Genomic DNA, 110,546 nt, shown 5'->3' with positions numbered 1-110,546 from the left:
CGGCCTGGGAATGGCAGGAGGACGGCCGCGCGCTGCTGCTGACCCTGCGCGAGGGCGTGCGCTTCCATGACGGCGCGGCGCTCGACGCCGAGGCGGCCGTCGCCGGGCTCAACCGCCACATGACCGCCCAGGGCTCGACCCGGCGCGGCGAGCTCGGGCCGGTGACCGCCGTCGAGGCGGCAGGGCCGATGCAGGTCCGCATCCGGCTCTCGGAACCCTTCGCGCCGCTGCTCGCCGCCCTGTCCGACCGCGCGGGCATGCTGGTCTCGCCGCGGCAGGCCCATGTGCTTGGTGCCGACTTCCAGGCCGCGCCCGCCTGCGCGGGGCCATTCCGGCTGACCCGCCGCGTGGCGCTGGACCGCATCGAGCTGGAGCGCTTCGACGGGTACTGGAACCGTTCCGCGATCCATGCCGAGCGGGTGATCTACCGGCCGGTCCCCGACACCACCGTCCGCTCCGCCAATCTGCGCGCCGGCTCGCTGGACGTGATCGAGCGCGTGAACCCCTCGGATGTCGGCACCTTGCGCGGTGATCGCCGCGTGCGGCTGCTGGAAGGGCCTTCGCTCGCCTCGGTCTATATCGCGGTCAACGTGGCGAACGGCCCGAAAGCCGACACGCCCCTCGGCCGCGATCCGCGCGTGCGCGAGGCGCTGGAGGCCTCGATCGACCGCGAGATCCTGAACCGCGTGGCCTTCGAGGGCCTGTTCCGCCCCGGCAACCAGTCCACGCCGCCGGGCCATCCGCAGCACGTCGCCGGCCTGCCCGTCCCGGGGCGGGATGTGGCCCGTGCCCGCGCCCTGCTGCGCGAGGCCGGGCAGGAGCGGGTGCGCGTGAAGCTCTCCGTGCCCAACACCACGGAATACGTGCAGGCCTCCGAGGTGCTGCAATCCATGGCGGCCGAGGCCGGCATCACGCTCGAGCTCCAGGTGACGGAGACGGCGACCTTGCTGCGGCAATGGACGGCCGGCGATTTCGAGGCGCTGATCATCGCCTGGTCCGGCCGCACGGACATCGACGGCAACCTCTGGGGCTTCAACGCCTGCCGGGAATCCCTGAACGGCGGCCGCTATTGCAGCGAGGCGGCGGATGCGGCGATGCGCGAGGGCCGCACCAGCGTGGACCCCGCGGCGCGGCGCGCGGCCTATGGGCGGGCGATGGAGATCCTGCTGCGCGACCGGCCCTACATCTACCTCTGGCACCCGACCTGGTTCTTCGGGACCGGCGCGGCGGTGCAGGGGCTGCGGATGGTGCCGGACGGGCTGATCCGGCTGCAGGGGCTGCGGCTCAGGTAGCGAGGGTCATCCGCACGGAGAGATCCGCCGGCGCCGCCGCATAGGGCGCCGAGGTCACCAGCAGGTCCGCGCCCGCCTCGGCATAGGCGCGCGCGTTGCTCTCGTTCACGCCGCCTGTCGCCGCGATCGCCGGCCGCTTCGCCATGCCCGACATGGCACGGACGGCTTCGGCGATCTGCTCGGGCGAGAGCTTGTCCACCTGCACGCAGTCCACGCCGGCCGAGGCGAACCAGGTCACCTCGTCCACGCTCTCGGCCTCGACCGAAATCTTCCGCTCCGGCTGGGAGGCGCGCAGCTCGGCGACCCAGAGATAGGGCGGCTTGCGGCCGAGGAAGGCGCGATGCTGCGGGAAGACCAGCACGCTGTCCGACAGGCCCAGCCGGTGCGGCGCGCAGCCGCCGGCCATGACCGCCTTCAGCATCACGTCCTTCGTGCCGGGCAGATGCTTGCGGGTGCAGGCGACGGAGACGTTGGGCCTGCCCTCGCGCGCGGCCAGCAGGATGCGGCGCGCCCGGGTGGCCACGCCGGAGGCGATTTCCATCAGCGTCTGCGCGACCTTCATGCCGCGATGCAGGGCGGCGGCGCTGCCCTCGGCGAGCAGCAGCTCCGAACCTGCCTCGACCTGGGCACCGGAGGAGTGGAAGCGCTGCGCGACCCGGCAGCCGGCCAGGAGCATGATCCGCTCGGCCTCCTCGACGCAGCAGGCCACGATCGTGTCCCGGGTCACGAAGACCGCCCGGCCCGGCTGCTCGCCGATGCTGAGGCCCTGGGTGGTCGCGTCGCCATAGGGCACGTCCTCGCGCAGCATGGCGAGCAGGCGTTCGTCGAGCAGGGGGAAGGGCATGCCGTGAATCCTTCATCGGCGCGGCGGCCCGACGGGCCCCACGCTTCAACGGATGCAGATCAGCAGGAACCGCGCCGGACGGCCAGTGCGCCGGCCCGTGGACAGGGCCGCAACCCCGGCATGGCGGGCCGGAGTCCATCTTCCGAGGCCGTGGAAGGCCAGGGCGGGCGCCTATTCCGGCGCGAAGTCCAGCGCGACGCCGTTGATGCAGTAGCGCAGATGGCTCGGCGGCGGCCCGTCCGGGAAGACATGGCCGAGATGGCTGCCGCAATTCGCGCAATGCACCTCGGTGCGGACCATGCCGTAGCTGCGGTCCACCGTGGTCTCGACCGAGCCGGGCAGCGGGTCGTCGAAGCTCGGCCAGCCGGTGCCGCTCTCGAACTTGCGGCCGGACCGGAAGAGCTTCTGGCCGCAGCCCGCGCAGGAGAAGGCGCCGTGCCGCTTCTCGTGGAGCAGGGCGCAGCTGCCCGGCGCCTCGGTGCCGTGGCGGCGCATGACCTGGTACTGCTCGGGGGTGAGCAGGGACCGCCATTCGGCGTCGCTGCGGGTGACGGGATAGGTCTTTTCCATCGGCCTGGATCTCTCGAAGGGCCCGGATTGCCGGGGCGCATCCGCGACATGGGCCCGGGCCCGCCGATCCGGAAGGGGCTTCCCCAGGCGGAATGACCTTTGCGGGGCGGCGTCGCGGAAACGACGTGACTCGCTTCTGAACCTGCCCATCGCGGAAACCCGCGCATGTCCCGGGTGTTCCCTTTACCGAACGCAGGAGGCGCGCATGAACAGCATCATCTACATCGTGGGACTCGTCGTGGTCGTGATCGCCGTGCTGACCTTCTTCGGGCTGCGCTGAGCGAGCCTCAGGCCGGCTTCCGGGCCGCCATCAGGTAGTTCACGGCCATGTCGCCCGAGATGCGGAAGCCGCCGGACACGGCCGGCACCATGCCGGCCGTGTCCGTCACGGCGAGCCCGGCGCCGCGCAGCAGCGCGCCGAGTTCCGACGGCCGCAGGAACAGCTTCCAGTCATGCGTGCCCACGGGCAGCCAGCGCAGCAGCCGCTCGGCACCGAGGATGGCGAAGAGCCAGGAGCGGCGCGTCCGGTTGAGCGTCGAGAGCACCACCAGACCGCCGGGCCGCGCGAGCCGTGCCAGGGCGGCGCAGAAGGCCGGCCGCTCGGCGGCGGGCACGTGTTCGATGACCTCCAGCGCGATCACCGCGTCGAAGCCGCCCTCCTCCAGGCTTTCCGGGGTGCCCGCGCGGTAATCCACCGCCACGCCGGACTCCGCGGCATGGGCCCGCGCCGCCTCCAGCGCCGCGCCGGCCGCATCCAGGCCCGTGACCGCCGCCTGGCGCCGCGCCAGCCACTCCGCGGCCAGCCCCGCGCCGCAGCCCACATCCAGGATCCGGAGGCCCTCAAGCGGCCCCAGCCGGGCGGCGATCCAGGCCATCCGCACCGGATTCATGGCGTGGAGCGGTGCCATCGGCCCGCGCGGGTTCCACCATTCGCCCGCCAGCGCGTCGAATTTCGCGACTTCCGCGGCGTTGGCGGAGCCGCCGCCCGATAGCTCCGCCGAGCCGGCCGTGTTGCCCATCTGCGTCATGCCCGGTATCTGACGCGCCCCCACTCCCACCGCAAGGCCCGCAAACCGGGCCAGGAACCACGATGTCCCGTATCGTCATGAAGTTCGGCGGCACTTCCGTCGCTGATCTGGACCGGATCCGCAATGTCGCGGCCCGCGTGAAACGCGAGGTCGAGGCCGGCCACCAGGTGGCCGTGGTGGTCTCGGCCATGTCGGGGACGACGAACCAGCTGGTGAAATGGTGCCAGGAGCTCTCGCCGCTGCATGATGCGCGGGAATACGACGTCGTGGTCGCGACGGGCGAGCAGGTGACGATTGGCCTCACCGCCATCGCGCTGCAGGCCATCGGCGTGGAGGCGCGCTCCTGGCAGGGGTGGCAGATTCCCATCCTCACCGACAACGCCCATGGCAAGGCCCGGGTGGACAAGATCATCGGCGAGGAGCTCGTCAAGCGGATGGAACAGGGGCAGGTGCCCGTGGTCGCCGGCTTCCAGGGCATCGAGCCCGGCCGCAACCGCGTGACGACCCTCGGCCGCGGCGGCTCGGACCTCTCGGCCGTGGCCCTGGCGGCGGCGCTGGGCGCCGATCGCTGCGACATCTACACCGACGTGGACGGCATCTACACGACCGATCCGCGCATCGTGCCCAAGGCCCGCAAGCTCGAGAAGATCTCCTACGAGGAGATGCTGGAGCTGGCCTCGGTGGGCGCCAAGGTATTGCAGACCCGCTCTGTCGAGCTCGCCATGAAGGCGAATGTGCGCGTGCAGGTGCTATCCAGTTTCGAGGACAAGCCAGGCTCCCTGGTCGTGGATGAGGACGAGATCATGGAGAAGCCGATCGTTTCCGGCATCGCCTATTCGAGGGACGAGGCGAAGGTCACGCTGCGCCGCGTGCCGGACCGCCCGGGCGTGGCCGCCCGCATCTTCGGGCCGCTCTCGGACGCCAATGTGAACGTGGACATGATCGTCCAAAACATCGGCGAGGACGGCAACACGGACATGACCTTCACGGTCGGCCGCACCGACCTGCCGCGCGCCAGGGACATCCTGGAGAAGGCCAAGGCCGAGCTGAACTACGGCGAGCTGATCGCCGATCCGGACGTGACGAAGATCAGCGTGGTCGGCATCGGCATGCGCACCCATGCGGGCGTCGCCTCGACCATGTTCAAGGCGCTGTCCGAGAAGGGCATCAACATCCAGGTGATCTCCACCAGCGAGATCAAGGTGAGCGTGCTGGTCGCGGCCGACTACACCGAGCTCGCGGTGCGCGCGCTGCACACGGCCTACGGGCTGGACGCCGCCTGATGGATCAGGTCGCGCCCGCCGTTCCGCAAGCGGCCTTCGCCGAGATCGATCGGCTGATGGCGCGGGGCGCGGCCTTCTTCGGCACCCGCTACGCGCTGCTGGCCGGCGCCATGTCCTGGGTGAGCGAGCGCCACCTGGTGGCCGCCATCTCCAATGCCGGCGCCTTCGGCGTCATCGCCTGCGGCGCCATGGAGCCGGACCGGCTCGACCAGGAGATCGCGGCGACCAAGGCGCTGACCCAAAAGCCCTTCGGCGTGAACCTGATCACCATGCACCCCCGGCTGGAGCAGCTGGTGGACACCTGCATCGGCCATGGCGTCAGCCACATCGTCTTCGCCGGCGGCATCCCGCCCGGCTCGGCGATCAAGCGGGCCAAGGAGGGCGGGGCGAAGATCGTCTGCTTCGCCCCCGCCCTGGCGCTCGCGAAGAAGCTCATCCGCTCCGGCGCCGACGCCCTGGTCATCGAGGGCAGCGAGGCGGGCGGGCATATCGGGCCCGTCAGCCTCAACGTGCTGGCGCAGGAGATCCTGCCGCATATCACCGATGTGCCGGTTTTCGTGGCCGGCGGCATCGGGCGGGGGGAGGCCATCCTCTCCTACCTGGAGATGGGGGCGGCCGGCGCGCAGCTTGGCACGCGCTTCGTCTGCGCGACGGAATGCATCGCCCATCCGAACTTCAAGAAGGCCTTCATCCGGGGCGCGGCGCGCGATGCGCTGCCAACGGTGCAGATCGACGAGCGCTTCCCGGTCATCCCCGTCCGTGCCCTGCAGAACGAGGGCACCAAGCGGTTCATGGAGCACCAGGCGGCCGTGCTGAAGCGGTTCCAGTCGGGCGAGCTGGCGAAGGACGAGGCGCAGCTGGACATCGAGCACTTCTGGGCCGGGGCGCTGCGGCGGGCGGTGATCGACGGCGACGTGGAGAACGGCTCGCTGATGGCCGGGCAGAGCGTGGGCATGGTCACGCGGGAGCAGCCGGCGGCCGAGATCGTGGCCGAGCTGGTGGGCCAGGCCGCCGCGGCCTGGGCCGCCCGCCGATCTGCGTGCAGATCCGGGCCTGCATGAAGATTCGCACGGACGCGCTTTCGGGCCTTTTGCCCCCGCCCGGGACGGTTTAACCATGGGCCCGTGTTCGACGACATGAAACGCTTCCGCCCCCAGGAGGCTCCCGCGGTGGACGCCGCCCGGCTCGGTGAGGAATTGCGCGACGCGCGCCTCGCCCTCGGTCTCGCGATCGAGGATGTGGCCGCCCAGCTGCGCATCCGCCGGGTCTACCTGATCGCGCTCGAGGAAGGGCGCGTGCGGGACCTGCCCTCCGCGGCCTATGCCGTGGGGTTCGTGCGGAACTATTCCGGCTTCCTGGGCCTCGATCCGGGCGACATGGTGCGCCGCCTGCGCGATGCGGTCTCCGGTGTCGGTGCCCGCAAGGCCGACCTCGTCTTCCCCGAGCCGGTCCCCGAGCGCGGCTTCCCCGCCGGCGTGGTGGTGCTCGTGGGCGCGGTGATCGCCATCGGCGCCTATGTGGCCTGGTACAACTGGACCGGGACCAGCAACCGCAGCGTGGACGCCGTCCCGCCCGTGCCGGCGCGCCTCGAGACCGCCGCCCGCAGCGGCGAGGCCCTGCGGCCCGCGGCGCCGGCGCCCGCCGGCAGCCCCGCGGCCCCTGCGACGACGCCCCCCGGCCCGCCGGCCACGCCCGGACCCGGCCCGCAATCGGGGACGCCGGGCATGCCGCCCCTGCCGGTGCCGACGCCCGTGCCCGTCCAGGTCCCGCCGCCGGTCGTCGCGCCCGTTGCGCCGGCGCCACCGTCGAACCCGGACCAGTCGCGCATCACCATCCGCGCGAAGGCCGATGTCTGGACCCAGGTGCGCGACACGCGGAGCAATCAGCAGCTGCTGAACCGCGTCATGCGCGCGGGAGAGACCTTCGCCGTCCCCAATCGCGAAGGGCTGGTCTTCTCCACGGGCAATGCGCAGGCGACCGAGGTCCTGGTCGAGGGCACGCCGTCGCCGGTCGTCAGCGAACTGCGGGGCGTCCGGCGCGACGTGCCGCTGACCGTGACGCATCTCCGCCCGCCCACGGCGACGCCGGGCGGGCAGCCGCCCGCTCCCGCGCGGTCGGCCCCGGCGGCCCCGCGCCCGGCGCAATAGCGGTCGTCCCCCCACGCCCTTTGGCAACGCGCCGCGGGGGCCTATATTGCGGGCGAAACGGGATTCCGAGGACCGCATGAGCTACCGGCCTTACCAGCACATCCAACGCCGCAAGTCGCGCCAGATCCGGGTGGGCAAGGTGCTGGTCGGCGGCGACGCGCCGATTTCGGTCCAGACCATGACCAACACCTTGACCTCGGATGCCGAGGCCACGATCGCGCAGATCCGCCTCTCCGAGGTGGCCGGCGTCGACATCGTGCGCGTGAGCTGCCCCGACGAGGACAGCACCAAGGCGCTCGCCGAGATCGTGCGCGAGGTGAACGTCCCCATCGTCGCCGACATCCATTTCCACTACCGCCGCGCCATCGAGGCGGCCAAGGCCGGCGCGGCCTGCCTGCGCATCAACCCGGGCAATATCGGCTCGGCCGAGCGCGTGAAGGAGGTCGTGAAGGCGGCCAAGGACTATGGCTGCTCCATCCGCATCGGCGTGAATGCCGGCTCGCTGGAGAAGCACCTGCTGGAGAAGTACGGGGAGCCCAATCCGGAGGCGCTGGTCGAGAGCGCGCTGTGGCACGCCGACCACCTGCTGCAGAACGACTTCCACGAGTTCAAGATCAGCGTGAAGGCGTCCGACGTCTTTCTGGCCGTCGCCGCCTATCAGCAGCTGGCCGATGCCTGCGACCATCCGCTGCATATCGGCATCACCGAGGCGGGCGGCAAGCGCACGGGCACGGTGAAGTCGTCGGTGGGGCTGGGCTCGCTGCTCTGGGCCGGCATCGGCGACACGATGCGCGTCTCGCTCTCGGCCGAGCCGGCGGAGGAGGTCGCGGTCGGCTGGGACATCCTGAAGTCGCTGCATCTGCGCCACCGCGGGGTGAAGATCATCTCCTGCCCCTCCTGCGCGCGGCAGGGCTTCGACGTGATCCGCACTGTGGAGAAGCTGGAGGAGCGGCTGGCCCATGTGGTGCAGCCGATCAGCCTCTCCATCATCGGCTGCGTGGTGAACGGGCCGGGCGAGGCGCTGATGACCGATATCGGCCTGACCGGCGGCGGCGCGGGCCGGCACATGGTCTATTCGGCCGGCCGGCAGGACCACCAGACCGACACCGACGCCATGGTGGACCACCTCGTGGGTCTCGTGGAGACGCGGGCAGCCATCCTGCAGGCCGAGGCGGATGCGCAGAAGGCAGCCGAGGCGGCGGAGAAGCAGGCGGTCCTGGCGGCGGAGTGACGCCGCGGTTGATTTGATGGTCCTTGGTGCATAAGTATTACTTCGATCAGGAGGTAATACCATGGGCATGCCCATTACCGTGAAGGGACAGGTGACCATCCCCAAGCCCATGCGGGATCACCTGGGCCTTGAGCCAGGGAGCCGCGTGGAGTTTGAGGCTCTGCCCGACGGCAGTATTTCCATGCGGAAAGCTCCGGACCAACTGCCGGTTCCGGATCGGTTCGGTGCATTGCGAGGATGCGGCACCGCGCTCCCGGACCTTACTGCTGACGAAGTCATGCAGCTGATGCGTGGCGACGACGATTGACCTTCGTCGATACCAACATCCTGCTCGATATCATTCAGGGCCGATCCGAGTGGACCGAATGGTCTCGCCAGCGACTGAACGAGCGTGTCGCTCTCGGGCCACTCGTCATCAACGATATCGTTTTTTCGGAAGTTTCCGTCAGCTTCCGGCATCTGGACGAACTGGACCAGTTCCTGCAAGCCGCCGGCATTGAGGTCCAGCGGACCCCGCGCGAGGGGCTGGCGCTCGCTGCCCAGGCGCATCTTCAGTACCGCCGCCGTGGCGGCAGCCGGATCGGCGTGCTGCCCGACTTCTTTATCGGTGCCCATGCCGCCATCCGTCGCATGCCGCTCCTGACGCGGGACGCGGCCCGCTATCGCAGCTATTTCCCTGACCTCATGCTCATCGCCCCTGCCTGAACCCTTGCCCCCGTCCCACTCCAAGGCTACCCCCGCACGCCATGTCCAGCCAGAAATTCCAACCCCCGCGCGGCCTGCGTGACCTCATCGGCGACGAGTTCCGCCGGCACCACCGGGTCATCAAGACCGCGCGCCGCATCTCCGCGCTCTACGGCTTCGAGGAATGGGCCCCGCCCATCTTCGAGGACACGCGCGTCTTCGCCCGCGGGCTGGGCGAGACCTCTGACGTGGTCAGCAAGGAGATGTACACCTTCACCGACCGCGGCGGGGAATCCGTCACGCTGCGTCCGGAGGCGACGGCCGGCCTCTGCCGCGCGCTGGTCAGTAACGGCCTCGCCCAGGCGAACCTGCCGCGCAAGATCTTCTGCGCCGGGCCGATGTTCCGCTACGAGCGCCCGCAGGCCGGCCGCTTCCGCCAGTTCCACCAGATCGACATCGAGGTGATGGGCGCGGCCGAGCCGCTCGCCGATGCCGAGGTGATCGCCTGCGGCCACCACGTCCTGCGCGAGCTGGGCGTGGCCGAGGGCGTGGTGCTGGAGGTGAACACGCTGGGCGACGCCGAGAGCCGCGACGCCTATCGCGCGGCGCTGGTCCTGCACTTCTCCGCGAACCGCGACGCGCTCAGCGAGGACAGCCAGCGCCGGCTGGAGAAGAATCCGCTCCGCATCATCGACAGCAAGGACGAGGGCGACCGCAGGCTGGTGGCCGACGCGCCGACGATCGCCGGCTACCTGACGCCGACGGCCCGCGCCCATTGGGATGCGCTGCGCCGCCACCTCGACGGCTTCGGCGTGCCCTGGCGCGAGAACCCGCGGATCGTCCGCGGCCTCGACTACTACAGCCACACCGCCTTCGAATTCGTGACCGACCGGCTCGGCGCGCAGGGCACGGTGATGGGCGGGGGCCGCTATGACGGGCTCGTCGAGGAGATGGGCGGCCCGCCGACCCCCTCCGTCGGCTGGGCCGCGGGCGTGGAGCGGCTCTCCATGCTGCTGGAGGCCGGCAGCCTGACGCCGGTGGCGCCTCGACTGGTCAACGTGGTCCCGGTCTCCGAGGCCGAGGAGGGCGTCGCCATGGCGGTGCTCCAGACGCTGCGCGCCGGCGGGATCGCGGCCGAGATGGGCTATCGCGGCAACCTCAAGCGCCGCATGGAGCGGGCGAACAGGCAGAATGCCCGCGCGGCCCTCATCATCGGCGAGACCGAGGCGGCCAAGGGCATGGTGCAGCTGCGCGATCTCGACGCCGGCACGCAGGAAGAAGTCCCTCTCGTCGCCCTCGTGGAGCGGCTGCGCGGATGAGCCTGCCCGCCTCGCTCGACCGGGTGATGCTGCGCGCGGCCGAACTGCGCGCGCAGCTCGAGACCGCCGATGGCGCCCAGGTCGGCACGCTCTCCAAGGAGCTCTCGACGCTGGAGCCCCTGGTCGAGAAGGTCACGGAATACCGCGCCCTGGAGGCCGCCCAGGCCGAGGCCGAGGCGCTGCTCGCCGATCCCGAGATGCGCGAGCTGGCCGAGGCCGAGCTCCACGAGACCAGGCACAGCCTGCCCCGCATGGAGCGCGAGATCCGCCTCATGCTGCTGCCGCGCGACGCGGCGGACGAGCGCAACGCCATCCTGGAGATCCGCCCCGCCGCGGGCGGCGACGAGGCCGGGCTCTTCGCCGGCGAGCTCTTCGGCGCCTATCAGAAATACGCGGAATCGAGCGGCTGGCGCTTCACCGTGCTCGAATACGACGAGAACGAGCTGGGCGGCGTGAAGGGCGCCTCGGCCGAGATCGAGGGCAAGGACGTCTTCGCCCGCTTCAAGTTCGAGAGCGGCGTGCACCGCGTCCAGCGCGTGCCGGCGACGGAGACGCAGGGGCGCATCCACACCTCGACCGTGACGGTGGCCGTTCTCGCCGAGGCCGAGGAGGTGGATATCAGGATCGAGGACAAGGACCTCCGCATCGACACCTACCGTGCGCAGGGCGCCGGCGGGCAGCACGTCAACAAGACGGACAGCGCGGTCCGGATCACCCATATCCCGACGGGGACCGTGGTGGCGATGCAGGAGGAGAAGAGCCAGCACAAGAACAAGGCCAAGGCCATGAAGATGCTGCGCGCCAAGATCTACGACGCGCAGCGCTCGGCGCTCGATTCCGCCCGCGCGGCCGACCGCCGCGGCCAGGTCGGCTCCGGCGACCGCAGCGAGCGCATCCGCACCTACAACTTCCCCCAGGGCCGCGTGACGGACCACCGCATCGGCCTCACCCTGCACAAGATCGACCGGATCATGATGGGCGAGATGGACGACATCTTCGACGCCCTGGTCAGCGAGGATGAGGCCCGTCGGCTGGCGGAGGAGGGGTGACCACGGTCGGCGCCCTGCTCTGCCAGGGCGGCCGGGCACTGCGCGAGGCTGGAATCGCGGATTCGCGGCGGGAAGCCCGGCTGCTTCTCGCCCATGCCCTGGATTCGAGCACGGAGGCCCTGCTGCGCGACCCGGGCGCGGAGGTCGCGCCGGAGGCGGCTGGTCGCTTCCGATCGCTTCTGACGCGCCGGGCCGGGCGGGAGCCCGTGGCGCAGATCACCGGCCATGCCGGCTTCTGGACCCTCGACCTGGAGGTCGGGCCCCAGACGCTCGTCCCGCGCGCCGATTCGGAGGCGCTGATCGAGGCGCTTCTGGGCACTGGAATCGTCCCCCGTCGCATCCTGGACCTCGGCACCGGCACCGGCTGCCTGCTCCTGGCCGCGCTCGCCGAATTTCCCGGGGCGCATGGGGTCGGGATCGACCTGATTCCGGACGCCGCCGCCCTGGCGTCCCGCAACGCGGCCCGCAACGGCCTGGAAGACCGAGGAAGTTTCCTCGCTGGCCGCTGGGCGGAGGCGATTTCCGGCCGCTTCGATGTAATCCTGTCGAACCCTCCCTATATCGAGTCCGGCGCGATCGCAGGGCTGATGCCCGAAGTCTCGCGGCACGAGCCCGCCTCCGCCCTCGATGGGGGCCCCGACGGGCTCGACGCCTATCGCACCATCCTGAGCCAGCTGCCCCGTCTCCTGACACCGGCCGGAATTGCCGTGCTGGAATTGGGCGAGGGGCAGGGGCCCGCCGTCTCGGCCTTGGCCGAATCGGCGGGACTCCGGGTGCTGGGCGGGCACGAGGACCTTGGCGGGATCACCCGGGCGTTGTTATTGGCGTTGCAACAGAAACCGGTTGGCGGAAGTCCCGATCCCGTCTAGAGTCCCATTGTCAGCAAGGCCTCAGGCCGGCAGACGGGCGCTGCGGCCCCTTTCGGGATCTGACCCGGGGACGGCGGCGCCTCACAACCGACAGCTCGCGCGGAGACGAGACCTGCGCGGCATCAAGACAGCGAAGCACAGCAACGAATGAACATGAAGCGCATGCGCCGTGGCCATCGTCATGGTGGAGGCGGCGGCGGCGGTGGCGGCGGTCAGTACCGGAGCACCGGCGGCGGTGGCGGCGGGAACGGCAACCAGCCCCTGAATCGCAACCACGTTTTCGACTCCAGCGGCCCCGATGTCCGCCTTCGTGGCACGGCCCAGCAGCTGTTCGAGAAGTATCTGCAGCTGGGGCGGGACGCGACGGGCGGCGGCGACCGCGTGGCGGCCGAGGGCTATTTCCAGCATGCCGAGCACTACTTCCGCATCCTGGGCGCCATGAACGCGGCGCAGCAGCAGGTCCAGCCGCAGCAGCAGCAGGACCGCCGCTACCGCGATCAGCACGAAGGCTATCGGGACCAGGGCGAGGGCTACGGCCAGGAGAACGGTCCGGGCCAGGATGCGGCCGAATCCGGTGACGCGAACGGCCATCCCAGCCTTGAGGCCGAGCTGGCCGGCGAGGCGGAGACGCTGCCGATGCCCCAGCTTCGCCGTCCGGTGCCGAACCCGGAAGAGCCGGCTCAGTAAGGCGGACGGTGCCAGGCGCGAAGCGCCGAATCCGGATCGCCGATCCGGGGCTCAGGCCTTTTCCGAGGCCTCCCTGAGCGCGAAGACGCGCAGCCGGCTGGCCAGGGGCTCCTCGGCCCCGGCGCGCGCGGCATCCTGCTCGGCGATGAGCGCGGCGAGGGTGGTGCCCCGCCGTGCCGCCGCCCCCTCCAGCACCGTCCAGAACTCCGGCTCCAGCGCGATCGACGTCGCGTGGCCGGCGAGGCGCAGGCTCCGCTTGGCCAGATGGCGCATCAGCTCCCCGGGAGGCTGATGCCCGGCTTGAGCATCGCTTCCGGCTTCACCCAGCGGTCGAAGTCCTCGGCGGTAACGGCCCCGAGGCGCAGCGCGGCCTGGCGCAGCGTCAGATCCTCGTGCAGGGCCAGCTTGGCGATGGCGACTGCCCGGTCGTAGCCGATATGCGGGTTCAGCGCGGTCGCGAGCATGAGCGACTTGGCCAGGTTGTCCGCGATCCGCCCAAGGTTCGGCTCCAGCTTGTCCACCATGTTGCGGGCGAAGCTCTCCGCCGCGTCGGCGAGCAGCGAGGCCGATTGCAGCACCGCATTGATGATCACCGGCTTGTAGACGTTGAGCTCCAGATGCCCCTGGCTCGCCCCGACGGTGACGGTGACCTGGTTCCCCATCACCTGGGCACAGACCATGGTCAGTGCCTCGCTCTGGGTGGGATTGGTCTTACCCGGCATGATGCTGCTGGACAGCCCATCCTCCGGGATCACCAGCTCGGAGATGCCGGCCCGCGGGCCGCTGCCCATCAGCCGCACGTCGTTGGCGATCTTCGTCAGCGAGGCGGAAATGGTGTTCATCTGCCCGTGCAGTTCCAGCAGCGCGTCATGCGCCGCCATCCCCTCGGACTTGTCGGGATTGGGCGTGAAGGGCAGGCCGATGCGCGTGGCCGCGACCTCGCAGAAGGCCCGGTCGAAATCCGGATGCCGGTTCAGCCCGGTGCCCGCGGCCGTGCCGCCCTGCGGAAGCTGCAGCAGCCGCGGCATGGTCGAATCCAGCCGCGCGATGCCCAGCAGCACCTGCCGGGCATAGGTCGCGAACTCGCCGCCCAGCGTCACGGGCACCGCATCCATCAGGTGCGTGCGGCCGATCTTGATGATCTCGGCCCATTGCGAGGCCCGCGCGCCGAGGCTGTCCGCCAGCACCTTGAGGGCGGGCTTCAGCCGGTGCTCCACCGCCTGGGCGGCGGCCAGATGCATGACGGTGGGGAAGTTGTCGTTGGAGGACTGCCCGCGATTCACATGGTCGTTCGGGTGGACCGGCTGCCGGGCGCCCAGCGGGTGGCCCAGGATCTGGTTCGCCCGATTGGAGATGACCTCGTTGGCGTTCATGTTGGTCTGCGTGCCGGAGCCGGTCTGCCAGATGGGCAGGGGGAACTCCTCGTCGCGCTGGCCGGCGATGATCTCGTTGGCCGCCTGGCGGATCGGGTCGGCGATGTGCATCGGCAGCTCGCCCAGATGGGCATTGGCCTCGGCGGCCGCCCATTTCTGCAGCCCCACGGATTTGATGAGCAGCGGCGAGAAGCGCTCGGTGCCGATGGCGAAGAGGCGGCGGGCCCGCTCCGTCTGCGGGCCCCAGAGGCGCTCCTCGGGAATCTCGATCGTGCCGAGGCTGTCGGTTTCGGTGCGGGTGGTCATGCCGGCTCCTGTGCGTGCGGGAAGAAAGCGCGACTGGCCGCAGGGTTACAACCCAGCGTGCCGCGCGGCCCGCCCTCGGTGCAGAGATCGTGCCGCCGGCGCGGAAATCCAGCTCGGGAGGCGCCGCCGGCGCCTGGGCCGGGCTGATGGACCCGCGGCCGATTGACGCGGTGCCGGGCGGCCCGGCATGAATCCGGAAACGCCAAGGACGCCCATCTATGCTGAGCCTACGCCCGAACTGCGAATGCTGCGGCCGCGACATGCCTCCCGATAGCCGCGACGCGCTCATCTGCTCCTTCGAATGCACTTGGTGCGCCGATTGCACGGCCACGAAGCTGCCCGGCGGGATGTGCCCCAATTGCGGCGGCGAGCTGGTGCGGCGGCCGATCCGGCCGGCGGCGAAGCTGCAGGCGTTCCCGGCCTCGACGGAGCGCAAGCACCGGCCGGAGAGGTGCGGCGGCGCCCTGGTCGCGTGACCGGGGGGCTCAGTCCCCGTAGTTGGCGATCTCGATCAGGTTCCCGTCGGGATCCCGGCAATAGACCGAGGTGATCGGGCCCAGCGCGCCGTCCTTGGGCGTCGGTCCCTGCTCCACGGTCACGCCGCAGCTGTGCAGGTGCTCGATCACCTGGGCGGCGGTGACGGTCACGATGAAGCAGAGATCCTGCCCGCCGGGGGCGGTGGCCGGCCCGCTCCACCACTCGGCCTGACTCGCCTCCACCGGCCGCAGGTTGATCTTCTGGCCGCCGAAGCGGACCGCGGTGCGGTTGTGCGGGCCGAAATCCGCGCGCTCCATGCCCAGCACGCGCTGGTACCAGGCCGCGCTGATCTCCACGTCCTTGACCGTCATCACGAGGTGGTCGAGCCGGTCGACGGCGAAGCGCATGGGCTAGTGCTCTCCCTGGCGGCGGCGCCGCGCGGTGACCTGGATCTCGATGCGCATCGCATCGGTCTGCAGATCGGCATGGATCAGCGTGGAGGCGGGCCTGGCCACGCCGAAATACCTTTTCACGACCGGCCAGCAGGGCTCCCAATCCTCGCGCCTTGGCACGATGAAGAGGGCGCGGACCACGTCGTCCAGCGTCGCATCGGCCTCGGCCAGGGCCGCGGCGATGTTGCGGAAGGTCTGGTCGCACTGGCCGACCACGTCGTCCACGATGGTCATGTTCGCGTAGTCGTAGCCGGTGGTGCCGGAGACGAAGATATCGTCCCCGTCCACCACGGCGCGGGAATATCCGATCTCCTCCTCGAAGCGGGAGCCGGAGGAGATGAGGCGTCGGGTCATCGGTTCACCTGTGCGTGGCGGGGGCGACGATCGCGGCGGTGAGGCGCCGCACGAAGGGCAGCACGACCAGCAGGGTCGGGAAGCCGATGAGCCAGGAGGACGCCCAGGCGACCGGCCAGGCCAGCAGCGCCTCCAGGGAGAGCTTCAGCGCAAGCACCGTGGAAACGCCCGAGATGACGCAGGTCATGAAGATGGAGAGCAGGAAGGGCAGCACGAGCCCGGCATAGCGGGCGGGGATCTTCGGAAATGCCATGAGAGGGCCTCTCGCCGGAGGCCCTTCGCCGCGCCGTCATCCCAGGCCGGGCATGCGGGGCAGGGGCGAGGGGCCGGGTCGAATGCGTCTGAGGTGAGAGGCCGGCGGCCGGCCCGGAATGCGGGTTGGCGCCGGCCGGAAGGCTGCGCGGCTCAGAAGCGTGAAGCGATCCAGGGCGGCGCGGCATCCGTGGCGATCCGGGCCTTACTCCAGCCCTTCGTAGAAGTCGTTGCCCTTGTCGTCCATGACGATGAACGCGGGGAAGTCCTCCACCTCGATGCGCCAGACGGCCTCCATGCCGAGCTCGGGATACTCCAGCACCTCGACCTTGCGGATGCAGTCCTGTGCCAGCCGCGCCGCCGGCCCGCCGACCGAGCCGAGGTAGAAGCCGCCATAGGTCTTGCAGGCGTTCAGCACGGCCTTGCTGCGATTGCCCTTGGCGAGCATCACGAGCGAGCCGCCGGCGCGCTGGAAGGCCTCGACATAGCTGTCCATGCGTCCGGCGGTGGTCGGGCCGAAGCTGCCGGTCGCCATGCCGGTCGGCGTCTTGGCCGGGCCGGCATAGTAGACCGGATGGTTCTTGAGGTAGTCGGGCAGGCCCTGGCCGGCCTCGATCCGCTCCTGCAGCTTGGCATGCGCGATGTCGCGCGCGACCACGATCGTGCCGGTCAGCGAGACGCGGGTCTTCACCGGATGCTTGCTGAGTTCGGCGCGGATGGCGTCCATCGGCTGGTCGAGGTCGATCTTCACCACGTCGCCGCCGAGGATGTCCTCGGTGTGCTCGGGCAGGTAGTGCGCCGGGTCGTGCTCCAGCTCCTCGAGGAAGACGCCCTCGGGCGTGATCTTCGCCTTGATCTGCCGGTCGGCCGAGCAGGAGACGCCGATGCCGATGGGCAGCGAGGCGCCGTGGCGCGCCAGGCGCACCACCCGCACGTCGTGGCAGAAATACTTGCCGCCGAACTGCGCGCCGATGCCGAGATTCTGGGTGAGCTGGTGGATCTCCTGCTCCAGCTCCGGGTCGCGGATCGCGTGGCCCGCCTTGCTGCCCGTGGTGGGGAGCGCGTCGAGATACTTGGTGGAGGCGAGCTTCACGGCCTTCAGCGTCGTCTCGGCGCTGGTGCCGCCGATCACGACCGCGAGATGGTAGGGCGGGCAGGCCGAGGTGCCCAGCGTCTTCACCTTCTCCTCGATGAAGGCGAGCAGCTTGGCCTTGTTCAGCACCGCGCGGGTCTGCTGGTAGAGGAAGGTCTTGTTGGCCGAGCCGCCGCCCTTCAGCACGAACATCAGGTGCAGCTCATCGGCCTTGTAGTCGCCGGGATTGGCCAGGATGGTGAAGTCGACCGGCAGGTTGTTGCCGGTGTTCACCTCGTCATACATCGAGAGCGGCGCCATCTGGCTGTAGCGCAGGTTGGTCTCGGTGTAGGTGCGGGCGACGCCGTAGCTGATCGCCTCCTCCTCGTCGCCCTCGACCCAGACGCGCTGGCCCTTCTTGCCGAAGACGATGGCCGTGCCGGTGTCCTGGCACATGGGCAGGGCGCCGCCAGCGGCGATATTGGCATTCTTCAGCAGGTCGAGCGCCACGAAGCGGTCGTTCGCGCTGGCCTCGGGATCGTCCAGGATCTTGCGGAGCTGCGCGAGATGCGCCGGCCGCAGCAGGTGCGAGACCTCGTGGCAGGCGGTGAAGGCCAGCTCCTCCAGCACCTTGGGCGGCACGCGCAGCACGCGCCTGCCGTCCACCTCGACCGTGCTCACGCCCTCGATGGGGAGCTTGCGATAGGTCGTCGTGTCCGCGCCGAGCGGGAACATCGTGCTGAAGGAATAGCCGGGCGGCCGAGAAGGAGCGTCGAGGGGCATCGGAACCATCCACAAGTCTTCGCAAGAACCCATAGCCCAAGCGCATGGCGCCGTCAGCCCGGCCGGGAAGGATGGAGGGGGGGGGGCAGGCCCCCCCCCGCTCATCCGGCCTGCGCGCCCGAGATCCGCACCATCTCCGCCCAGCGCGGCACCTCGGCGCGCAGCCGCGCCTCCAGCTCCGCCGGCGTCGAGGCGTTGAGCCGCGCCCCCATGCCGATCGCCCGCCGTTGCAGCGCCGGATCGGCCCAGAGGTTGCGGATCTCGGCCGAGAGCCGCTCGGCGATCTCCTGCGGCATGGCGGCGGGCCCGGCCCAGAAGTGCCAGGGGCTCATGCTGAAATTGTCGAATCCTGCCTCGGCCATGGTCGGGACGTCGGGCAGGCTCGGCCAGCGCTGGTCCATGGCCACCGCCAGCGCCCGGATGCTGTTGTCCTGGATGACGCCCGTGTAGCTGCCGAGATTGTCGATCGCCATCTGCACGTCGCCGCCCAGCATGGCCGGGACGACCTGCGCGCCGCTGCGGAAGGGCACATGCGTTCCCTCGATGCCGGCGCGGTTGCAGAAATAGGCGCCGGAGAGGTGCACGGTGGTGCCGGTGCCCGGCGAGCCGAAGCTGACGCCGCCGCGCAGCTGGCGCGCCCAGGTCACGAATTCCGCCACGCTGCGGGCGGGCACGTGCCGCGACGGCACGGCGAAGATATTGGGCAGGTCCCACATCGAGCTGATGAAGCGGAAGTCCTTCCAGGTGTCGAAGGGCACGCTGGGGAAGACCATCGGGTTGATGACGGCCGTGTTCATCGGGAAGGTGCTGATCGTGTAGCCGTCTGGCGTCGCGCGAGCGAGCGCCTCGGCCGCGATATTGCCCGAGGCGCCGCTGCGGGTCTCGACCACGAAGGGTTGGCCCAGGCGCTGGGACAGCACCTCGGCCGCCATCCGCGTCAGCACGTCGATCGACCCGCCGGGCGCGAAACCCACGAGGATGCGGACGGGCTTGCTGGGCCAGGCGGGCTGCGCCACGGCCGGCGCGGCGAGCGGGACGAGCGTGGGGGCGGCCAGCAGGTGACGGCGCTTCAACATGGGATTCCTCCTTGGCGATCCTCGATGGACCGATTGTGGAGGTAGGTATCTCCCGCAGCAGTTTCTGGCCAGCCGGGGCGGCGTGCTAATCCCGCTTGCGGCGGAAGGCGTCGAGGCTGACCACCTGGGGCTGGCTGGGAACCGCCTCGGCTTCGGGCACCGGCTCCGGCAGGTCCACCGGCTCCTCCATGGGGGCGTCGAGCTCCGGCTCGAAGCGCAGGCCGAACTGGGCGTGGGGATCCTGGAAGGCCGTCAGCGCGGCGAAGGGCACCGAGAGCACCGAGGCCACGCCCGAGAAGGACAGCCCCACCGAGAAGCGCTGCGCCGCGCGGTCCACCACGAGATCCCAGAAGCGGTGCTGGAGGACGATGGTCATCTCCAGCGGATAGCGCGCCTTGAGGTGGCCCGGGATGTTCGTGCCGGGGTGGTCGGTGCGGAAGGAGATGTAGAAATGGTGCTCGCCCGGCAGCCCCTCGCGCGCGGCGTGCTCGAGCGCGTCGATGGCGACGGCGCGCAGCGCGCGCGACGCCCAGGCTTCGTAAGGGAGCAGGCTCTGAGGGGTAGCTTCGTTCATCAATCGACCTTCCTGGGGCCCCAACATATGGCGGGACGGGCGGGGAGGGAAGGAACCGCGCGCAGACCAGGAACGCGCCGGAAGGCCGGGCCGTTTCGCCGGGATCGGGCCGGCTGCTAGGCTCCCCTCCAATCAGGAGAGACGACCGACCATGCCCAAGCTGCTCGAGCCCATGACCCTGCGGGGCATCACCCTGCCGAACCGCATCGTGATCTCGCCGATGTGCCAGTATTCCGCCGAGGACGGCTTCGCCGGCGCCTGGCACATGGTGCAGTACGGCCGCTTCGCGGTCGGCGGCGCGGGCTCGGTGATGGTCGAGGCCTGCACGGTCTCGCCGGAGGGGCGGATCACCAACGGCGATCTCGGCATATGGTCGGACGCGCAGGCGGCCAAGCTGGCACCGATCGCCGACTTCCTCCGTGGGCAGGGCTCTGTGCCTGCCATCCAGATCGGCCATGCGGGCCGCAAGGCGGCGATGCAGCGGCCCTGGTTCGGCAATGGCGCGCTGACGCAGGCCGATGTCGAGCGGGGAGACAGGCCCTGGGACATCGTCGCGCCCAGCGCGGTGCCGCTGGGCGAGGGGCATCTGATGCCCAAGGCGCTGGACGAGGCCGGGCTGGCCCGCATCCGCGACGCCTTCGCCGCCGCGGCGCGGCGGGCGGATGCGGCGGGCTTCGACATCGTGGAGCTGCACAACGCTCATGGCTATCTGCTGCACCAGTTTCTCTCGCCGCTCTCCAACCAGCGCAACGACGCCTATGGCGGCGATGCCGAGGGGCGGATGCGCTTCCCGCTGGAGGTGGCGCGGGCGGTGCGCGAGGCCTTTCCGGCGCATAAGCCGGTCTTCCTGCGGCTGTCGGTGGTGGACGGCGCCGAGGGCGGGCGTCCGGAGGAGGAGAGCCTCGCCTTCGCCGCCGCGCTGAAGGCGGTGGGAATCGACGTGGTGGATTGCTCGTCGGGCGGCATCGCCGGCTCGGCCACGGGCGCGCGCGGGCCGCGGCGCGACTATGGCTTCCAGGTGCCCTTCGCCGAGCGCATCCGGCGCGAGACGGGCATCGCGACCATGGCGGTGGGGCTGATCGTCGACCCGCACCAGGCCGAGGCCGTGGTGGCCGAGGGCCGCGCGGACCTCGTGGCGATCGGCCGCGAGGCGCTGGAGAATCCAAACTGGCCGCTGCATGCGCGCCTGGCGCTGACCGGCGAGAACGGCCATGCGGACCATTGGCCGAAGCAGCACGGCTGGTGGCTCAACGTCCGCGACAACGCGCTGGCGCAGCTCGGCCCCTACGCGAAGGCGGCGGAGTAGCGGGGAAATCTCTGGCCGGGGAGAAGCGGCGCGCCAGCCCGGAATCCGCGCCGAATAGGCGCGGCGGATCGCTTCAGCGATCCGAGCCAGCGGCCGAAGGCCGCGCCCGGCGCTTGAGGGCGGTAAAAATCGCACTTTTGCTGCGCAAAAGTGGGGGGCTTCTGTTGCCCGGCGCCCCCCGAACCGCGCTTACCTATTCCTAGGCAGCGAGCGCCATGTCCTCGCGGACATTGTCATTGGCACTTGTGATTTAGCCCGATAACGGCGGTACAATGCCGGGCAAAAGCTACGTCTTTACCACGCACGTCGAGCCTGTTTCGTCCCCAAGACCTGATCCCTGACAAAGGACCGGATGGTGGTGGAGACGCCGGGCACTGCCCCCGGGTCCGTAACGATTATTCCACGCAACGTTTATCGCCATAGCCGCAAGCGGCACCGCTCATATAGCGATCCCCGGTTCCGGATGCGAGGGGGGCACGCGACCGAATCGCACATCCGATTATCGCGCCGGTCCCGCGGCTTAGGCGCCGCTCTGGCTCCAGCCGCCGGTCGGGGATAAAGCGGGGCGGATCAGGAAGGGGGACCCCGTGGCACTCACCGGCGCGCAGCAGAGCGAAATCGCAGAGGCCCAGAACAGCCGGGCCGAGACCCGCCGGGCGACCGTACCGGCGCTGGAGGCGATGCTCTTCCAGGCGCTGCCCGTGCTGGACCACGGCTTCGTCCGCGTGGTGGACTACATGGGCGACGACGGCGCGGTCGTGCAGGCGGCGCGCGTCTCCTACGGGCGGGGCACCAGGGCCGTCAGCGAGGATCGCGGGCTGATCCGCTACCTCATGCGGCACCGGCACAGCACGCCGTTCGAGATGTGCGAGATCAAGTACCACGTGAAGCTGCCCATCTTCGTGGCGCGGCAATGGATCCGCCACCGCACGGCGAATGTGAACGAGTATTCCGCGCGCTATTCGGTCATGGACCGCGAGTTCTACATCCCCGAGCCCGCGCAGCTCGCCGCGCAATCCTGGGTGAACCGCCAGGGCCGCGGCGAGGTGCTGGAGGGCGAGGACGCCGCCCGGGTGCTGGACCTGCTGCGCGAGGACGCGACCCGCAACTACGACCACTACGCCTGGATGCTGAACGAGGACGAGGCCGGCGCCCCCCTCGACCAGGGCCGGAGCGGCCTGGCGCGCGAGCTGGCGCGGATGAACCTCACCCTCAACACCTATACCCAGTGGTACTGGAAGACCGACCTGCACAACCTGCTCGGCTTCCTCTCGCTGCGCGCCGACAGCCACGCGCAATACGAGATCCGCGTCTATGCCGAGGCGATGATGAAGACCGTGGAGGCCTGGGTTCCGCATTGCTGCGAGGCGTTCCGGGACTACCGCATGGGCGCGGCGCTGCTCTCCGCCCAGATGCTCTCCATCGTGAAGCGCATGCTGGCGGGCGAGACGGTGACGCAGGAGGCCAGCGGCCTCTCCAAGCGCGAATGGCGCGAGCTGATGGAGACGCTGGGCCGTGCCGCCTGATGACCGAAGCGCCGAAGGGCGCGTAGGTCTGAATCAGCCGGCCAGCATGACTCCTGAGCGGAGGGACGCGATTCTCGCCTTCCTCGCTCTCGCCGATCGCCTGAAGCACACGCTTCGCGCCGCGCAGACCGGCGGGCGCCGGGAGAACTCGGCCGAGCACGCCTGGCACGTCGCGCTGATCGCGGCCACGCTGGCCGAGGAGGTCGCGCCCCGGCCCGACCTCGCCGAGGTCCTGGCCATGATCGCCATCCATGACGTGGTGGAGATCGAGGCGGGCGACACCTTCGCCTTCGACGATGCCGGCCTGCTCACCCAGATGGGGCGCGAGCGCGCGGCCGCCGACCGCATCTTCGGCCTGCTGCCCGCGGATGTCGGCCGCCGCCTGCGCGAATCCTGGGAGGCCTTCGAGGCGCAGGAGACGCCCGAGGCCCGCTTCGCCATGGGCTGCGACCGGCTCCAGGGCTTTCTCCAGCAGGTCGAATGCGGCGCGCCGGCCTGGAAGGCGATCGGCCTCACCAAGGCCCGCAGTCTCGTCCGCATGCAGCCGGCGATCGACCTCGGCCCGCCATTCGCGCCCATGATCGTGGCGCTCTACGAGCGCGCCATGGCGGAAGGCCTGCTGCGGCCGTGACTCTCATCGTCTTCGGCTCCGCCATCGCCGATCTGGTCTTCCGCGTGCCCCACCTCCCGCGACCCGGCGAGACCGTGCTGGGCGAGGCGGGGGCCGCGCTGCCGGGCGGGAAGGGGCTCAACCAGGCCATCGCCGCCGCGCGCGACGGCGGGGATGCGCGCTTCGTGGGCTGCGTCGGGCGCGACGCCCATGGCGCTCTGCTGCGCGCGGCGGCGCTGGCGGCCGGCGTGGATGTCGTCGGCCTGCGCGAGGTGGAGGAGGGGAGCGGCTTCGCCTGCGTCTGCGTGGATGCCGAGGGACGCAATCAGATCGCCGTCTCTGCCGGCGCCAACCGGCGGGCGAGCGCCGCGCAGGTCGAGCGCATCCCGCCGGAGGCGACGCTGCTGATGCAGATGGAGGTTCCCCCGGCCGCGAATGCCGCGCTGATCGCGCGCGGCCGGGCAGCCGGCGCGCGCATGCTGCTGAACCTCGCCCCCGCCGCCGCCTTGGCGCCCGACGCCCTGCGCGCGCTGGACCTGCTGATCCTCAACGAGAGCGAGGCGGCCTGGATCGGCGGCCGGCTCGGCCAGCCCGGCGATGCGCGCAGCCTGCACGCGGCGCTGGGCATCGGTGTCGCGGTGACCGAGGGCGAGCGCGGCGTCACCGCCGTCACCGGCGAGGGCGTGCTGCGCCTGCCGGCCCATCGCGTGGCGGTGGTCGATACGGTCGGCGCCGGCGATGCCTGGTGCGGCGTGCTCGCCGCGGCGCTGGACCGGGGACTGCCGCTCGAGGCGGCCATGCGCCGGGCCAGCGCCGCGGGATCGCTGGCCTGCACGAAGCCCGGCGCCGCGCCGGCGATGCCGACGGCCGCCGAGATCGACGCGCTGCTCAGCCGGTCATGACCTGCCGCGCCAGGGTCTTGGGCGCGATGAGGGAATAGCTGCGGCGGAGGAAGGCCTCGACCTCCTTCCAGTCGGCCTGGCCGTGCAGCTTCATGCCCACCCAGCCCTTGTGGCCGAGATAGGGCGGCCGGAAGAAGCGCTCGGCATCCGCCTCGATCAGCAGCTCCTGGCTGCCGCGCGGCGCCTTGAACCAGCAGGCTTTCTGGTCGGGGAAGCCCATGCAGAAGATCTTCTCGCGCACGCGGAAGGTCGGGTGCTCCCAGGTCTCGCGCTCCTCCGCCTCGAGCAAAGCGAGGCAGATCTTCCGCAGCCGCGCGATCATTCCATCACGATCCGCGGGCCGGCCTTGGCGGGGGCTTCCACCTTCTCCCAAATCCGCGCCGCGATGCGCCGGTAGGTCTCCGCCTCATGGCTGTCGGGCGCGGCGGTCACGATCGGCGTCCCGGCATCCGCCATCTCGCGGATGGAGAGCTTCAGCGGCAGCTCGCCCAGGAACTCCGTCCCCATCCGCGCCGCCTCGGCCCTCGCGCCGCCATGCCCGAAGATCTCGCTGCGATGGCCGCATGCGGGGCAGCAGAAATACGACATGTTCTCGATCAGCCCGAGCACCGGCACATTTACCTTCCCGAACATCTGCACGCCGCGCCGCGCGTCGATCAGCGCCACATCCTGCGGGGTGGAGACGATGACGGCGCCCGCCAGGGCCACGCGCTGCGAGAGGGTGAGCTGCGCGTCGCCCGTGCCCGGCGGCATGTCGATGACCATGATGTCCAGCGCGCCCCATTCCACCTGGCCCATCATCTGCTCCAGCGCGCCCATCACCATCGGCCCGCGCCAGATCATCGCCGTCTCGGGGTCCACCAGGAAGCCGATGGACATGGCCTTCAGGCCCCATTTCTCGATGGGGATCACCCGCTGGCCCGTGGTCAGCGGCTTCTCGCTCGACCCGAGCATCAGCGGCAGGGAGGGGCCGTAGATGTCGGCGTCCAGCAGCCCCACGCGCAGGCCCTGCTGCGCCAGCGCCACGGCGAGGTTCACCGCCGTGGTGGACTTCCCGACGCCGCCCTTGCCGGAGGCTATGGCCACGATGCGGCGGACCTCCGGCATCAGCACCTGCTGGCCCTGAGCCCCTCCCGGGCCCGGCGGCGGGCGCGTCGCGCGCGCCGGGCCTTGCGGGGCCGCCACCTCGCGATGAGCCGTGAGCACCACCGTGGCCGCGATCACCCCGGGCACCGCCGCCGCCGCCGCCTCGCAGGCCGCCCGCAGCGGCTCCATGGCCCGCGCCTGCTCCCGCGGCACGGCGAGGCCGAACTGCACCAGGCCGTCGCGCGCCGAGATCGCGCCCACCATGCCGGCGGCCACCACGTCGCGGCCCGTCGCGGGATCCTTCACCGCCGAAAGCGCGGCGCGGACGGCTTCCGCGAGCTTCTCTGACATAGCTTCACCTTTCCTTGACCCGGCGGAGCAGACATATGCATCTGTCGAGCCTGCGGTGCACCCCTCCCCAGGGAGCGCCGCGCACCATATGTTGACGGAAGTTCATCTTTGACCGGCGCCACCTGGCCCGGCGGCACGGGAGAGTTCGGTACACATGTCGTGGAACAACGGCGGAAACAGCCCCTGGGGCAATCCGCGACCCCCCGGTGGGGGCGGACCCTGGGGCGGCCCGCCCTCCGGCCCCCCGGGCGGCGGCAACAACCGCGGATCGGGCCCTGGTCCCGACGTCGAGGAGATGATCCGCAACGCCCAGGCCGCGGTGCGGCGCTTCCTGCCGCGCGGCGGCGGGGGCGGGAAGGGGCTGGCGCTGGCAGCCGTGCTGCTGGCCGGCATCTGGGGCGCCTCGGGCTTCTACCGCGTGCAGCCGGACGAGCTCGGCGTGGTCATGCGCTTCGGCGCCTTCGACCGCACCGCGCCCCCGGGCCTGAACTATCGCATCCCCTGGCCGGTCGAGAGCGTCACGACGCCCCGCGTCACGCGCATCAACCGCGTGGATGTCGGCTTCCGCGGCGGCGCCGAGGCCGCGCCCGGCGCGCGCGTGATCGCGAGCCGCGACGTGCTGCCCGAGTCGCTGATGCTGACCGGCGACGAGAACATCATCGACGTGGACTTCGCCATCTTCTGGCGCATCCGCGACGCCAGCGACTTCCTCTTCAACACCCGCAATCCGGAGGACACGGTGAAATCCGCCGCCGAATCCGTGATGCGCGAGGTGATCGGCCGCACGCCCATCCAGCAGGCGCTCACCGAGGCGCGCGCGCAGATCGAGCAGGATGTCCGCCGGGGCCTGCAGGCCATCATGGACCAGTACCGTGCGGGCGTGGAGATCACGCAGGTCCAGATGCAGAAGTCGGACCCGCCGGCGGCCGTGGTGGAGTCCTTCCGCGACGTGCAGCGCGCCAATGCCGACCGCGAGCGCACCCGCAACGAGGCGGAGAGCTTCCGCAACGACATCATCCCCCGTGCGCGCGGTGAAGCCGAGCGCATGGTCCAGGAGGCGCAGGGCTTCCGCGACGCGCAGATCGCCCGCTCGCGTGGTGAGGCCGGCCGCTTCACCGCCGTGCTTTCCGCCTATTCCCAGGCGCAGGACATCACCGTGCGCCGCATCTACCTGGAGACCATGGAAGAGATCCTCAAGCGCAACGGCATGACGCTGATCGACGACCGGCTGCAGGGCATCGTGCCCTTCCTGCCGCTCGGCGAAGGCACCCAGCGGCAGGCGCCCGTTATGGGCGGCCAGCCCAGGACCGCGCCGCCGGCCGCCCCGGTCCCGCCCAGCGTCGTGCCGCAGCGCGGGGGGGGCGCCCGATGAACCGCCTCGCCATCGGCGGCGCGATCCTCGTCGCGCTGCTCTTCACCGCCGCCTCCAGCTTCTTCACTGTGCAGCAGACCCACCAAGTGCTGATCACGCAGTTCGGCCAGCCGATTCGCGTGATCGACACGCCGGGCCTGCACATGAAGGTGCCGTTCATCCAGAACGTCATCACCTTCGACCGCCGCCTGCTCGACTTCGACACGGCCGGCGAAGAGGTGATCCTGGGTGACCAGCGCCGCCTCATCGTGGACAGCTTCACGCGCTACAGCATCACCAACCCGCTGCTCTTCTTCCAGACGGTGGGTGCGGCGGAGCAGGGGATTCGGGGGCGGTTGAACTCGATCGTCACCTCTTCGCTGCGCCGCGTGCTTGCGAGCGAGACGCTGGCCGCCGTGCTCAGCGCCGAGCGCGGCCGGATCATGGGTGAGATCCGCAACCAGGTGAACGAGGAAGGGCAGCGCTTCGGCATCGAGATCGTCGACGTGCGCATCCGCCGCGTCGACCTGCCGGAGGAGAACACCCAGGCGATTCTGAGCCGGATGCAGTCGGAACGTGAGCGTATCGCCCGCGAGGCCCGCGCCGAGGGCTTCGAGGTCGCGGCCCGCATCCGCGCCCAGGCCGAGCGTGACCGCACGGTCCTGCTGGCCGAGGCGGAAGCGAATGCCGCCATCCTGCGCGGCACCGGCGAGCAGGAAGCCATCCGCGTCTTCGCCGAAGCCTTCCAGAGGGATCCGGAGTTCTTCCAGTTCTGGCGGACCATGCAGGCCTACCGGGAGGTTTTCTCGACCGGCGAGTCCCGCATGGTGCTGACCCCGGAGAGCGATTTCTTCCGCTATTTCCGGGACATGCCGGCAAGGGCAGCGGCGCCCAATCCCGCGGCGGCCGTGCAGGCCCCGCCCGCTCGGCCGGCTGCCGACGCGGCCGGTGCGGCTCCGGCCGGCGGGCCTCCCTCGCTTCCTTCTCCAGCGGCTTCCGCGCCGGCGGAGGCCCCGGCGGCGCCGCGCTGACGAAGGGTTAATGGCTGGCGTGCTTGGCAGGCCGGCCCTAGCCTCCACATATCCATGCCGGGCGGTGCCTTGCCGCCCGGCCTATATCCTTCCCCCGGGGTGACCCATGCGCCTTGCCGCCACTGCCTTGCTCCTCGCCTTCTCCCTGCCGGCCCTGGCGCAACAGCCCTCTCCCCCCGCCGCGCCCCCGGCTGCCGCACCCCCGGCCGATGCCCCTCGCGCCCCGGCGCCGCCGGCCGCTGCCGGACAGGTCGCGCCGCTGCCCGTGCCGATGCCGGGAGCGCCGGAGAGCTTCGCGCCCCTGGTTCGCCGCCTGCTGCCGGCGGTGGTGAACATCTCCACCTCGCAGGGCTCCGGCGCGGGGCCGCGCCCCGGACGCCCGGACGCGCCGGAGACGCCGCAGGCGCCCCCCGGATCGCCCTTCGAGGAATTCTTCCGCGACTTCTTTAACCGCAACCGGCCCCCGGGCGGGCCGGGAGCGCCCCCCGGCGCACCGGGCCAGCAGGGCGAGGGGCCGCGCCAGGCGCCGCGCCGGGCCCAGTCGCTCGGCTCGGGCTTCATCGTCGATCCCTCGGGCATCGTGATCACCAACAACCACGTGATCGATGGCGCGGACGAGATCAACGTCATCCTGCAGGACAACACCTCGCTCCGCGCCACGCTGGTCGGCACCGATCCGCGCACCGACATCGCCGTCCTGCGCGTGCAGCACAATGCGCCGCTGCCCGCCCTCGCCTGGGGCGATTCCGACACGGCCCTGGTCGGCGACTGGGTGCTGGCGATCGGCAATCCCTTCGGCCTGGGCGGCACCGTCACCGCCGGCATCGTCTCGGCCCGCGGCCGCGACATCCGCCAGGGCCCCTTCGACGACTTCATCCAGACCGATGCGGCCATCAACCGCGGCAATTCGGGCGGCCCGCTCTTCAACATGCGCGGCGAGATCGTCGGCATCAACACGGCCATCTACTCGCCGACCGGCGGCTCGATCGGCATCGGCTTCTCCATCCCGTCCAACCTGGCGCGCGGGGTAGCCCGCCAGCTGGCCGAAGGGGGCCGCGTCCGCCGCGGCTGGCTCGGCGTGAACATCCAGCAGGTGACGGACGAGATCGCCGAATCCCTGGGCATGCGGGGCGGCGGGCGCGGCGCGCTCATCGCCCGTGCGCAGGAGGGGGCGCCGGCCGCCGCCGCCGGCATCCGCAACGGCGACGTCGTGCTGCGCTTCAACAACCAGGAGGTGCGCGAGATGCGCACCCTGCCGCGCATCGTGGCCGAGACGGCCGTGGGCACGCAGGTGCCCGTCGTCGTCTGGCGCGACGGCCGCGAGGAGACGCTCACCGTCACGCTGGGCGAGCTGCCCAGCGAGGCGACGCCCGCCGCCGGCACGCCCCAGCAGACCCCGCGCGGCGACCGCCCGATCGAGCTTTCGGGGCTGGGCCTGAAGGTCGCCGCGCTCACCGCCGAGACGCGCGAGCGCTTCCGCCTGCGTCCCGAGCAGCGCGGCGTCCTCGTGACCGAGGTGACGCCCAACTCGCCCGGCGCCGAGCGCGAGATCCGCGCGGGCGACCTGATCCTGGAAATCCAGCAGGAGCGCGTCACGACGCCGCAGGAGGTGCAGGAGCGCATCGAGCGCCTGCGCCGCCAGGGACGGGCCACGGCGCTGTTCCTGATCGAGAGCCAGCAGGGCCAGCGCTTCGTGCCGCTGCGGCTATCCCCGCCGCGCGGCGCGCCGGGGTAAGGCGGCCCTTGGCCTGGCCGGGCAAATAGTCCGGCCAGGCATCCCGGCCCGCCCCGGGGCGTTCCTCCATCAACCAAGTTGGAGGCGATCGCCATGGCGACGGATTTGAAGCGGATGATGGACCAGCTGCTGGGCGGCTCGGGCGGCGGGCTGGGCGGTTTGCTCGGCGGCTCCGGCGGCGGGGCAGGTGGCCAGGGCGGCGGTCTTGGCGGCGGCCTTGGCGGGCTGCTCGGTGGGGGCGGCCTCGGCGGATTGCTCGGCGGCGCCGGCCGTGGCCAGGGCGGGAGTGGCCAGGGCGGCAGCGGCCAGGGTGGCGGCGGTTTGGGCGATCTCCTGGGGCAGCTGCGCCCTCCGATGGGCGGCGCGGGCCAGGCGGCCGCGGCGGGCGGGCTGCTCGGCTCCATGCTGGGCGGGCGCGGCGGCGGCGGCCTGTTCCGCGTGGGCGGCATGGCGCTGCTGGGCCTCCTCGCGCATCGCGCCTACAGCCAGTGGAAGGAGCAGCAGGGCAGCCCGGCCGCCGGCGTGCCGGCGCCGGACGAATTCGCCCAGCCCGCGGCGGCCGATGGCGACGGCAATCCCTTCGGCCTCTCGGTCATCCGGGCCATGGTCGCCGCGGCCCGCGCGGACGGCACGCTTGACGCCCAGGAGCATGAGCGCATCTTCGCCGAAGCCGAGCGCCTGGCGCTGTCGGACGAGGAGAAGGGCGAGATCTTCGGCGTGCTGGACACGGCTCCCGACCCCGCCGCCATTGCGCGCCTCGCCGCGACCGACGCGCAGAAGGCGGAACTCTATCTCGCCTCGGCCATGGCGATGGGCGGCGCGGACACCTCCTCGGAGCGTGCCTATCTGAGTGCCCTCTCGGCCGCGCTGCGCCTGCCTGCGGAGCTGCGCGCGCAGCTCGACGGCCAGCTGCGGGAAGCCGAGACGGCGGCGCAGGGCCCCGCCTGACGAGGATTGCGGCGGCTCAGGCCGCCGCGAATTCCGCGGCGCGGTAGCCCTGCGCGTAGAGCAGCGCGGTCAGGTCGGCGTGGCTGATGCGGTGCCGGGCCGCCGCGGCCACGATGGGCTTCGCGTGATAGGCGATGCCGAGCCCCGCGGCCTGGATCATCGCGAGATCGTTCGCGCCGTCGCCCACGGTGGCGGTCTCGGCCAGGCTGAGGCCGAGCTGGGCGGCCAGGCGCTTCAGCGTGGCGAGCTTGGCATCTCGGTCGAGGATGGGCTCGCTGACGGTGCCGAGAAGCTTGCCGTCCTCCAGCAGAAGCGTATTGGCGTGGTGCTCATGAAAGCCGCAGCGCTCCGCGACCTTGCTGGTGAAGAAGGTGAAGCCCCCCGAGACGAGCGCGGTATGGACGCCGTTCGCCCGCATGGTGGCGATGAGCGTGGCGGCGCCCGGCGTCAGCTCGGTCGTCCTCCAGGTCTCGTCCAGGGCAGAGGCATCGAGGCCCTTCAGCATGCCCACCCGCTCGATCAGCGCCTGGCGGAAATCCAGCTCGCCGTTCATGGAGCGCGCGGTGATCTCGGCGATCCTCTCCTTGAGGCCGGCGAAGGCGGCGATCTCGTCCAGGGTCTCGCTGGTGACGATGGTGCTGTCCATGTCGGCCAGCAGCAGCTTCTTGCGCCGGCCCTCGGCCGGCTGGGCGATGAGGTCGATGGGGGCGTCGCCCAGCGCCGATTTCGCGGCGGCGATCGCCTGCTCAGGCGCCAGCGCGGCGAAGGGCAGGTCCACCGCCTCGTTCTCGGCGAGCCAGTCGGGGGCGTCGCAATCGGCGCCGAGCGCGGCGAGCGCGGATTTCGCGGCGAGGAGCTGCGCGGGCGCGAGCGCACCGGGCGCGGCGATGAGGGTCAGGACATGCGGCATGGCGGCCGGACCATGCCGGGGCGTGGGAGATGACACAACCCGTGCGCGCCGGATCGGCCGGGCCTCGGGGCGGGCGCGAATCCGCGCGGCGGACGGCCCTGATCGTCGCCGGACCGACGACCGCGGGGAAGTCCGCACTGGCCCTGGCCATCGCCGAGCGCTTCGGCGGGACCGTCATCAACGCCGATGCGATGCAGTGCTATCGCGAGCTGCGCGTGATCACCGCGCGCCCGAGCCCCGAGGAGGAGGCGCGCGCGCCGCATGCGCTCTATGGGGTGCTGGCGGCAGCGCGGGCAGGGCATGTCGCCTGGTGGCGCGAGGCGGCGTTGGCGGAAATGGCGCGAGCGCGGCTGCCCATCCTCTGCGGCGGGACGGGGATGTATCTGCGCGCGCTGACGCAGGGGATTTCCGCGCTGCCCGAGGTCTCCGCCGCGGCCCGCGAGGAGGCTCGCGCCCTGCTCGGAGAGCTCGGCCCCGGCGGCCTTCACGCGAAGCTGCACCCGGAGGATTCCGCGCTGCGGCCCTCGGACAGCCAGCGCATCGCCCGAGCCTACGAGGTCTGGCGCAGCAGCGGACGCAGCCTCGCCTCCTGGCAGCGCGCGGCGCCCGTCCTGCCGGCCGCGCCCTATCGCTTCCGCGCCATCCTGCTCGATCCGCCGCGCGGCGCGCTGCGCGAGGCGATCGTCGCGCGCTGGGCGGCCATGATGGCGGGCGGCGCCGTCGCCGAGGTGGCCGCGCTGCTGGAGCAGCACCTCGATCCCGCGCTCCCGGCCATGCGCGCGCACGGCGTTCCCGAGGTGGCAGCCATGCTCCGCGGGGAGATCGACGAAGCCGAGGCGAGCCGGCGCGCCATCGCCCACACCGCCGCCTATACCAAGCGCCAGGCCACCTGGTTCCGGCATCAGGCGCTGGCGGAACCGCAAGGGACGCATAGGATCAATGCGCGAATCGCGGGACATGAGCAATTTTCGGAAAGAAATATATCCGATCTCTTCGCGTTTCTTTACGAGGCAGTTGACGCGGCGCAGCACGGCCCGTAAGCGTCCCTCGCCAGCAACACGAAAGACAGCCGCGCCATGTCCGCCGCCATCCTCTCCTCCACCGCAACGACGGATCAGCGCCCGGGCGCTGAGGTCGTCCTCCGCGCGCTGAAGGAACAAGGCGTCGAGGTCATCTTCGGCTATCCCGGCGGCGCCGTCCTGCCGATCTACGACGCGCTGTTCCAGCAGAACGCCATCCGCCACATCCTGGTGCGGCACGAGCAGGCCGCGGTGCATGCGGCCGAAGGCTATGCCCGCTCCACCGGCAAGGTGGGTTGCGTGCTCGTGACCTCGGGCCCCGGCGCCACCAATGCCGTGACCGGCCTGGTGGACGCGCTGATGGACAGCATCCCGCTCGTCTGCCTGACCGGGCAGGTGCCCACGCATCTCATCGGCAACGACGCCTTCCAGGAGGCGGACACCACCGGCATCACGCGCCCCGCCACCAAGCACAACTACCTGGTGAAGCGCAGCGAGGATCTCGCGAAGACGGTGCACGAGGCCTTCTACGTGGCGCGCAGCGGCCGTCCCGGCCCGGTCGTGATCGACCTGCCGAAGGACATCCTGATCAAGCCGGCGCCCTACACCGAGGCGCCGAAGGCGGAGCACCGCAGCTACCGTCCCGTGACGGCGCCGGATCCCGCGCGCATCCAGGAAGCCGTGCGCCTGCTGAAGCGCAGCGAGCGGCCGATCATCTACGCCGGCGGCGGCGTCATCAATTCCGGCCCCGAGGCCTCACGCCTGCTGGCGGAGTTCGTGCGCCTCACCGGCATGCCCTGCACCAACACGCTGATGAGCCTCGGCGCCTTCCCGGCCAGCGACCCGCTCTTCCTGGGCATGCTCGGCATGCACGGGACCTACGAGGCCAACCTCGCGATGCACGGCTGCGACGTGATGCTGAACATCGGCGCGCGCTTCGACGATCGCATCACCGGCCGCCTCGACGCGTTCAGCCCCGGGTCGAAGAAGATCCACGCCGACATCGACCCCTCCTCGATCAACAAGAACGTCGAGGTGCAGGTGCCGATCATCGGCGACGCCGCCCAGGTGCTCGCCGCGCTGATCGAATGCTGGAAGCAGGATCCGACGCCGGTCGCGAAGGCCGGGCAGCTCGAGTGGTGGAAGCGGATTGACGAGTGGCGGGCGAAGAACTGTCTCGCCTATGTCCAGCAGGGCTCCATCATCAAGCCGCAGCACGCGGTGAAGCGCCTCTACGAGATGACGAAGGCCACCGGCCGCGACACCTTCATCTCCACCGAGGTCGGCCAGCACCAGATGTGGGCCGCGCAGTATTTCGGCTTCGAGAAGCCGAACCGCTGGATGACCTCGGGCGGGCTCGGCACCATGGGCTACGGCCTGCCGGCGGCGATGGGCGTGCAGATCGCCCATCCCGACGCGCTGTGCATCGACATCGCCGGCGAGGCCTCGATCCTGATGAACATCCAGGAGATGGGCACGCTCGCGCAGTACCGCCTGCCGGTGAAGGTGTTCATCCTGAACAACGAATACATGGGCATGGTGCGCCAGTGGCAGGAGCTGCTGCATGGCAGCCGCTACTCGGAGAGCTATTCCGAGGCGCTGCCCGACTTCGTGAAGCTGGCCGATGCCTTCCACGCCCGCGGCCTGCGCGCGACGAGCGCCGATCAGCTCGACGACGTGATCCGCGAGATGCTGGCCCATCCCGGCCCGGTCATCGCCGACATCTGCGTCGCCAAGGACGAGAACTGCTTCCCAATGATCCCCTCGGGCGCCGCGCATGACGAGATGATCCTGGGCCCCGACCAGGAGAAGAACGCCAAATCGGTCACCGACGAAGGCAAGGTGCTGGTGTAAGGGCGATGACCGACAATGCGACGCGCACGGCGACCATCGCCGTGCTGGTGGAGAACGAGGCCGGAATCCTGGCCCGCGTGGTGGGGCTCTTCTCGGGCCGCGGCTACAACATCGAGAGCCTGACCGTGGCTGCCGTGGATGAGGAGAAGCGCCTCTCGCGCATCACCGTCGTCACCACGGGCACGGATATGGTGATCGAGCAGATCAAGGCACAGCTGGACCGGCTGGTGCCCGTGCACCGGGTGGCCGACCTCTCGCAGGAGGGGCCGCACCTCGTGCGCGAGCTCGCGCTCATCAAGGTGGTGGGCAGGGGCGAGCACCGCGTCGAGGCGCTGCGGCTGGCCGATGCCTTCCGGGCCCGGGTGGTCGACGCGACGACGGAGAGCTTCGTCTTCGAGATGACCGGCGCGGGCGAGAAGATCGACGCCTTATGCGCGCTCATGCGGCCGCTGGGCCTCGCCGAGATCAGCCGGACGGGCGCCGTCGCCATAGCGCGCGGCACCTCGCACATGGCCGCCTGAACGACTTCAACCCCTTAGACTGACAGCGAAAGAGGAGCGCCACAGACATGCGCGTCTATTACGATCGTGATGCCGATGTGAACCTGATCAAGGCGAAGAAGGTCGCCGTGATCGGCTTCGGCAGCCAGGGGCATGCCCATGCCATGAACATGCGCGACAGCGGCGTGAAGGACGTCGTCATCGGCCTGCGTCCGGGCGGCTCCGCGAAGAAGGCCGAGGCCGCGGGCTTCAAGGTTATGTCGCCGGCCGATGCGGCCAAGTGGGCTGACCTCGTCATGGTGCTGACCCCGGACGAGGGCCAGGGCGACCTGTACCGCGAGTCGCTGGACGCCAACATGAAGCCGGGCGCCGCGCTTGCCTTCGCGCACGGCCTGAACGTCCACTTCAACCTGCTCGACCCGCGCTCAGACATCGACGTGTTCATGATCGCGCCGAAGGGTCCCGGCCACACCGTGCGCGGTGAGTACCAGAAGGGCGGCGGCGTGCCCTGCCTCGTGGCCGTGCAGCAGAACCCCTCGGGCAATGCGCTCGAGATCGCGCTCTCCTACGCCTCGGCCATCGGCGGCGGGCGCTCGGGCGTCATCGAGACGACCTTCAAGGAAGAATGCGAGACCGACCTCTTCGGCGAGCAGGTCGTGCTCTGCGGCGGCCTGGTCGAGCTCATCAAGGCTGGCTTCGAGACGCTGGTCGAGGCCGGCTACGCCCCCGAGATGGCCTATTTCGAGTGCCTGCACGAGGTGAAGCTGATCGTCGACCTCATTTACGAGGGCGGCATCGCCAACATGAACTACTCGATCAGCAACACGGCCGAGTATGGCGAGTACGTCACCGGCCCGCGCATCGTCACCTCCGAGACCAAGGCCGAGATGAAGCGCGTGCTGCACGACATCCAGAGCGGCAAGTTCGCGCGTGACTGGATGCTGGAGAACAAGGTGAACCAGGCCAGCTTCAAGGCCACCCGCCGCCGGCTGGCCGAGCACCCGATCGAGGAGGTCGGCGCCAAGCTCCGCGCCATGATGCCCTGGATCACCAAGGGCGCGCTGGTCGACAAGGCCAAGAACTGAGGCGCCGATCCGCCGCGGGGCGACGAAACCCCGCGGCGGTCTGCCGCATTGTTCCGCCGAGGTCCGGCCGGCGCCGGGCCAGGAATCGACCATGCGGCTCTTCCCCTGTCAGAACTGCAGCCAGGTGCTGCATTTCGAGAACACCTCCTGCGTCAAATGCGGCGCCGTGCTCGGCTATCTGCCGGAGCCCAATGCGCTCTCGGCGCTGGAACCCGCGGGCGATGAGGGCGAGTTCACCGCGCGGGCCGCGCCGGGCGGCGTCTGGCGCTTCTGCGACAATGCGCGCGAGGATGCCTGCAACTGGCTGCTTCCCGGGGACAGCGAGGAGCGCTTCTGCCTCGCCTGCCGGCACAACCGCACCATCCCCGACATCTCGGACCCGCTGAACAAGGCGCGGTGGCAGAAGATCGAGGTCGCGAAGCACCGCGCCTTCTACAGCTTCATCCGCCTCCGCCTGCCGCTGACCGACCGCACCAGGGACCCGGAGGGGGGGCTGGCCTTCGACTTCCTCGCCGATGCGCCCGAGGCGGGGCAGCAGGTCATGACCGGCCATGACAACGGCCTGATCACCCTGGCGCTGGTCGAGGCCGACGATGCGGAACGGGCCGCCCGCCGCGCCGCCATGGGCGAGCCCTACCGCACCCTGCTGGGCCATTTCCGCCACGAGTCCGGCCATTACTTCTGGGACCGGCTGGTGCGCGACGGTGGCCGGCTGGAGGAATGCCGCGCGGTCTTCGGCGACGATGGCCAGGATTACGGGGCGGCGCTGCAGCGCCACTACGACCAGGGGCCGCCCGCCGACTGGCAGGGGAATTTCGTCAGCACCTATGCGACAGCCCACCCCTGGGAGGATTTCGCGGAGACCTGGGCGCATTACCTGCACATCGTCGATACGCTGGAGATGGCGCGCGCCCTGGGTATGGAGGTTTCGCCGCGCGCGGACCGCACCGGCGAGCTCTCGGCCGAAGTCGCCTTCGATCCCTATCGCAGCACGGATATCGCGACGGTGATGGAGGCCTGGGTTCCGTTGACGGTGGCCGTGAACAGCCTCAACCGCAGCATGGGTATCGCCGATCTCTATCCTTTCGTGCTCTCGCCGGCGGTGGTGCGGAAGCTTGGCTTCATCCAGTCACTGACCCATGGCACGGTGCCGGGGGGCTGAACGAAGAACGCCGCCGGACGGAGTCCGGCGGCTTGCGTCCTCACGTCCGGCGGCGCGGTCAGGCGCGCGGGTCGCGCGCCCTGGAAGCCTGGCCCTGGACCTGCACCTGGACCACGTCAGGGTCGGCATTCGGCATCATGCGCGCGTTCAGCACGCGGATGCGGGCGCTCGGAACGCCGCGCTCGCTCAGCGCCATGCGGATGGCCTGCGTGCGCTCGCGCGAGAGCGGCATGGCATCGCGGGCGGAGTAGCTGGTAATCCGCACCGGCGTGCCGGGATTGGCCATCAGCCGGTCGAGCACCGGCCCGAGCTCCGCGCGCGCCTGGGGCGTCAGCACGCTCGACATCGGCTCGAAGTGGATGGCGGCGACGCGACCGTCGCCGGTGGGCGCAGCCGGCTGCGGAACGACCGGGGCGGCCGGCGCCTGGGCCACGGGGCGCGCCGGCGGCGGGCTCGAGCAGGCGCCGAGCAGCGCGACAGCCGCGAGGGCGCCGAGGAAAGGCTTGAGCATCATGGAGGCATCCTTCGGGTGAATGGCAATCGGCCCAACACCCGAAGGCTCGCGAGGTTACGTCGGGGACAAGGATTAACGCTGGCCGCGATCCACCTGGACCTGGACGCGGCGGCTCTCGATTCCCTCCATGCCCGCGACCGGCCCGCGGTAGAGGGTGCGGATGCGGGTGGCCGCGACGCCGTTCGCGGCCAGGAAGTCGGCCACGACGCGCGCGCGCAGGCGGGAGAGGCTGATATTGGCCGCGCGCGAGCCGCGCGGGTCGGCATAGCCCACGACCAGGATGCGCACGCTTGGATTCTCCTGCGCCAGCTTGGCCGCATCGCGCAGCGCGCCCTCGGCGGGCTCGTCCAGCGCGGCCGACCAGGGCTCGAAGAAGATCGGCAGGGCCTGACGGCCGTCGAGCGACGCGGCAGGCGGCGGCGCGGCCGGGGCCGGCGGGGGGGGCGCGGCGACGACCGGCGCGGGAGCGGGCGCCTCCGCGCAGGCGGCCATGGCGAGGAGGGTCGCGCCGAGCGCGAGTCGGGTGAAGGGGGCGATCACGTGCGTCTCCATGGAATCGGTCGTTACGCCCTTGTGCCGCGCGGAGGGGTTCGTGTCACGGCGCTTCCGCGCAGAAAGCCCCTGACGTAGAGGAATTCGATGGTCGCCCGATGGATCCTTGCCCTGTGCGTCCTCCTTGGGCCGCTGCCGGCGCCGGCGCAGGAGGATCCCGGCGCGGCGCTGCTGGCGGCGATCGAGGCGCGCGACCCGGCGGCGGTCGCGGCCGCCTTCGCCGTCGGCGCCCGGCCGGACCGGCCGGCGCGACTGCCTCCCGCCTTCGCGATGACCGACGCGCTGGCCGCCACGCCGGACGAGGCGACCCGCGCGACGCTGCAGGCCTTCGCGGAGGCGGCCCGGGCGGCGGGCTTCGCGCCGGAAGCGCAGATCGCCGGCCCCATGGGCCATGGCGGCGGCTCGCTCTCCACGCGCCTCGCCGCGCTTCCGGGCGAGGAGGCGCTGTTTCTCCGTGTCGCCGGGCTCACCGCGCCCGAGCGCCGCTGCACCCTGCTGGGCCAGCTCGTCTTTGGGCGCGACGGCGCGAATTTCCCCGCCGCCGCGGCGCTGCTGCCGCTGATCCCGCCGGAGCGGGCGGCGGAGCCCGCCTGCTCGCTCCCCTTCACCATGCTGGCCCATCCCTCGCGCCGGCCGCCGCCCGCTTTGGTCGAGGCCATGCTGGCCGCCGGGCTGCGGCCCTATCCCGACGCGCTGGCCGAGCTCGTCCGGCAGCTGCCGCCGGGCGTGGAGGGCGACGGCGCCTTCCGCCGCCTCGCCGCGCTGGATCTCGGTGCCGTGGCCACGGATTCGCGCAACGGCGCGCGGCGGCGCATGCCGGTGCTGGCGCAGCTGGGCGAGGACGTGCTGGCCGAGCGCGCCGCCCGCGTCGAGCCGCTGCTCGGCCGCTGGGCCGAACTGGTCGAAGCCGCGCCGGCCGCCGTGCTCTGCGCCACCCTGCCGCGCCAGGCGGTTCGCGGCTGGCTGTCGATCGAGGGCGAGACCTCCTGGATGGAGGCGCTGCGCGGCACCACGCGCAGCCTCCTGCTCCGCTGCCCGGCCGAGGCTTTCGACGAGGCTCTCGCCGAAGCCGCCGGCGACCGGCTCTGGACACGGCTCGTCGAGCGGCGCGAGCGGCCCACGCTACGGCTGATGCTGGCGGCCGGGCTGCGTCCCGCCGACCTGGCCGGCTTCGCGGGAAGCCTGGCCTGCGCCGCCGAGGCGCGGCTGCTGCAGGCGCTCGTCGAGACCGGCGCGCCCGAGGGCGCCCGGCTGCTCCCGCACTACATGGGCTGCCTCGGCGGGGTCGAGGCCCGGCGGGAGGGCGACCTGGACACGCTGGCCCTCATCCTGGCCCATGAATCCGCCGCCGGGCCCGTCGCGGGCGACTCGCCGGTCGCCGTCGCCGAGGCGATCGACCGGCCCGACATCGTCGAGGCGCTGGCCGACCACGGGGCCGTCCGGTCGAGGCTGATGGCCGAGCGGCAGGCCTTCTGGCGTCACCGTCGCCTGGCCGCCCTGGCCGGGACGCAGGGGCCGACGTTGCCCTGGGAGCCGGAGGCGGAGCGCGTGCCCGCCGCGCCCGAGCTGATGCGGCTCGCGCCGGGCCTCGGCGCCTGGCTGATCCACGGCGAGTGCGGCAATGTGAATTGCGGCTACGCCATCGCCGTGCGCGAGGGGCGCGGCTATCGCCTCGTCCTGGAGGATGCGGGCTATGGCTTCCGGCTGGAGCGCGCCATCGGCGGCCGCGCGCGCGACGTCACGATCCAGGCCCGGACCAATGCCGCCATCCACAACGTCACCACCTGGCGCTACGACGGCCGCGTCTACCGCCGGATCCGCTGCCGCGAGACGGTCACGGAGGAGGAAGAGGGCGGCGCCACGCGCCAGCGTGTCCGCGAGGGCGCCTGCGCGGATTGAGGGACCGGCCCCTATTCCGCGATCCGCTCGATGCGGTTCACCTCGACCACCTCGCGCCAGCGCGCGATCTCGCTGCGGACATGGGCCGCGAAGCGCTCGGGCGGGCCGCCCTCGGGCCGGGCGCCGAGGTCACGCAGGCGGGACTGCACCACCTCGTCGGCCAGCGCCATGTTGAAGAGCGCGTTGAGCCGCGCCACGACATTGGCCGGCGTGCCGCGCGGCGCCATGTAGCCGAACCAGGGCTCGATGACGGCATTGGGCAGGCCGGCCTCGCCCAGGGTCGGCACGTCCGGCAAGGCCGGGTCTCGGGTGGAGCCGCTGACGGCCAGGGCGCGAAGCTGACCGCCGCGGATGGCCCCGATCAGCGTCGGCGTGTTCTCGAACATCATCTGCGTGTTGCCGGCGATCACCGCCTGCATGCCCGGCGCGCCGCCACGGAAGGGCACGTGGACCATCTGGAGGCCGAGCCGGCCGTTGATGAACTCCGGCAGCAGGTGGTTGGAGCTGCCGAAGCCCGAGGAGGAATAGCTCACCTGGCGGCCCGGCTGCTTCGCCCAGGCGACGAAATCCTGGAAGGTCCGCGCCGGGTGGTCCGGCCGCACGACCATCGCGTTCATCACGCTGCCGCTCCAGAAGACGGGAACGAGATCGCGCTCGATGTCGAAGGGCATGCGGGCGTAGATCGCGGCATTGATGGCGCAGTTGCCGATGGTGCAGGCGCCCAGCGTATAGCCATCCGGCGCCGACTGGGCCGCGGCCGCCATGCCGATATTGCCGTTGGCGCCCGAGCGGTTCTCAACCACCCAGCGGTTCGGCAGGTCGCGGCTGGCGCGGTCGGCCAGCACGCGGGCGATGAGGTCCGTGGCGCCGCCGGGCGGGAAGGGGAGGATGATGCGGACGGGCCGTTCCGGCTGCCATTCCTGGGCGGCTGCGGGCAGGGACGGCAGCAGCGCCGCGGCCAGGCAGAGCGCGAGAAGGGGACGGCGCATGGTTTTCCTCCGGGTTTTCCGGGAGCTTGGCGGAAATGCCGGCCATGCGTCCATCTTGCATCGCACTTGATCCGGACCATTCCGGCGGGTAAAGCTTTCGCCATGGCGAAGCACACCGCAATCTCTGCGATGTCTGCCGGGCTCACCAAGGCCCGCGCGCTCTCGCTCGCCCTCCTTTCGCCCACCCTCCTGGCGCTTCGACTTTCCCGCCCCTGGGTGTGACGCAGGCCGTCTGAGGCCAGCACCGCTCAGGGGACCCCGTCCGCGGGGACATGCACCGGGAAACACCGAACCAACGCGAACGCGCCCAAAGGGACCATCATGAGCATCGATCACCCTTCCTTCGGCAAGCTGGACAGCGGCCGCATCATCATCTTCGACACGACCCTGCGCGACGGCGAGCAGTCGCCGGGCTTCTCCATGAATCTGGACGAGAAGCTGCGCATGGCCGAGGCGCTCCACGACCTAGGCGCCGACGTGCTGGAGGCCGGCTTCGCGATCGCGAGCCCCGGCGACTTCGAGAGCGTGCAGTCCATCGCGAAGCGCTTCTCCAAGGACGGGCCGGTCATCGCCAGCCTGTCGCGCGCCAACAAGGCCGACATCCTCGCCTCGGCCGAGGCGACCAAGCCCGCCGCCCGCCCGCGCATCCATATCGTGCTCGCGACGTCCGACCTGCACATGCGGGTGAAGCTGCGCATGACGCGCGAGGAGGTGCTGGAGCGCATCACCGAGAGCGTGAAGCTGGCGCGCGACCATGCGGCCGATGTCGAGTGGTCGGCCGAGGACGGCTCGCGCTCCGATCTCGACTTCCTCTGCCGCTGCGTGGACACGGCCATCAAGGCCGGCGCCACGACGATCAACATCCCCGACACCGTGGGCTACTCGCTGCCCGCGGATATGGGGCTGATCTTCTCGACGCTGGTGAACAAGGTGCCGGGCGCCGACAAGGTCATCTTCTCGGCGCATAACCACAACGACCTGGGCCTCGCCGTGGCGAACACGCTGGCCGCGGTGCAGGCGGGCGTGCGGCAGATCGAATGCACCATCAACGGCATCGGCGAGCGCGCGGGCAATGCCGCGCTCGAGGAGGTCGCGATGGCGCTGCGCACCCGGCAGGATGCGCTGAAGCTGCACACCGGCATCGAGAACAAGCGGATCCTGCGCACCTCGAAGCTGCTGGCCACCATCACCGGCTTCGACGTGCAGCCCAACAAGGCCATCGTCGGCCGCAACGCCTTCGCGCATGAGAGCGGCATCCACCAGGACGGCGTGCTGAAGGACGCCTCCACCTACGAGATCATGACGCCCGAGAGCGTGGGCTGGACCACAAACTCCATCATCCTCGGCAAGCATTCCGGCCGCGCGGCCTTCCGCGACCGGCTGAAGACCCTGGGCTACGAGGTCGGCGACAACCAGCTCAACGACGCCTTCAAGCGGTTCAAGGACCTGGCCGACCGCAAGAAGGTCGTCTACGACGAGGATATCGCCGCCCTGGTGGACGACGAGGTCGGCCGCGCGAACGAGCGAATCCGCCTCACCGGCATGACGGTCGCGACCGGCATGGGCACGCGGCCCATGGCCACGGTGGTGCTGGAGGTCGAGGGCGAGCAGGTCGAGGGCATGTCGGGCGGCGACGGCGCGGTGGACGCGACCTTCAACGCGATCCGGCAGGCCTTTCCGCATGGCGGCAATCTGAAGCTCTACGCCGTGCAGAGCGTGACCGGCGGCACCGACGCCCAGGCCCGCGTGACCGTGCGCATCGAGGAAGAGGGCAAGCTCGTGGACGGGCAGGGGGCGGATACGGACACGATCGTCGCTTCCGCGCGAGCCTATGTCCACGCATTGAACAAGCTGCTGGTGAAGCGCGAGCGGACGGAGCCGCCGGCGGTCAGCGCGGCGGAGTAGGATCGATTTGATTTTCCTGAGGAATAGGGTCCAGGGCCAAAGGCCCTGGCGGGAGAGCGCGAGCGGGCAGGGCCCTCTCGCATCCGCGCAGCTTGCCCCGTTCGGCATCTAAGGCTACGCCACCCCCCTCCCATCCTGCCTCGGAAGGCCCTCCCGCATGTTCTCACGCCTGTTCGGCTTCCTCTCCGCCGACATGGCCATTGACCTCGGCACCGCCAACACGCTGGTTTACGTGAAGGGCCGGGGCATTGTGCTGAACGAGCCTTCCGTCGTCGCCATCTCCGACAATCGCGGCCGCAAGCAGGTCCTCGCCGTGGGCGAGGAGGCCAAGCAGATGCTCGGCCGCACGCCCGGCAACATCGCCGCCATCCGCCCGCTGCGCGACGGCGTGATCGCCGATTTCGAGGTCGCGGAGGAGATGATCAAGCATTTCATCCGCAAGGTGCATAATCGGCGCAGCTTCACCTCGCCGATGATCATCGTCTGCGTGCCGTCGGGCTCCACCGCCGTCGAGCGCCGCGCCATCCAGGAGAGCGCGGAGAGCGCCGGCGCCCGCAAGGTCCTGCTCATCGAGGAGCCGATGGCCGCCGCGATCGGCGCCGGCCTGCCGGTGACCGAGCCCTCGGGCTCCATGGTGGTGGACATCGGCGGCGGCACCACGGAGGTCGCGGTGATCTCCCTCGGCGGCATCGTCTATGCGCGCAGCGTCCGCGTGGGCGGCGACAAGATGGACGAGGCGGTGATCAGCTACATCCGCCGCACCCACAACCTGCTGATCGGCGAGAGCTCGGCCGAGCGCATCAAGATGGGCATCGGCGCCGCGACCGTCCCCTTCGACGGCGAGGACGGGCCGCTTATGGAGGTGAAGGGACGCGACCTGATGAACGGCGTCCCGCGCGAGGTCGTGGTCAGCCAGCGCGAGATCGCGATGTCCCTGCTGGAGCCGGTCACCCAGATCGTCGACGCCGTGAAGGTCGCGCTGGAGAACACGCCGCCGGAGCTGGCCTCCGACATCGTGGACAAGGGGATCGTCCTGACGGGCGGCGGTGCGCTGCTCTATCGCCTGGACGAGGTGCTGCGGGATGCGACAGGCCTGCCCGTTGTGGTGGCAGAGGAGCCGCTGAACTGCGTGGCCCTGGGCACGGGGCGCGCCCTGGAGGAGCTGAAGCGGCTTCGCCAGGTGCTGACTTCGATGTATTGATAGCGGACTGACTGAACCCCTGGGGCTACCCCTTTAGGGCGGAGCGCTGATGATCCGTCTGAGTATCCCTCTGCGTCAGGCCCTTGCCCGGCTCTCCCTGCCGGTGCTGATCGCGGCCGCCTTCGGCGCCATGCTGCTCGGCAAGGCGGACGCCCTGCTGGTCGAGCGCGCCCGGATGGCGCTGGCCGACGCGCTTTCGCCGATCTGGGGCGCGGTGCAGCAACCCTTCTCCGCCCTGCGCGACACGGTCTCGGAGGCGGAGACGCTCTGGAAGCTGCGCGGGGAGAATGCCCGGCTCGTCGAGGAGAACGAGCGCCTGCGCCGCTGGCAGGCGACGGCCCTGGCCCTCGAGGCCGAGAACGCCCTGCTGCGCCGCCAGCTCTCCTGGGTGCCAGAGCCCGCGCCGCAATTCCGCACCGCGCGCGTGGTCGCCGATGCCGGCGGCACTTATGCCCGCGCCGTGCTGCTCGCCGCCGGCCCGCAGCACCATATCCGCAAGGGGCAGGTGGCGCTGGACGAGCGCGGCTTCGCCGGCCGCGTGACCGAGGTGGGCAACCGCTCCGCCCGCGTGCTGCTCGCCACCGACATCAACAGCCGCATCCCCGTGACGCTGGAGGGTAGCCGCGCCCGCGCGATCATGGTCGGCAGCAACATGGCCCGGCCCCGGCTGCAGCACTGGCCGGAGGGCACCACCCCTCGCGAGGGCGATCGGGTCGTGACCAGCGCCCAGGCCGGGGCCTTTCCGGCCGGGCTGCCGGTCGGCGTCGTGCGGTGGAGCGAGAGCGGCGCCGCCGAGGTGGAGCTCTTCGCCCAGCTGGAGCGGCTGGACGTGCTGCGGCTCTTCGACTTCGGCCTTTCCGGTATCCTACCGCCCGAGGCGGTGGCGCGGCCGGAGCCGCGGACCCCCGGCAGGCGCTGACCGGATGGACATCAAGGGCCGGCCCGAGCCGCCCATGGGCCTGCTGCGGCGGCTCGATGCCGGCGCGCGGGCCGGCTTTCCCGCCTGCTTCACCGCCTTCCTCATCATCCTCGCGGCGGTGCCGGTCGGCGCGCCGGGGCTGATCCAGGCGCTGGCGCTACCGGGCATTTTCTTCTGGACGATCTTCCGGCCGGCTGCCATGCCCGCGCCCGTGGTGTTCCTCCTGGGCCTGCTGCAGGATCTCCTGTCCTTTGCCCCGCTCGGCGCGGGGGTGCTGACGCTGCTCGTGGTGCACGGGGTGGCGCTGCGCTGGCGCGAGGTGCTGGTGCGCCAGTCCTTCCTCGCGGCCTGGCTGATCTTCTGTGCCTTCGCAGCCGGCGCGGCCGGGCTGGGCTGGGCGCTGGAGGCGGTGCTGGGCTGGCACCTGCCGCCCACCACGCCCGGCCTCACCCAGTTCGGCGTCTCGGTCGGCCTCTATCCGATGCTGGCCTGGGTGCTGACCCGGCTGCACACGGCCATGCGCCGGGCGGAGCTCGCGCTGTGAAGTTTCCCCGCATCCTGCGCCGCAAGGAGAAGGGCGGCATCGCCAATTTCACGATGCGCGGCGTCAAGCGGGAGGAGGAGCAGCGCCGTTCCGTCTTCACGCGCCGCGCCCTGGTGCTGGCGACCGGGCAGCTCGGGCTCTTCGGCTTCCTCGGCTACCGGCTGCACACGCTGCAGGTGGAGCAGGGCGAGCGCTATGCGACGCTCGCCGAGGAGAACCGCCTCTCGGCCCGGCTGCTCTCGCCGCCGCGCGGCCGCGTGCTGGACCGCAACGGCCAGGTCGTCGCCGGCAATCGGCTGAACTGGCGCGCGCTGCTGGTGGCCGAGCAGACCTCCGACGTCGGCGCCACGCTGGAGACCTTCAGCCGCATCGTCCCCCTGGCCGACCACGAGCGCGCCCGGGTGGAGCGTGAGATGCGCCGGCGCCGGCGCTTCGTGCCCGTCATCGTGCGCGAGTTCCTGGCCTGGGAGGAGATGGCGCGCATCGAGGTGAACGCGCCCGACCTGCCGGGCATCCTCATCGATGTCGGCACCACGCGCATCTACCCTGAGGCGGAGCATCTCGCGCATATCGTGGGCTATGTGGCCCCGCCGGCGGAGCGCGACATGGACGGCGATCCGCTGCTGCAGCTCCCCGGCATCCGGGTGGGGCGTTCGGGGATCGAGCGCCACCACGACCTGGTCATGCGCGGCCGGGCCGGCGCGGTGCAGCTGGAGGTGAACGCCGTCGGGCGCATCATCCGCGAGCTGGACCGGCGCGAGGGCCAGCCGGGCCAGGACATCGAGATCAGCGTCGACACCGAGCTGCAGAAGACCATCCGCGGCAAGATCGAGGAGGGGACCTCGATCGTCGTGATGAACGCCCGCAACGGCGAGGTGCTCGCTATGGCGAGCCAGCCGAGCTTCGACCCGAACGTCTTCAACGCGGGCGTGAGCAACGCCCAGTGGCGGCAGCTGACGGCCAACCGCGCGACGCCCCTCATCAACAAGGCGGCGAACGGGCTCTACGCGCCGGGTTCCACCTTCAAGATGGTGGTGGCGCTGGCCGGGCTGGAGGCGCGGGCAATCGGCCCGGGCGAGCGGATTTCCTGTCCCGGCCATTTCGACCTGGGCGAGAGCCGCTTCCACTGCTGGAACCGCGGCGGCCATGGCGGGATGGACATGCGCAGCGCCATCAAGCTGAGCTGCGACGTGTATTTCTACGAGCTGGCCAAACGCCTGGGCATCAACCGGATCGCCGCCATGGGGCGGCGCTTCGGCATGGGCGTGGACCTTGACATCGAGCTGCCGGGTGCCCGGCGCGGCCTGATGCCCACGCGCGAATGGCGCGAGGCGCAGGGCCGGGGCTGGGCGCTGGGCGATACGGTGGTGCATGGCATCGGCCAGGGCTTCTACCAGCTCACGCCCTTGAGCCTCGCGACCATGACCGCGCGGCTGGCGACGGGACGGGCGGTGCAGCCGCACCTCACCCGCAGCATCGGCGGCCGGCCGGCGCGCGGGGGGCGGCCGGAGGACTGGCCCGCCATGGGCATCGCCGATCGTGATATGCGGCTGGTGCGCGATGCCATGTGGGCCGTCGTGAATGAGGGCGGCGGCACGGCGGGGATCGCCAAGCTGCCGGGGGGGCTCGGCCAGATGGCGGGCAAGACGGGCACGACGCAGGTGCGCCGCGTGAGCCGCGAACAGCGCGAGCGCGGCTTCCGCGTGGAGAGCCTGCCGCGCGAGTATCGGCCGCACGCGCTCTTCGTCGGCTACGCGCCGCATGACAACCCGCTCTATGCGGTGAGCGTGGTGGTGGAGCATGGCACCTCGGGCTCCGGCGCCGCGGCGCCGCTGGCGCGCGACGCGATGGTGGAGACCTTCAACCGCTTCCGCGCGGCGCCGGCCCAGCGGGTGGCCGACGTGGTACGCGGGACGTGACGGGCGAGGCGCGGACCGGGCAGGAAGGCCGCTGCCCCCAGGGCTTCCGGCCGCAAAGCGGCCGGCGCCGCCCCACCGACCTTCCCACTGGCGCAACCGCCGCGCGGCGAAGGCAAGCGCGCGGAGCGCGCGCCCGCCGTCTGAGGGAATAAGAAAATTTCCGGCTCCACGGTCTTCGAGAAGCGCCTGCTCACCCGCGACCGCGGGGCGGGGATTCTCCAGAAGCTCTGGCAGATCCCCTGGATCTTCGTGCTGCTGCTCTGCGCCGTGGGAGCGGTGGGCTATGTCGCGCTCTATTCGGCGGGAAGCGGCAATCCGGACCTCTACGCCACCAAGCATGCGCTGCGCTTCGGCTTCTGCCTGGTGATGATGCTCTGCATCGGCTTCGTCGACATCCGGCTGATCGCCCGCGCCGCGCCGGTCGCCTATGTGGTCGGCATCGGCCTGCTGGTCATGGTCGCGCTGCATGGCGAGGTGGGGAAGGGCGCGCAGCGCTGGGTGGATCTCGGGCCGCTGCAACTCCAACCCTCGGAGCTGATGAAGATCGTCCTGGTGCTGACGCTGGCCGCCTGGTTCCACCGGGCGAGCTGGGAGCGCGTGGGCAACCCCTTCTTCCTGGTGGTCCCGGCGGTGCTGGTGCTGGTCCCGGTGGGGCTGATCTTCAAGCAGCCCAACCTCGGCACCTCGCTCATCACGGCGGTGCTGGGCGGCGCGATGTTCTGGGCGGCGGGCGTGCGCTGGTGGAAGTTCGCGGCGATCATCGGCGCCGCGGCGGCGGCGGCGCCCATCGTCTACGAGAACCTGCGGGAATATCAGCGAGCCCGCATCACGACCTTCCTGGATCCGGAATCCGACCCGCTGGGGGCGGGCTACAACATCATCCAGTCCAAGATCGCGCTGGGCTCGGGCGGGCTCTGGGGCAAGGGCTTCCTCCAGGGGACCCAGGGCCACCTGAACTTCCTGCCGGAGAAGCAGACCGACTTCATCTTCACCATGATCGCCGAGGAATTCGGGCTGGTGGGGGCCATGGGCACCCTGGCGCTGCTGATGCTGGTGGTGGGCTTCTGCTTCCTGGTGGCGATGCGCTGCAAGCACCAGTTCGGCCGGCTGCTCGCGATCGGGCTGGGGACGAACTACTTCCTCTATATCTTCGTGAACGTGGCGATGGTGACGGGCAGCATCCCGGTGGGCGGCGTGCCGCTGCCGCTGATCTCGCATGGCGGCTCGGCGATGCTGACCACCATGATCGGCTTCGGGATGCTGATCAGCGCCTGGGTCCACCGGGACGCCGAGTTCGGGCCGGCGCGGGATTGAGCCGGGGCGCCTAGGCAATCTCCATCCCGTCTGGCCAAATGCTCGGCAGGCCGGGCAAGGGCCACGGGGGAATGCCACAGGTTCGCCTCTTCGAAGCGGGCCGCTCGGCCGGGCGCGATCGGAGACTGGGCAGGATGGACATCGACGAGATCGGCTTTCTGGGCGTGCGCGAGCTTCACGCCCTCTATCGCGCGCGCAAGCTGTCGCCGGTGGAGGTCGCCCAGGCGGTCCTCGCCCGCATCGAGCGGACCGAGCCGCAGGTGAACGCCATGATGCGGCTGACGCCCGAGCACGCGCTGGAGGCGGCGCGGCGGTCCGAGGCGGTGTACCGGCAGAACGACACGCCGCGGCTGCTGGAAGGCATCCCGGTCACCATCAAGGACCTCCAGCACACCCGGGGCGTGCAGACCGATTTCGGCACCGCCATCCTGCAGGGCACCATTCCCGACGTGGATGCGCCCTGCGTCAGCCGGCTGCTCGCGGCGGGCGGGATGATGGTGGGCAAGACGACCTCGGCCGGCGAATGGGGCTGGAAGGGCGTGAGCCAGGCCCTGATCTCGGGCATCACGCACAATCCCTGGGGCAGGGGGCTAAACGCGGGGGCATCCTCCTCGGGCGCCGGCGTGGCGGCGGCCTGCGGCTACGGGCCGTTGCACCAGGGCGGCGACGGGGCCGGCTCGATCCGCATGCCGGCGCACTTCTCCGGGGTCTATGGCCTGAAGCCGACGCATGGTCGCGTGCCGAACTGGCCCATGTCCAACAACGAGCTCGCCACCCATATTGGACCGCTGACCCGCAGGGTGGAGGACGCCGCGCTGATGACCCAGGCGATGGCCGGGCCGCATGTGTGGGACTACACCTCGCTCGAGGCGCCGCCGCAGGATTATGCGTCCCAGCTTCACGCGGGCTCGATGAAGGGGAAGCGCATCGGCTACACGCGCGACCTGGGCCATGCCCGCGTCGACCCCGAAATCGCCGAGGTCGTGGAGCGCGCGGTAAAGGCCTTCGAGGAGATGGGCGCCGAGGTCGAGGAGGTGACCCCGGCCTGGGGCCCGCTCGGCCCGGAGCTGGCGCGCTTCTTCTGGCCGGCGACCTTCAGCGGGCGGATCGAGAGCCTGCCGGAATTCGAGAGCCGGATGGATCCGGGCTTCGTGGCGATGATCCGATACGCCCAGGGCTTCACCGCGCCGCAATACATGCAGATGCGCCTGCGCCGCTTCGCCTATGTCCAGCAAATCCATGAGTTCATGGAGGGCTACGACTTCCTGCTCTCGCCGGCCGTGAGCGTGGCGGCCTTCCCGGCGGACCGGCTGCAGCCCGAGCACTGGCCGCAGCATGAATGGGACTGGCTGATGTGGGCGGAATTCTCCTACCCCTTCAACTGGTCGGGCAGTCCGGCGGCCAGCGTGCCGGCCGGCTTTACGCCGAAGGGGCTGCCGGTCGGCCTCCAGATCGTGGGCCGGCGCTTCGACGATCTGGGGGTTCTGCAGGCCAGCGCCGCCTTCGAGGCGGCGCGGCCCTGGGCGGATAAGAGGCCGCCGCTCGCGCAGTAGGGCGGGGGCCCCCGATCGCCAGGGAGGAGGCGCCCGCCGTCCGGCGCGGCAACAATGCTGGCTGGCCGAAGCGCGGATGGGCTAGTTAGATTCATGCCGCCGCGCAACAACGCCGGCACGGGAACCGCAGATGGCCGAGCCGGACCATTCGAGATCCTGGTGGACGACGGTTCCCGGCATCCTCGCCGGCCTCGCGGCTCTGCTGACGGCGCTGACCGGGCTCATCGTCGCGCTGGCGCCTCTCTTCCGTGGCCCCCACGAGCCGAGGCCGACCGTTGCTTCGCCATCGGTCGCCGCATCGGTTCCGCGGCCTCCCGAGCCGGGCGCTTCCCCGGCCCGAGAGTCAGGAGGCAGCCGTCAGGAGGCGGCGCCACAGCCTGGAGCGAACCTGCCGGGCAGCGTGCCGCCCCTCGTGATGGGGGAACCTCTCGATGTCGCCGGCACGTCCTTCGTCGTCCTGAACGTTGAAAGCATGTCGCCCCGCAGCGGCCTCCGGGAGATCCGCGTGATGTTCCAGGCGACGGCCGGGGCCACCGATATCCAGCTGTCGCGCGGCAATGTCCGGATCCTTGCCCAGGGCCGGACCCACAGGCCGGTGGAGGGCCTGCCGGCCACGTCCCTGCGCGCCGGCACGCAGCGTCAGCTCTGGGTGCGCTTCGAGATCGAGGAGCCGCTTCGCCAACCCGTATTGAGCTTCACGGATGACATGTTCGCGCCCAGGGGCGAGGTGCGCCGCGCCCTGGCCGGGTTCTGACCCACGTGCGCCAGGCCCGGCCCGCTTTCCCTATTCCGGAACGACGGCGCCGACCTGTTCGACGATTCGCCCGTAATACTGCGGCCGGCGGTGCTGGGCGAAGTTGAACATCTTCTCCTTGCCCTGGCGGCAGTCGTCGAGGTCGATCTCGGCGACGATCAGCTCGTCCCCCAGAGTCTTGGCCTGCGCCACGACGATCCCGTTGGGGCTGACGATGCACGAGCCGCCGATGAGGCCCGAGCCGTCCTCGTCGCCCGCCTTTGCCACGCTCACCGCCCAAGTCGCGTTCATATAGGCGTTGGACTGGGCGGCCATGGTGGAATGGAAGGTGCGCAGCTCGGCGCTCTCGCTGTCGCCGCCCAGGGGGTCGTAGGCGGCGGAGTTGTAGCCCATCACCATGAGCTCGACGCCCTGCAGGCCATAGACGCGCCAGCCCTCGGGCCAGCGGCGGTCGTTGCAGATCAGCATGCCCATGACCGGGCGGTGCCATTCCGGCGCGCCGCGGAAGGCCGGGAAGCCGAGGTCGCCATATTCGAAGTAGCGCTTCTCCAGCTGCTGGAAGCGCGCGCCGGGGCGGGGCTCCACCGTGCCGGGGAGGTGAACCTTGCGGTACTTGCCGAGGATCTGCCCGTCGGGGCCCACGGTGATGGAGGTGTTGAAGCGCTGGCCCTCGGGCGTCAGCTCGGCATAGCCGAGATAGAAGCCGACCTTCAGCTCGCGCGCCCGGTCGAAGAGCTTCTGGCAATTCGCATTGGGCATCTCGCGTTCGTACCAGGTGTCGAGCTCCTGGGTGTTCTCGATGAACCAGCGCGGGAAGAAGGTGGTGAGCGGGAGCTCCGGGAAGACGACCAGCTGGGCGCCGGCCTTGGCGGCGCCTTCCAGCAGGGCGATGAGCCGGTCGAGGGTATGCGCGCGGGTATCAGCGCGCTGGATGGGGCCGGTCTGCGCGCCGGCGAGCGTGATCGTGCGAGGCATGGCGGGGAAGCTGCCCCGAGGGGGGCGGCCTGACAAGGCCGCCCCCACCCTTCTCAGCCCAGGAAGGTCTCGCCATGCTGGCGCGGCACGAAGCGGCCGGTGCCGGGCTTCGCCAGCACCTCCGTCCCGTTCCAGATGCAGCCGCCGCGCAGATAGGTCGCGGCCACGCGGCCCTTCATCTTCATGCCGTCATAGGGCGACCAGCGGGCCTCCTCGCGGTCCTGGATATTCGCCGCGTCGAAGGTGAAGTCACCGCGCTCCATCACCAGCAGGTCGGCGTCGCAGCCGGGGCGGATGGCGCCCTTCTTGGGGAAGAGGCCGTGGAATTTCGCCGGCCGCTCGGCGCAGAGCGAGGCCATCAGCGTCACCGGCATGCCGCGCTGCTCCAGCAGGGTCAGCATCAGCGGCGCGAAGCTCTGCAGCCCCGTGAGCCCGGCGCCGCAGGCGAAGATGTCGCCGTTGTATTCCTTCTTCGGGCGCGGCCAGGGCGCGTGGTCGGTCGAGACGTAGGCGATCTTGCCGTCGGCCAGGCTCTGCCACATGCGCTCCACCTCGGCGGCGGTGCGGAAGGGAGGGTTGCACTTGCCGAAGCCCTGGAGCCGGAGAAGGTCCTCCTCGGTCATGCACAGATACTGGATGCAGGCCTCGCCCGAGGTCTTCGCGCCCTGCCTGCGGAACATCTCGGCGAGGTCGAAGCCACGCGCCAGCGAGGAATGCGCGATGTGGACATGCGCGCCCGTCTCCAGCGCCATCTCGAAGATGGCGAGGTCGGCCATGGTCTCGCAGAGCGGCGGGCGCGTGCGCGCATGCATGATCGGGTCGGTGCGCCCCGTCGCCTTGGCGGCCGCGATCGCGCCCTCGACGATCTCCTGGTCCTCGTTGTGGATGCCGACCATGAGCCCGGTCTTCGCGATCTCGCGGAAGGCCGCCTCCATGGTGGTGTGGTCGATGCGCGGGAAGCGCACGGCATCGTATTCATAGGTGGAGAGCTTGAAGGAGCAGACGCCCGCCGCCGCGAGCCCCGCGATCTCCTCCACGCCGCCATCCTTCCGGATGGTGCCGTAGAGCGCCATGTCCACATGGCTGGTCGCGTTCACGACCTTGATCTTCTCGGCGAGGATGCCCGCATCTGTCACCGGGCGCGGGATGTCGTAGGGCATGTCCACGCAGGTGGTGACGCCGCCGGCCGCCGCCGTGCGCGAGGCGCCCTCGATGCCCGGCCAGCCCAGCGCGCTGCTCGTGTGCATGTGACCGTCCACGAGGCCCGGGAAGACCAGCATGCCGCGATGATCCGCGACCTCCGCCGAGGCGGGCGGAACGCCTTGCCCGATCGCCGCGATCACGCCGCCGGAGACGCCGACCCAGCCCCCCTCCAGCACGCGGTCGCCCAGGACCAGATCGCCTCGTACCACCAGATCGAACGCCATCGTTCAGAAATCCCCAGGCCATGTTGCACTGCATGCGCGGGCGCATAGGATGCGACCCACCACACATGGATTCAGGCTAGGCGCGCGCGGATGAGCCGCCAAGCCGGCATGAGCACAGAGGAAAACGCGAATGCAGATGCACCCCGTCAAGGTCCACCCGTCGAAGGCGCTGCTCAAGCGCGAGGACCAGCTGGCCTGGAAGATCGCCGGGGTCGCCACCGACAGGGCCGCCGTCCAGAAGGACGTGGCGGAGATGATCATCAACCGCATCATCGACAACGCCTCGGTGGCCATCGCCGCCATCAACCGCCGCCCCGTCGTTTCCGCGCGCGGCATGGCGCTGGGCCATGCCAAGAAGGGCGGCGCGACCGTCTTCGGCATGCCGGCCGGCGTCACCGTCAGCCCCGAATGGGCGGCCTGGGCGAACGGCACCGCGGTCCGCGAGCTCGACATGCACGACACCTTCCTCGCCGCCGACTACTCGCACCCCGGCGACAACATCCCGCCGATCCTGGCCGTGGCGCAGACCATGGGCCGCTCGGGCCGCGACCTGCTGCGCGGGCTCGCGACGGGCTACGAGATCCATATCGACCTGGTGCGCGCCATCTGCCTGCATGAGCACCGCGTGGACCATATCGCCCATCTCTGCCCGGCCCAGGCCGCGGGCATCGGCACGCTGCTGGGCCTGAAGCAGGAGGTCGTCTTCCAGTCGGTGCAGCAGGCGCTGCACACCTCGGTCACCTTCCGCCAGTCGCGCAAGGGCGAGATCAGCTCCTGGAAGGCCTATGCCCCCGCCCATGCCGGCAAGCTCGCCGTCGAGGCCGTGGACCGCTGCATGCGCGGCGAGGGCGCGCCGAGCCCGATCTATGAGGGCGAGGACAGCGTGATCGCCTGGGTGCTCTCCGGCCGTACGCAGGCCGACAGCAAGGGCCGCCCGACGGTCTACGACCCCACCTATTACCAGGTGCCGCTGCCGGCGGCCGGCGAGCCCAAGCGCGCCATTCTCGACAGCTACACCAAGGAGCACTCGGCCGAGTACCAGAGCCAGGCGCTGATCGACCTCGCCTTCCGCATGCGCGAGAGCATCTCGGACTTCGACAAGATCGAGAAGATCATCATCCACACCAGCCACCACACCCATTACGTGATCGGCACCGGCGCCAACGACCCGCAGAAGATGGACCCGAAGGCGAGCCGCGAGACGCTCGACCACTCGATCATGTACATCTTCGCCGTCGCCCTGCAGGACGGCCGCTGGCACCATGTCGACAGCTACGCGCCCAAGCGCGCCGGCCGCGCCGACACGGTCCGCCTCTGGCACAAGATCGAGACCACCGAGGCGCCGGAATGGACGGAGCGCTACCACTCGCGCGACCCCGAGACCCTGGCCTTCGGCGGCCGCGTCGAGATCCTGTTCAAGGACGGCACGAAGCTGGTGGACGAGCTGGGCGTGGCCAACGCCCATCCGCGCGGGGCGAGCCCCTTCGTGCGGGCGCAGTACATCCAGAAGTTCCGCGAGCTGACGGACGGCATCATCACGGCGCGCGAGGCGAACCGCTTCATCGACGCGGCCGAGAACCTCACCAGCCTCAAGGCGGGCGAGCTGGGTGCCCTGCACGTGGCGCTGCCGAAGGGCACGCTTGCCGAGAGCAAGCCGGGCATCTTCTGAGCCGAACGACCCGGGCGCGGTCCTCCGCGCCCGGAGCCACGAACAACCGAGAGGAACGATCCGATGAGCGAAGCCGCTCCCGACATCCGCAAGGGCCTGGTCGGCGTCTATGCCGATGAGTCCACCATTTCCAAGGTGATGCCCGAGACCAACAGCCTCACTTATCGCGGCTATGCCGTGCAGGACCTCTGCGAGCAGGCGAGCTTCGACGAGGTCGCCTACCTGCTCTGGAACGGCGAGCTGCCGAACGCGGCGCAGCTGAAGGCCTTCCAGGACGAGGAGAAGGCGAACCGCGCCCTCAGCCCGGCGCTGCTCAAGGTCATCCGCGAATTCCCCAAGGACGCGCATCCGATGGACGCGATCCGCACCGCGATCAGCTTCATGGGGATGGAGGATCCCGAATGGGCCGACATCTCCGACGCCGCGCAGCGCCGCAAGGCGATGCGCATCTTCGCCAAGGCGCCCACCGCCGTCGCCGCGGCCTTCCGCCTGTCGAAGTGCATGGAGCCGGTGGCGCCCGACCCGTCGCTCTCCTACTGCGAGAACTTCTTCAAGGTCGTCTTCGGCAAGGTGCCGGCCAAGGAGGTCATCAAGGCCTTCGACGTCTCGATGATCCTCTACGCCGAGCACACCTTCAACGCCTCGACCTTCACCGCGCGCACCGTCTCCTCCACCATGGCCGACATCCACGGCGCGATCACGGCCGGCATCGCGGCGCTGAAGGGCCCGCTGCACGGCGGCGCCAACGAGGCGGTGATGCACATGCTGAAGGAGATCCCCTCGCCGGACGAAGCCGAGGCCTGGCTGCGCGAGCGCTTCGACCACAAGGCGCTGGTGATGGGCTTCGGCCACCGCGTTTACAAGTCGGGCGACAGCCGCGTGCCGACGATGAAGAAGTACGCCGAGATCATGGCGGAGGTCGTGGGCGACAAGCGGTGGATGAACACCTCCGCGGTGCTCGCGAAGGTGATGCTCGAGGAGAAGCGCATCCACCCGAACCTCGATTTCCCTGCAGGCCCCGCCTACTACCTGATGGGTTTCGACATCCCGCTCTTCACGCCGATCTTCGTGTGCAGCCGCATCACCGGCTGGTCGGCGCATGTCTTCGAGCAGCTCGCGGACAACCGCCTCATCCGTCCGCTTTCTCTTTATACGGGGCTGGAGCAGCGGCCCGTGCCGGCGATGAGCGCGCGATAGAGCGCGATCCTCCGAGGAGGTGAGTCGTCCTCTCGGCGAAGATCATCCGAACTCTCTTCGCGCTGAATCGCAGAGGCCGTCCGAGCGATCGGACGGCCTCTTTCGTTTGCGCAAGCGATGCTTCGTTGATTCATCGCGCGCGAAATTGCATGCGCAGATGCAGAATGTGTTTGACACGCAACTCGTGCATTCCGATAGCGTTGCAAACGCGCGCATTGACGCGCGATTCGCTTGCATGATGACGCCGGCGCGAGCTCCGCGAGAGTGGCGATCATCGCAGAGGATCGTGGAGCAGGGCGAGCGTCGAGCAGGAAGGATGATCCAGGATCGGGTCCACGGAAACGGTATCGCGGAGGGAAGGCATAGGCCGTCGCCTGATGCCGGCGGAAGCGCAGATGGCGCGCCGGGCTTTCTTTCGCGGGATGCGTCGCCTGCCGGTTGAGTTGTCTCTGCCATCCGCCGCGGCATGGCGCCGCGACGAAGTCACCATCTCAGTCTGGAGCGCCACGGCGCATAGGAGAACACGAATGACCGATACGATCGATACCACCGAGACGAAGCCGCGCGCCCAGGCGATGGCGATGGCGACGGGCGCCCGCCGCACCGCCAAGAAGCCCGCCACCGCGCGCGGCCGCGTGGCCGCGGCGAAGAAGCCGGCTGCGAAGAAGGCCGCGCCTGCGAAGAAGGCCGCTCCCGCCAAGAAGGCCGCGCCGAAGAAGGCTGCTGCGAAGAAGGCCGCGCCTGCACGGAAGGCCGCCCCGAAGAAGGCCGCTCCCGCGAAGAAGGCCGCCCCGAGGAAGGCCGCCGCTGTGAAGAAGCCGGCTGCGAAGAAGGCCGCTCCGAAGAAGGCGGCTGCCGCGAAGAAGCCGGCTGCGAAGAAGGCCGCGCCCGCGAAGAAGGCCGCTCCGAAGAAGGCCGCTGCCGCCAAGAAGCCTGCTGCAAAGAAGGCCGCGCCCGCGAAGAAGGCCGCTCCGACGAAGAAGCCCGCCGCGAAGGCCGTGAAGGCGAAGGATCCGAAGCGCGCCGAGGCCGCGAGGAAGGCTGCCGCCACGCGCGCCGCGAAGAAGGCTGCTGCCGCGGCGCCGGCTCCGGCGCCGAGCGAGACGCCGACCACCTGATCACGCCGGCCGTCGCGTGACATCGGTGCCGCCCCCTCCGGGGCGGCACCTTTTTTATGGGCGCCGCGTCAGATCGTGATGCGTTCGCGTTCGCTCACTCAGATCTCCGGCGCCTTCGTGCCTTCGCTCATCGCGCTTTAACCGAAGGTGGAGAGCAGGTCGTCCACCTGTGCCGGCGTCAGCAGCCGCGGCGACATTCCGCGCAGCATCAGCGCCAGCTTCGCGGCTTCCTCCAGCTCCTCGGCGGCGTTCACCGCGTCGGTGAGCGTGGCGCCGCAGATCACCGGGCCGTGGTTCGCGAGCAGCACCGCCCTGGCACGCCGCGCTGCCGCATGCACCGCCGGCTCCATCGCCGGATCGCCCGGGCGGTAGTAGGGGATGAGCGGCAGCGTGCGGCCGACCCGCATCACGAAGTAGGGCGTTAGCGGCGGGATCAGCGCCTCCTCGAGGCAGGAGATCGCGGTGGCGCAGGTGCTGTGCAGGTGCACCACCGCGCCCGCCTCCGGGCGCGCGTCCAGGAAGGCGCGGTGCAGGAAGACCTCCTTGGTCGGCCTGTCGCCGGAGACGTGGTTCCACTCGCGGTCGAGCTTGCTGATGCGCTCGGCCTCCAGCCGGCCGAGCGAGGAGTTGGTCGGCGTCATCAGGTAGCCGTCGGCCAGGCGCACGCTGATGTTGCCGGCGCTGCCCACGCTGTAGCCGCGCCGGAAGAGCGAGGCGCCGAGCTCGACGAGCAGGCGGCGCTGCGATTCTTCTTCCCCTTGGTCGCTCACTGGAAGGCCTTCAGGAAGAAGTCGCGCGCGCCGAAATTGCCGCTCTTGAGCGCGAGCCGCATGCCTTCGGGCGCGCTGTCGGGCGTCGCATGCGTCCAGGGCACGCCGGGATCGATCTCCGCGCCGATGCGCAGGGAGCGCACGCCAAGACGCTGCACCACCGAGCCCGAGGTCTCGCCGCCCGCGACGACGAGGCGGCGCACGCCGGCGGCGACCAGCGCCTCCGCGATCTCGGCCATCGCCTCCTCCACCAGCGCGCCGGCGGCGTCGCGGCCGAGCTTCTTCTGCAGCGCCTCCACGCGATCCGGCGGCGCGGAGGCGGCGATCACCACCGGCCGTCCGGCCTCCAGCCTGCCGGCCATCCAGGCCTTCGCCTGTCCCGCGAGCGCGGCGGCATCGGGCGTCGCCAGCGCATCGAGCTCCAGCACCGGCAGATGGTCGCGCGCCGTGCCGATCTGGCCGAGCGTCGCGCGCGAGCAGGAGCCGGCGAGCACGGCGGCGAGCCCGCCCACCTCGGGCAGCGCGCCCGCATCGCCACGCGCCGGCAGCAGCCCGGCGCGGCGGAAGTTCTCCGGCAGGCCCATCGCGATTCCGGACCCGCCCGTGATCAGCGCATGGCTCGCGCAGGCCTCGCCCAGCGCCATGAGATGCGCGTCGGTGACGGCATCCGCGATGGCGAAGCGCCGGCCGGCCTCGCGCAGCTTCGTCACCTCGTGCCGGATGGCGCCGGCGCCCTGCTCGACGAAGGTGAAGGGCAGCAGGCCCACGCCGCCCTCCGTCTGCCGGCTCAGCACGCGCACCAGGTTGGCGTCGCGCATTGGCGTCAGCGGATGGTTCTCCATCCCGCTCTCGTTCAGCAGGGCGCCGCCGACGAAGAGGTGGCCCTGGTAGATGGTGCGGCCATTGGTCGGGAAGGCGGGGCAGGCGATGGCGAAGCCGCCCTCCAGCCGCTTCAGCAGCGCCTCCGCGACGGGGCCGATATTGCCCTCGTCCGTGCTGTCGAAGGTGGAGCAGTATTTGAAGAGCAACTGGCGCGCGCCGGCGGCCAGCAGCGCCTCGCAGGCGGCGAGCGACTGCGCGACGGCCTCCGCGGCGGGAATGGTGCGGGACTTCAGCGCGATGATGACGGCGTCGGCTTCCGGGAGAGGGGAGCCTCCGCTTTGCCGCTCCGCGGCGGGCGGGACGCCGATCACCTGCACGGCGCTCATTCCCTGGCGGACGAGGGTGCTGGCGAGGTCGGTGGCGCCCGTGAAGTCGTCCGCGATGCAGCCCAGTAAAGGCATGGTATTCCCTCCCGTGTCGGCTTCGATTTAAGCCGGGCGCGGAACTTCATCAAACCTGGGGCGAACAGGGCTTGAAGCCCACGGCAAGAGGGGCAACATCCACCGCATGAGCGACCACATGCCTCGCCGTCCCGTCCTGGACATGACGCCCGAGGGCGAGTTCCGGGATCCGCCGCGCCCCAGCGGCCTGAACGCCGTCCTGGCGCGCACCAGCCGCCTTGCGATCCTGGTGGGGCTCGCCGCGGGCGGGCTGCTGATGGTGGCGCTGGCCATCTTCTTCATCGGCCTGCTGCTGCCGGTGGTCATCGGCGCGGCCGCGGTGGCCAGCGTCTCCCTCTGGTGGCGCCGCCGCCGGATGCGGGCCATGGGGATCGAGCCTGGACCCTTCTTCGTGGTGATGCGACGCTAGCCGCCCGGAGTGGCTGCGCGGTGCGGCCCTGACGCGAGGCCGCTTTCGTGCCGCCGGATTCCGACAGGCCCTTCGGCCTCGACCCTGCCAGGACCTATGACATCGGCCGCGACGGCGAAGCGCGGGAGACGCCCGCGCCGCCGCCCGAATGGCTGTCCGCCCGTCACCGGCTGATCCTGGGTCTCTTCGCACTGGGCGCGGTGGTCGTGGGCGGCCTGGCGGGGGTAACCGTGGCGGCCTTCGCCTCCGGCGCTCGTGGCGCCGCGGCGGTCTTCGCGCTGTCGACGCTGGCTGCCTCGCCGCTGCTGCTCGTCGGTCCCCTGCAGGATCGCTGGCGGCACCGGGCGAGGCGGGTCAGGCGTTAGGTCCCCGGCGCCCTCGCGCCGGCGATCGTCACGCCTCAATCCCGCTCGTAGAGCAGTCGCGCCCGGATGGTATGCGGCAGCGCCCGGAGCTCGGCCAGGATGGCCTCGCCGTCGCGCGTCGCGCCGGCATCCACCACCACGTAGCCGATCTCGCCCTCCGTCTGCAGGTACTGGCCGGCGATGTTCACGCCGCGGCTCGCGAAGATCTGGTTGACGTTGCCCAGCACGCCCGGCGCGTTGCGGTGCACATGCATGAAGCGCGTCCCCGTGGGGCGGGCCGGCAGCGCCACCTGGGGGAAGTTGACCGCCCCCTCGGTGCTGCCCGTGTCGGAATAGTCGGCGAGCTTGCGCGCGACCTCCTCGCCGATGCGCGACTGCGCCTCCTCCGTGCTGCCGCCGATATGCGGCGTCAGGATCACGTTGTCGATGCCCTGGAGCGGCGAGAGGAAGGGGTCGCCGTTGCGCTTGGGCTCCTCGGGAAAGACGTCGAGCGCCGCGCCCGCCAGATGGCCCGACCGCAGGGCGGCCGCCAGGGCCGGCACGTCCACGATCGTGCCCCGGGCATTGTTGATGAGGAAGCTGCCCGCCTTCATCTTCCCGATCTGCTCGGCGCCCATGAGGTTCATGGTGGCCGGCGTTTCCGGCAGATGCACCGTCACCACGTCCGACCAGTGCAGCAGCTCGTCCAGCGTGCCGCAGCGGCTGGCATTGCCGTGCGGCAGCTTGGCCGCCGTGTCGAAGTAGATCACCCGCATGCCGAAGGCCTCGGCAAGCACGGAGAGCTGGCTGCCGATATTGCCGTAGCCCACGATGCCGAGCGTCCGCCCGCGCACCTCGCGATAGCCATCGGCCGACTTGTCCCACTGGCCCGCATGCGCCGCCGTGGACTTGGGGAAGATGCCGCGCAGCAGCATGACGATCTCGCCCAGGGTGAGCTCGGCGACCGAGCGCGTGTTGCTGAAGGGCGCGTTGAAGACGGGGATGCCCCGCGCGCGCGCGGCGGCGAGGTCCACCTGGTTGGTGCCGATGCAGAAGCAGCCGATGCTGATCAGCCGGTCGGCATGGCTCAGCACCTCCTCGGTGATGTTGGTGCGGCTGCGAATGCCGAGCATGTGGACGCCGCGCACCGCCTCGTTGAGGGCGGCGCCTTCCAGCGCCTTCTTCTCGCGGCCGATGTTGCTGTAGCCTTCATGGCCCAGCAGCTCGACGGCCGTGTCGGAAATGCCCTCCAGCAGAAGCGCGCGGATGCGGTCCTTCGGGAGGGAAAGCTGGTCGCCCATGGGAAATGCCTTATCGGTTCGCGAGATCCGCCAGCACCTGCGCCAGCACCCTGGCCCCGGCGGCGAGCGCCGGGGGCGCCGCATATTCCGCGGGGTGATGGGAGACGCCGGCGCGGCACGGCACGAAGATCATGCCGGTCGGACAGAGCGGGTGGATGAATTGCGCGTCGTGGAAGGCGCCGGAGGGCAGCCGCAGCGCGCGCAGTCCCTGGGCGCGCGAAGCGGCCTCGACCGCGTCGGGCACCATCGGGGCGAAGGTGGTGGGGATGGCGTGGAAGCGCTCGGTGACCTTGGCGGCGCAGGTCCTGAGCGCCGACTGGATCACGCCCTCGATCGCGTTGCCGCGCGCCTGAAGGACCGCGTTGTCCGGGTGCCGGAGGTCGATGGTGAAGCGCGCCACGGCGGCCACGCTGTTGGAGGTGTTCGGCTCCACCTCGATATGGGCCACGGTGAAGCGCAGCACGTCGGAGGGGTCGTGCATCAGCGCGTTCAGCGCGGCAATGGCGCGCAGCATGTCCTGCACCGCGTCGCGCCGCAGGCCGAGCGGCGTGGTGCCGGCATGGTCCGACTTGCCGTTGACCTCCACCAGGAACCAGCGGCTGCCTTGGATGCCGGTGACCACGCCGATGTCGTAGCCCTCCTGCTCCAGCCGCGGCCCCTGCTCGATATGCGCCTCCACATAGGCGAAGGGCGCCGTGCCCTCGACCACGCCGAGCGGGCGGCGGGCGATGTCGGATTCGAGCGCGAGATGCCCGGACAGCGCGTCGGCGAAGCGGATGCCGTCCTTGTCCGTCACCGCGTCCCAGCTCTGCGGCGGGGCGTAGCCGGCATAGGCCATGCTCCCCATGCAGCCGGGCGCGTAGCGGCCGCCTTCCTCGTTGGTCCAGGCGACGACCTCGATGGGCCGGCGCGTGGCGACGCCCGACTCGCGCAGCGCCTGCACCGCCTCGAAGGCCGCGAGCACGCCCCAGATGCCGTCGAAGCGGCCGCCCTGCGGCTGGCTGTCCATGTGGCTGCCGCTGACGACGGGCGTCAGCGAGGGATCGCTGCCCTCGTGCCGGAGGAAGAGGTTCCCCAGGATATCGGTGCTGGCCGCGAGGCCGATCGCCTCGGCCCAGGCGATCAGCAGGCGCCGCGCCCGGCGGTCGAGATCGGTCAGGCAGGCGCGGTTCACGCCCTCGTTGCCGTCGCCATCGGTGAAGCCGCCGATGGCGCCCATCTCCATCAGGCGCTGCCATTGGCGCGCTTCGCTGACGGCGGCGACGAGATTGGGTGCGACCTGATCGGGCATGCGGGCCTCCTGCCCGCGCATTAGAGCAAGTCCCATACCCTTGCCAGCGAGCCCTTCCGCGCGTCAGCCTTGCAAATCCTCGGAGGCGCGAAGATGGACCGGCTTTCCACGCATGTTCTGGACACCGCGCAGGGCCGCCCCGGCGCCGGCATGGGCTACGTCCTTTACCGGCTGGAGGGCGAGGAACGCATCCTGGTCGCGGAAGGCATCACCACGGCCGACGGACGCGCGCCGGCCGGGCTGCTGCCTGAGGCCGCCTACCGGCCCGGCCGCTACCAGCTCGTCTACCGCGTCGCGGACTACTTCCGGGCCGAGGGCTTCGACCTGCCGGAGCCGCCCTTCCTGGATCTCGTGACGCTGAGCTTCGGCCTGGGGCAGGACGTGCATTACCACGTGCCGCTGCTGGTCTCGCCCTATGGCTACACGAGCTATCGCGGGAGTTAAGCGACCAGACCTGGCAGCGGGTCGGCATCGCGGCTGTTGGGGAAGGCGCGCGCCAGCGCCGCTTCGTTTAGCCCGAGATGGTCCGCCAGCAGGCCCTTCGCCACGCGGCGCAGGTCCAGGGTGGGCGCGAGGTCGCGGTTTTCGAAGAGCCGCCCGGGCCCCACCCCCGGCCAGTCCGCCAGCACGCGCCCGCCGCGCACCGCGCCTCCGAGCAGAAAGGCGACGCCCGCCGTGCCGTGATCCGTGCCCTGCGTGCCGTTGATGCGCGCGGTGCGGCCGAACTCGGTCATCACCAGCACGGCCGTCTGCGCCCAGGCCGCGCCGAGCCCGGCGCGCAGCGCCTCCAGCCCCTCGTCGAGCACGCGCAGCGCGCCGGCCAGCCGCGGCCCCTGGGTCGCGTGGGTGTCCCAGCCGCCGAGCTCCAGCGCCGCGACGCGCGGCCCGCGCGGATCGGCCAGCAGCCGTGCCGCCGATCCGGCGAGGGTCACGAAGCCGCTGGTGCCCGGCGGCGGCGGCTCCAGCCCCGCCAGCACGCCGGACGAGAAGCCGCGCGAGCGCAGGCCCTCGGCGAAGGCCGGGCCGAGCTCTCGGTCGGCCCGATGCAATCGGGCGAGGGCGGCAAGGACCTGCGTGTCCGGCCGCGCGCGCGCCTGCGACGCGAAGCTGCCGACGCGCACGGGACCGCGCAGCAGCAGCGGCACGTCGATCCCGAGCGCGAGGCCGCGCCGCGCGCTGCCGGGCGTCTCGGCCGGCATGGCGGCGAGCGCGCGGTTCAGCCAGCCATCGGGCAGGCGCTGGGTCGCGCCGCATTCCAGGAAATCCTGCGCCTCGAAATGGCTGCGGCTGCGCCAGGGCCCGGCGATGGCATGCAGCACCAGCGCCTGGTCGGCGACGTAGAGGTCGTGCAGCCGGGCCAGGGCGGGATGCAGGCCGAAGAAGCCGCCGAGGTCGCGCGTCCCGCCCTCCTGGCCCGGCTCCGGCGGCGCGTGCGGGCCGCGCAGCGTGGCGAAGCCCGGATCGCCATAAGGCGCCACGGCGGCGAGCCCATCCAGCGCGCCGCGCAGCAGCACGACAACGAGGCGCTTGTCGCCCGCCGGCCCCTGGGCGAGGGCGAGGCGCGTCCCGCCCAGCGCCATCGCCCCGCCGAGGCCGAGCAGGAAGGAGCGGCGCTCCAGGGTTTCGGCCTTCATCGGCGTTGCGCCTCCGGGCTGGCGAGCAGCACGATCATCGCGTCCCGCGCCGAGCCGGTGCGGCGCATCGCGGCCAGGGTCTCGGTGCGCGCGAGAGGGCCGAGCACGGTCTGCGCCAGGGTCTCGGGATCGGTGCCGCCGCCCGCCGCCGCGCGGCCGGCCAGCTCGCTCGCCCAGTCGAGCCGCCGCATCAGCTGCTCGGGCGCGGCCCATTCCGTCGCCGCGTCCGACCAGCCGTCGGGCGCGGGCGCGTTCCAGAGCGACTGGTTCAGCCGGGTCAGCACGGCCAGGAGCGCCGGCGCGCCCTCCGTGCCCAGGCCGAGGGCGCGCAGCATGGCGATGGCGTAGTCCTCCCCGCTGCGGAGCTTGCGCAGCGGCACCCGCGCCTCCGGCTCGGCGAGGATCGCGCGGGCGACGGCGGCGAGGTCGCCGCGGCTGTCGCGGAAGGCGCCCTCGATCCAGCCCAGCGAGGCGCGGGACGGCGCATCGGCGATGAAGTGCCGCGCGAGCTTCGCCGCCAGCGCGCGATAGGTGGCGGGGTGGTTCGCCAGGAAGCGCAGCGCCTCGGCGCCGCCCTCCTCGCCGGGCGGGAACTCGCGGCCCAGCAGGCGCTTCGTCCCGGGCTCATGCGTGTCGGCGCGAAAGAGAAAGCCATCGGCTTCGGAGAACTGCTCGCCCCGGCCAGACGACCAGCCGGTCAGGATGCGTGCGAGCGAGGCCACGTCCTGCTGGCTGTAGCGCGCAGCGGTCGTGACCGTGTGCAGCTCCAGGCATTCGCGCGCGAGGTTCTCGTTCAGCCCGCGGCCGCGCCGGCCGATGGCGCTCGTCGGCCCGGTCGAGTTGTTCTGGTCGAAATAGCCGAGCATCGCGGGGTGACGGTAGGCGGCGAGCAGCAGATCCTCGAAGCGGCCGAAGCATTTCGGCCGGATGGCGGCGCGCTGGTAATGGCCGAGCCAAGCCGTGGTCTGGAAGGCGCGCCGGCTGACGGTCAGATGGTTGGTCCAGAAATTCGCCCAGCGCTCGGCGAAGGGGATCCGCGTGGTGATCATGCGGGCGGCCCAGGCGGCGGCTTCCGCGCGGAAGATGTCGCCGACGCCCGGATGCCGGATGTCGCGCCGCTGCGCGCGAAGCGCCGCCTGGATGTCGCCGAGGCCCGGCCCGGGGAGCTCGGGCAGGGGCGCAACCTGGGAGGCAAGCCAGGCCGAGGGGTCGGCCGGCACGGGTGCTTCGGGGCGGGCTCCGAGGCCGAAGCGGATCGCGGCATGGGCGGCGAGCGGCGTCATGGCGGCCGGACCATGGCACGCCCTCGGGGGATTGTATGCGTCGAAATGGGGCCGGATTTGTCGCGTCGGTCGCGCCCGGCCCCGCCCGCGCCTCGGCCGGGCGCCGGGGCCGGTCGTGCTCTACCCCAGGTACTTCACCAGGAATTCCGCCGTGCGGCCATTGGCGATGGTCGCCGCGCGCCCGTCCCAGGAATGCCCGCCCATGCGCGCGAAGGCATGGTCCACGCCCGGATAGACATGCGCCGCCACCCGGGGATTGCCCTGCACGCCCTCGAGGATCTTCGCCTGAGCCTCCGGCGGGACGAACTTGTCCTTCTCAGCGATGTGGAGGAGCAGCGGGCCCCGGAAGGCCGGCTTCTCGGCCACCAGCGCGTCCAGCATCACGCCGTAGTAGCTGACGTTGCAGTCGGAACCGGTGCCGGTCGCCGCCTTGAAGGCCATGCGGCCGCCCAGGCAGAAGCCCATGGTGCCGGTCTTGCCGTTGGAGCCGGCCATGCTCCGGCCGTGGGCGATGGTCGCCGCGATGTCGGCCAGCCCCTTCTCCTGGTCGAAGCCGTTCATGAAGGCGAAGGCCTGCTCCCACTGCGCCTGGCCCTGGTCGGGCTCCAGTACGACATTGGGCTGCTGCCGCCAGAAGAGGTCGGGCGTGAGGGCGATGAAGCCCATCCCGGCGACCCATTCGGAGAGCGCGTGCATGGCGCTGTTGATCCCGAAGATCTCCTGGATCAGCACGACGGCTCCGGCGGGCTGGGCCTTCGGCATCGCGACGAGGCAGTCGAAGCGGCCGGCGCCATCCGTCGCGGCGATCTGAATCATTCCCATGGTCTTGAACTCCCTTGGCATTGTTCCCGATGACAGCCATGTAACGGAGGATGCTCCGCCGCACCATGCTCGCCGCGTCAGCCTTGGGAGTCGCGGCGCGGGCCCGGGCCTCGGTCGATGCCGGCCTTGCCGCCGAGGGCTGGACCCATGGCGAATACGAGGGCCGGCTGCATCCCGCCACCTTCACGCATCGCCCCGGCGGCCTGGCCATCTCCGGCGAGGCCGTCGGCAGCTTCGTCTGGCGGCGCGTGGAGGGGATCCCTGGCTGCCTCGCCTGGCGCTGGCGGGTGGATGCGGGGCCGCCCGCGACCCAGATCACCCGCCGCGGCGGCGACGACCGGGCCATCGGGATCACCGTGGGATTCCAGGGCTGGCCGCCCGAGGTCACGGCCTGGCAGCGCACCCAGCATTCCGTGGCCCAGCTGCGCGCCGGCGGTCATCGGCTTCCGCGCAGCCTGCTCATCTATGTCTGGGGCGGGACGGGCCGGGAGGCGCCGCTCTTTCCCAGCCCCTGGGTGCCCGGGATCGCCCGGGTGCGCGTCCTGCGCCCCGGCGGGGCGCCGCTGGGGCGGTGGTTCGAGGAGCGCGTGGACCTGGCCGCGGACTGGCGCGCGGGCTTCGGCGGCGACCCGCCCCCGCTGCAGGAAATCGCCATCGGCACCGACACCGAGGATACACAGGCCCGAATCTCGGCCATGGTGGAGCGGATCAGCTTCGGCCCATGCAGTGAGGTACGGTGATGCCCGTCGAGCGCAAGGAATTCCGGGATGCCATGGCGCGGCTCTGCGCGGCCGTGAACATCATCACGACCGACGGTCCCGCGGGGCGCGCCGGCTTCACCGCCAGCGCCATGTGCAGCGTGACCGACAGCCCGCCGACGCTGCTGGTCTGCATGAACAAGGGTGTCTCCTCGGCCGAGACCTTCCGGCAGAACGGCGTCCTCTGCGTGAACACGCTGGCGGCGGAGCAGCAGGAGCTCTCGGGCATCTTCGCGGGCTTCACCGGCGTGGACGGGGCCGCGCGCTTCGAGAGCGGGGGCTGGAGCAGCCTCGCCACCGGCGCGCCCGCGCTGGACGGCGCGATGGTCGCCTTCGACGGACGCATCACCGACATGGTGGAGAAGGGCACGCACCTCGTGGTCTTCGCCGAGATCGAAGCGATCCGGCTCGGCGAGGGGGTGGATGCGGCGCTGCTCTACTTCGCGCGGGACTACCGGCGGGTGGGCGTGGCGGCCTGAGCGGCCGTCACCACTCCCCGTAGAACACGCCCGCCGCCTTGTGGCGGTCGGTGCGGAACTCGGCCTCGGCCCAGGTGAGCGTCGTGCGGGTCTTGAGATTGGTCGCCCAGTCCAGCAGGCGTCCGCGCATGTCGATCCGGACCGGCTCCAGCGCCGGATCCTCGCCGCGATCGAGGAACTCCTCCGGATCGGCGGCGAGGTCGTAGAGCTGCGGCCGGATCCCGCTGGTCCAGTGGATGTACTTCCACCGCTCCGTCCGGACCATGAAGCCGCGATGATTGCCCGTCGGCAGGCCGAGCCGCCGCCGCGCGCCGCGGAAGGTCCAGTCCAGCTCGCTGAACACGGCCTCGCGCCAGTCGGGCGCCTCACGGCGCAGCAGCGGCAGCAGCGAGCGTCCCTCCAGCAGATGCGGCTGCGGCTCCAGTCCCAGCGCATCCAGGATGGTCGGGAGACAGTCGATGGCCTCCACGAAGCGGTCGTCCACCATCCCGCGCGTCGCATCCGCCTCGGGCGAAGGATCATGGAGAAGGAAGGGCACGCGCTGGATGCAATCATGAAACAGCTCCTTCTCGCCGAGCCAGTGGTCGCCGAGATAGTCGCCGTGGTCGGAGGTGAAGATCACCAGCGTGTCCTCCCAGCGGCCCGTTCGCTCCAGCAGGTCCCAGACGCGGCCGAGATGCGCGTCGATCTGCGAGATCAGCCCCTGGTACGTCGGCCGCACGGCGGCGATGCAGTCGTCGCGCTGGAAGCTCTGGGCGACCTCCTCGTTCTGGAATTCCCGCAGCACGGGATGCGCCGCGGCGCCGCGCTCGGCGGGATGGCGGCGGACCGGCGGGCACTGCTCGGGCGTGTACATGGCGTGGTAAGGCGCGGGTGCGATGTAGGGCCAGTGCGGTTTCACATAGGAGAGGTGCAGCACCCAGGGGGTCTCGCCCTGGTCCTCGATGAAGCGCAGCGCCTGGCCGGTGGTATAGGCGGTTTCGCTGTGCTCCTCGCGCACGCGGGCGGGGAGGCCGGCATGGCGCATCTTCCAGCCGTTGAGCACTTCGCCGCGCTCGTTCTCCACGGCGATGACGTGGTCGGTCCAGGGATCGGGGCTGTCATAGCCGTTGGATCGGAGCCAATGGGCATAGGCGCTGTCGGTCTCGGCATGGTGGCCGTCATGCCGGTCGACGAGGGTGAACCAGCCCTCGCGCAGCAGCACGGCGAGCTCGTCCTGCCCGTCGAGCAGGAGGCGCTTCATGCCGCGCGCATCGGGCAGCATATGCGTCTTGCCGGCGAGCGCGAGCGTCCGGCCCGCCTCGCGCAGGTGCCAGCCGAGTGTCACCTCGCCGACCGAAAGCGGCACGCGGTTGTGGGTCGCCCCATGTGAGGCGACGTAGCGCCCCGTATAGAAGCTCATCCGCGAGGGGCCGCAGATGCCCGACTGCACATAGGCCTGGGAGAACCGCACGCCGCGCGCGGCCAGCGCGTCGATGTTCGGCGTCCGCAGGAAAGGGTGGCCCGAGCAGCCGAGATGGTCCCAGCGCAGCTGGTCGCACATGATGAACAGGACGTTGCGCGCGGCCATTGGCGTTTCCCTTGCTGCGCGGCATCGTAGCGGGAAGTCCGGCTGCGGTCGCCTGAGGTGGAAGGCCGAAGGCGTGAACCGCCGCCGCAACACGCTTCAGGAAACGCCATGTCCCGCTTCACCACGCTCACGCCAGAGACCATGACGCCGCGCCAGAAGGAGGTCGCCGGGAATATCGGCGCCGGCGCGCGCTCGGGCATCAAGGGGCCATTCCCGGCCTGGCTGCACAGCCCGGACATGGCCGACGCCATGCAGCGCGCCGGCCGCTTCATGCGCTGGGACAGCAGCTTCCCCGCGCGCCTCTCGGAACTGGCGATCATCATCACGGCCAAGGCCTATGAGGCGCGCTACGAATGGTTCGCGCATCTGCCGCTGGCCCTGCAGGGCGGCCTCAGGGCGGAGATCGGCGAGGCCGTCCGTACCGGCATGCAGCCGCGCGACATGGCGGAGGATGAGTCCGCGGTCTACCACTTCTGCACCGAGCTCCACCGCGACAAGGACGTGAGCGACGCGGCCTTCGAGAAGGCCAAGGCGCTGTTCGGCGAGAAGGGCGTGGCCGAGCTGCTCGGCATCTGCGGCTATTACGCGGCGGTGGGCCTCACGCTGAATGTGGCGCGCGTGCCGCTGCCGGAGGGGACGCCCCACCCCTTCGGCTGAGGCTCAGCGGGGCCGGCGGAAGGCCTCGTTGTTCGCCATCCCCGCCGCGCTGGAGACCTGCCGCAGGAAGGGCAGGTTCCCCAGCCGCCGCAGCACCTCCTCGGGCGGGACGGTGAAGAAGGAGCCGGACAGCGCCGCCAGCGCCCGGGCCTGGCTCCCAGCGCGCAGCGACTGGCTGGCCTGCCGCAGGAGCTGTTCCACGGCGTCGTTCGGCGCCGTGAGGCTGATGCCGAGGGCGCGACGCATCTCCAGCACCGCGGCCTGGAGCTCCTGCGTGGTCGCCGGATTCGCCTGCACGGACCAGATCGGGTCGTCGCGGAAGCTGCGGGCCAGGAATTCCAGCTGGGCCGCGGCCATGGCCGCGCCCGCCGGATCGCCGTCCCAGCGTGAGGTGTCGCCGAGATTCCGGGTGGCGTAGAGCGCGGCGCCGCGGATCGGATCCCCCCAGCCGCCGAGGTAATCGGTGACCGGGTCCTGCGCGCAGCCGGCGGCCAGGAGGGGGAGGGCGAGGAGGGAGCGGCGTTTCATATGTTTATTCTGGCATGGCGCATCTTGCCCGTCAGCACGCACGCTGCCACACACCCGCACGGGATGAATGACGCCGCCAACCCGTTCTCGCCGCCCGGCCTCCTTCCGGCTGGGCTCATGGATCTGCTGCCGCCCGAGGCGGAGCAGGAGGCGTCGCTCGTCGAGGCCCTGATGGAAGGCTTTGGCCGGTACGGCTATGAGCGGGTGAAGCCGCCCTTGCTGGAATTCGAGGAAGGTCTCCTGGCCGGCTCCGGCGCGGCGGTGGCCGAGCAGACCTTCCGCCTCATGGACCCGGTCAGCCAGCGCATGATGGGCCTGCGCGCCGACACCACGCCCCAGGTGGCGCGCATCGCCGCCACCCGGCTCGGCCTCCAGGCCCGGCCGCTGCGGCTCTGCTATTCCGGCCAGGTGCTGCGGGTGCGCGGCTCCGAACTCGCCCCCTCGCGCCAGCTGCCGCAGGCCGGCATCGAGCTGATCGGCGGCGCGGCCCCGGAGGCGGATGCCGAGGTCGCCCTGGTCGCGGCCGAGGCGCTGGCCCGGGTGGGCGTCACGGGCATCACGCTGGACGTCACCCTCCCGCGCATGGCGCATGCCCTGCTGGACGCCGCGGGCGTCTCGCCGGCCCTGGCCGAGCGGCTGGTCCGCGCCCTGGACCGCAAGGACGCCGCCGCCGTCGCCGCCCTGGCTGACGGGGCCGGACCCGTCGCCGCCCTGCTGCCCCGGCTGCTGGGCGCCGCGGGGCCCGCCGCCCCTGCCGTCGAGGTGCTGCGCTCGGCCGATCTGCCCGAGTCCGCGCAAGCCATCGCGGAGAACGCCGCGGCCATCATCGAGGCCATCTCCGCCCGCGCGCCCGGCCTGCGCGTCACGCTGGATCCCGTGGAGTTCCGGGGCTTCCAGTATCATGTGGGCGTGGCCTTCACGATCTTCGGCCCGGGACGGACCGGCGAGCTCGCGCGCGGCGGGCGCTACCTCTCCGTCAATGACGAGCCGGCGACCGGCATGACCCTCTATCCGGACGCCGTGCTCCGCGCGGTTCCGCGGCCCGTCTCGCGCCCGCGCTGCTTCCTACCGCTCGGCACGCCCGCGGCGGCCGGCGCGGCGCTGCGCGACCAGGGCTTCGCCACCGTCGCGGCGCTCTCCGCCGCCGACCAGGCCGGCGCGCTGCGCTGCACGCATCTATGGGACGGCCAGCGTGCCGTCCCGATCGGGAAAGGTACCGGCTGATGGCCAATGTCGCCGTGATCGGCGCTCAATGGGGCGACGAGGGCAAGGGCAAGGTGGTGGACTGGCTCGCGAGCCGGGCCGACATCGTGGTGCGCTTCCAGGGTGGCCACAATGCGGGCCATACGCTCGTCGTGGGCGAGACCACCTACAAGCTGAGCCTGCTCCCCTCGGGCGTGGTGCGCGGCAAGCTGGGCATCATCGGCAACGGCGTCGTGCTCGACCCCGATGCGCTGCTGTCGGAGATCGAGAAGGTGCGCGGGCAGGGGCTCGATGTCGGCCCGCACAACCTGCGGGTGGCGGACAACGTGCCGCTCATCCTGCCGCTGCACCCGGCGCTGGACCGCGCGCGCGAGGCCGCCCGCGGCGAGGACAAGATCGGCACCACGGGCCGCGGCATCGGCCCGGCCTATGAGGACAAGGTGGGCCGCCGCGCCATCCGCCTGTGCGATCTCGCCGAGCCGGAGACGCTCTCCGCCAAGCTCGACGAGCTGCTGCTGCACCACAACTCGCTGCTGCGCGGGCTGGGCTCGCCGGAATTCGAGAAGCAGGCGCTGCTGGACGGGTTGCTGGCCCTGGCGCCGAAGCTGCTCCCCTATGCCGAGCCCGTCTGGGAGCGCCTCGACGCCGCGCGCCGCGAGGGCCGCCGCGTGCTCTTCGAGGGGGCGCAGGCCGTGATGCTCGACGTCGACCACGGCACCTATCCCTATGTGACCAGCAGCAACACCGTCGCAGGCAATGCGGCGGCGGGCGCGGGCGTGGGGCCGGATTCGATCGGCCTCGTGCTCGGCATCGCCAAGGCCTATGCGACGCGCGTGGGCTCCGGCCCCTTCCCGAGCGAGCTCTTCGACGAGACCGGCAGGCTGCTCGGCGAGCGCGGCCGGGAGTTCGGCACGGTGACCGGCCGCCCCCGCCGCTGCGGCTGGTTCGACGCGGCAATGGTGCGCCAGGCGGTGAAGATCGGCGGCGTGAACGGGCTGGTGCTGACCAAGCTCGACGTGCTGGACGGGCTCAGGGAGCTGAAGATCTGCGTGGGCTACCGCGTGGACGGGGCGGTCCTGAGGCATCTCCCCGCCGCGATGAAGGCCCAGGCCAAGGCCGAGCCGGTCTTCGAGTCGATGGAAGGCTGGTCCGGATCGACCCGGGGGGCGCGCAGCTATGCCGAGCTGCCGGCCCAGGCGGTGAAGTATGTCCGCCGCATCGAGGAGCTGGTGGAGGCGCCGGTGATGATGCTCAGCACCTCGCCCGATCGCGACGACACGATCGCGCTGAGGGATCCCTTCGCGGGGTAGGACGGCATAGGGGACGATCAGCCCTCGGCCAGCAGCGCCCCCAGATCCAGCCGGCGGGTGAACATGGTCATCCTGCCCTGGTCGTCCACCGGCCATTCCTCGCGCGGGCGGTCGCGGTAGAGTTCGACGCCGTTGCCGTCCGGATCGCGCAGGTAGAGCGCCTCGCTCACCCCGTGGTCCGACGCGCCTTCCAGCGCGATCCCGGCCTCCCGCAGGCGCTTCAGCACGGCGGCCAGCGCGGCCCGGTCCGGGTAGAGGATCGCCACGTGGTACAGCCCGGTATGCCCCGCCGGCGGCGGCGAGCCGCCCAGGCTTTCCCAGGTGTTGAGCGCGATGTGATGGTGGTAGCCGCCCGCCGAGAGGAAGGCGACGCTTGGCCCCTGGATCATCACCTCCAGCCCGAGCACGCCCTGCCAGAAGTCCAGCGCGCGCGGGATGTCGGCCACCTTGAGATGGACATGGCCGATGCGGGTCTCGGCCGGGGCGCGGTAGGCGGGGAGGTTCGTATCCATGCCGGGATATTGGCACCGCGGCGGGCCCCGGGGCCAATCACGGATGGAAATGACGGCCATCAGCGGCGGTTCGTCACCAGCCAGAGCCCGGCGAAGACCAGCGCCGCGGCCGGCAGGGTGAGGGGGCCCATGCGCTCGCCGAAGATGACGGCCCCCCAGACCACGCCCATGAGGGTGACGACATAGCCCGACTGGCTGGTGATCACGCTGCCAGCCCGCACCAGCAGCCCGAAATAGACGAGATAGGCCACCCCGGTCATTGCGGCCTGCACCGGCAGCAGCGCCTCGCCCAGCGGCTCGGCCTCGCCCGGGACGTGGAACTGCCCCAGCGCCAGGCCCAGCACCGCCATGAAGAGGGCGGCCGCGACGAGCGTACCGGCGGCCGCGGCCAGCGGCTGGGTGCCGCGCGGCGCCCATTGCGCGCCGATCAGGTTGGAGGCGGCGTAGCAGACGGGGCAGAGCGCGGCGAAGAGCGCCCAGCCGATCAGCGAGGGATCCGGCAGCGCCGCCCCCGGCGCCATGGCCAGCGCCACCCCGGCGAAGCCCAGCGCCGTGCCGCCCAGGCTGCGCGCATTCAGCCGCTCCTGTCCCATCAGCGCCGCGCCCAGGACGGTCAGCATGGGGGAAAGCGGCATGAGCAGCGCGAAGAAGCCGGCCGGGATATGCGGCAGCGCCGTGTAGGCGACGAGGTTGGCGAGCGCGAAGCCGGTGAGCCCGGCGGCCGCATAGTAGCGCAGGTGCACGCCTTCGAGCGGGATCGGGATCCGCCTGGCCAGGCAGATCAGTGCCAGCAGCAGCGCCGAGCCCAGCGCCGCCCAGAAGCCGAAGCCCAACCCGGGCACGCCCGCCGCCATGGCCAGCTTCGCGAGGGAAGGGCTGAGACCCCAGATGCTGCCCAGGACCAGGAGACTCGGCAGGGTCCGGGCGATGTTCATTGGAGGCCAGTCGCGCCGGAGCGGCCGATGATGTCAACCGTTGAACCGGCCCTTGCCCATGCCACATCCTGCAGGCCCATGCTGCTCCCCGACTCCGAGACCATCGAGCTCAGGCGCGACCCGCTCCTGCCACCGGAGCCATGCCCGGTGGTCTGGAAGCGCTCGGCCCGGGCGCGGCGCGTCTCCCTGCGCATCGATCCGCTGGAAGGCGCTGTGGTGGTGACCCTGCCCAACCGCGTCGGCCGGCGCCATGGGCTCGCGCTGCTGTCGGAGCATGCCGGCTGGGTCATGCAGCGCCTGGCGGCATTGGCGCCGGAGCGGCCCTTCGAGCCGGGCGCCAGCGTGCCGATCGGCGGGGTGGATCACGTCATCCGCCATGAGCCCGCCCGGCGCGGGGCGGCCTTCCTCGAGGAGGGCGTGCTGGTCGTGACCGGCGATGCCGCCTTCGTCGCCCGCCGCGTGAGGGATTTCCTGCGCGCGGAGGCGCTGCGGCGGATCGGCGCCGCGGCCCGGCCCCATGCCGAGGCGCTGGGCGTCGTGCCGCGCGCCATCCGGCTGAAGGACACGCGCAGCCGCTGGGGCAGCTGCGCCCCCGACCGCACCCTGGCCTTTTCCTGGCGGCTCGTCCTCGCGCCGGACTGGGTGCTGGACTATGTCGTCGCGCACGAGGTCGCGCATCTGCGCGAGATGAACCATTCCGACCGGTTCTGGGCGCATGTGGAGGCGCGCACGCCCCATCGCCAAGCCGCCACCGAGTGGCTGCGACGGCACGGCGCGGCGCTCCAGCGGGTGGGCTGAACGCGCTGGCGGCGGGTTGCCGAGGCGCGGCGCCGGACAAGGACGTTGCGGTGAAAGTCTGATCGAACGGACCGTCTGCTCAGGCGTTTCTTCTTGACACATGCGGGAGCGGGGCATCTCCTCGAGACCCAACTCCTTGGATGGGAGGACGAAATGAACATCGAACTCTCGCGTCGAGGCCTTCTGAAGGTCGCGGGCGCGGGTGTTGCGGCGACATCGGTGACGGCGATGGGCTTCGGCGAGGCGGAGGCGGCCGTCATCGCCCATGTCCGCCCGCTAAAGCTCGTGAACACCACCGAGACGCGCAACACCTGCACCTACTGCTCCGTCGCCTGCGGCGTGATCCTGTATTCGCGCGGCGACGTCCGGAAGGGCGAGCACGCGGAGCTGCTCCATGTCGAAGGCGACGCGGACCATCCCACGAATCTCGGCACGCTCTGCCCCAAGGGCGCGGCGCTGCGGGACTTCGTGAGGTCCGAGACGCGGCTCAGCTTCCCCAAGATCCGCCGCCCCGGTTCCGACCGCTTCGAGCAGGTCAGCTGGGACGTTGCGCTGGACCGCATCGCGCGCCTGATGAAGGACGACCGCGACGCGAACTTCATCGCCCGGAACCAGGCGGGGACGGCGGTGAACCGCTGGACCACCACCGGCATGCTCGCGGCCTCGGCCACCACCAACGAGACGGCCTGGACGACCTTCAAGGTCGCCAAGACGCTCGGCATCGCCGGATTCGACAACCAGGCGCGCGTCTGACACGGCCCCACGGTGTCCAGTTTGGGCCCGACATTTGGCCGTGGAGCGATGACCAACTCCTGGACGGATATCAGGAACACCGACCTCGTCGTCGTCATGGGCGGCAATGCGGCGGAGGCGCATCCCTGCGGCTTCAAATGGGTCACGGAGGCGAAGGCCCATCGCGGCGCGAAGCTCATCGTCGTCGATCCGCGATTCACGCGCACGGCCTCGGTCGCGGATTTCTACGCGCCGATCCGGCAGGGGACGGACATCGCCTTCCTGCTGGGGGTGATCAACCACTGCATCCGGAACGACCGCGTGCAGTGGGAGTACACCAAGGCCTTCACCAATGCCTCCTTTATCGTGAAGGAGGGCTTCGGCTACAGCGACGGCCTCTTCACCGGCTATGACGAGGAGAAGCGCGACTACGACCGGACGAACTGGGACTACGAGATCGGCGAGGACGGCTTCGCCCGGGTGGACCCGACGCTGCAGCACCCGCGCTGCGTCTGGAACCTGCTGAAGCAGCACGTCGCGGTCTACACGCCCGAGATGGTGCAGCGCATCTGCGGCACGCCGCAGGACAAGTTCCTGCGGGTCGCGCAGATGATCTCCGAATGCTCGACGCCGACCAGGACCATGACGTCGATGTACGCGCTGGGCTGGACGCAGCATTCGCACGGCTCGCAGAACATCCGCGCCATGGCGATGCTCCAGCTCATCCTGGGCAATATCGGCGTGCGCGGCGGCGGCATGAACGCGCTGCGCGGGCATTCCAACATCCAGGGCCTGACCGATCTGGGCCTCATGTCGCACCTGCTCACCGGCTACCTGAACATGCCGACCGAGCAGGAGGTGGACTACGCGACCTACATGCAGTCGCGCCAGTTCAGGCCGCTGCGGCCCGGCCAGACCAGCTACTGGCAGAACTACTCGAAGTTCTTCGTGAGCTTGCAGAAGGCCATGTGGGGCGATGCCGCCCGTGCCGAGAACGACTGGTGCTACGACTATATCTCCAAGCTCGACGTGCCGTCCTACGACATCCTGCGCATGTTCGAGCTGATGAACCAGGGGCGGGTGAACGGCTATATCTGCCAGGGCTTCAACCCGCTGATGGCCTTCCCCGACCGCGGCAAGTGCACCGCCGCCCTGTCGAAGCTCAAGTTCCTCGTCACGATGGATCCGCTCGAGACGGAGACGGCGCGCTTCTGGGAGAATCACGGCGAGTTCAACGACGTTAACCCGGCGAGCATCCGCACCGAGGTGATCCAGCTGCCCACCACCTGCTTCGCGGAGGATGAGGGCTCGCTCACCAATTCGGGGCGGTGGCTGCAATGGTTCTGGCCGGCGGCGACCCCGCCCGGTGAGGCCCGCAAGGACATCTGGATCATGTCGCAGATCTTCCTGCGCATGCGGGAGCTGTACCGGAAGGAGGGCGGGGCCTTCCCCGACCCGATCCTCAACCTGTCCTGGAACTACCACGACCCGAACGAGCCCGAGGCCGAGGAACTGGCGAAGGAGATCAACGGGCGCGCGCTCGTCGATCTTACCGACCCGGCCGACCCGTCCAGGGTGCTGGTGCCTGCCGGCAAGCAGGTGGTGAACTTCTCCCAGCTGCGCGACGACGGCTCCACCATGTGCGGCTGCTGGATCTATTCCGGCTGCTTCAACGAGGCGGGCAACAACATGGCCCGTCGCGGGACGGAAGACCCCGACGGGACGGGGGCCTATCTCAACTGGACCTTCGCCTGGCCGCTCAACCGGCGCACGCTCTACAACCGTGCCTCGGCCGATCTGCAGGGCAAGCCTTGGGATCCCAGCCGCAAGCTGCTGGAGTGGAACGGCACGCAATGGACCGGCTACGACGTGCCGGATATCGGGCCGACCTCGAGGCCCGACCAGGTGATGCCCTTCATCATGAACCAGGAGGGATCCGCCCGCCTGTTCAGCCGCGGCATGATGCGCGACGGACCCTTCCCCGCGCATATGGAGCCCTTCGAATCACCGGTGCCCAACGTCCTCAACCCGAGGATGCGCGGCAATCCCGTGGCGCGCATCTTCCAGAGCGATGTGCCGCGCTTCGGCAATTCCGAGGAGTTCCCCTTCGCGGCCACCACCTACCGGCTGACCGAGCACTTCCACTACTGGACCAAGCACAACAAGGTGAATGCCGCCTTGCAGCCGGAGTTCTTCGTGGAGATCTCGCATGAGCTCGCGGCCATGCGCGGCATCACCGGCGGGGGCTGGGTGCGCGTCTGGTCGAAGCGCGGCTCGGTGAAGGCCAAGGCGGTGGTGACGCGGCGCATCCAGCCGCTGAACTGCGACGGCGGGCGCGTGGTCCATGTGGTCGGCATCCCCATCCACTGGGGCTTCACCGGCGCGGCGAAGAAGGGTCACAGCGCGAACACGCTCTCGCCCTTCGTCGGGGACGCCAATATCGAGACGCCGGGCTTCAAGGCCTTCCTCGTCAATATCGAGCCCACCACGCCGCCAGGAGTCGTGTCATGAGCGGGACCATGGCCGAACAGCCCCGCACGGCGGTCAGCAATCCGCCGGTGCGGGCGCTCGCCGCCAATTTCGGCGAGCAGGACCTGGTCCGCCGCTCGGCGACCGGGAGCCTGCCGGCGCCGCAGCGCCAGCTCACCCCGGTCGCCAAGCTGATCGACGTCTCCAAGTGCATCGGCTGCAAGGCCTGCCAGTCCGCCTGCATCGAGTGGAACGACACCGATCCCGCGGTCGGCGTGAATGCGGGTGTCTACGAGAACCCGCACGACCTCACGGACCAGATGTACACCCTCATGCGGTTCACCGAATGGGTGAACCCGGAGACGAGCAATCTCGAATGGCTGATCCGCAAGGACGGCTGCATGCACTGCGCCGATCCGGGCTGCCTCAAGGCCTGCCCGGCGCCGGGCGCGATCGTGCAATACACCAACGGCATCGTGGACTTCATCCAGGCGAACTGCATCGGCTGCGGCTATTGCGTGAAGGGCTGCCCCTTCAACATCCCGCGCATCTCGCAGGCCGACCACCGCGCCTACAAATGCACCCTCTGCTCCGACCGCGTGGCCGTGGGCCAGGGCCCGGCCTGCGCCAAGGCCTGCCCGACCCAGGCCATCGTCTTCGGCACCAAGGAGGACATGAAGAAGCACGCCGATGGGCGCATCGCCGACCTGAAGTCGCGCGGCTTCGCCAATGCCGGGCTCTACGACCCGCCGGGCGTCGGCGGCACGCATGTGATGTACGTGCTCCATCATGCCGACAAGCCGGGCATCTACTCGGACCTGCCGGAAAATCCGCGCATCTCGCCGCTGGTCGAGACCTGGAAGGGCATGACGAAGTATGTCGGCCTGGCCGTGATGGGCTTCGCGGCGGTGGGCAGCATCGTGCACGGCATCTTCGGCCGGGCGAACCGCGTCGCCCGCGAGGACGAGGAGAATGCCGAGAAGCTGGTCGACGGCCGGCCCGTGCCGCCGCCGGCCTCGGAGGAGCGTGCGGGATGAGCGCGGTCGTTCCTCCCATTCCCCAGGGGAATGCTCAGAAGGGCGACGCCGTCCATCCCGGCTCCCCGGTCACGGTGAACCGCTACACGCCGATGAAGCGGCTCAACCATTGGATCACCGCGGCGAGCCTGATCCTGCTGGCGCTTTCCGGCCTCGCGCTCTTCACGCCGTCGCTGTTCTTCCTGACCGGCCTCTTCGGCGGCGGGCAGAACACGCGCGCCTTCCATCCCTGGATCGGGGTGGTGCTGTTCCTCAGCTTCTTCATCTTCTTCTTCCAGCTCTGGAAGGCCAACCTGCCGGAGCGGACGGACTGGATCTGGCTGAGGAAGATCAAGGACGTGGTCGGCAGCCACGAGGAGAACCTGCCGGAGCTCGGCAAGTACAACGCCGGGCAGAAGTTCATCTTCTGGAGCATGACGGCGCTGATCCTGGTGCTGATCGTCAGCGGCGTGATGATCTGGGAACAGTATTTCACCCAGTACACGAGCATCCCGGTGCGGCGCATCGCGGTGCTGGCGCATTCCATCGCGGCCGTGCTGATCATCTGCGTCTTCATCCTGCACGTCTACGCCGCCATCTGGACGCGCGGGACGCTGCGGGCGATGACGCGCGGCACGGTCACCGGCGGCTGGGCCTGGCGGCACCATCGGAAATGGCTGCGCGAGCTCGCGGCGCGGCGTAAGGTCGGTCCCGCCGAGTAGCGGCATTTCCTGCGTGGCCGGTCCGGCCCATAGAGGTTCCATGGCGGGTATTTCCGGAATTCAGCCCGATCCCTCGATGATCGGGCGCATCGTCAAGCCGCCCTTCGCCATCCTGCCCGACCCGGCGGGGATGTTTTCCACCCGCGCGGCCCGCTTCGCGGAGCTGGCGGAAGGCAGCCCGCTGGCGCCCTACCTCCGCTTCCTTGCCGGGCTGGCCGCCGTCCAGGCGGAGCTGGCCGCGACGCTGCCGCCCGCGGCGCCGATCGCGCCGGAGCAGGTGGAGCGCGCGCGCACCGGCCGTATGCCGCCGCTCGACCGGAAGCTGCTGGAGAAGGCGCCCGAACTGCGCGACACCCTCGCCCGCTTCTTCGAGGCGGCGCTGCCGCTGGAGAAGCCGCTCCAGGCCGCGGAGGCGCTGGACATGCTGCGCCGCGCACCGCCCGAAATCCTCGACGCGATGATCGGCCATGTACTGGCCGATGCCATTCCCTTCGACGCGCTGCCGCCGCACCTCTTCCTCGCGGCGGCGATGCAGGTGCATGCGGCGCGGCTCGCCTCCACGCTGGACGCCGGGCGGCTGGTGCCGGTCGAGACCGGCCTCTGCCCCGTCTGCGGCGGTCCGCCGGCCGGCTCGGTCGTGTCTGGGCGAATGGGCACGGAGAACTCGCGCTACGCCTGCTGCGCCTTCTGCGGCACCCAGTGGAACGAGGTGCGCATCAAGTGCCTGGCCTGCGGGTCCACCAAGGGCGTCGGCTACAAATCCGCCGAGGGCGAGGAGGACGCGGTCATCAAGGCCGAGACCTGCGACACCTGCCGGAGCTGGGTGAAGATCCTGTATCAGAACCGCAATCCCTCGCTCGAATGCATCGCGGACGACGTGGGCAGCCTCGGGCTCGACCTGCTGATGCAGGGCACGGAGTACCGGCGCGCGGGCTTCGATCCCTTCCTGATCGGCTACTGACATGGCGGACAGGCCGGACCTGCGCGGGCTGCCTTCGGTGGACCGGGTGCTGGGCGCATCCGAAGCCGCCATCATGCGGCACGGCCGCGCAGAGGTGACGGCGGCGATCCGCGCCGTGCTGGCCGAGGCGCGCGCCGGCGCGGAGCCGTTGCTGCCGACGGCCGAGGCGGTCGCCGCCGGTGTCGTGACACGGCTGGAGGCACGGGACCGCTCCCCGCTGCGGCCGCTCTTCAACCTGACGGGCACGGTGCTGCACACCAATCTCGGCCGTGCCGTCCTGGCCGAGGCGGCGATCGAGGCCGCCACCGCTGCCATGCGCGAGGCGGTCGCGCTGGAATTCGAGCTGGACACGGGGAAGCGCGGCGAGCGCGACGACCATCTGCGCGGCCTGCTCCGCGAGCTGACCGGCGCCGAGGATGCGACGCTGGTCAACAACAACGCCGCCGCCGTGCTGATCGCGCTGAACACCTTGGGCTCGGGGCGCGAGGCGATCGTCTCGCGCGGCGAGCTGATCGAGATCGGCGGCGCCTTCCGCATGCCTGACATCATGGCCCGCGCCAGCGTCGCGCTGGTCGAGGTCGGCACGACCAACCGCACGCATCCCAAGGACTATCGCGGCGCCTTGCGGGCGGAGACGGGGCTGATCCTCAAGGTCCACACCTCCAACTACCGGATCGAGGGCTTCACCGCCGAGGTGGGCGGCGCCGCGCTGTCGGCCATCGCGCGCGAGGCGGGCGTGCCGCTGCTGAACGACCTGGGCTCCGGCACGCTGGTGGACCTCTCGCGCTGGGGATTGGCCCGCGAGCCCACGGTGCGCGAAGCGGTGGCCGAGGGCGCGGACCTCGTCACCTTCTCGGGGGACAAGCTGCTGGGCGGGCCGCAGGCGGGCTTCATCGTCGGCCGCAAGGACCTGATCGCCGCGATCAACCGCAACCCGATGAAGCGCGCGCTGCGCGTGGACAAGCTGCGGCTGGCCGCGCTGGAGGCCACGCTGAAGCTCTATCGCGATCCGGATCGCCTCGCGGAACGTCTGCCCACGCTGCGCATGCTGGCGCGCGAGGCGGCCGAGATCGGTGCCCAGGCGCAGCGCCTTGCGCCGCTCGTGGCCAAGCTTGTGCCGCCCGGCATTGCCGTCGAGACCTGCGCCTGCCGCAGCCAGATCGGCTCCGGCGCGCTGCCGCTGGACACGCTGGCCAGCCACGGGCTGCGCCTCGTCGCGCTGCGCGGCCGCGATCTGGAGGCGCTGGCTGCTTCGCTGCGTGCGCTGCCGCGTCCGGTGATCGGCCGCGTGCAGGACGGCGCGCTGGTCCTGGACCTGCGCTGCCTGTCCGACGAGGCCGGCTTCCTGGAGACGCTTCGTGGCCTGGCTTGATCGCCTTCGTCGCGCGCCCGCGCCGCCGCCCGATCCGATGGAAGAGGCCATGGCCGCCTTCCGCACCGGTGACTACGCGATGGCGCTGGAGCTCTGGGAGCCGCTGGCCCGCAACGGCAATCCACGCGCGCAGTCCAATATCGGCGGCTGCTTCGCCGAAGGACTCGGTGTGCCCGTGAATCCGCGCATAGCGGAAAAGTGGCTGACGCTCTCGGCCGAGGCCGGCTACGCGCCCGGCCAGCGCAACCTCGCGGCCCTCTACCTCCGCGGCGGCGAGGGCGTGGAGGCGGACCCGGCACGCGCCGCGGAACTGTACCGCGCCGCCGCCGAGCAGGGCGACACCCTCGCGCAGGATATGTTCAGCTGGATGCTGCTGGAGGGCGAGGTGATGCCCGCCGACCCCGAGGAAGCGCGCCGCTGGGCGCTGCTCGCGGCCGAGGCCGGCATCGCCTCCTCCATGACGCGCATGGGCATGCTTTATCACCACGCCCTCGGCGTGGAGCGCGACGTGGCCAGGGCCGCCGCCTGGTGGCGCAAGGGCGCGGCGCTGGGCGATGCCGACGGCCAGGCCATGCTGGGCGCCGCCCTGCACATGGGCGCCGGCGTGGAGCGCGATCCCGTCGAGGCGCTGGCCTGGCTCATGCGGGCGCAGGCCGGCGGCAGCAAGCTGGCGCGGCCCTTCCTCGGCCCCGTCCGCGCCTCGCTGGACGATGCCGGCCTGGAGGAGGCCGAGCGCCGCGCCGGGATCCCGCTGCCATGAAGGACGGGCGATGATCGTCGGCACGGCGGGACACATCGACCACGGCAAGACCTCGCTCGTGAAAGCGCTGACCGGCGTCGACACCGACCGGTTGAAGGAGGAGAAGGCGCGCGGCATCACCGTCGATCTCGGCTTTGCCTATCTGCCGCAGGGCAATGATGAGCGGGTGATCGGCTTCGTGGACGTGCCCGGCCATGAGCGCTTCGTGCACACCATGCTGGCCGGCGCCAGCGGGATCGACTTCGCGCTGCTGGTGGTGGCCGCCGATGACGGCGTGATGCCGCAGACGCGCGAGCACCTGGCCATCCTGGATCTGCTCGGCATCCGGCGCGGGCTGGTGGCGCTGAGCAAGGCCGACCTCGCCGATGCCGGGCGCATCGCCGGGCTGACCGCCGAGCTGCACGAGCTGCTGGCCGACACCGCGCTCGAGGCGGCGCCGGTGCTGCCCGTCTCGGCCCAGAGCGGGCAGGGGATGAAGGCGCTGCGGGCCGCGCTCGCCTATGCCGAGGCCGCGACGGCGGAGCCGGGCGAGGGGGGCGCCTTCCGCCTGGCCGTGGACCGCTGCTTCACGCTGGCGGGCGCGGGCACGGTGGTCACCGGCACGGTGCTGTCGGGGGCGGTCGCGGTCGGTGACCAACTGGTGGTCAGCCCCTCGGGCCTGCCGGCGCGGGTGCGCTCCATCCATGCGCAGAACCGGCCGGCGGAGCGCGGGCTGGCGGGGCAGCGCTGCGCGCTCAACATCGCCGGCCGCGACATCGCGAAGGACGCGGTCGCGCGCGGCGACATGATCCTGGCCCCCGCGCTGCACGCGCCGACGGACCGGATCGACGCGGCCTTCCGCGTGCTGCCCGGCGAACCGAAGCCCATCGGCACCTGGTTTCCCGCCCGGTTGCACCACGGCAGCGCCGAGGTGGGCGCGCGCCTCGTGCCGCTCGACGACCCCATCGAGCCGGGCGGCGGCGGGCTGGTGCAGCTCGTGCTCGACCGGCCGGTCGCCGCAGCGGTGGGCGACCGCTTCATCCTGCGCGACGTGTCGGCGCAGCGGACCATCGGCGGCGGGCGCTTCCTCGACCTGCGCGCGCCCGCGCGCAAGCGCCGCACGGCCGAGCGGCTGGCGCAGCTGGACGCCCTGTCCGAGCGCGACCCGCCGCGCGCCTTCGCCCGGTTGCTGGAGACGGCGCCCTTCCAGGTGGAGCTGAACGGCTTCGCCCGGGACCACGCGCTCGGCGCCGCGGAGGCCGATGCGCTCGCCGGGCGCGCCGTGACCATCGTGGCCGAGGGCGCGCGGGTCGCCCTGTCGCAGGAGGGCTGGGCGGGGTTCCGGAACAGCCTGCTGTCGGAGCTGGCGCGCCATCACGAGGAGAATGCGGACCAGCAGGGCATCGGCCGCGAGCGGCTGCGCCTGCTCGTCCAGCCTCGGCTGCCGGCGCCGGCCTTCAAGGTGGCGCTGGAGCGGCTGGCCGGGGCCGGCGAGCTCGTGCTGGAGGGCGCCTTTCTGCGCCTGCCGGGCCACGAGGTCCGCCTCGATCCGGCCGACGAGGTGCTTCAGGCCCGCATCCTGCCGCTGCTCGGCGCCGAGGCCCGCTTCCGCCCGCCCCGGGTGCGCGACATCGCCGGCCTGCTCGGCGTCGCCGAGCCGGAGGTGCGCCGGCTGCTCAAGGCCTGCGCGCGGCTCGGCCGCGTGGACCAGATCGCGCACGACCACTTCTTCCTGCGCGCCACCACGGCCGAGATGGTGCGGATCGCGATCGAGGTCGCCGGCGCGTCCGAAGGCGGGGAATTCGCCGCCGCGGCCTTTCGTGATCGCATGGACAACGGGCGCAAGGTCGCGATCCAGATCCTGGATTTCCTCGACCGCCAGGGGGTAACCTTGCGCCGCGGGGACCTCAGGCGCATCAACCCGCACCGTGCCGATCTGTACGGAGGAGAGGCGTCCCCGGTGGGGCGTCCGGACTTCAAATCCGGGTGGGGCAGCGAGACTGTCCCGGGTGGGTTCGACTCCCATTCTCTTCCGCCGGACGCCGCATGACGCCGCCGTGGGAGACCGATTTCGACGAATGGCTGGCCGCGACCCATCGCGAGGCCGGCGACTTCACCGTGCTCTTCGTGCTCATGGCGATCGACGTGACGAGCGTGACGCCGCTGCGGAGCGCCTGGCTCCATGTGCTGGGCGACAAGACGCGCTGGGCAGAGATGGCGCAGCTCTTCGCCGGCGCCGGGGTGGACTGGTCCGGCGTGGTCTTCTGGCGCGCGGGCCGGGAGGGGCTGGTGCCGGACGCCGAGGCCCGCGCGCGGCTGAACGCGCTGACCCGCAAGCTCCACGAAGACCGCACGCTCATCCGCGACGGTGACTTCTTCAATGCCGAAGGGCTGCGGCTCCAGCTCGAGGAGATGAAGCCGCACTGATCCTCAGCAGGCGGCCTCCGGCCGGGCGGGCGCGGCGATCGGGTCGAGTCCGCGCGCGGTGGGCGCCTGCCAGGTGGGTGAGTCCTGCGTGGCGCCCTGGGTGTTGGTGCCGATATGCGAGCCGCCCATGCCGCCGGTCCAGCCGGTGGAGCCGGCGTTACCGGGCGCGGTGCCGTCGCCGCGGCCCGGCTGGGGCGGCGTGGCGGCCTCGGCGCGGCCCGAAGGATTGCAGCCCTGGGCGCTGCTCTGGCCGAAGGGCGGCTGCTGCTGCGGCTGCTGGGCGAAGGCGGGCGCGGCGAGGGCCAGCGCCCCGATCAGCGGGAGGGAAAAGCGCATCGGACGTCTCCTGTCCTTTCAGAAGGAAGCGCCGTCGCGCCCGATGGGTTGCCTCTACGAGACCACGACGCGCGCCGGCCCCGCCTCGACCGTGCCGATCCGGCGCGTCAGCGGATAGCCGGCGGCGCGAATGCGCTCCGCCAGCCCCTCCGCGGCCTCCGCCGCGCAGGCGATCAGCAGACCGCCGGAGGTCTGCGGGTCGGCCAGGAGCAGGCGCTGCCAGTCCGGGCAATCCGCGGGCAGGTCGATGCTGGCGCCATAGCTGTCCCAGTTACGGTGCGAGGCGCCGGTGATGAAGCCCTGCTGCGCTAGAGCCGCCGCGTGCCGCAGGAAAGGCACGGCCTCCCGCTCGATCCGCAGCGTGAGGCCCGAGCCGCGCGCCATCTCGAGCCCATGGCCGAGGATCCCGAAGCCGGTGACGTCGGTGACGCCATGCACGGCCGGGTCGGCCGGGAGCTCCGCGCCCACGCGGTTCAGCAGGGTGGTGGTGGCGATCATCTCTGCATAGGCGCCCTCGGGCAGGCGGTCCTTCTTGATGGCGGCCGAGTAGATGCCGACGCCGATCCCCTTGGTCAGGATCAGCGCGTCGCCAGCCCGCGCGCCGGTGTTGCGCAGGATGCGGTCGGGCCGGCCCAGGCCGATCACCGCGAGCCCATAGACCGGCTCCGGGCAGTCGATGGAATGCCCGCCGGCCACGGGGATGCCCGCCTCGGCGCAGATGGCCGCGCCGCCGGCCAGGATGCGCCGGACCACGGAGGGGTCCAGCTTGCCGATCGGCATGCCGAGGATCGCCAGTGCCATGATCGGCTTCCCGCCCATGGCGTAGATGTCGGAGATGGCGTTGGCGGCGGCGATTCGGCCGAAATCCCCGGGATCGTCCACCATGGGCATGAAGAAGTCGGTCGTCGCCATGACGGTCAGGTTGTCGTCCACCTTCCAGACGGCCGCGTCGTCCGCAGTCTCGGAGCCGACGAGGAGCTGCGCGAAGGGCCCGGCCATGGGCTGGTCGGCCAGCAGGCTCTGCAGCACCGAGGGCGCCAGCTTGCAGCCGCAGCCGCCGCCATGGGCCAGCTCGGTCAGGCGGATCATCGGGACGTCCATGGCGTGCTCTCCCAGCGTTGGAAGAGGAATCTGGGCGCTTCCCGGGCTTTTGCCAGGATCGGCCTGCCGCCGCGGCCATCGCGATTCCTGACGACCGGACGATCGCCAGGATATATGACTTGCCATCGATCCTCGCGGGGCACGGCCACGTTGCGCGAGGGCGGGGAAGCTCCACGGGGATATCTATGCGCTCGACGATCTGGATCGCCCTCGGCCTCCTGTGCCTCGCGGCCGAGGCGCCCGCCCGCGACGATCCTCCCGTGGGCGCCCGGTCCGCCGCCCCGTCGCGAGGCTCGCGGCTGGGCGCCATGCCGGCCTCCCTGGGCGCCGCGGACCTCCCCGCCGGCGCCATCTTCGCCGAGGCGCGCCGGAGCATCTGGGCGGTGCGCGCGGCCGCATCGAACGGTGTCGTCACCCAGGGCTCGGCCGTGGCGGTGTCCAGCCACCAGCTGCTCACGACCTGCCACCTGCTGCGCGGCGAAGGCGCCATCGAAATCCGACAGGGGGCGGCCCGGCGGCGGGCTTCGCTGATCCTTCGCGACGAGCGCCTGGACCGGTGCGTCCTCGCCGTGGGGGAGCCGGTGCTCGTGCCGGTCCGCGCGGTCCGGCCTTTCCGGCAGGTCGGCGTGGGAGAGCGGGTCTATACGATCAGCGCGCCGGCCGGCGCGGAACTCCGGCTGGGAGAGGGGGTCGTCACCGGGCTGGATCCCGCTGTCCCGATCCTGCAGACCAACGCCCCGATGCTGCCCGGTTCGAGCGGGGGCGCCCTGGTCGATGCGCGCGGAAACCTCGTCGGGATCGTCGCCTTCCGGGCACGCGAGGCGCATTCGCTCGGCTTCGCCCTCGTGGCCGAGAGCTACTGGAGCCTTCCATAGCGTGTGCATCGGTTCCGCGGGACTGCAGTCGTTGTCGCCGCGGCGTGGAGCGTGGCTTCCCATGGGTGGATGGTGCCGTTGGGGCAGCGGCAAGATGACGGCGCCACTTTCATGCGCTTGGCAGGGGCCGACGTTTCATTAACCTGCATGCACCGATTCCAGAATCTTCCTTCCACAGGAGGCCTGACTTGCCCCGGATCCTTGCCGCTCTCGCCCTTGCCTCCACGCTGGGCGCATGCGTTGTCGCTGAACCGCCCCTCCGTCCCGCCGGGGTGGCCTATATCGCCCCCACTTACGCCATTCCTGCGCCGGGTTTCGAGTGGCGCTACCATGCGACCCATGGCTGGGGCTGGTGGCATCCGCATTACGGCTGGCATCGGGGATGGCGCTGAAAGCTAGGTCGGAGCACGCGCGGAGCCCGAACGACTGGGAGGGCTCGGCGCCGCTGGCCCTCGCCCGACCGTTGGCCGCCAGGGCGGCGAGTTCTGCCAGTTCCAAACGATCCTGGACCCTTCACCGCTGATCGCCCCCCTCGGCACGGTCATCGGAACGGCGGGTACGCCTGTGCATGGGGAGCCGCTTTGGGCCTTGGGCCCCCAAGCGTAGAATTAACGGCGGGTTAGGTCTAAGACCCAGCCCAGTGCCTTCCCGCCGCTGGAGATACCAATGGCCATCACAGACATGTTCTCCGCCGCAGACGGAGTCCTGACCTTCGCGCCGTCCAGCAAGAAGGAAATGCTCGAGATGCTGGCGGCGGAGGTCTCCGCCCGGATCGGCCAGCCCAAGGCCAAGGTTCTCGAGGCCATCCTCGCCCGCGAGAAGCTGGGCTCCACCGCCCTCGGCCGCGGCGTGGCGCTGCCGCATGCGCGGGTGGACTGGCTGGAGGCGCCGGTCGCGCTCCTGGCCCGGCTCGCGCGGCCCATCGAGATGGAGGCGCGCGACGGCGAGCCGGTGGACCTCGTCTTCCTGGTCCTCTGGCCCGAATCCGCCTCGGAAGGATTTCTCCCGGCCCTGTCGGACATCTGCCGCGCCCTGCGCGACAACCAGTTGCCCCGGCAGCTCCGCCAGGCGCGTTCCGATGCCGAGGCGCTGCAGGCCCTCCTGGCGGCAGACCGGCCCCAGCTCTGATCCGCCGGCCCCAAGGCCCCCGACGCCTCGCGGCCGCCGGCCGGCGGGACCGCCCCCGAACCTGACGGAGAGCCCGGCGCCCGATGCCAGACACCCTCTACCTCATCGCCGCCGTGCTGCTTCCCTTCCTCGGTGCCCTGGTCGCGGCGGCGCTGCCCCAGAGCGCGCGGCTGGAGGCCTGGCTCGCGGGGGCCGTGGCGCTGCTGACGCTGGTGATGGTGATCCTGGCCTATTCCTCCACCGCGGCAGGGCGGATCCCCCGCGTCGAATTCGCCTGGGTGCCGGAGCTCGGCCTCTCCTTCGTCCTGCGGATGGACGGCCTGGCCGCCGCCTTCGCCATGATGGTCTCGGCCATCGGCTTCCTCATCGTCCTCTACGCCCGCTACTACATGTCGCAGGACGACCCGATCCCGCGCTTCTTCGCCTTCCTGCTGGCCTTCATGGGCTCGATGATGGGGCTGGTGCTGTCCGGCAACCTCATCCAGCTCGTCTTCTTCTGGGAGCTGACCAGCCTCTTCTCCTTCCTGCTGATTGGCTATTGGCAGAACAACGCCGCCGCCCGCGACGGCGCGCGCATGGCGCTCACCGTCACCGCGGGCGGCGGCCTGGCGCTCTTCGCGGGCATGCTGGTGCTGGGCCATGTCGTCGGCAGCTACGACCTGGATGTCGTGCTGAGCTCGGGCGACGCCATTCGCGCGCATCCTCTCTACCTGCCGGCCCTGATCCTGATCCTGCTCGGCGCCATGACGAAGAGCGCGCAGTTCCCCTTCCACTTCTGGCTGCCGCACGCCATGGCGGCGCCGACGCCGGTCTCGGCCTACCTGCACTCCGCAACGCTGGTGAAGGCCGGCATTTTCCTGATGGCGCGGCTCTGGCCGGTCATGGCCGGGACGGATGCGTGGTTCTGGATCCTCTGCCCGGTCGGGCTGATGACGCTGCTGCTCGGCGCCTATGTCGCCATCTTCCAGCACGACATGAAGGCGCTGCTGGCCTATTCGACCATCAGCCATCTCGGCCTGATCACGCTGCTCCTCGGCCTGAACAGCGACCTCGCGATGGTGGCCGCCGTCTTCCACACCATGAACCACGCGACCTTCAAGGCGTCGCTCTTCATGGCCGCCGGGATCATCGACCACGAGACGGGCACGCGCGACATCCGGCGTCTGTCCGGCCTCAACGAATCCATGCCTTTCACGGCGCGGCTCGCGCTGGTGGCGGCCGCGGCCATGGCCGGCGTGCCGCTGCTCAACGGCTTCATCTCGAAGGAGATGTTCTTCGCCGAGGCGCTGACGGCCGCGAACATACCCATCATGATGCGGGTCATCCTCCCGGTTGCGGCAACCATCGCGGGGATATTCGCCGTGACCTATTCCCTGCGCTTCATTCATGGCGCCTTCTTCGGGCCCGAGACGGACGACCTGCCCAAGCGCCCGCACGAGCCGCCGCAATTCATGCGGGTGCCGGTGGAGATCCTGGTCTTCACCTGCATGGTCGTCGGCATCCTGCCATCGGCGACCATCGGCCCGCTGCTCGACATCGCGGTCCGCTCGATCCTGGGCGATGCCACGCCGGAATACAGCTTGGCCGTCTGGCACGGCTTCAACCTGCCGCTCGTGATGAGCCTCGTCGCGCTGGCCGGCGGCGTCGCGCTCTACCGCCTGCTGTACCGGCACCTGAACGCCGGCATCGACGGCACGCCGCTGCTGAGCGGGCTGGACGGCCGCCGCGTCTTCGACCAGGTGATGGTCTTCCTCTCCTGGCGCTTCGCCCGCGCGGCCGAGCGGCTGATGGCCACTGACCGGCTGCAGATGCAGCTGCGCCTCATGGTCTGCATCGCCTTCCTCGCGGCCACCCTCGCGCTGCTGCCGCACGGGCTGACGGCGGGGGAGGTGAAGCTCACCCCGGTCGATCCCGTGGTCGCGCTCATGTGGCTGATGGGCGGCGCCTGCGCCGTCGCCGCGGCCTACCAGGCCAAGTACCACCGCTTCGCCGCGGTGATGCTGCTCGGCGGCGCCGGGCTGGTCACCAGCCTCACCTTCGTCTGGTTCTCGGCGCCGGACCTCGCGGTCACGCAGCTCCTGGTGGAGATCGTGAGCGGGGTGCTGCTCCTGCTCGGCCTGCGCTGGCTGCCTCGGCGGATTGAGATCGCGGGCTCGGGCGAGCTGCTGGCCCGGCTTCGCCGGCTGCGCGACTTCGCCATCGCCGTCGCCGCCGGCGCGGGGCTGACGGCCATCTCCTATGCCACCATGACCCGGGCCTCGCCCGACGGCATCTCCCGGCACTTCCTGGAGCGCGCCTATACCGAGGGCGGGGGGACCAATGTGGTGAACGTGATCCTGGTCGATTTCCGCGGCTTCGACACGATGGGCGAGATTGTCGTGCTCGGCATCGTGGCGCTGACGGTCTTCGCCCTGCTGCGCCGCTTCCGGCCGGCGCCCGAGAGCGTGGGCGTGCCGGACCAGCAGCAGGGCGAGGCGCGCGACTGGCTGGCCATCCCGGCGGTGACCATGCGGCTTCTCTTTCCGGTCATCGTCGCGGTCGCGATCTACCTGCTGCTGCGCGGGCACGACCAGCCGGGCGGCGGCTTCGCGGCCGGGCTGATGCTGGCGATCGGCATCCTGCTGCAATACATGGCCGGCGGGACGCGCTGGGTGGAGGACCATCTGCGCGTGCTGCCGCTGCGCTGGATGGGCGTCGGGCTGCTGCTCGCCGCGGGCACCGGCGCGGCCGCCATCGCCTTCGGCCGGCCCTTCCTGACCTCCTACTTCGCCTATGCGGATCTGGGCGTGCTCGGGAAGCTGCCGCTGGCCACCGCGGTGATTTTCGACCTGGGCGTCTTCGCCCTCGTCTTCGGGGCGACGGTGCTGATCCTGATCGCGCTCGCGCACCAGTCGGTGCGGAGCCAGCGCGCGGCGCCGCCGCCGCCGCCCGAGGCCTATGCCAGGGCAGGGGAAGACTGATGGAGCTGATCCTCGCGCTCGCCATCGGCGTCCTGGGCGGCTCGGGCGTGTGGCTGCTCATGCGGCCGCGCACCTTCCAGCTCATCATCGGGCTCTCGCTGCTCTCCTATGCGGTGAACCTCTTCATCTTCAGCATGGGCCGCTTCCCGATCGGCGCGCCGCCGATCCTGGAGCCGGGCAGCTCGGGCGACCCGGCCACCTTCGCCGACCCGCTGCCGCAGTCGCTGGTGCTGACCGCCATCGTGATCGGCTTCGCCACCACGGCGCTGTTCCTGGTCGTCATGCTGGCGGCGCGCGGCCTGACCGGCGGCGACCATGTGGACGGGAGGCCGCCGCGATGACCGGCTGGCAGCAGCACCTCATGGTCCTGCCGATCGCGCTGCCGCTGATCGTCGGCGCGATGATGATCGCGCTGGACGAGCAGCGGTCGCGGCTGAAGGCGGCGATGGGTATCGCCTCCATCCTCGTGATGCTGGGCGTCGGCATCGCCCTCGCGCTGCAGGCGCATGCCGGCGGCACGGCCATCGGCGTCTATCGGCTGGGCAACTGGCCCACGAGCTTTGGCATCGTCCTGATGCTGGACCGGCTCTCCGCCCTGCTGCTGGTCCTGACCTCGCTGCTCGGCCTGGCCGCGCTGCTCTACGCGCTGCCGCGCTGGCAGCGGATGGGCGCGCATTTCCACGCCCTCCTGCAGTTCCAGCTGATGGGGCTGAACGGCGCCTTCCTGACCGGCGACCTGTTCAACCTCTTCGTCTTCTTCGAGGTGCTGCTGGCCGCCTCCTACGGGCTCGCGCTGCACGGCTCGGGCGTGGCGCGGGTCAAGGCGGGGCTGCACTACATCTCGATCAACCTGGCGGCTTCGCTGCTCTTCCTGATCGGGGTGAGCATGATCTACGGCGTGGCCGGCACGCTGAACATGGCCGACCTCGCGGCCCGCATCCCCTCGATGCCCGCCGCGAACCGGCCGCTGCTGGAAGCGGGGGCGGCCATCCTGGGCATCGCCTTCCTGGCCAAAGCGGCGATGTGGCCGCTGGGCTTCTGGCTGATGCCGACCTATGCGGCCGCCAGCCCGCCCTCGGCCGCGATCTTCTCGATGATGAGCAAGGTCGGCATCTATGCCGTGCTGCGGCTGGTGCTGCTGCTCTTCGGGCCGGAGGCCGGCGCCTCGGCCGGCTTCGGCGGCACCTGGGTGATGGCGGGCGGGATCGCGACCATCGCCTTCGGGGCCGTCAGCGTGCTCGCCACGCAGGACCTGCCGCGGCTGGCGGGGGCCAGCGTGCTCATCTCGTCGGGCACGCTGCTGGCGGCCGTGGGGGCGGGGCAGGCGGCCGTGACGGGCGGCGCGCTCTTCTACCTGGTGAGTTCGGCGCTCGCGATCGGCGCCTTCTTCCTGCTGGTCGAACTGCTGGAGCGGGGCCGCGAGGTGGGCGCCGACGTCCTGGCCGTGACGCTCGAGGCCTTCGGCGACGGCGAGGAGGAGGATGTGGAGGACGACGCGGCCGGTGTCCCGATCCCCGCCACCATGGCCGTGCTGGGCGCTTGCTTCCTCTGCTGCGCGCTGCTGCTGGCGGGACTGCCGCCGCTCCCCGGCTTCATCGCGAAATTCGCCATGCTCACCGGCATCCTCAACCCCGCCGGGCTCTCGGAGGGCCCGGCCCTGGTCCCGCCCGGCGGCTGGGCGCTGCTGATCGCGCTGATCGTCTCCGGCTTCGCGACCGTCGTCGCGATGGCGCGCGCCGGCATCCGCAACATCTGGGCCGCCTCGGACCGCGCGGTGCCGCGGGTCGGCGCCATCGAGATCGCGCCGGTGCTGCTGCTGCTCTTCGTCTGCCTCGGCATGACGGCGGCGGCGGGGCCGGTGATGCGCTACATGCAGGCGACCGCCGCCGCGCTCCACGCGCCGCAGGAGATGGTGCAGCAGGTTCTGGGGCGCGGGCCATGAGGCGGTTGCTGCCCCATCCGGTGGTCTCGGGCTGCCTTTTCCTGCTCTGGCTGCTGCTCAACGGGACGGTCGAGCCCGGGCCGGCCCTGGTCGGCCTCGTGGTCGCGCTGCTGGGCGGCTGGGCGCTGGCGCTGCTCGATCCCGGCCAGCCGAGGCTCCGGCGGCCGGGCCTCGCCCTGCGGCTGGCCGGCACGGTGCTGGTGGACGTGGCCCGCTCCAACCTCGCCGTCACGCGCATCATCCTCGGGTTGAACAAGGATCGGCAGGCCGGCTTCATCCGGATTCCGCTCGCGCTGCGCGAGCCGCAGGCGCTGGCGGTGCTCGCCGGCATCCTCACCGCCACGCCGGGCTCGGCCTGGGTGGAGTTCGACGCCGAGGAGGGCTGGCTCCTGCTCCATGTGCTCGATGTCGGCGAGGAGGAGGAGTGGGTCCGCCTCGTCCAGGATCGCTACGCGCAGCCGCTGATGGAGATCTTCGCATGACGGTGACGCTGCTGAGCTGGTCGCTCCTCCTCGCCCAGCTGATGCTCGGCGCGGCCATGGTCTGCGCCTCCTGGCGCGTGCTGCGCGGCCCGCGCGCGCAGGACCGGGTGGTCGGCCTCGACACGGCCTATGTGAACGCGACGCTGCTGCTGATCACCTTCGGGATCCGCTCCGGCACTTCGGTCTTCTTCGAGGCGGCGCTGGTGATCGCGCTGCTCGGCTTCGTCAGCACGGCGGCGCTGGCCAAGTTCCTCATGCGCGGCGAGGTGATCGAATGATGACGCAGGCGGCCGAGCTCCCCTGGTTCGCCGCGGTGCCGGTGGCGCTGCTGCTGCTGGCCGGGGCAGGCCTGACGCTGGTCGGCTCGCTCGGCATGCTGCGGCTGAAAACCTTCTACGAGCGCCTGCATGCGCCGACCCTCGGCGCTTCCTACGGCATGAGCTGCATCCTGCTCGCCTCGATGATCTTCTTCTCGGTGCTGCAGACGCGGCTCGTCCTGCACGAGATCGCGATCGCCATCCTCGTCCTGCTGACCACGCCGGTGACCCTGATGCTGGTGGCGAGGGCGGCCCTGCATCGCGACCGGCTGGAGCAGAGCCAGGGTGTGCCGGCATCCGCCCGACGCCGGCCCGACGGCGACGCTTCGTAGAGGCGCGGCGAAGCTCTCCGAAGGAATGCCGCCCGCGACCTAGGCGTTCAGAACCCGGCGCAGCGAGGCCTCGATCCGGCCCCCGCAATAGGCTTCGCCATACTCCTCCCGCGCCTGCGCCGCCAGCCTGGCCATGGGCGGGAGATCGCTGACCCGGCGCGCCAGGGCGGCCGTCATGGGGGCGGCCTCGTCGAGGATCGCGGCGATCCGTGGAAAGCGGTCGGCCATCGTCGACCAGAGGATCGCCGTCACGATATCGGCGACGGCCGGCGCTTCGCCGCCCAAGAGGAAGCCGGAGCCCTTCTTCAGGCCATGCCGTCGCCCGGTTTCCTCCCAGAGCGACATCCATTTCTTCAGGCGCGGGACGAAGTCCTGCCAGCGCTGTTCCGTCCACATCTGGCGACCGCCGTCCAGGGTGATCTCGTCGATCACGTCGTTGGCGTCGTTGACGATCTTCATGGTCAGGGCGCGCAGGGCGGGGGTGGCGGGCATGAGGTCCAGCGTCTCGCCGAGATAGAGGATGATGGCCGGCATCTCCGCGATGGCGAAATCCGCCTGTCTGTCGACCAGCATCGGCGGGCCCATGAAGGGGACCGGCATGTTCCTCGCCGATTCACCCATCAGCTTCGAGATCGCCGCATCCCCACCCTCGGTCCAGCTCTTGCCCGTACAGGCCAGGACAGCGCGCACGAACTGGCCGCGGAACGGCAGGGACCAGTAGTAGAGATCGTAGTCGGGCATCTCGGGGCCTCCAGCTCTGGCTCTTGACGCCCTCACAACGCCGCCACAGCGCCGCCGCCGGTATAGCGGCGCGAATTTCTTCGCCTGGTGGACATCCATCGCGGGCGCACCACGTAGCGGATTTCGGACGCCCACTCAGCAGCCCGGGAGTTCTCGCGGTGACAAGACCGATCCTCCAACCTGGCCCGAACCACCCCATCGCCATCGAGCCGCTCGGGCGCAGGGTCACCGTCATGGTAGCCGGCCAGCGGATCGCCGAGAGCGAAAGGGCCCTCCTTCTCCGGGAGGCGGCCTATCCGCCGGCGATCTACATCCCGCGCGAGGACGCCCGGATGGACCTGCTCGCCCGGAGCGACCACGGCTCCCACTGCCCCTACAAGGGCGATGCCGCCTATTTCAGCATCCCGGCCGGCGGAGCGCGGTCCATCAATGCCATCTGGACCTATGAGGCGCCCCATGCCGCCGTGGGCGCGATCCGCGATCACCTCGCCTTCTATCCCGACAGGGTGGATGCGATCGCCTGAGACCGCCCGGTTCCCGGCCGCAGCGGGCCGGACGAGCGGGCCCTGCTGAAACCCGGAGACCGTTCCGGGACTCTATGACGATCGACCGTGCTCCACGGCGAGAGAAATGGGCCGGCAGCGTGTCGGAAGCTGGAGGAAGATCCATCCATGAACGTCATGCATCCCCGGGCGACGGACCCCGCGCGCGCCTTGGCCGAAGGCTATGCGCGGACACGATCGAGGACCGAGGCCCTGGCGGTGCCGCTTTCGGCGGAGGATCAGGTCGTCCAGTCGATGCCGGATGCCAGCCCGACGAAATGGCACCGGGCGCACACCACCTGGTTCTTCGAAACCTTTCTTCTATTGCCCTTCCTGCCCGGCTACCGGCGGTTCGACGAGGACTTCGCCGTCCTCTTCAACTCTTATTACGTCGCGGCGGGCCCGCGGCATGCGCGGCCGCAGCGCGGCATCCTCACCCGTCCCGGCAACGACGAGGTCGCCGCCTATCGCGTCGCGGTGGACGCCGCGATGGCGGAGCTGCTGCGCGACCCGCCGGCCGAGGCGCTGCCGCTGATCGAGCTCGGTCTCCATCACGAGGAGCAGCATCAGGAGCTGCTGCTGACCGACATCCTGCACGCCCTCTCCGGCAATCCGCTGCGGCCCGCCTATGACGCCGCCTGGCGCGAGCCGCAGGGCGTCGCCGGCCCGGCGCGCATGCTCGACGGGCCCGAGGGCATGGTGGAGATCGGCCATGCCGGCGCGGGCTTCGCCTTCGACAACGAGACTCCGCGCCACCGGGCCTATCTGGCGCCCTTCCGGATCGCCGACCGGCTGGTCCGCAACGGCGAATGGCTCGCGTTCATGGAGGAGGGCGGTTACCGGGACGCGCTTCTCTGGATGAGCGACGGCTGGGCCGCCTGCCAGGCCGAGGGCTGGGAGGCGCCGCTCCATTGGGAGCGTCGCGACGACAGCTGGTGGCAGTTCGGCCTGGGCGGAATGCGGCCGGTCGATCCGCGCCTGCCCGTCCGCCACGTCTCCTGGTACGAGGCCGACGCCTTCGCCCGCTGGGCCGGCAAGCGCCTGCCGACCGAACAGGAATGGGAGGCCGCCTCGGCCCTGCCGGGCTTCGCCGAGCGGGCCGACATCGCCTGGCAATGGACGGGCAGCGCCTACCGGCCCTATCCCGGCTTCACGCCCTGGGCCGGCGCCGTCGGCGAGTACAACGGCAAGTTCATGATCGGGCAGATGGTACTGCGCGGCGGGTCGCTGGCCACCCCGCCCGGACATGCGCGCCCGAGCTACCGCAACTTCTTCCCGCCCGGCGCGCGCTGGCAGTTCACCGGCCTCCGGCTGGCGGAGGATGCGGCGTGAGCGGCGCCGTCGATCGCGACGCCGCAACGGCGCAGGCCCAGGCGCTGCGGGCCGACGCGCTGGCCGGGCTGGCCGGCACGCCGAAGACGCTGCCCTGCAAATGGCTCTACGACGCCGAGGGCTGCCGGCTGTTCGAAGCCATCACCCGGCTCCCGGAATACTACCCCACCCGCACCGAGATGCGGATCCTGGAGGAAAGCGGCGCGGCGATCGCGGAGGCCATCGGTCCCGGCGCGGCGGTCGTCGAATTCGGTCCCGGCGACGGCGCCAAGGCAGTGCAACTGCTCGGCACCCTCCAGGCCCCAGCGGCCTACCTTCCCGTCGATATCGCCGCGGAGTGGCTGGAGGCGGCGGCCGGGCGGGTGTCCGCCGCTTTCCCCGGCCTTCGGGTCCGGCCCGTGGTGGCGGACTTCACGCTACCCTTCGACCTGGCCGGGCGGGCCGCCGGCAGCACGACCCATCTGGGCTTCTTCCCCGGCTCCACCATCGGCAATTTCGAGCCGCAGGAGGCCGTCGCCTTCCTGCGGAGGGCCCGGGCCAGCCTGCGGCCAGGGGCGCGGATGCTGCTCGGCGCCGACCTCGTGAAGTCGGCCGCGATCCTGGAGGCCGCCTATGACGACGCCGCCGGCGTCACGGCCGCCTTCGACCTCAACCTGCTGGCGCGGCTGGACCGCGAGGCCGGCGCCGATTTCGACCTCGCGGCCTTTCGTCACGAGGCGCGCTGGAATGTCGAGCTGGAGCGGATCGAGATGCATCTGGTGGCGCGGCATGCCCAGAGCGTGCTGGTCGCCGGGCATCGCTTCCGCTTCGGTGCCGGCGAGAGCATCCACACCGAAAGCAGCCACAAGTATCGGCCGGATCGCCTGCGGGCGCTGGCGGAGAGCGCGGGCTGGCGGCCGGCCCGGATGTGGACCGATCCGGAGCAGCTCTTCTCGGTCTGGCTGCTGGAAGCCTGATCAGGTCGCGGCCTTCTCCAGAAGGGCCTCCAGCGTCACCGAGCCGCCCTCCGCCAGCGGCACCGCGCGGGCGCCACGGGCGAGCATCTGCGACAGGGCATCCCGCAAGGTCGCATCCGCGGGCAGGGGCGGGCCGGCTGCGGCCGCATCGCCCCGCGCCGCCGTGGCGGGAAAGAGTTCGAGCCGCGTCAGCGCGCGATCGGTGCCGAGGAACTCCGCCACGAAGCCGTCGGCCGGGTGGGCCAGCAGCTCCGCCGGGGGCGCGTGCTGCACCAGCGCGCCGTCCCTCAGGATCGCCACGGCATCCCCCAGGCGCATCGCCTCCGCGACGTCGTGGGTGACGACGAGCACGGTCTTGCCCAGCTCGCGCAGCAGCTTCAGCACCTCGTCCTGCAGCTGGCGGCGGCGCAGGGGATCCACCGCGCCGAAGGGCTCGTCCATGAGCAGGACCGGGGGATCGCCCGCCAGCGCACGGGCCACGCCCACCCGCTGGCGCTCGCCGCCCGACAATTCGTGCGGACGGCGGTCGGCGAAGCCCGGCAGGCCGACGAGCTCCAGCACCTCCGCCACGCGCCGCCCGATCCGCGCCGTGTCCCAGCCCAGCAGCACCGGCACGGTCGCGACGTTCTCCGCGATGCTGCGATGAGGGAAGAGGCCGACCTCCTGGATCACGTAGCCGATGCGGCGCCGAAGCCGGACCGGGTCCTGCCGCAGGGCATCCTCGCCGGCGATCTGGACGCGGCCGGCGGAGGGCTCGACCAGGCGGTTCACCATGCGCAGCGTGGTCGTCTTGCCGCAGCCGGAAGGGCCGATCAGGGCGCAGCTCGTCCCTTCCGGCACGTCCAGGGTGACATCTGCCACTGCGGGTTTCGCGGCGCCCGGCCAGCACTTGGTCAGCCCTTCCAGCCGGATCATGCCTGAACCCTCCGTTGCAGCCGGCGCTCCAGCAGGCCGAAGCCGGCCTCCGTCAGCAGGGCCAGCGCGGCGATCGCCGCCGCGCCGAGCAGCATGCGGCCGGTGTCCAGAAGGGCCAGGCCCTGGGTGACGAGATCGCCCAGCCCGCCTCCACCGATGAAGGTGGCGAGGGCGGCGGCGGAGACCACCTGCACGGCGGCGACACGCAGCCCGGAGAAGAGCAGGGGCAGGGCCAGGGGCAGCTCGACCCGGAAGAGCACCTGGCCGGGCGACATGCCGAGCCCCGTCGCGGCGGCGACGGCCGCCGGATCGGCGCCCCGGATCCCGGCGAGCAGGTTCACCAGCACCGGCGGAACCGCGAGCAGCGCCAGCGCGATCACCGAGGGCGTGAACCCTACGCCCAGCAGCGGCAGCAGGGCCGCCAGCACGGCCAGGCTTGGCACGGTTCGAAGCGCGCCGGCCAGGGAGATGGCGAGCTCCGCCAGGCGCGGACGGTGCGCGACCGCGAGCCCGAGCGGCACCGCCACGCCGATCCCCATGGCGAGCCCGACCAGCGAGAGCAGAACATGCTCGGCCACCGCCCCGGAGAAGGCCCCGGGATGGGCCCGCAGCCAGGCCAGCGTCTCGCCGAGCATCCCCATCATGCGATCCTCGGCAGCCGCCGCTGCACCGCGCCCAGGGCCTGGTCCAGCAGGAGCGCGAGGGCGGCGACCAGGAAGGCGCCCACCAGGATCTTCTCCGTATGTCCCTGGTCCAGCCCGGTGAGGATCAGCGTCCCCAGCCCGCCGGCGCCGATATAGGCGGCGACGGTCGCGGCCGAGACCACGGTGACGGAAGCGACGCGCAGCCCGCCCAGCAGAACAGGCAGGGCCAGCGGAAACTCGACACGGCAGCGTCGCTGCCAGGGGCCGAGGCCCATCCCCGCCGCCGCCTCCTTCACGGGCTCCGGCACGGCAGTGATGCCGGCCACGATCGCGCGCAGAAGCACCGGCAGCGCGTAGGTCACCAGCGCGAGCAAGGCCGGCGCGAAGCCGAGGCCGATCACCGGCACCAGCAGCGCGAAGACCGCCAGCGTCGGCAGGCTGTAGAGGAGGCTCGCGCCGCCGAGCAGCCAGGCGCTCAGCCTCGGCCTCCCGGCCGCGAGCAGGCCGAGCGGCAGGGCCAGCGCCAGCGCGATGACGAGCGACGCGAGCACGAGTTCGAGATGGTTGGCCGTCGCGGCCAGGATGGTGTCCAGGTTCCGCCCGGTCCATCGCATCAGCCAGGGTTCCGTGCCGCGAGGAAGCGGCGTGCGACATCGCGCGGCTCATCGCCGTCCTGATCGACCTCGCGGTTCAGTCGCTGCATCACCGCATTGTCCAGCCGGCGGCTCACCGCGGCCAGCGGCGCTTCGAGGCCGGGCGCGTCGCGCAGGGCCGCGCCGCGGATCACGGCGCAGAGCTGATACGGGGGCCAGAGCCGGCGGTCGTCCACCAGGGAGGTGTAGCCGCCCACGGCGATCTGCCAGTCCGTCGCATAGGCGTTCACGACATCCGCCTGGCCATGCGCGAGCGCCGCGTAGCGTAGGCCCAGCGCCGAGAACTGCCGGAAGCGGCGGAACTGCATGCCGTAGACCCTGCGCAGCCCCGGCAGGCCATCCGCCCGGTCGGCGAACTCGTTGCCGGCCGCGAGGGTGAGCTTGGGCGCTTCGCGGGCGAGGTCCGACAGGGTGGCGAGGTCGAGCCGCCGCGCGGTGGCTGGGGTGACCAGGAGCGCATTGCCGTTGTCGATGCCGGAGGGGGCGATCCACCGGAGGTCGAAGCGTTCGGCATAGCCGGCCTGGACCCTGGCGAGGATGCCGGCCGGATCGCCTTCCAGGGGTTCCCGGAGCACCACGCCGAGACCTGTGCCGGTGTATTCCGGATAGAGGTCGATCTCGCCGCTCAGCAGGGCGCTCTGCGCGATGGCGGTGCCGCCGAGATTGAGGCGCCGCTCGACCGTCATGCCCTGGGCTTCCAAGGTCTGCGCGTAGAGCTCGCCGACGACCAGCTGTTCGGTGAAGTTCTTGGAGCCCACGCGAATCCGCGGGCTGGCGCCTGCCACGCTGGGCAACAGCCAGGGCAAGGAGAGCGAGGCGCGCCGTGCGAGGGTCACGGCGGCATCCTATCGGAAGCGGCGCAAATTTCCAGGCGAACACGGCGGGCGCCTGAGGCCGCGAAGAACTCGCAGCCCTCGACGACTCCCGGCGAAGCGAAGGCTATCGGAAATACCCCCGCCACCACTCCACGAACCGCCCCAGCCCCGCCCTGAGGTCCGTCGTTGGCCGCCACCCGAAGTCCCGCTCCATCGCCGAGACATCCGCGAAGGTTCCCGGCACGTCCCCCGGCTGCATCGGCATCAGCACCCGCCCGGCCTTCACGCCCAGGAGCTCTTCCAGGATCGCCACCAGGTCCAGCAGCGGCTCCGGCCGGCTGTTGCCGATATTGTACACCCGGTGCGCGGGCGCGGCCGGCGGATGGTCCAGCGCCGCGACCACGCCCGCCACGATGTCGTCCACGAAGGTGAAGTCGCGCATCATCCGCCCCTCGTTGAACAGCCGGATCGGCTCGCCCTTCAGCATGGCCTCGGTGAAGAGCCAATAGGCCATGTCCGGTCGCCCCCAGGGCCCATAAACCGTGAAGAAGCGCAGCCCGGTCAGCGACAGCCCGTAGAGGTCCACATAGGCCTTGCTCATCATCTCGCCGGCGAGCTTGGTCGCGGCATAGAGCGAGGCCGGACGGTCGGTCCGGTCCGTCTCGCGGAAGGGGCCGTCCTCGCGGGAGCCATAGACCGAGCTGGTCGAGGCATAGACCGTGTGGCGAATGCGCCCCTCGCTGCGCCGCACGCCCTCCAGGACGGAAAGATGGCCGGTCACATTGGCGCTGGTATAGGCGAAGGGCGCCTCGAGCGACCACCGCACCCCGGCCTGGGCGCCCAGGTGCACGACGCGGTCGATGCCGCCGTCCGGCCCCATGAGCCGGAGCACGCCCTCCACATCCGCCAGGTCCATCCGGAAGAAGGCGAACTGGGACGGGCCTGCATCGGCGGTCAGCGCCGCAAGCCGCGCCTCCTTCAGCCCGGGGTCGTAATAGGGGTTCAGGTTGTCGAGGCCGATCACCTCCTCGCCGCGTGCCAGCAAGGCGCGACAGAGATGTGCGCCGATAAAGCCGGCCGCGCCGGTCACGAGAACGCGCCCCATTTCGTCAGTCTCCCTGCCGCTGCCCTATGCTGTGGCCGGCTGCCGCGGTCAATGCGAGGTCTATCCGCGGCCGCGATAGCCCGGCACGTCCTGCGGCGGAATCCAGACGCCTTCGGGCGGGGCGCCGGTCTGGTAGAAGACGTCGATCGGGATTCCGCCGCGCGGATACCAGTAGCCGCCGATCCGCAGCCAGGCCGGGTCCAGCAGCGCCACCAGCCGCCGCGCGATGTCCACCGTGCAGGCCTCGTGGAAGGCCCCGTGGTTGCGGAAGCTGCCGAGGAAGAGCTTCAGGCTCTTGCTCTCCACGATCCAGCCGCGCGGCACGTAGTCGATCACCAGATGCGCGAAATCCGGCTGGCCGGTCAGCGGGCAGAGCGAGGTGAATTCCGGCGCGGCGAAGCGGATGCAATAGGCGAGATCGGCATGCGGGTTGGGCACGCGCTCCAGCACGGCCTGGTCCGGCGAGGCGGGCAGGGGGGTATGGGCGCCCAGCTGGGTGAGGCCGCCCGTCTCGGTCCTGGTGCTCATGTCTGCTCCTCCCCGGCCAATCCTCGCTCGATCGCCGCGGCCTCCGCCTCGAAGCGCCCTTCAAGGATCGCCCCGCGCATCCGCGCCATCAGATCCTGGTAGTACTGGATGTTGTGCCAGGTCAGCAGGATCGGGCCGAGCATCTCGTCGCATTTCAGCAGGTGGTGCAGATAGGCCCGGCTGTGGCCGCGGCAGGCGGGGCAGGCGCAGTCCGGGTCCAGCGGCCGGTCGTCCTCGGCGTGGCGGGCGTTCCGCAGGTTGAGCTGGCCGCGCGCGGTATAGGCCCGCCCCATGCGGCCGGAGCGGGTCGGGATCACGCAGTCGAACATGTCCACGCCCCGGCGGACGGCGCCCAGCAGGTCGGCGGGCTTGCCCACGCCCATCAGGTAGCGCGGCTGGGTCTCGGGCAGCATGGGCACGGTGAAGTCCAGGGTGGAGAACATCGCCTCCTGCCCCTCGCCGACGGCGAGGCCGCCGATGGCATAGCCCTCGAAGCCGACGGAGGTGAGGGCGGCGGCGCTCTCCGCGCGCAGATCCTCATAGGTGCTGCCCTGGACAATGCCGAAGAGCCCATGGCCGTCCCGCGCCTCGAAGCAGCTCCGGCACCGCGCTGCCCAGCGCATGGAGAGGCGCATGGACTTCGCGGCCTCGTCATGGGTGGCGGGGAAGGGGGTGCATTCGTCGAAGCACATGGTGACGTCGGCGCCGAGCAGGCGCTGGATCTCCACGCTGCGCTCGGGCGTGAGGCGGTGCTTCGAGCCGTCCACATGGGACTGGAAGGTGACCCCGTCCGCGTCCATCTTCCGCAGCCCGGAGAGGCTCATCACCTGGAAACCCCCGGAATCCGTGAGGATCGGGCCCTTCCAGTCCATGAAGCGGTGCAGCCCGCCCAGCCGCGCGATCCGTTCGCCGCCCGGCCGGAGCATGAGGTGGTAGGTGTTGCCCAGCACCATCCGCGCGCCGGTGGAGCGCACGGCGTCGGCGGTCATCGCCTTCACCGTGCCGGCGGTGCCGACGGGCATGAAGACCGGCGTCGGCACCGTGCCATGCGCCGTGTGCAGCGTGCCGGCCCGGGCGCGGCCGTCCGACTGCTGGTGGGACCATTGCAGGGTCATGCCGTGAGGTCCGCCTCCTCGCGGAAGAGCAGCGAGGCGTCGCCATAGGAGAAGAAGCGGTAGCCCTCGGCCACCGCATGCGCATAGGCGCGCCGCATCCGCCGCGTTCCCGCGAAGGCGGAGACCAGCATGAGCAGGGTGGATTTCGGCAGGTGGAAGTTGGTCATCAGCAGGTCGGCGGCCCGGAAGGGGAATCCGGGCAGGATGTAGATGTCGGTGAGGCCGGAAAACACCGGGATCGGCGCATGGCGGTCCTCCACCCCACGCGCGGCGGTCTCCAGCAGCCGCAGCGCCGTCGTGCCGCAGCAGAGGATGCGCCGGCCTTCGGCGCGCGCCGCGTTGATGATGGCGGCGGCCTCGGCGCCGAGCTCGCCCCATTCGTGGTGCATGACGTGCCGGCGCGGGTCCTCCTCGCGCACGGGGAGGAAGGTGCCGGCGCCGACATGCAGCGTGACCGTGGCCCGCTTCACGCCCCGCGCCTCCAGCGCGGCCAGCAGCCAGGGCGTGAAATGCAGGCTGGCCGTGGGGGCGGCGACGGCGCCGGGCCGCGCCGCGAAGACGGTCTGATAGTCGGCGCGGTCCTCGGCGCCGGGGCCGGCCTCGCGCTGGATATAGGGGGGCAGGGGGATCTCGCCGGCCTGCTCCAGCGCCGCCATCAGCCGCGCGGGATCGGTGCCGAAATCCAGCCGCGCGCTGCCGCCCTCGAACTTTTCCAGCACGCGGGCCGTCAGCTCGGCGCCCTCGATCGCGATCTCGTCGCCCACCCGCAGCCGCCGGGCATTGCGGATCAAGGCATGCCAGCTGCCGTCGCCCTCGGCGCGGTTGAGCATGACCTCGATGCGCGCCTCGCCGCGGCGCGCGCGCAGCCGGGCGGGGATCACGCGCGTGTCGTTCACGACCATCACATCGCCGGGCTCGAGCAGCGAGGGCAGGTCGCGCACGCCGCGATCCTCCAGCGTGCCGCCGCGCACGACCAGCATCCGGGCGGCGTCGCGCGGGCGCAGGGGCGCCTGGGCGATCGCGGCCTCGGGCAGCGCATAGTCGAAGTCGGATGTGGCGAGCGTCATGGGCCGTGGCGGTTACCCCGCGGTCGCGTCCGGCGCAAATTCCCGGAAGCCGGGAACACCTTCCATATCGCGACGGACGCGACAAATCCCGGCGTCAGGCTGCGACAGGCGGCTGCGAAAACTTCTCCGGACAGGAGATGCCGACATGGATGCCCACAGGATCGAGCTGGTGCGCGCAAGCTTCCCCAAGGTCGCGGCCATCGCCCCGCAGGCGGCGCGCCTCTTCTACGGCCGGCTCTTCGACCTCGACCCCTCGGTGGAGCGGCTGTTCGATCCCGCGCGCATGACGTCCCAGGGTGCCAAGCTGATGACGGCGCTGGGCTTCGTCGTCGCCCATCTCGACCGGCCCGAGCGCCTGCTTCCCGTGGCGCGGGACCTGGCGGTGCGCCATCTGAGCTACGGCGTGCGGCGCGAGCACTATATCCCGGTCGGGGAGGCGCTGCTCTGGACGCTGGAGAAGGGCCTGGGCGACGGCTTCACGCCGGAGCTGCGCGCCGCATGGGCCGAAGCCTATGTGACCCTGGCGGCGGCGATGACCGACGCGGCCTATGTGGAGATGGCGGCATGACCCCCGCGGCGGCTCGCGCGGCACATGCGACAATTCCCGCCCTCTGGCAGCAAATGGCTGCGACATGGCGCGCCCAGGCTCCCTCCAACGCCGCGGGGGAACGGGCTATGGACGAGAAGGGCATCCGGCTGATCCGCCGGAGTTTCGCGCAGGTCGCGGCCCTCGCCTCGCCGGCGGCGATCCTCTTCTACGGGCGGCTTTTCCGTATCGATCCCGCCCTGCGCGGCCTCTTCACCAGCGCTGACATGCGGGTGCAGGGCGCGCGGTTCATCGCGGCCCTGGGCTACGCGGTGGCGACGCTGGACCGGCCGGAACGGCTGCTGCCGATCGCCCGCGACGTGGCGCTGCGCCTCGGCTTGCGGCCGGAGCACCACCGCCCGGTCGGCGAGGCGCTGGAATGGATGCTGGAGGAATGCCTGGCCGAGGATTTCTCCCCCGAGCTGCGCGCCGCCTGGAACAAAGCCTATCGCGAACTGACGGCGACGATGGCCGCCCAGGAGCGTCCCGCATGGGTGGTCTGACGGCCACGGTCTGATCAGCGCCAGGCGCATGGCCCGCCATGCGTCGGGCGCATTTGCTGCGGCACCGCGAGCCGTGGAAGATGCCGCCTTCCAGGGGGAGTCCGGGAAAAGCATGTCCGCCACGACCCGCAATGCCGGGCTTCTCATTGCCTGCGCCGTCGCGGCCGCCGCCCTGGCCATGGGCCTGCGCCAGAGCTTCGGCCTCTTCCTCGCCCCCATGACGGCCGAGCGCGGCTGGTCCACCTCGGGCTTCGCGCTGGCCATCGCCTTCCAGGTCCTGCTGAACGGCTTCGCCCAGCCGCTCGCGGGCCAGGTCGCCGACCGGATCGGGGCGCGGCCCGTGGTGCTGGGCGGCGCCATCCTCTACGCGGCGGGCATCCTCGGCATGGCGCTGAGCGAGGGGCTGCCGCTCTTCACCTTCTTCGCGGGCGTCGTCATGGGCGTGGCCGTGGCCGCCGCCGGGATGCCGGTGATCAGCGCGGCCCTCACGCGCGGCCTGCCCGAGCACATGCGCGGCCGCGCGGTGGGCCTGGGCACGGCGGGCTCGAGCTTCGGCCAGTTCCTGGTCGTGCCGCTCAGCCAGCTCGGAATCAACCTCGCGGGCTGGCAGGGGGCGCTCTTCCTCATGGCGGGGATGGCGCTGCTGATGGTGCCGCTCTCCCTGCCGCTCGGCGCCGCGCCGGCGCCGCCCAAGCCGGGCACCACCGAGCAGACGGCCGGGGAGGCGCTGCGCGCCGCCACCTCCTCGCCGAGCTTCTGGTGCCTCTTCGCCGGCTTCTTCGTCTGCGGCGTGCATGTGAGCTTCCTGGCCGTCCACCTCCCGGGCTTCGTGGCGACCTGCCACCTGCCGGCCTCGGTCGGCGCGGCCTCGATCGCGCTGATCGGGCTGTTCAACGTGGTGGGCTCGCTCGGCTCGGGCGAGCTTTCCCAGCGCTGGAAGCGGCGCGAGCTGCTGGTCGCGATCTATGCGCTGCGCGGCGTGCTGATGGCGGTCTTCCTCTATGCCGAGAAGACCACGACCAACGTGCTGATCTTTTCCGCCTTCATGGGGATCCTCTGGCTCTCGACGGTGCCGCCGACCGTGGCGCTCTGCGCGCGCAACTGGGGCACGCGCTGGCTGGCCACTATCTTCGGCATCGTCTTCCTGGGCCACCAGCTCGGCGGCTTCACCGGCGCCTTCCTGGGCGGCTACATCTTCGACCTGACCGGCAGCTACGACCTGATGTGGAGCGTCAGCATCGCCTTCGCGGCCTTCGCGGCCTTCATCCACCTGCCGATCAAGGATGGGCCAATCAAGGATGGGCCGACCAAGGCTGGCCCGCCATCTCCCGTCCCGGGCCTGACGCCGCCGGCCGGGCGGGCTACATAGGGGGCAGGGCCAACCTGCCAGGAGCTTTCATGCGCCGACGTTCGCTGCTTCCCCTCATGTCCGGCCTGCTTGCCGCGCCTTCGCTCGCGCTCCCCCAGGCCGCCCGGGCGCAGACCCGCCAGGGCCCGCCCCACGAATGGATGTTCGGCGGCTGGACCGGCGGCATCTTCCCGGCCACCGAGACCCAGGGGCCGGCCTGCTTCGGCAACGTCACCGTCATCGTGACGCGCGACATCGTGATGCGCGTCTCCAGCCTCGACGTGGCCTTCCGCCAGCGGGCGATCGAGACCGTGGCGATCATCCCCGACGGCCTCGAATTCCGCTTCGTGCCGACGCCCGGCCGCGCCGCGGTGCCGGAATCCGGCTTTGGCTGCGACAACAACCCCAATATCCTGCGCGTTCGCCGGGTGAGCGACGACGAGGTGCTCTTCACCGATTGCCGCGAGTTTCCGAGCCCGCTGAAGCGCTGCAAGGGCTGAGCCGGTGCCCCGCATCACGCTGATCCACGCGCTGCGCCACTCGCCGCCGCCGATCGAGGCCGCCTTCGCCAGGCTCTGGCCCGGCAACACGCTCATGAACCTGATGGACGACAGCCTCTCGGCCGACCTCGCCCGCCAGGGGAAGCTGACGCCGGAGATGACGCAGCGCTTCCGCGCGCTGGGCGACTACGCCACGGGGACGGGCGCGGACGCCATCCTCTTCACCTGCTCGGCCTTCGGGCCCTGCATCGAGGCCGTCGCGGCCGAGCACGCGCCCATGCCCGTGCTCAAGCCCAACGAGGCGATGATCGAGGAGATCCTGGCCTCGGGCGCGAGGAAGATCGGGCTGCTCGCGACCTTCCCGGGCACGCTGTCCTCCATGCCGCCGGAGTTCCCTCTCGGCATCGAGGTCGTGCCCTGCCTGGCCGAGGGCGCGCTCGCGGCGCTCGACGCCGGCGACGTCGCGGCGCATGACCGGCTGGCCATGGAGGCCTCGCTGGCGCTGAAGGATTGCGATGCCATCGCGCTCGGCCAGTTCAGCCTGGCGCATGTGGCGCCGATGGTGGCGGGGGCCACGGGCCTGCCCGTCTTCTCGACGCCGGACAGCGCCGTGCGCAAGCTGAAAAGGATGCTCGCTTGACCGGACCGGCCGTCGGCGATCCGGCGCCGGGCTTCGCGCTGGCGGCCTCGGGCGGGCGCAGGGTCAGCGCGGAGGCGCTGAAGGGGAAGCCGTATCTGCTCTACTTCTACCCCAAGGCGAGCACGCCCGGCTGCACCGCCCAGGCCTGCGGCATCCAGGAGGCGCTTCCGGCCCTGGGCAGGACGGGCCTCGCGATCATCGGGGTCAGTCCCGACCCCATGCCGGCCATTGAGAAGTTTGCCAGGAAGTTCGACCTGACCTTCCCGCTGGCGAGCGACCCCGAGCACCAGCTCGCCGAGGCCTACGGCACCTGGGTCCAGAAGACTTTCATGGGGCGTAAGTACATGGGCTTCGAGCGGTCGAGCTTCCTGGTCGACAGGGACGGGAAGATCGCGGCCGTCTGGCGCAAGGTGAAGCCCGAGGCCCACGCGGCCCAGGTGCTGGAGGCGGCGAAGGCTCTGTAAGGCGGTCTGCCGGAGAAGCTGTGGGACGATCCGCCAAGGCGCGGGACGCCGGGCGCATGTCTCCCCTGGCGTGAGCCAGTAGCCTTCCAGACCGGGCGGGAGCGGGGTTTCGGCGCGCGAGCGCCAGGGGCAGGCTTCGCGCACACGTCCCTCCGGAGGCCCCCATGGCAGAGCTCGACCAGGTTCTCGCGCATATCGATTCCGATCTCGACGCGGCGCTCGCGCGCCTCTTCGAGACCCTGCGGATCAAATCCATCTCCACCGATCCCGCCTTCGCCGGCGAGTGCAAGGCATGCGCCGACTGGCATGTGGCCGACCTCGCCAGCATCGGCTTCGAGGCCAGCGCCCGGCCGACCCCGGGCCACCCCATGGTCGTCGCGCATGACCGCAACGCGACCGGCCCCTCGGCGCTGTTCTACGGGCATTACGACGTGCAGCCCGTGGATCCGCTGGAGCTCTGGACCCGCGATCCCTTCGAGCCCGCGATCGAGACGCGCGAGGACGGCGCCAAGGTCCTCCGCGGCCGCGGCACGGCGGACGACAAGGGACAGCTCATGACCTTCGTCGAGGCCTGCCGCGCCTGGAAGGCCGTCACCGGCGGGCTGCCCATCCCGGTCTCCATCCTCCTGGAGGGCGAGGAGGAGAGCGGCGGCGTGAACCTGCCGCCCTTCCTCCAGGCGAATGCGGCGGAGCTGAAGGCCGATATCGGCCTGATCTGCGACACCAATATGTGGGACGCGCGGACCC

Annotated in this window: 112 protein-coding genes, 1 tRNA gene, 1 other RNA gene and 1 pseudogene (2 of these 115 running past the window's edge); 73 read left to right on the top strand and 42 right to left on the bottom strand. The window is 70.9% G+C overall.

Going from position 1 to position 110,546, the window contains the following annotated elements; translation table 11 throughout:
- Positions 1-1,292 carry the 3' portion of an ABC transporter substrate-binding protein gene (locus tag EJV46_RS05550; RefSeq protein ID WP_240782411.1) on the top strand. It extends 211 nt beyond the left edge of the window, so 1,292 of the gene's 1,503 nt are visible here — the last part of the coding sequence; its start codon lies off the left edge, out of view; its stop codon occupies positions 1,290-1,292.
- Here EJV46_RS05550 and modD read toward each other — a convergent pair.
- The 3 genes from modD to ubiG all read right to left on the bottom strand — a co-directional run bounded on the left by modD (position 1,285) and on the right by ubiG (position 3,734).
- The gene (modD, locus tag EJV46_RS05545; protein ID WP_131547575.1) at positions 1,285-2,136 is read right to left on the bottom strand and encodes a ModD protein; all 852 of its coding nucleotides are present in this window, start codon (positions 2,134-2,136) and stop codon (positions 1,285-1,287) included. The two genes, EJV46_RS05550 and modD, sit on opposite strands and share 8 nt — an antisense overlap.
- A gap of 171 nt (positions 2,137-2,307) precedes the next feature.
- Complete coding sequence (msrB, locus tag EJV46_RS05540) at positions 2,308-2,706, bottom strand: peptide-methionine (R)-S-oxide reductase MsrB (RefSeq protein ID WP_131547574.1); 399 nt, start codon at positions 2,704-2,706, stop codon at positions 2,308-2,310.
- A gap of 287 nt (positions 2,707-2,993) precedes the next feature.
- Positions 2,994-3,734 carry a bifunctional 2-polyprenyl-6-hydroxyphenol methylase/3-demethylubiquinol 3-O-methyltransferase UbiG gene (ubiG, locus tag EJV46_RS05535; protein WP_206020706.1) on the bottom strand — a complete coding sequence of 247 codons (741 nt, stop codon included), beginning with the start codon at positions 3,732-3,734 and terminating at the stop codon, positions 2,994-2,996.
- A 62-nt stretch (positions 3,735-3,796) separates the two neighbouring features.
- On the opposite strand from ubiG, the gene EJV46_RS05530 reads away from it, so the two are divergent.
- The 10 genes from EJV46_RS05530 to EJV46_RS05485 all read left to right on the top strand — a co-directional run bounded on the left by EJV46_RS05530 (position 3,797) and on the right by EJV46_RS05485 (position 13,003).
- Complete coding sequence (locus EJV46_RS05530) at positions 3,797-5,017, top strand: aspartate kinase (protein WP_131547573.1); 1,221 nt, start codon at positions 3,797-3,799, stop codon at positions 5,015-5,017.
- A complete protein-coding gene (locus EJV46_RS05525) occupies positions 5,017-6,078 on the top strand; it encodes a nitronate monooxygenase family protein (protein ID WP_131547572.1) in 1,062 nt (353 codons plus the stop codon). The genes EJV46_RS05530 and EJV46_RS05525 overlap by 1 nt, the downstream gene beginning before the upstream one ends.
- A gap of 108 nt (positions 6,079-6,186) precedes the next feature.
- Positions 6,187-7,164, top strand: coding sequence for a helix-turn-helix domain-containing protein (locus EJV46_RS05520; RefSeq protein WP_165585351.1), 978 nt, complete (start codon positions 6,187-6,189; stop codon positions 7,162-7,164).
- A 76-nt stretch (positions 7,165-7,240) separates the two neighbouring features.
- Positions 7,241-8,395 carry a flavodoxin-dependent (E)-4-hydroxy-3-methylbut-2-enyl-diphosphate synthase gene (gene ispG, locus EJV46_RS05515; RefSeq protein WP_131547570.1) on the top strand — a complete coding sequence of 385 codons (1,155 nt, stop codon included), beginning with the start codon at positions 7,241-7,243 and terminating at the stop codon, positions 8,393-8,395.
- A gap of 61 nt (positions 8,396-8,456) precedes the next feature.
- Positions 8,457-8,702, top strand: a complete 246-nt coding sequence (locus EJV46_RS05510; protein ID WP_131547569.1) for an AbrB/MazE/SpoVT family DNA-binding domain-containing protein — start codon at positions 8,457-8,459, stop codon at positions 8,700-8,702.
- Positions 8,699-9,100: a type II toxin-antitoxin system VapC family toxin gene (locus tag EJV46_RS05505; protein ID WP_131547568.1), complete on the top strand. Its 402-nt coding sequence runs from the start codon at positions 8,699-8,701 to the stop codon at positions 9,098-9,100. The genes EJV46_RS05510 and EJV46_RS05505 overlap by 4 nt, the downstream gene beginning before the upstream one ends.
- Positions 9,101-9,141: 41 nt before the next feature.
- Positions 9,142-10,398, top strand: coding sequence for a histidine--tRNA ligase (hisS, locus tag EJV46_RS05500; protein ID WP_131547567.1), 1,257 nt, complete (start codon positions 9,142-9,144; stop codon positions 10,396-10,398).
- Entirely contained in the window at positions 10,395-11,447 is a 1,053-nt protein-coding gene (prfA, locus tag EJV46_RS05495) for a peptide chain release factor 1 (RefSeq protein WP_131547566.1), read from the top strand. The genes hisS and prfA overlap by 4 nt, the downstream gene beginning before the upstream one ends.
- Positions 11,444-12,316, top strand: coding sequence for a peptide chain release factor N(5)-glutamine methyltransferase (prmC, locus tag EJV46_RS05490; RefSeq protein ID WP_131547565.1), 873 nt, complete (start codon positions 11,444-11,446; stop codon positions 12,314-12,316). Before prfA ends, prmC begins: the two co-directional genes overlap by 4 nt.
- A 153-nt stretch (positions 12,317-12,469) precedes the next feature.
- Positions 12,470-13,003, top strand: coding sequence for a DUF4167 domain-containing protein (locus tag EJV46_RS05485; protein WP_370323060.1), 534 nt, complete (start codon positions 12,470-12,472; stop codon positions 13,001-13,003).
- Between the two features lie 51 nt (positions 13,004-13,054).
- On the opposite strand, the gene EJV46_RS05480 is transcribed toward EJV46_RS05485, so the two are convergent.
- Both EJV46_RS05480 and EJV46_RS05475 read right to left on the bottom strand, forming a co-directional pair.
- Positions 13,055-13,276: a ribbon-helix-helix domain-containing protein gene (locus EJV46_RS05480; protein ID WP_131547563.1), complete on the bottom strand. Its 222-nt coding sequence runs from the start codon at positions 13,274-13,276 to the stop codon at positions 13,055-13,057.
- Positions 13,276-14,682, bottom strand: a complete 1,407-nt coding sequence (locus EJV46_RS05475) for a lyase family protein (protein ID WP_131547562.1) — start codon at positions 14,680-14,682, stop codon at positions 13,276-13,278. Before EJV46_RS05475 ends, EJV46_RS05480 begins: the two co-directional genes overlap by 1 nt.
- A 218-nt stretch (positions 14,683-14,900) precedes the next feature.
- Between EJV46_RS05475 and EJV46_RS05470 the strand changes: the two genes are divergently transcribed.
- Positions 14,901-15,158, top strand: a complete 258-nt coding sequence (locus EJV46_RS05470; protein ID WP_131547561.1) for a DUF1272 domain-containing protein — start codon at positions 14,901-14,903, stop codon at positions 15,156-15,158.
- 9 nt (positions 15,159-15,167) lie between these two features.
- On the opposite strand, the gene EJV46_RS05465 is transcribed toward EJV46_RS05470, so the two are convergent.
- The 6 genes from EJV46_RS05465 to EJV46_RS05440 all read right to left on the bottom strand — a co-directional run bounded on the left by EJV46_RS05465 (position 15,168) and on the right by EJV46_RS05440 (position 19,722).
- Positions 15,168-15,566, bottom strand: a complete 399-nt coding sequence (locus EJV46_RS05465; RefSeq protein ID WP_131547560.1) for a VOC family protein — start codon at positions 15,564-15,566, stop codon at positions 15,168-15,170.
- A gap of 3 nt (positions 15,567-15,569) precedes the next feature.
- The gene (locus EJV46_RS05460) at positions 15,570-15,965 is read right to left on the bottom strand and encodes a RidA family protein (RefSeq protein ID WP_131547559.1); all 396 of its coding nucleotides are present in this window, start codon (positions 15,963-15,965) and stop codon (positions 15,570-15,572) included.
- A 4-nt stretch (positions 15,966-15,969) separates the two neighbouring features.
- On the bottom strand, positions 15,970-16,218 hold the full coding sequence (locus EJV46_RS05455; protein ID WP_131547558.1) for a DUF2798 domain-containing protein: 249 nt from the start codon (positions 16,216-16,218) through the stop codon (positions 15,970-15,972).
- Positions 16,219-16,422: 204 nt separating this feature from the next.
- Positions 16,423-18,072 (bottom strand): fumarate hydratase, encoded by a 1,650-nt coding sequence (locus EJV46_RS05450; RefSeq protein ID WP_131547557.1) that lies wholly within the window; start codon positions 18,070-18,072, stop codon positions 16,423-16,425.
- Positions 18,073-18,173: 101 nt separating this feature from the next.
- Positions 18,174-19,148, bottom strand: coding sequence for a tripartite tricarboxylate transporter substrate binding protein (locus EJV46_RS05445; RefSeq protein WP_131547556.1), 975 nt, complete (start codon positions 19,146-19,148; stop codon positions 18,174-18,176).
- Between the two features lie 85 nt (positions 19,149-19,233).
- On the bottom strand, positions 19,234-19,722 hold the full coding sequence (locus tag EJV46_RS05440) for an SspB family protein (RefSeq protein ID WP_131547555.1): 489 nt from the start codon (positions 19,720-19,722) through the stop codon (positions 19,234-19,236).
- A 151-nt stretch (positions 19,723-19,873) separates the two neighbouring features.
- Here EJV46_RS05440 and EJV46_RS05435 point away from each other — a divergent pair, with 151 nt between their 5' ends.
- Positions 19,874-21,028: an NADH:flavin oxidoreductase/NADH oxidase gene (locus EJV46_RS05435; RefSeq protein ID WP_131547554.1), complete on the top strand. Its 1,155-nt coding sequence runs from the start codon at positions 19,874-19,876 to the stop codon at positions 21,026-21,028.
- 149 nt (positions 21,029-21,177) lie between these two features.
- On the opposite strand, the gene ssrA is transcribed toward EJV46_RS05435, so the two are convergent.
- Positions 21,178-21,501: a transfer-messenger RNA gene (ssrA, locus tag EJV46_RS05430) on the bottom strand.
- A gap of 114 nt (positions 21,502-21,615) precedes the next feature.
- Between ssrA and thyX the strand changes: the two genes are divergently transcribed.
- The 3 genes from thyX to EJV46_RS05415 are packed head-to-tail and all read left to right on the top strand — an operon-like array spanning position 21,616 to position 24,066.
- Entirely contained in the window at positions 21,616-22,554 is a 939-nt protein-coding gene (gene thyX, locus EJV46_RS05425) for an FAD-dependent thymidylate synthase (protein ID WP_131547553.1), read from the top strand.
- A gap of 46 nt (positions 22,555-22,600) precedes the next feature.
- Positions 22,601-23,185, top strand: coding sequence for an HD family hydrolase (locus EJV46_RS23180; protein ID WP_131547552.1), 585 nt, complete (start codon positions 22,601-22,603; stop codon positions 23,183-23,185).
- A complete protein-coding gene (locus EJV46_RS05415) occupies positions 23,182-24,066 on the top strand; it encodes a ribokinase (RefSeq protein ID WP_240782410.1) in 885 nt (294 codons plus the stop codon). The genes EJV46_RS23180 and EJV46_RS05415 overlap by 4 nt, the downstream gene beginning before the upstream one ends.
- Here the strand turns inward: EJV46_RS05415 and EJV46_RS05410 are convergent.
- Positions 24,053-24,388 carry an MmcQ/YjbR family DNA-binding protein gene (locus EJV46_RS05410; protein WP_131547550.1) on the bottom strand — a complete coding sequence of 112 codons (336 nt, stop codon included), beginning with the start codon at positions 24,386-24,388 and terminating at the stop codon, positions 24,053-24,055. The two genes, EJV46_RS05415 and EJV46_RS05410, sit on opposite strands and share 14 nt — an antisense overlap.
- Positions 24,385-25,503 carry an Mrp/NBP35 family ATP-binding protein gene (locus tag EJV46_RS05405; RefSeq protein ID WP_131547549.1) on the bottom strand — a complete coding sequence of 373 codons (1,119 nt, stop codon included), beginning with the start codon at positions 25,501-25,503 and terminating at the stop codon, positions 24,385-24,387. Before EJV46_RS05405 ends, EJV46_RS05410 begins: the two co-directional genes overlap by 4 nt.
- Before the next feature lie 154 nt (positions 25,504-25,657).
- Here EJV46_RS05405 and hflK point away from each other — a divergent pair, with 154 nt between their 5' ends.
- The 4 genes from hflK (at position 25,658) to EJV46_RS23400 (ending at position 30,568) form a co-directional block, all read left to right on the top strand.
- Complete coding sequence (hflK, locus tag EJV46_RS05400) at positions 25,658-26,875, top strand: FtsH protease activity modulator HflK (protein WP_131547548.1); 1,218 nt, start codon at positions 25,658-25,660, stop codon at positions 26,873-26,875.
- On the top strand, positions 26,872-27,885 hold the full coding sequence (hflC, locus tag EJV46_RS05395) for a protease modulator HflC (protein WP_131547547.1): 1,014 nt from the start codon (positions 26,872-26,874) through the stop codon (positions 27,883-27,885). The genes hflK and hflC overlap by 4 nt, the downstream gene beginning before the upstream one ends.
- Positions 27,886-27,991: 106 nt before the next feature.
- Positions 27,992-29,620: a Do family serine endopeptidase gene (locus EJV46_RS05390; protein ID WP_131547546.1), complete on the top strand. Its 1,629-nt coding sequence runs from the start codon at positions 27,992-27,994 to the stop codon at positions 29,618-29,620.
- Positions 29,621-29,713: 93 nt separating this feature from the next.
- Positions 29,714-30,568: a tellurite resistance TerB family protein gene (locus EJV46_RS23400; RefSeq protein WP_131547545.1), complete on the top strand. Its 855-nt coding sequence runs from the start codon at positions 29,714-29,716 to the stop codon at positions 30,566-30,568.
- Between the two features lie 16 nt (positions 30,569-30,584).
- Here EJV46_RS23400 and serB read toward each other — a convergent pair whose 3' ends face one another.
- Complete coding sequence (serB, locus tag EJV46_RS05380; RefSeq protein WP_131547544.1) at positions 30,585-31,478, bottom strand: phosphoserine phosphatase SerB; 894 nt, start codon at positions 31,476-31,478, stop codon at positions 30,585-30,587.
- A 29-nt stretch (positions 31,479-31,507) separates the two neighbouring features.
- On the opposite strand from serB, the gene miaA reads away from it, so the two are divergent.
- The 5 genes from miaA (at position 31,508) to EJV46_RS05355 (ending at position 37,098) form a co-directional block, all read left to right on the top strand.
- A complete protein-coding gene (miaA, locus tag EJV46_RS05375) occupies positions 31,508-32,518 on the top strand; it encodes a tRNA (adenosine(37)-N6)-dimethylallyltransferase MiaA (protein WP_131547543.1) in 1,011 nt (336 codons plus the stop codon).
- Between the two features lie 36 nt (positions 32,519-32,554).
- Positions 32,555-34,351 carry an acetolactate synthase 3 large subunit gene (locus EJV46_RS05370; RefSeq protein ID WP_131547542.1) on the top strand — a complete coding sequence of 599 codons (1,797 nt, stop codon included), beginning with the start codon at positions 32,555-32,557 and terminating at the stop codon, positions 34,349-34,351.
- A 5-nt stretch (positions 34,352-34,356) separates the two neighbouring features.
- Positions 34,357-34,872, top strand: coding sequence for an acetolactate synthase small subunit (gene ilvN, locus EJV46_RS05365; RefSeq protein WP_131547541.1), 516 nt, complete (start codon positions 34,357-34,359; stop codon positions 34,870-34,872).
- A 47-nt stretch (positions 34,873-34,919) separates the two neighbouring features.
- The gene (gene ilvC / locus EJV46_RS05360) at positions 34,920-35,936 is read left to right on the top strand and encodes a ketol-acid reductoisomerase (RefSeq protein ID WP_131547540.1); all 1,017 of its coding nucleotides are present in this window, start codon (positions 34,920-34,922) and stop codon (positions 35,934-35,936) included.
- 91 nt (positions 35,937-36,027) lie between these two features.
- The gene (locus EJV46_RS05355) at positions 36,028-37,098 is read left to right on the top strand and encodes a putative zinc-binding metallopeptidase (protein WP_131547539.1); all 1,071 of its coding nucleotides are present in this window, start codon (positions 36,028-36,030) and stop codon (positions 37,096-37,098) included.
- A gap of 58 nt (positions 37,099-37,156) precedes the next feature.
- Here the strand turns inward: EJV46_RS05355 and EJV46_RS05350 are convergent, their stop codons facing one another.
- The gene (locus EJV46_RS05350) at positions 37,157-37,612 is read right to left on the bottom strand and encodes an OmpA family protein (protein ID WP_131547538.1); all 456 of its coding nucleotides are present in this window, start codon (positions 37,610-37,612) and stop codon (positions 37,157-37,159) included.
- Between the two features lie 72 nt (positions 37,613-37,684).
- Complete coding sequence (locus tag EJV46_RS05345; RefSeq protein WP_206020705.1) at positions 37,685-38,152, bottom strand: OmpA family protein; 468 nt, start codon at positions 38,150-38,152, stop codon at positions 37,685-37,687.
- 99 nt (positions 38,153-38,251) lie between these two features.
- Here EJV46_RS05345 and EJV46_RS05340 point away from each other — a divergent pair, with 99 nt between their 5' ends.
- A complete protein-coding gene (locus tag EJV46_RS05340; protein ID WP_131547536.1) occupies positions 38,252-40,063 on the top strand; it encodes a hypothetical protein in 1,812 nt (603 codons plus the stop codon).
- A gap of 11 nt (positions 40,064-40,074) precedes the next feature.
- Here EJV46_RS05340 and EJV46_RS05335 read toward each other — a convergent pair whose 3' ends face one another.
- Positions 40,075-41,052, bottom strand: coding sequence for a tripartite tricarboxylate transporter substrate binding protein (locus EJV46_RS05335; RefSeq protein ID WP_165585350.1), 978 nt, complete (start codon positions 41,050-41,052; stop codon positions 40,075-40,077).
- Between the two features lie 321 nt (positions 41,053-41,373).
- Between EJV46_RS05335 and EJV46_RS05330 the strand changes: the two genes are divergently transcribed.
- From EJV46_RS05330 to EJV46_RS05295, 8 genes are all read left to right on the top strand, one after another.
- Complete coding sequence (locus tag EJV46_RS05330; RefSeq protein WP_131547534.1) at positions 41,374-42,957, top strand: 2-isopropylmalate synthase; 1,584 nt, start codon at positions 41,374-41,376, stop codon at positions 42,955-42,957.
- Positions 42,958-43,114: 157 nt separating this feature from the next.
- Complete coding sequence (locus EJV46_RS05325) at positions 43,115-44,158, top strand: rod shape-determining protein (RefSeq protein WP_131547533.1); 1,044 nt, start codon at positions 43,115-43,117, stop codon at positions 44,156-44,158.
- A gap of 49 nt (positions 44,159-44,207) precedes the next feature.
- Positions 44,208-45,077 carry a rod shape-determining protein MreC gene (gene mreC, locus EJV46_RS05320; protein WP_131547532.1) on the top strand — a complete coding sequence of 290 codons (870 nt, stop codon included), beginning with the start codon at positions 44,208-44,210 and terminating at the stop codon, positions 45,075-45,077.
- A gap of 4 nt (positions 45,078-45,081) precedes the next feature.
- Positions 45,082-45,621, top strand: coding sequence for a rod shape-determining protein MreD (mreD, locus tag EJV46_RS05315; RefSeq protein ID WP_131547531.1), 540 nt, complete (start codon positions 45,082-45,084; stop codon positions 45,619-45,621).
- Between the two features lie 53 nt (positions 45,622-45,674).
- A complete protein-coding gene (gene mrdA, locus EJV46_RS05310; protein ID WP_131548042.1) occupies positions 45,675-47,540 on the top strand; it encodes a penicillin-binding protein 2 in 1,866 nt (621 codons plus the stop codon).
- 156 nt (positions 47,541-47,696) lie between these two features.
- Complete coding sequence (rodA, locus tag EJV46_RS05305) at positions 47,697-48,854, top strand: rod shape-determining protein RodA (protein ID WP_131547530.1); 1,158 nt, start codon at positions 47,697-47,699, stop codon at positions 48,852-48,854.
- A gap of 134 nt (positions 48,855-48,988) precedes the next feature.
- Complete coding sequence (locus tag EJV46_RS05300) at positions 48,989-50,407, top strand: amidase (protein ID WP_131547529.1); 1,419 nt, start codon at positions 48,989-48,991, stop codon at positions 50,405-50,407.
- A 472-nt stretch (positions 50,408-50,879) separates the two neighbouring features.
- Positions 50,880-51,161 (top strand): hypothetical protein, encoded by a 282-nt coding sequence (locus tag EJV46_RS05295; RefSeq protein ID WP_165585349.1) that lies wholly within the window; start codon positions 50,880-50,882, stop codon positions 51,159-51,161.
- Between the two features lie 30 nt (positions 51,162-51,191).
- On the opposite strand, the gene EJV46_RS05290 is transcribed toward EJV46_RS05295, so the two are convergent.
- Both EJV46_RS05290 and EJV46_RS05285 read right to left on the bottom strand, forming a co-directional pair.
- Entirely contained in the window at positions 51,192-52,136 is a 945-nt protein-coding gene (locus EJV46_RS05290) for an N-carbamoyl-D-amino-acid hydrolase (protein ID WP_131547527.1), read from the bottom strand.
- Between the two features lie 53 nt (positions 52,137-52,189).
- Positions 52,190-53,563: a dihydroorotase family protein gene (locus EJV46_RS05285; RefSeq protein WP_131547526.1), complete on the bottom strand. Its 1,374-nt coding sequence runs from the start codon at positions 53,561-53,563 to the stop codon at positions 52,190-52,192.
- Between the two features lie 130 nt (positions 53,564-53,693).
- Between EJV46_RS05285 and EJV46_RS05280 the strand changes: the two genes are divergently transcribed.
- The 3 genes from EJV46_RS05280 (at position 53,694) to EJV46_RS05270 (ending at position 57,547) form a co-directional block, all read left to right on the top strand.
- Positions 53,694-55,232, top strand: a complete 1,539-nt coding sequence (locus EJV46_RS05280) for an MmgE/PrpD family protein (RefSeq protein ID WP_131547525.1) — start codon at positions 53,694-53,696, stop codon at positions 55,230-55,232.
- Between the two features lie 63 nt (positions 55,233-55,295).
- Positions 55,296-56,429: a bifunctional 2-methylcitrate synthase/citrate synthase gene (locus EJV46_RS05275; protein WP_131547524.1), complete on the top strand. Its 1,134-nt coding sequence runs from the start codon at positions 55,296-55,298 to the stop codon at positions 56,427-56,429.
- A 377-nt stretch (positions 56,430-56,806) separates the two neighbouring features.
- A complete protein-coding gene (locus tag EJV46_RS05270; protein WP_206020704.1) occupies positions 56,807-57,547 on the top strand; it encodes a hypothetical protein in 741 nt (246 codons plus the stop codon).
- Between the two features lie 137 nt (positions 57,548-57,684).
- On the opposite strand, the gene EJV46_RS05265 is transcribed toward EJV46_RS05270, so the two are convergent.
- Positions 57,685-58,317 carry an aldolase gene (locus EJV46_RS05265; protein WP_131547523.1) on the bottom strand — a complete coding sequence of 211 codons (633 nt, stop codon included), beginning with the start codon at positions 58,315-58,317 and terminating at the stop codon, positions 57,685-57,687.
- Positions 58,314-59,600 carry a 3-oxo-tetronate kinase gene (gene otnK / locus EJV46_RS05260; protein WP_131547522.1) on the bottom strand — a complete coding sequence of 429 codons (1,287 nt, stop codon included), beginning with the start codon at positions 59,598-59,600 and terminating at the stop codon, positions 58,314-58,316. Before otnK ends, EJV46_RS05265 begins: the two co-directional genes overlap by 4 nt.
- A gap of 118 nt (positions 59,601-59,718) precedes the next feature.
- Between otnK and EJV46_RS05255 the strand changes: the two genes are divergently transcribed.
- On the top strand, positions 59,719-60,009 hold the full coding sequence (locus EJV46_RS05255; protein WP_240782409.1) for a hypothetical protein: 291 nt from the start codon (positions 59,719-59,721) through the stop codon (positions 60,007-60,009).
- Positions 60,010-60,056: 47 nt separating this feature from the next.
- Entirely contained in the window at positions 60,057-60,374 is a 318-nt protein-coding gene (locus tag EJV46_RS05250; RefSeq protein ID WP_131547520.1) for a hypothetical protein, read from the top strand.
- Positions 60,375-60,409: 35 nt separating this feature from the next.
- Here EJV46_RS05250 and serA read toward each other — a convergent pair whose 3' ends face one another.
- Complete coding sequence (gene serA, locus EJV46_RS05245) at positions 60,410-61,654, bottom strand: phosphoglycerate dehydrogenase (protein WP_131547519.1); 1,245 nt, start codon at positions 61,652-61,654, stop codon at positions 60,410-60,412.
- 10 nt (positions 61,655-61,664) lie between these two features.
- Entirely contained in the window at positions 61,665-62,945 is a 1,281-nt protein-coding gene (locus tag EJV46_RS05240) for a M20 family metallo-hydrolase (protein ID WP_131547518.1), read from the bottom strand.
- A 93-nt stretch (positions 62,946-63,038) separates the two neighbouring features.
- On the opposite strand from EJV46_RS05240, the gene uraH reads away from it, so the two are divergent.
- Positions 63,039-63,389, top strand: coding sequence for a hydroxyisourate hydrolase (gene uraH / locus EJV46_RS05235; protein ID WP_131547517.1), 351 nt, complete (start codon positions 63,039-63,041; stop codon positions 63,387-63,389).
- Here the strand turns inward: uraH and EJV46_RS05230 are convergent.
- The 3 genes from EJV46_RS05230 to EJV46_RS05220 all read right to left on the bottom strand — a co-directional run bounded on the left by EJV46_RS05230 (position 63,386) and on the right by EJV46_RS05220 (position 66,678).
- Positions 63,386-64,579, bottom strand: a complete 1,194-nt coding sequence (locus EJV46_RS05230) for a DUF1501 domain-containing protein (RefSeq protein ID WP_131547516.1) — start codon at positions 64,577-64,579, stop codon at positions 63,386-63,388. The two genes, uraH and EJV46_RS05230, sit on opposite strands and share 4 nt — an antisense overlap.
- The gene (locus EJV46_RS05225) at positions 64,576-65,862 is read right to left on the bottom strand and encodes a DUF1800 family protein (protein ID WP_131547515.1); all 1,287 of its coding nucleotides are present in this window, start codon (positions 65,860-65,862) and stop codon (positions 64,576-64,578) included. Before EJV46_RS05225 ends, EJV46_RS05230 begins: the two co-directional genes overlap by 4 nt.
- A 120-nt stretch (positions 65,863-65,982) precedes the next feature.
- The gene (locus tag EJV46_RS05220; protein ID WP_370323059.1) at positions 65,983-66,678 is read right to left on the bottom strand and encodes a dienelactone hydrolase family protein; all 696 of its coding nucleotides are present in this window, start codon (positions 66,676-66,678) and stop codon (positions 65,983-65,985) included.
- Positions 66,679-66,734: 56 nt separating this feature from the next.
- Here EJV46_RS05220 and EJV46_RS05215 point away from each other — a divergent pair, with 56 nt between their 5' ends.
- Together EJV46_RS05215 and EJV46_RS05210 are read left to right on the top strand one after the other, a co-directional pair.
- Complete coding sequence (locus tag EJV46_RS05215) at positions 66,735-67,424, top strand: DUF3047 domain-containing protein (protein ID WP_131547513.1); 690 nt, start codon at positions 66,735-66,737, stop codon at positions 67,422-67,424.
- Positions 67,424-67,921 (top strand): flavin reductase, encoded by a 498-nt coding sequence (locus tag EJV46_RS05210; RefSeq protein ID WP_131547512.1) that lies wholly within the window; start codon positions 67,424-67,426, stop codon positions 67,919-67,921. The genes EJV46_RS05215 and EJV46_RS05210 overlap by 1 nt, the downstream gene beginning before the upstream one ends.
- Before the next feature lie 7 nt (positions 67,922-67,928).
- Here the strand turns inward: EJV46_RS05210 and EJV46_RS05205 are convergent, their stop codons facing one another.
- Positions 67,929-69,491 carry a sulfatase-like hydrolase/transferase gene (locus EJV46_RS05205; RefSeq protein ID WP_131547511.1) on the bottom strand — a complete coding sequence of 521 codons (1,563 nt, stop codon included), beginning with the start codon at positions 69,489-69,491 and terminating at the stop codon, positions 67,929-67,931.
- Between the two features lie 108 nt (positions 69,492-69,599).
- Between EJV46_RS05205 and EJV46_RS05200 the strand changes: the two genes are divergently transcribed.
- On the top strand, positions 69,600-70,148 hold the full coding sequence (locus EJV46_RS05200) for a carboxymuconolactone decarboxylase family protein (protein ID WP_131547510.1): 549 nt from the start codon (positions 69,600-69,602) through the stop codon (positions 70,146-70,148).
- A 3-nt stretch (positions 70,149-70,151) separates the two neighbouring features.
- Here EJV46_RS05200 and EJV46_RS05195 read toward each other — a convergent pair whose 3' ends face one another.
- On the bottom strand, positions 70,152-70,676 hold the full coding sequence (locus tag EJV46_RS05195) for a hypothetical protein (RefSeq protein ID WP_131547509.1): 525 nt from the start codon (positions 70,674-70,676) through the stop codon (positions 70,152-70,154).
- A gap of 117 nt (positions 70,677-70,793) precedes the next feature.
- Here EJV46_RS05195 and EJV46_RS05190 point away from each other — a divergent pair, with 117 nt between their 5' ends.
- Together EJV46_RS05190 and EJV46_RS05185 are read left to right on the top strand one after the other, a co-directional pair.
- Complete coding sequence (locus EJV46_RS05190) at positions 70,794-71,900, top strand: ATP phosphoribosyltransferase regulatory subunit (protein ID WP_240782408.1); 1,107 nt, start codon at positions 70,794-70,796, stop codon at positions 71,898-71,900.
- Entirely contained in the window at positions 71,900-73,189 is a 1,290-nt protein-coding gene (locus EJV46_RS05185) for an adenylosuccinate synthase (RefSeq protein ID WP_131547507.1), read from the top strand. The genes EJV46_RS05190 and EJV46_RS05185 overlap by 1 nt, the downstream gene beginning before the upstream one ends.
- A gap of 17 nt (positions 73,190-73,206) precedes the next feature.
- Here the strand turns inward: EJV46_RS05185 and EJV46_RS05180 are convergent, their stop codons facing one another.
- On the bottom strand, positions 73,207-73,701 hold the full coding sequence (locus tag EJV46_RS05180; protein ID WP_131547506.1) for a VOC family protein: 495 nt from the start codon (positions 73,699-73,701) through the stop codon (positions 73,207-73,209).
- Positions 73,702-73,760: 59 nt separating this feature from the next.
- The gene (locus tag EJV46_RS05175) at positions 73,761-74,636 is read right to left on the bottom strand and encodes a DMT family transporter (protein ID WP_131547505.1); all 876 of its coding nucleotides are present in this window, start codon (positions 74,634-74,636) and stop codon (positions 73,761-73,763) included.
- 78 nt (positions 74,637-74,714) lie between these two features.
- On the opposite strand from EJV46_RS05175, the gene EJV46_RS05170 reads away from it, so the two are divergent.
- The 10 genes and pseudogenes from EJV46_RS05170 to EJV46_RS05130 all read left to right on the top strand — a co-directional run bounded on the left by EJV46_RS05170 (position 74,715) and on the right by EJV46_RS05130 (position 85,872).
- Complete coding sequence (locus tag EJV46_RS05170; RefSeq protein ID WP_131547504.1) at positions 74,715-75,434, top strand: M48 family metallopeptidase; 720 nt, start codon at positions 74,715-74,717, stop codon at positions 75,432-75,434.
- A gap of 153 nt (positions 75,435-75,587) precedes the next feature.
- On the top strand, positions 75,588-78,677 hold the full coding sequence (fdnG, locus tag EJV46_RS05165; protein ID WP_131547503.1) for a formate dehydrogenase-N subunit alpha: 3,090 nt from the start codon (positions 75,588-75,590) through the stop codon (positions 78,675-78,677).
- Positions 78,674-79,672, top strand: a complete 999-nt coding sequence (gene fdxH / locus EJV46_RS05160; RefSeq protein WP_305000524.1) for a formate dehydrogenase subunit beta — start codon at positions 78,674-78,676, stop codon at positions 79,670-79,672. Before fdnG ends, fdxH begins: the two co-directional genes overlap by 4 nt.
- A complete protein-coding gene (locus EJV46_RS05155) occupies positions 79,669-80,373 on the top strand; it encodes a formate dehydrogenase subunit gamma (protein WP_131547502.1) in 705 nt (234 codons plus the stop codon). Before fdxH ends, EJV46_RS05155 begins: the two co-directional genes overlap by 4 nt.
- A 40-nt stretch (positions 80,374-80,413) precedes the next feature.
- Positions 80,414-81,334, top strand: a complete 921-nt coding sequence (gene fdhE / locus EJV46_RS05150) for a formate dehydrogenase accessory protein FdhE (RefSeq protein ID WP_131547501.1) — start codon at positions 80,414-80,416, stop codon at positions 81,332-81,334.
- A gap of 1 nt (position 81,335) precedes the next feature.
- Positions 81,336-82,706 (top strand): L-seryl-tRNA(Sec) selenium transferase, encoded by a 1,371-nt coding sequence (gene selA / locus EJV46_RS05145; RefSeq protein WP_131547500.1) that lies wholly within the window; start codon positions 81,336-81,338, stop codon positions 82,704-82,706.
- A complete protein-coding gene (locus EJV46_RS05140) occupies positions 82,693-83,466 on the top strand; it encodes a tetratricopeptide repeat protein (protein ID WP_206020703.1) in 774 nt (257 codons plus the stop codon). The genes selA and EJV46_RS05140 overlap by 14 nt, the downstream gene beginning before the upstream one ends.
- Positions 83,417-85,300, top strand: a pseudogene (gene selB, locus EJV46_RS05135) (selenocysteine-specific translation elongation factor); the annotation flags it as partial. The gene EJV46_RS05140 and the pseudogene selB, both read left to right, overlap by 50 nt.
- 87 nt (positions 85,301-85,387) lie before the next feature.
- Positions 85,388-85,480, top strand: a tRNA-Sec gene (locus EJV46_RS22695).
- Positions 85,481-85,491: 11 nt separating this feature from the next.
- On the top strand, positions 85,492-85,872 hold the full coding sequence (locus tag EJV46_RS05130; RefSeq protein WP_131547498.1) for a hypothetical protein: 381 nt from the start codon (positions 85,492-85,494) through the stop codon (positions 85,870-85,872).
- A gap of 3 nt (positions 85,873-85,875) precedes the next feature.
- On the opposite strand, the gene EJV46_RS05125 is transcribed toward EJV46_RS05130, so the two are convergent.
- On the bottom strand, positions 85,876-86,208 hold the full coding sequence (locus EJV46_RS05125; RefSeq protein ID WP_131547497.1) for a hypothetical protein: 333 nt from the start codon (positions 86,206-86,208) through the stop codon (positions 85,876-85,878).
- A 54-nt stretch (positions 86,209-86,262) separates the two neighbouring features.
- The gene (gene selD, locus EJV46_RS05120; RefSeq protein ID WP_131547496.1) at positions 86,263-87,309 is read right to left on the bottom strand and encodes a selenide, water dikinase SelD; all 1,047 of its coding nucleotides are present in this window, start codon (positions 87,307-87,309) and stop codon (positions 86,263-86,265) included.
- 185 nt (positions 87,310-87,494) lie between these two features.
- Here selD and EJV46_RS05115 point away from each other — a divergent pair, with 185 nt between their 5' ends.
- The 8 genes from EJV46_RS05115 (at position 87,495) to mnhG (ending at position 95,345) form a co-directional block, all read left to right on the top strand.
- Complete coding sequence (locus EJV46_RS05115; RefSeq protein ID WP_131547495.1) at positions 87,495-88,184, top strand: serine protease; 690 nt, start codon at positions 87,495-87,497, stop codon at positions 88,182-88,184.
- A gap of 666 nt (positions 88,185-88,850) precedes the next feature.
- Positions 88,851-89,312 carry a PTS sugar transporter subunit IIA gene (locus EJV46_RS05105; RefSeq protein WP_131547493.1) on the top strand — a complete coding sequence of 154 codons (462 nt, stop codon included), beginning with the start codon at positions 88,851-88,853 and terminating at the stop codon, positions 89,310-89,312.
- 83 nt (positions 89,313-89,395) lie between these two features.
- Entirely contained in the window at positions 89,396-92,272 is a 2,877-nt protein-coding gene (locus EJV46_RS05100; RefSeq protein WP_131547492.1) for a monovalent cation/H+ antiporter subunit A, read from the top strand.
- The gene (locus tag EJV46_RS05095; RefSeq protein WP_131547491.1) at positions 92,272-92,613 is read left to right on the top strand and encodes a Na+/H+ antiporter subunit C; all 342 of its coding nucleotides are present in this window, start codon (positions 92,272-92,274) and stop codon (positions 92,611-92,613) included. The genes EJV46_RS05100 and EJV46_RS05095 overlap by 1 nt, the downstream gene beginning before the upstream one ends.
- A complete protein-coding gene (locus EJV46_RS05090) occupies positions 92,610-94,214 on the top strand; it encodes a monovalent cation/H+ antiporter subunit D (protein ID WP_131547490.1) in 1,605 nt (534 codons plus the stop codon). The genes EJV46_RS05095 and EJV46_RS05090 overlap by 4 nt, the downstream gene beginning before the upstream one ends.
- Positions 94,211-94,696, top strand: coding sequence for a Na+/H+ antiporter subunit E (locus EJV46_RS05085; RefSeq protein WP_131547489.1), 486 nt, complete (start codon positions 94,211-94,213; stop codon positions 94,694-94,696). Before EJV46_RS05090 ends, EJV46_RS05085 begins: the two co-directional genes overlap by 4 nt.
- On the top strand, positions 94,693-94,974 hold the full coding sequence (locus EJV46_RS05080) for a K+/H+ antiporter subunit F (protein WP_131547488.1): 282 nt from the start codon (positions 94,693-94,695) through the stop codon (positions 94,972-94,974). Before EJV46_RS05085 ends, EJV46_RS05080 begins: the two co-directional genes overlap by 4 nt.
- Positions 94,971-95,345, top strand: coding sequence for a monovalent cation/H(+) antiporter subunit G (gene mnhG, locus EJV46_RS05075; protein WP_240782405.1), 375 nt, complete (start codon positions 94,971-94,973; stop codon positions 95,343-95,345). The genes EJV46_RS05080 and mnhG overlap by 4 nt, the downstream gene beginning before the upstream one ends.
- Positions 95,346-95,384: 39 nt before the next feature.
- Here mnhG and EJV46_RS05070 read toward each other — a convergent pair whose 3' ends face one another.
- The gene (locus EJV46_RS05070) at positions 95,385-96,086 is read right to left on the bottom strand and encodes a glutathione S-transferase (RefSeq protein WP_131547486.1); all 702 of its coding nucleotides are present in this window, start codon (positions 96,084-96,086) and stop codon (positions 95,385-95,387) included.
- 158 nt (positions 96,087-96,244) lie between these two features.
- On the opposite strand from EJV46_RS05070, the gene EJV46_RS05065 reads away from it, so the two are divergent.
- The 3 genes from EJV46_RS05065 (at position 96,245) to egtD (ending at position 98,916) form a co-directional block, all read left to right on the top strand.
- Positions 96,245-96,610 (top strand): DUF427 domain-containing protein, encoded by a 366-nt coding sequence (locus tag EJV46_RS05065; RefSeq protein WP_240782404.1) that lies wholly within the window; start codon positions 96,245-96,247, stop codon positions 96,608-96,610.
- 147 nt (positions 96,611-96,757) lie between these two features.
- Positions 96,758-97,960 carry an ergothioneine biosynthesis protein EgtB gene (egtB, locus tag EJV46_RS05060; protein ID WP_131547485.1) on the top strand — a complete coding sequence of 401 codons (1,203 nt, stop codon included), beginning with the start codon at positions 96,758-96,760 and terminating at the stop codon, positions 97,958-97,960.
- Entirely contained in the window at positions 97,957-98,916 is a 960-nt protein-coding gene (gene egtD / locus EJV46_RS05055) for an L-histidine N(alpha)-methyltransferase (RefSeq protein ID WP_131547484.1), read from the top strand. The genes egtB and egtD overlap by 4 nt, the downstream gene beginning before the upstream one ends.
- On the opposite strand, the gene EJV46_RS05050 is transcribed toward egtD, so the two are convergent.
- From EJV46_RS05050 to queA, 8 genes are all read right to left on the bottom strand, one after another.
- On the bottom strand, positions 98,917-99,831 hold the full coding sequence (locus EJV46_RS05050) for an ABC transporter ATP-binding protein (protein WP_131547483.1): 915 nt from the start codon (positions 99,829-99,831) through the stop codon (positions 98,917-98,919).
- Positions 99,828-100,472, bottom strand: coding sequence for an ABC transporter permease (locus EJV46_RS05045; RefSeq protein WP_206020702.1), 645 nt, complete (start codon positions 100,470-100,472; stop codon positions 99,828-99,830). Before EJV46_RS05045 ends, EJV46_RS05050 begins: the two co-directional genes overlap by 4 nt.
- The gene (locus EJV46_RS05040; RefSeq protein WP_131547482.1) at positions 100,472-101,089 is read right to left on the bottom strand and encodes an ABC transporter permease; all 618 of its coding nucleotides are present in this window, start codon (positions 101,087-101,089) and stop codon (positions 100,472-100,474) included. Before EJV46_RS05040 ends, EJV46_RS05045 begins: the two co-directional genes overlap by 1 nt.
- Positions 101,089-101,964, bottom strand: a complete 876-nt coding sequence (locus tag EJV46_RS05035) for a glycine betaine ABC transporter substrate-binding protein (RefSeq protein WP_131547481.1) — start codon at positions 101,962-101,964, stop codon at positions 101,089-101,091. Before EJV46_RS05035 ends, EJV46_RS05040 begins: the two co-directional genes overlap by 1 nt.
- A 103-nt stretch (positions 101,965-102,067) precedes the next feature.
- Positions 102,068-103,048, bottom strand: coding sequence for an NAD-dependent epimerase/dehydratase family protein (locus tag EJV46_RS05030; RefSeq protein ID WP_131547480.1), 981 nt, complete (start codon positions 103,046-103,048; stop codon positions 102,068-102,070).
- Between the two features lie 60 nt (positions 103,049-103,108).
- Positions 103,109-103,576 carry a preQ(1) synthase gene (gene queF / locus EJV46_RS05025; protein WP_131547479.1) on the bottom strand — a complete coding sequence of 156 codons (468 nt, stop codon included), beginning with the start codon at positions 103,574-103,576 and terminating at the stop codon, positions 103,109-103,111.
- The gene (gene tgt / locus EJV46_RS05020; RefSeq protein WP_131547478.1) at positions 103,573-104,691 is read right to left on the bottom strand and encodes a tRNA guanosine(34) transglycosylase Tgt; all 1,119 of its coding nucleotides are present in this window, start codon (positions 104,689-104,691) and stop codon (positions 103,573-103,575) included. The genes queF and tgt overlap by 4 nt, the downstream gene beginning before the upstream one ends.
- A complete protein-coding gene (gene queA / locus EJV46_RS05015; protein WP_131547477.1) occupies positions 104,688-105,758 on the bottom strand; it encodes a tRNA preQ1(34) S-adenosylmethionine ribosyltransferase-isomerase QueA in 1,071 nt (356 codons plus the stop codon). The genes tgt and queA overlap by 4 nt, the downstream gene beginning before the upstream one ends.
- 145 nt (positions 105,759-105,903) lie before the next feature.
- Here queA and EJV46_RS05010 point away from each other — a divergent pair, with 145 nt between their 5' ends.
- From EJV46_RS05010 to EJV46_RS04980, 7 genes are all read left to right on the top strand, one after another.
- Positions 105,904-106,326, top strand: coding sequence for a globin family protein (locus tag EJV46_RS05010; RefSeq protein ID WP_131547476.1), 423 nt, complete (start codon positions 105,904-105,906; stop codon positions 106,324-106,326).
- A 107-nt stretch (positions 106,327-106,433) separates the two neighbouring features.
- The gene (locus tag EJV46_RS05005; RefSeq protein ID WP_131547475.1) at positions 106,434-106,847 is read left to right on the top strand and encodes a globin domain-containing protein; all 414 of its coding nucleotides are present in this window, start codon (positions 106,434-106,436) and stop codon (positions 106,845-106,847) included.
- Positions 106,848-106,959: 112 nt separating this feature from the next.
- On the top strand, positions 106,960-108,216 hold the full coding sequence (locus EJV46_RS05000) for an MFS transporter (protein ID WP_131547474.1): 1,257 nt from the start codon (positions 106,960-106,962) through the stop codon (positions 108,214-108,216).
- Between the two features lie 29 nt (positions 108,217-108,245).
- Complete coding sequence (locus tag EJV46_RS04995; protein ID WP_131547473.1) at positions 108,246-108,695, top strand: hypothetical protein; 450 nt, start codon at positions 108,246-108,248, stop codon at positions 108,693-108,695.
- A 4-nt stretch (positions 108,696-108,699) separates the two neighbouring features.
- Entirely contained in the window at positions 108,700-109,335 is a 636-nt protein-coding gene (locus EJV46_RS04990) for an aspartate/glutamate racemase family protein (protein ID WP_131547472.1), read from the top strand.
- On the top strand, positions 109,332-109,799 hold the full coding sequence (bcp, locus tag EJV46_RS04985) for a thioredoxin-dependent thiol peroxidase (RefSeq protein WP_131547471.1): 468 nt from the start codon (positions 109,332-109,334) through the stop codon (positions 109,797-109,799). The genes EJV46_RS04990 and bcp overlap by 4 nt, the downstream gene beginning before the upstream one ends.
- Before the next feature lie 164 nt (positions 109,800-109,963).
- On the top strand, positions 109,964-110,546 hold the 5' portion of the coding sequence (locus EJV46_RS04980; protein ID WP_131547470.1) for a M20/M25/M40 family metallo-hydrolase. The gene runs 800 nt beyond the window's last position; the window shows 583 of its 1,383 coding nt (coding positions 1-583); the start codon lies at positions 109,964-109,966; the stop codon falls past the right edge of the window.

The sequence above is a fragment of the Roseococcus sp. SYP-B2431 genome, assembly GCF_004336745.1.
In the GTDB taxonomy this organism is placed as follows: domain Bacteria; phylum Pseudomonadota; class Alphaproteobacteria; order Acetobacterales; family Acetobacteraceae; genus Roseococcus.
This window is presented reverse-complemented; position numbering and strand designations above follow the sequence as displayed.

Coding starts and splice junctions, on each gene's coding strand:
- modD (WP_131547575.1), bottom strand. CDS start 2,136: ATGCCCTTCCCCCTGCTCGACGAACGCCTGCTCGCCATGCTGCGCGAG.
- msrB (WP_131547574.1), bottom strand. CDS start 2,706: ATGGAAAAGACCTATCCCGTCACCCGCAGCGACGCCGAATGGCGGTCC.
- ubiG (WP_206020706.1), bottom strand. CDS start 3,734: ATGACGCAGATGGGCAACACGGCCGGCTCGGCGGAGCTATCGGGCGGC.
- EJV46_RS05530 (WP_131547573.1), top strand. CDS start 3,797: ATGTCCCGTATCGTCATGAAGTTCGGCGGCACTTCCGTCGCTGATCTG.
- EJV46_RS05525 (WP_131547572.1), top strand. CDS start 5,017: ATGGATCAGGTCGCGCCCGCCGTTCCGCAAGCGGCCTTCGCCGAGATC.
- ispG (WP_131547570.1), top strand. CDS start 7,241: ATGAGCTACCGGCCTTACCAGCACATCCAACGCCGCAAGTCGCGCCAG.
- EJV46_RS05510 (WP_131547569.1), top strand. CDS start 8,457: ATGGGCATGCCCATTACCGTGAAGGGACAGGTGACCATCCCCAAGCCC.
- hisS (WP_131547567.1), top strand. CDS start 9,142: ATGTCCAGCCAGAAATTCCAACCCCCGCGCGGCCTGCGTGACCTCATC.
- prfA (WP_131547566.1), top strand. CDS start 10,395: ATGAGCCTGCCCGCCTCGCTCGACCGGGTGATGCTGCGCGCGGCCGAA.
- EJV46_RS05485 (WP_370323060.1), top strand. CDS start 12,470: ATGAAGCGCATGCGCCGTGGCCATCGTCATGGTGGAGGCGGCGGCGGC.
- EJV46_RS05480 (WP_131547563.1), bottom strand. CDS start 13,276: ATGCGCCATCTGGCCAAGCGGAGCCTGCGCCTCGCCGGCCACGCGACG.
- EJV46_RS05475 (WP_131547562.1), bottom strand. CDS start 14,682: ATGACCACCCGCACCGAAACCGACAGCCTCGGCACGATCGAGATTCCC.
- EJV46_RS05470 (WP_131547561.1), top strand. CDS start 14,901: ATGCTGAGCCTACGCCCGAACTGCGAATGCTGCGGCCGCGACATGCCT.
- EJV46_RS05465 (WP_131547560.1), bottom strand. CDS start 15,566: ATGCGCTTCGCCGTCGACCGGCTCGACCACCTCGTGATGACGGTCAAG.
- EJV46_RS05460 (WP_131547559.1), bottom strand. CDS start 15,965: ATGACCCGACGCCTCATCTCCTCCGGCTCCCGCTTCGAGGAGGAGATC.
- EJV46_RS05455 (WP_131547558.1), bottom strand. CDS start 16,218: ATGGCATTTCCGAAGATCCCCGCCCGCTATGCCGGGCTCGTGCTGCCC.
- EJV46_RS05450 (WP_131547557.1), bottom strand. CDS start 18,072: ATGCCCCTCGACGCTCCTTCTCGGCCGCCCGGCTATTCCTTCAGCACG.
- EJV46_RS05445 (WP_131547556.1), bottom strand. CDS start 19,148: ATGTTGAAGCGCCGTCACCTGCTGGCCGCCCCCACGCTCGTCCCGCTC.
- EJV46_RS05440 (WP_131547555.1), bottom strand. CDS start 19,722: ATGAACGAAGCTACCCCTCAGAGCCTGCTCCCTTACGAAGCCTGGGCG.
- EJV46_RS05435 (WP_131547554.1), top strand. CDS start 19,874: ATGCCCAAGCTGCTCGAGCCCATGACCCTGCGGGGCATCACCCTGCCG.
- EJV46_RS23180 (WP_131547552.1), top strand. CDS start 22,601: ATGACTCCTGAGCGGAGGGACGCGATTCTCGCCTTCCTCGCTCTCGCC.
- EJV46_RS05410 (WP_131547550.1), bottom strand. CDS start 24,388: ATGATCGCGCGGCTGCGGAAGATCTGCCTCGCTTTGCTCGAGGCGGAG.
- EJV46_RS05405 (WP_131547549.1), bottom strand. CDS start 25,503: ATGTCAGAGAAGCTCGCGGAAGCCGTCCGCGCCGCGCTTTCGGCGGTG.
- hflK (WP_131547548.1), top strand. CDS start 25,658: ATGTCGTGGAACAACGGCGGAAACAGCCCCTGGGGCAATCCGCGACCC.
- hflC (WP_131547547.1), top strand. CDS start 26,872: ATGAACCGCCTCGCCATCGGCGGCGCGATCCTCGTCGCGCTGCTCTTC.
- EJV46_RS05390 (WP_131547546.1), top strand. CDS start 27,992: ATGCGCCTTGCCGCCACTGCCTTGCTCCTCGCCTTCTCCCTGCCGGCC.
- EJV46_RS23400 (WP_131547545.1), top strand. CDS start 29,714: ATGGCGACGGATTTGAAGCGGATGATGGACCAGCTGCTGGGCGGCTCG.
- serB (WP_131547544.1), bottom strand. CDS start 31,478: ATGCCGCATGTCCTGACCCTCATCGCCGCGCCCGGTGCGCTCGCGCCC.
- miaA (WP_131547543.1), top strand. CDS start 31,508: ATGACACAACCCGTGCGCGCCGGATCGGCCGGGCCTCGGGGCGGGCGC.
- EJV46_RS05370 (WP_131547542.1), top strand. CDS start 32,555: ATGTCCGCCGCCATCCTCTCCTCCACCGCAACGACGGATCAGCGCCCG.
- ilvN (WP_131547541.1), top strand. CDS start 34,357: ATGACCGACAATGCGACGCGCACGGCGACCATCGCCGTGCTGGTGGAG.
- ilvC (WP_131547540.1), top strand. CDS start 34,920: ATGCGCGTCTATTACGATCGTGATGCCGATGTGAACCTGATCAAGGCG.
- EJV46_RS05355 (WP_131547539.1), top strand. CDS start 36,028: ATGCGGCTCTTCCCCTGTCAGAACTGCAGCCAGGTGCTGCATTTCGAG.
- EJV46_RS05350 (WP_131547538.1), bottom strand. CDS start 37,612: ATGATGCTCAAGCCTTTCCTCGGCGCCCTCGCGGCTGTCGCGCTGCTC.
- EJV46_RS05340 (WP_131547536.1), top strand. CDS start 38,252: ATGGTCGCCCGATGGATCCTTGCCCTGTGCGTCCTCCTTGGGCCGCTG.
- EJV46_RS05335 (WP_165585350.1), bottom strand. CDS start 41,052: ATGCGCCGTCCCCTTCTCGCGCTCTGCCTGGCCGCGGCGCTGCTGCCG.
- EJV46_RS05330 (WP_131547534.1), top strand. CDS start 41,374: ATGAGCATCGATCACCCTTCCTTCGGCAAGCTGGACAGCGGCCGCATC.
- EJV46_RS05325 (WP_131547533.1), top strand. CDS start 43,115: ATGTTCTCACGCCTGTTCGGCTTCCTCTCCGCCGACATGGCCATTGAC.
- mreC (WP_131547532.1), top strand. CDS start 44,208: ATGATCCGTCTGAGTATCCCTCTGCGTCAGGCCCTTGCCCGGCTCTCC.
- mreD (WP_131547531.1), top strand. CDS start 45,082: ATGGACATCAAGGGCCGGCCCGAGCCGCCCATGGGCCTGCTGCGGCGG.
- mrdA (WP_131548042.1), top strand. CDS start 45,675: ATGCGCGGCGTCAAGCGGGAGGAGGAGCAGCGCCGTTCCGTCTTCACG.
- EJV46_RS05300 (WP_131547529.1), top strand. CDS start 48,989: ATGGACATCGACGAGATCGGCTTTCTGGGCGTGCGCGAGCTTCACGCC.
- EJV46_RS05295 (WP_165585349.1), top strand. CDS start 50,880: ATGTCGCCCCGCAGCGGCCTCCGGGAGATCCGCGTGATGTTCCAGGCG.
- EJV46_RS05290 (WP_131547527.1), bottom strand. CDS start 52,136: ATGCCTCGCACGATCACGCTCGCCGGCGCGCAGACCGGCCCCATCCAG.
- EJV46_RS05285 (WP_131547526.1), bottom strand. CDS start 53,563: ATGGCGTTCGATCTGGTGGTACGAGGCGATCTGGTCCTGGGCGACCGC.
- EJV46_RS05280 (WP_131547525.1), top strand. CDS start 53,694: ATGCAGATGCACCCCGTCAAGGTCCACCCGTCGAAGGCGCTGCTCAAG.
- EJV46_RS05275 (WP_131547524.1), top strand. CDS start 55,296: ATGAGCGAAGCCGCTCCCGACATCCGCAAGGGCCTGGTCGGCGTCTAT.
- EJV46_RS05270 (WP_206020704.1), top strand. CDS start 56,807: ATGCCGGCGGAAGCGCAGATGGCGCGCCGGGCTTTCTTTCGCGGGATG.
- otnK (WP_131547522.1), bottom strand. CDS start 59,600: ATGCCTTTACTGGGCTGCATCGCGGACGACTTCACGGGCGCCACCGAC.
- EJV46_RS05255 (WP_240782409.1), top strand. CDS start 59,719: ATGCCTCGCCGTCCCGTCCTGGACATGACGCCCGAGGGCGAGTTCCGG.
- serA (WP_131547519.1), bottom strand. CDS start 61,654: ATGGGCGACCAGCTTTCCCTCCCGAAGGACCGCATCCGCGCGCTTCTG.
- EJV46_RS05240 (WP_131547518.1), bottom strand. CDS start 62,945: ATGCCCGATCAGGTCGCACCCAATCTCGTCGCCGCCGTCAGCGAAGCG.
- uraH (WP_131547517.1), top strand. CDS start 63,039: ATGGACCGGCTTTCCACGCATGTTCTGGACACCGCGCAGGGCCGCCCC.
- EJV46_RS05230 (WP_131547516.1), bottom strand. CDS start 64,579: ATGAAGGCCGAAACCCTGGAGCGCCGCTCCTTCCTGCTCGGCCTCGGC.
- EJV46_RS05225 (WP_131547515.1), bottom strand. CDS start 65,862: ATGACGCCGCTCGCCGCCCATGCCGCGATCCGCTTCGGCCTCGGAGCC.
- EJV46_RS05220 (WP_370323059.1), bottom strand. CDS start 66,678: ATGATTCAGATCGCCGCGACGGATGGCGCCGGCCGCTTCGACTGCCTC.
- EJV46_RS05215 (WP_131547513.1), top strand. CDS start 66,735: ATGCTCCGCCGCACCATGCTCGCCGCGTCAGCCTTGGGAGTCGCGGCG.
- EJV46_RS05210 (WP_131547512.1), top strand. CDS start 67,424: ATGCCCGTCGAGCGCAAGGAATTCCGGGATGCCATGGCGCGGCTCTGC.
- EJV46_RS05205 (WP_131547511.1), bottom strand. CDS start 69,491: ATGGCCGCGCGCAACGTCCTGTTCATCATGTGCGACCAGCTGCGCTGG.
- EJV46_RS05200 (WP_131547510.1), top strand. CDS start 69,600: ATGTCCCGCTTCACCACGCTCACGCCAGAGACCATGACGCCGCGCCAG.
- EJV46_RS05195 (WP_131547509.1), bottom strand. CDS start 70,676: ATGAAACGCCGCTCCCTCCTCGCCCTCCCCCTCCTGGCCGCCGGCTGC.
- EJV46_RS05190 (WP_240782408.1), top strand. CDS start 70,794: ATGGATCTGCTGCCGCCCGAGGCGGAGCAGGAGGCGTCGCTCGTCGAG.
- EJV46_RS05185 (WP_131547507.1), top strand. CDS start 71,900: ATGGCCAATGTCGCCGTGATCGGCGCTCAATGGGGCGACGAGGGCAAG.
- EJV46_RS05180 (WP_131547506.1), bottom strand. CDS start 73,701: ATGGATACGAACCTCCCCGCCTACCGCGCCCCGGCCGAGACCCGCATC.
- EJV46_RS05175 (WP_131547505.1), bottom strand. CDS start 74,636: ATGAACATCGCCCGGACCCTGCCGAGTCTCCTGGTCCTGGGCAGCATC.
- EJV46_RS05170 (WP_131547504.1), top strand. CDS start 74,715: ATGCTGCTCCCCGACTCCGAGACCATCGAGCTCAGGCGCGACCCGCTC.
- fdxH (WP_305000524.1), top strand. CDS start 78,674: ATGAGCGGGACCATGGCCGAACAGCCCCGCACGGCGGTCAGCAATCCG.
- EJV46_RS05155 (WP_131547502.1), top strand. CDS start 79,669: ATGAGCGCGGTCGTTCCTCCCATTCCCCAGGGGAATGCTCAGAAGGGC.
- fdhE (WP_131547501.1), top strand. CDS start 80,414: ATGGCGGGTATTTCCGGAATTCAGCCCGATCCCTCGATGATCGGGCGC.
- selA (WP_131547500.1), top strand. CDS start 81,336: ATGGCGGACAGGCCGGACCTGCGCGGGCTGCCTTCGGTGGACCGGGTG.
- EJV46_RS05130 (WP_131547498.1), top strand. CDS start 85,492: ATGACGCCGCCGTGGGAGACCGATTTCGACGAATGGCTGGCCGCGACC.
- EJV46_RS05125 (WP_131547497.1), bottom strand. CDS start 86,208: ATGCGCTTTTCCCTCCCGCTGATCGGGGCGCTGGCCCTCGCCGCGCCC.
- selD (WP_131547496.1), bottom strand. CDS start 87,309: ATGGACGTCCCGATGATCCGCCTGACCGAGCTGGCCCATGGCGGCGGC.
- EJV46_RS05115 (WP_131547495.1), top strand. CDS start 87,495: ATGCGCTCGACGATCTGGATCGCCCTCGGCCTCCTGTGCCTCGCGGCC.
- EJV46_RS05105 (WP_131547493.1), top strand. CDS start 88,851: ATGGCCATCACAGACATGTTCTCCGCCGCAGACGGAGTCCTGACCTTC.
- EJV46_RS05100 (WP_131547492.1), top strand. CDS start 89,396: ATGCCAGACACCCTCTACCTCATCGCCGCCGTGCTGCTTCCCTTCCTC.
- EJV46_RS05095 (WP_131547491.1), top strand. CDS start 92,272: ATGGAGCTGATCCTCGCGCTCGCCATCGGCGTCCTGGGCGGCTCGGGC.
- EJV46_RS05090 (WP_131547490.1), top strand. CDS start 92,610: ATGACCGGCTGGCAGCAGCACCTCATGGTCCTGCCGATCGCGCTGCCG.
- EJV46_RS05085 (WP_131547489.1), top strand. CDS start 94,211: ATGAGGCGGTTGCTGCCCCATCCGGTGGTCTCGGGCTGCCTTTTCCTG.
- EJV46_RS05080 (WP_131547488.1), top strand. CDS start 94,693: ATGACGGTGACGCTGCTGAGCTGGTCGCTCCTCCTCGCCCAGCTGATG.
- mnhG (WP_240782405.1), top strand. CDS start 94,971: ATGATGACGCAGGCGGCCGAGCTCCCCTGGTTCGCCGCGGTGCCGGTG.
- EJV46_RS05070 (WP_131547486.1), bottom strand. CDS start 96,086: ATGCCCGACTACGATCTCTACTACTGGTCCCTGCCGTTCCGCGGCCAG.
- egtB (WP_131547485.1), top strand. CDS start 96,758: ATGAACGTCATGCATCCCCGGGCGACGGACCCCGCGCGCGCCTTGGCC.
- EJV46_RS05050 (WP_131547483.1), bottom strand. CDS start 99,831: ATGATCCGGCTGGAAGGGCTGACCAAGTGCTGGCCGGGCGCCGCGAAA.
- EJV46_RS05045 (WP_206020702.1), bottom strand. CDS start 100,472: ATGGGGATGCTCGGCGAGACGCTGGCCTGGCTGCGGGCCCATCCCGGG.
- EJV46_RS05040 (WP_131547482.1), bottom strand. CDS start 101,089: ATGCGATGGACCGGGCGGAACCTGGACACCATCCTGGCCGCGACGGCC.
- EJV46_RS05030 (WP_131547480.1), bottom strand. CDS start 103,048: ATGGGGCGCGTTCTCGTGACCGGCGCGGCCGGCTTTATCGGCGCACAT.
- queF (WP_131547479.1), bottom strand. CDS start 103,576: ATGAGCACCAGGACCGAGACGGGCGGCCTCACCCAGCTGGGCGCCCAT.
- tgt (WP_131547478.1), bottom strand. CDS start 104,691: ATGACCCTGCAATGGTCCCACCAGCAGTCGGACGGCCGCGCCCGGGCC.
- queA (WP_131547477.1), bottom strand. CDS start 105,758: ATGACGCTCGCCACATCCGACTTCGACTATGCGCTGCCCGAGGCCGCG.
- EJV46_RS05010 (WP_131547476.1), top strand. CDS start 105,904: ATGGATGCCCACAGGATCGAGCTGGTGCGCGCAAGCTTCCCCAAGGTC.
- EJV46_RS05005 (WP_131547475.1), top strand. CDS start 106,434: ATGGACGAGAAGGGCATCCGGCTGATCCGCCGGAGTTTCGCGCAGGTC.
- EJV46_RS05000 (WP_131547474.1), top strand. CDS start 106,960: ATGTCCGCCACGACCCGCAATGCCGGGCTTCTCATTGCCTGCGCCGTC.
- EJV46_RS04995 (WP_131547473.1), top strand. CDS start 108,246: ATGCGCCGACGTTCGCTGCTTCCCCTCATGTCCGGCCTGCTTGCCGCG.